This is a genomic window from Maridesulfovibrio ferrireducens (genome assembly GCF_900101105.1).
GTDB lineage: Bacteria > Desulfobacterota > Desulfovibrionia > Desulfovibrionales > Desulfovibrionaceae > Maridesulfovibrio > Maridesulfovibrio ferrireducens.
In genome coordinates, this window is the sequence record NZ_FNGA01000005.1 from 173,014 (window position 1) to 288,356 (window position 115,343).

Genomic DNA, 115,343 nt, shown 5'->3' on the forward strand with positions numbered 1-115,343 from the left:
AAAGAGGTGTTGAAAACATTGGCAAAAGCAGGAACAGACAGACGCCTGACCGGCATCAACTCGCCATTAGAATACATATATTCAGTCACATCTTTTGAATAAAAGGTCCGGCTTGTATCAAGTTTCTGTCCAAGCAGGGTTTCAGTAAAGTTAGGTGGAATACGAACCGCGCAGAGAAACTTATTAAAGCGATTTACGAGTACCTTCGGAGTATTTCCCTTAAAAGAAATAATGAAAGAATAAGGTCTCTCGTCCATAATAATACAAAGAACTACTTCCTTCACCCCGTCCCTGCCGAGATCGATACCACTGATTTTGATACCGTTTGCTCTTGATGCATATTTATAAGAAGCAACCTCAGTTAAACGCTGATTATCAACACCGAAAACTTTTACTTCAGTGTCCGACAGCATAACAACATTTTGTTTGCCGTCACCGGTTACATCCGCAACGAATCCGCCGCGATTCACAAAATCAATACTCTGACTGCGCCAGCGCCCCGGAGTTTCTGTTCCACCTTCATATCTAAACTGTGGGTTAATTGCGCTCTGCATAGGAACTGCGGCTGTAGAAGCCGAAATAAACTCAGGATTTAAAGCAGCTTGAGGACGTGCTTCTTCACGAACTTTCTCTTCTTTGGTAGCAACCTTGCTTCCGGGTTTTTCAAATAATTGCCCTTTAACCTCTGTGGCGATGCCATCCAGAGCGGGAATAAGTCCTTCAATTGTAGTTTTAGCGCTTTTTGTCCAAGATTTTCCTTCCTTATCAACCATGCGCAGATCAACAGAAGCGTCTTTACCGACGATTGTGATACTACCCAGAGCCAGATAATCTACTCCGAGCCTCTGTGCGCTTTTAATTTCCTCAATTTTTGATGACGGAATATCGGCCTCTCCCAGCTCCTTGGAAGCTGCAAGAGGTTCAAAATGTCCTGTCCAGTTCAAACGGGAAATAAGCATCGTTTGAACGCCGCGGCTCAAATATTTATACTGCGCAGGTCCATTTATTTCAAATGGATACACAGCGAAAGTGCGCGCATCAGCAAAAGCAGCACCTGCTGATAAAATTGAAATCATTACAATAAAAAAAGCTATAAACCGTTTAAATGACATGTACTGAATCCTCCCCAAAAAGCAAAAGGCTTTCGGAAATGTACGTTATATATTCTAAATGACTAAGATATTACTGCGACTTTTTCAGGAAAACCCCGAAAACAATCGAGCTATCAGACTTTCCATATCAGCAAAACGAGTAAAAAACTTGTAACAGCTTACGGTCCGGGACGCAAAGCCAAACATAGAAACAGCCCAAAAGGCTACTTGTCAAATGTTCAGCCCTGTTTTATCTGTCTTGCTCCGGTTTTGACAGCTGTAAATAAAGACTGTCCACATTGCTACAATAAATTTCTCTAAATTTTATATGCAACCTGTAAAAAAAATCTATCATGTCAGGTTTGTTTCACCTAGAAAGCTTACCTTCATTTTTATAAATATATATTATGATAAACAATCTTCGAACATTCAGACTTGTCTGCTCCGAAAAAGACATCCCCGCAGTTGAAGAACTTTTACGTTCGCAAGGTTTTGAATTCAGCCCGGAACCGTTCTATTCAATGGCGCGAAGACTTGAAAAAGAACCTTTTCCTCTAGGTGACTCCCTTGCCTCAAGGTTCGGACGTATCTATATACAAGACCGTTCCTCCATGCTGCCGCCTCTGATGCTTAATCCGCCGAAAGGGGCAAAAGTACTGGACATGTGCGCAAGTCCCGGCAGTAAAACAGGAATTTTAGCAAGATTGGTCGGACGTGACGGATTTGTTCTTGCCAGTGAACCTTCAAAGGACAGGCTTGCTCTTCTGCGTCAGAATTTAAGACGCGTACAGGCCATAAACTCCGCAACGGTGAGTTACGAATCGCAAAAGATCCCTCTGCCTTCAAACGGCTGGGAATATATTCTGCTGGACCCGCCATGCAGCGGATGGGGAACCATCAACAAAAACCCTAAAGCTATGGATCTGTGGTCAGGCGAAAAAACCTTACCCCTCATAGCCTTACAGCGCCAACTGTTGGCAAAGGCATTTGACCTGCTCACTCCCGGCGGCAACGTTGTGTACTCAACATGCACCACTAATGTACAGGAAAATGAAGAGCAGACCCGCTTTGCAGTTGAAGAACTGGGCTTTGAGCTGGTCAGACTTCCACATCCGGAGGGATTCACCATCGCAGAGCCGCTTTTGCCGAACATGGACGGAGTGCTGCGGGTAGACGGATCAGGCGGCGGTCAGGGATTTTATGTCTGCGGACTCCGAAAACCCGGCAATGCCGAACCTGAATATCCCGAGACAGCCCCTCTGCCAGGACAGAAGCTGAATCTAAAAAAACTGGATTACCCCGAAGCAATAGATTTTTCAGCTTTACCGGATGGCGAGCTTTACGATTTTAAGGGCAAAGCAATGTTCCTTAACAGGCACGCACTGAACATGCTGCCCCCGAATATCCGCTGGCAGGGATATCCGCTCGGTAAAATTTCTGGTAATAAGTTCAGGCCGAATCCATTCGCACGAACCCTGTTGCCTGAGACTCCGGCAGAATCAGCTCTGGTACTTGAAAACGCTGAAGATCTCGCAAAATTATTTTCAGGGCAAAGCCTGACCGCTCCGGCAAAAGGCAAAGGCCCTGTTGGTTTATACTTCAAGCAGCTGCTTCTAGGATTTACAGGTAAAAAAGGCAGCCGCTTTATCTGGACAGAAAAATAGATTTTTTAAATATAAGAGGATTCAATGAACGGAACTCAACGTCGCATGAGACGACTATTTGATAAGACAAGCGGAAATGCACTCATTCTAGCTCTGGATCACGGTGCAAACGAAGGAATGATTGAAGGCCTTGGCGCCATTCCCTCCATTTTGGAAGCTCTACCCACATCAAAAGTACAGGGTGTCATTCTTAATAAAGGTCTGGCTAAACATTTCAGCGCCCTTATCCCTGCTGACGTAAGCCTGATTATACAGATGAATGCGGGCACAAGACACGGCTCGCCATCATACAACAAGAGCATCGTCTGTTCTATCTCCGAAGCGCTGAGACTAGGTGCGGACGCGGTCTCCGTACACGTCAATATTGGCAACGAGCTTGAAGACCGCATGCTTGCCGATCTGGGCGAAATTACCGACGAAGCACATCAACTGGGTATTCCAGTGCTGGCAACAGTCTTCGCCAGAGGAAGCCAGATTGTAAATGAACACGACTCAAGCCTTGTAGCACACTGCATCCGCATCGGCGCAGAACTCGGGCCGGACATCGTGGCTGTGCCATACCCCAACAATGGCGATGCTTTCCGCAAAGCAGTAGAAGCAAGCCCCGTCCCTGTTCTGGTAACAGGAGGCCCGCTCGGGCAGACAACGGAAGGCGCAATAAGCAATACTTTACGCGGTCTGGAATCCGGCTGCAAAGGGTGCTGCATCGGCAGGAACATTTTTCAGACGAAAAACCCGATTGAAAGCATGGAAAAATTAGCCGAAGTTACACATAAAAATATCATTAAAACAGATAGTTAAGAATTATTTTAGATATATTCAAAAAAACAGTTTGACAAAACCGCCACTCATCGGCAGTATCCCTCTTCGTGGCAGTGAGCAATACGGAAACGCACGCAAGTGCAGGAAGTTCAATCACAGCCTTCAGTTTGACAAACTGAATTTGTGGGCGAATAGCTCAGCTGGAAGAGCATCGGCCTTACAAGCCGAGGGTCACAGGTTCGAGCCCTGTTTCGCCTACCACAAAAAAATAATAAGCGTTGCTTAACTCGTTTATTATATCCCTGCGGAGTCGTAGTTAAGTTGGTTATAACGCAGGCCTGTCACGCCTGAGGCCGAGGGTTCGAGTCCCTTCGACTCCGCCACTAAAGTACAAAGGATATTAATCGCAAGATTAATATCCTTTTTCTTGTTTGGGGAATAAATTCTTCAATTTTATTACAATCTTCAAGCTGTTGCTGCGCACTATATACTTTGAACCTCCTTATTTTCCGCTTTGCAGAATTGTTCTCAAATGGCATTCCGAATATTGCTACAGACAGCAACATTCGGCCCGTTTTTTCTAGCTCCAATTATGATTTATACTACAAAAAGAAGGTTTAAAAATGTCTAATAAAATATACTTTAATCCCGGCTGTGCGCTGAGCATTTATAAACCTGAAATGGAAACAACTATTTTAGACTTTCTGAACCAGAACTATAAAGAAACATCTTTACATAAAATATGCTGTCGGCATGACCCGCAGCTTGAAAAAGAATCTTTGATCATTAATGTCTGCGCGGGATGTGACAAACGATTCAGCAGTTTATATGAAGGAATCTCAACCATATCATTATGGGAAGTTCTAGACAGCCTGGATTCATTCAATTTCCCTGATTATCATGGACTAAAAATGTCCGTCCACGATGCATGCCCGGTTCGCGAGAATGCAAAGGTACATCAAGCTGTTCGCAATCTGCTAAACAAGATGAACATTGAAATTATTGAAACTGAATTCAATAAATCACACTCAGTCTGTTGTGGAGATGATTTTTATCCAAAACTTGCAATGGATAAGATCCATAAACTAATGAAGAAAAGAGCTGATTCCATGCCTTGCGATGATGTTTGCGTATACTGCGTATCGTGCATCAAGTCCTTATATATAGGCGGAAAAACTCCACGGCATTTAGTTGATCTTTTAATGAATGAATCAACTGAACCACAAGAATATGACACCAAGAAATGGCATGAGCAATTACAGAAATATATTGATCTTCACTAGTTATGACAGGCTAGGACGAGGATTAGAGTCCCATAAAATTACAACGATTGCAGGTAGGTAATCGCGTAAGCCAGTTCTACATCAACATCATTTGCATAATTTATCATTCTTGCGGATGTTCGCGGAACACGGATATCAGGCACAATTCCACCTATACCGTTCCGGCTGTCCAACTGAACTTCCTTGTTTATATTGAGGGATTGTCCGTTGGGAAAACTTATTTGATAACCAAGTGGAAGCTTTGCGCCTCCCCCTGTCATACCGAATGACCCATTTGTTCCATAAAAACCGACCACATACCCATTAGCCAAGTTTTTGATAGCCATTGCGACACCTTCCGCAGAACTGACGCTGTCGGGGTTAACAAGGGCAACAACCGGGCCGGTAAACTGAAGAGATTGCGGAGTAATATTCAAGGGAAGGTCCCAGCCGATGATATATGAGTCGTCCGCACTGGGAAGAACTATTTCAAGCCGTTCCGTTTGAGCATTATACAGATTCTGGTATTCATAAAATGTTGTTTCGGAATAAAAAAAGCCTGCAATTTTAGCGGCCAGATCATCAGAACCGCCGCTATTTCCCCGGAGATCAATGATAATTCCCGGAACATTATTGCCTGTCAAAAACTCCATGGCTTCTTTAAATTTATTGAAAAGTTGATCCTGAGAAATATCCTCACTCTCCAACGTGCCAAGCATGATGTAACCATATCCGCTGACAAGAACTTCACGCTTAATCGGGTTCGCGTCATCAACTTTATTCCATAGCCCGGTATCAGTCTGAATTTGCCTATTGTCGTCTGCCGCTATCAAAACAGTTGTAAATGGCCCCGATGCGTCAGATTTTAAATATTTTACCTTACTATTAGTAGCGACAGGATCAAGTGCGAGAGCTCTGTATTGTTCAAGAAGCTTATGTTCATTTGTTGCTATAGAAGCCGGATTGGGACGCCACAGAGTTGAAACCTGTGCGGCTGCCGTTGCAATTGCCACGTCATTCCATTCCAGAATTTCAGACCCGACATCTATCCCCGCGGTCGCAGCAGGACCGCCTGCGCTGACAACGTTAGCAATGACCTTGCCGTTATCAAGACCGATCATTCCAAGGCCGTAGCTTCCTTTAATATTCGGTTCAATAATGCCGAAGATTGGATTGTTCCAAGTGATATGCCCATCCGGTATAGATCGCGTGTATTCAAGAAGTGCAGTTATATAATCGTCTCCAGCAGCAGCGGCTTCCGCAATAACAATTTTAGGCCGTATACTACTATTAAGAGCACTCCAGTTTATCCCTTTCCAATCGCCAAAGGCATACTGCTTTTGCATCAAAGCATGAAAAGCATCATAGGCTTCCAGCCACCCCATTTTGCTGAAATCTTCAACCTCGGTTGCTTTAAAAATCCGCGTCGTCGGATCAACTCCGCAACCCGTATTTCCGTTCAGCAGGAAGACCGACAAACACGCAAATAAAATTACAAAATATTTTCTTAGGGAAAAAGTATCTATAGAAGGCGCTGGCATTAATAATCCAATCTTAGAGTGATGTCTTAAAATATTAAATCTTACGTTTTTTGATTGAAGATTATGTAGTATATAAAATCTATAAGAAGAACTACTTTTAATTAGTTGGATTTTTTTTGGGGGGGGCAAGCAGAGGGGCTAGTTACTTCGAATGCGCTACTAAAATACAAAGGATATTAATCTTATGATTAATATCCTTTTTCTTGTTGGTGGGGGTGAGGACAATAAAATACATTTTTAATCCCCTCTACTTCTCATTATTTCCGTTTTCAGCCCAATATTCAATTCCTGCTTCACCTTCATTCTCTCCCCAACGTTGCTCCATCATATGAAGAAAACAATCAATGGCACTTTGACTATGAAGAGGAAGCCACTCTGGATCATTACCTTCAATAAGAAGAATACTCCCCTGCCATTTCAAATTCCAGTTATCCCCCAAAGACTCCCCTGCCTTCACAGACCTATAAAGTTCTAATACGTCATCAGGGTCATCATCAGACAAATGAGCATCAAACCACCGATCAAAACTCCGTGGGGTTAAATCCATAAACTCTCCATAGCACTAATCTGTTATTTTCATTAAGACAAAACGTCTTCCTTAAAACTATCCATATCAAACTTCATTTCTATTCCTGCCCGGCACCCAAAGCACTCAATAAGAATCGGTTGAACTTTAAACTTAGAAACAAAAAAATCTTGAGAAACCGAGACAGACATTTCGTTAAACTCAGCTGCGCTTATCTTTTCATCAAACAACAAGCTTCCTCGTAAAATACTTGACGAACTAATTGGCATGTAGACAAAATTAACAAGATTTAACCTATCGATTGAAATAGAAAAATCATCCTTTGAAACCCCTGCAACAACGACACTGTCTCCGAGCACTATATTTTCATCAAATTTTTCTATTTTCCATTTTAGCTTGGCTAATCGATCTATTATTGGATTGCCATATTTAAGATCATTATCCACGATTTCCGGCAAAAGTTTTTTCTGAACATTCTTAGTTATATCAAAATTTACTCCTTTCAAATATTTTAAACATCCCTCAAGACCTGATTCAGCATTAATTTTTTCTAATAAAAAGACCCAATTATCAAGAACATATTCTATAACAACTTCTTCTTGATCAGGCGTTGCAATAATCCCTCTTTGAGCAAATCCTTCCCGAACCTCTTTCATAAGATATTCTGGATCATTTCTAACCTTTTTCGTCACCAAACAAATCAAATCCTGCACATCAAACTTATCAAGAAATGATCCCATTAGATCATTGGAGAACTTATCAATACTCCGTCTAAAATTCCAAGTGCGTATCAACTGAATATAAACCAACTTTAGCAATCCATCCGAAACAACTGAAACACGCCCTGAACGTAGTTCTTTTAGTACCTCTCTGCTTAAATTTTCAAATTCAGTTATCTTTAAATCAACCTCGCAATCTTCCTCTCCATAAAAAAAACGTTTTGTCGCAACATCTGTAATATTATTTTTAATTGGTTGGGCTAAACCTTTTCGGTACTGATAAACCTGTTTACCATTCTCGGAAAAACCTCGCAGCAAAGCTTGTGGAATAAAGTGTTGTTTCTTTCCGGCCAAAAGTTACTCCTTAATTTTTTTCAAACCAGCCAAGTATCAACTTCAACGTCCTCAACCGTCCGCTCCCCCCAAAATCAAACCTTCTCAACAAGATCACCACCATCAATCAATACGTGAAACCCGTAATGAAAAACATCCTCCTCTAAACAACAACTACATTATTATTTACTTTCTCACCCGCATACACCTTCCCAAACCTCAAGCCAAGCTCATCAACCCGTATCCCACAAAAAAAGCCGGAACTCCCGTTCCGGCTAATCATACCCATAAAAAATATCCATATACGAATCACTCAAACCAACGCCGGATCAATAAACCTGTCCTTCCGACAAGAATATTAATCTCATTATTAAAGTGACCAAATCAACTTCAAAGCAATCAAAATCAACACACAACCAAGTATTTTCTTAACAGACTCAGGACGCATTCTATGATGCATCACTTTAGTTCCAAGATATCCACCGGCCCATGCTGCACCACCGGCAAAAATCAAAATCTTAATTGAAACAGATCCCATCGCAGCGTACGCCATGAAGGCGGAAAAAGATGAAAAAGGCACAGCAAAAGCAGTCACTGTCGCAACTTTTTTCGGGTTAAAACCTTGCAAAATCATCAGCGGTGAAATAACTCCCCCGCCCCCTACACCGAGCAACCCCGAAAAAAATCCGGCAACAACACCTACTAATAAAGGCCCGATTACAGGGCGGTCTTCCCGGTACTGATCTTTATATTTAGATCTTTTGAAAAAAAGCATCATGCAACCGGAAAAAACAAGAAATCCGATGAACACAAATAATATTATACGAATGCTGAGAAAATGCCCTGCCCATGCCCCGACCGGAGCCAGAACGATGGATGAAATGATGATAGGCAGCCCGAGCTTGAAATCCAGACGTTTGGCTTTGATGTTGGAATATGTGGCACCCAGCATGCTCAGACAGTTTACAAAAAGCCCGGTAGTACGGGCCAAATTAAAAGGTACGCCAAGCCATGTCAGAGAAGGAATGAGAACCAGCGCTGAGCCAACTCCCCCTAAGGCAAATAAAAAACTCAGCACAAAAGAGATAAATGCAATTACAATTGTTAAATCAAACATTATGGTATGCCTATTCTAAATACTTAAAAAATAGTGCCCATCCCGCCACATCGAAATAGGCACATCATAAAAACTACATCTTTGCCAAAGGTCCGGGTTTAAAAATACCGACCAGATTTTCCATCGATGCAGTCAGTCCCTTGACCTCATCAAATCCATTTGCCCGCAAATATGTGTACGCTACCGCACTGCGGAAAATTGAAGTACAGAAAAGAATAATAAATTTATCTTTAGGAAGCTCATTTATTCTTTTTGGAAGCTCGTGCAGTGGAATATTGGTTGCGAAAGGAAAAACCATATAACCCTGCTCAAGCTCAGTACGCACATCCAAAAAAATAAAATGATCATTTCCCAAAGCCTTGCGAACCCCTTCAACACTTATGGCATGCTGACCAGAACTTATAAAATCAAAATCCATCTCCGTTAAAACATCATCAAAACCTTTCATTTTAATCTCCTTTTTAACATAATTATTGTCAGACCTTCCCGAACAACTTGCATAGTTGGCAAAACGACCAATCGTTCTTTTTAAAAAAAATGAGCACGCGCGGCTCACTCCCAACTTCTCACGAACACACTTTTCCCCGTCACATTTTCCAATAACGCCAAATAAAAGTCAGTGTCAATAAATTCTACAAACAGAACAGATACAAGCTGTGTATAAATAAGAATATCGTTCGCTTAATAAAGTTCAGACAACATCATTTTCTCTAAAACAGTTGATATATTATCCAGCCCCGTCTAATAATAAAAATAACGCACATAGAAACTAACCTTTCAACCAAGATTATCCTAACTAAAGGAGCCTCCAATGATTGAACTGATCGAAATAGCTTCTTCAAAAGCCGTTGGTTTAAGAGTTTCCGGCAAGATTGAGGAAAAGGATATTAAGCTGGTAATTGATGCGGTTAATGAAAAATTAAAATACGAAGAAAAACTGGCTATTTATGTAGAACTTGTTGAATTCGGAGGAATCTCCATAAAGGCCCTGATTGAAGACATAAAGTTTGCCTTCCCCAACATGAAGAAATTCACTAAAAAGGCCATCGTATCTGATAAAAGCTGGCATGAGACACTGACGGAAATCAGCGATAAAATTTTTCCGTTTATCGAACTTAAGCATTTTGGCGTTGAAGAAAAAGAAAAAGCACTGCTCTGGGTCATGGAAGATTAAAAAACTTTAAGGTTTTTAAAAATTTTTATTGACATCTCGCGACTGTAGACTTAAAAGATGCTCTCTTGAGGGCGAATAGCTCAGCTGGAAGAGCATCGGCCTTACAAGCCGAGGGTCACAGGTTCGAGCCCTGTTTCGCCTACCATTAAAATATTAAGCGTCACTTAACGCACTTAATATATTCGGAGTCGTAGTTAAGTTGGTTATAACGCCGGCCTGTCACGCCGGAGGCCGAGGGTTCGAGTCCCTTCGACTCCGCCACTTTTCAGAAAGCCCCTTACATGCAAATGTAAGGGGCTTTCTGGGTTTTGTGCATATGAATGTAATCCCACCTTTATTTTTTCCCATTTATTTAAAAATCATAATCAACAAATCATTAGATCTATAACATACATTACAGAGACTTGTTCATTGTCTCCATACGACTCCCACCAATCACTCAATTCACAAAAGAAATATTTTTAGCAAATCCGGCCTATATGGCTAAAAAATATGTTAGGTAATTCTGTTGAACCTTGTTCACCCCTCTTGTTCGGTGACAAAATTAGAAACATCTACCCAGGACATATTATGACAGAAAAAGTATCCGCTATTGTTTACTGTGAAGGTTTTTTTGGAGAAATGGATGGAAAAACGGCCAACGGCTTAGCAAGACATTCCGACAAATATGAAATTGTGGGAATTATCGATAGTACCAAAGCAGGCTTAGATGCCGGAGAAGTGCTGGACGGAAAAGCAAATGGCATTAAAATTTTCAAAAACACCTTTGATGCCCTTGAAGGAACAGAAGATTCAGTAAAATATTTCATTTATGGGATGGCTCCTCTCTCCGGTTCCTTTTCCGCAGAGGACAGCAGTGTTCTTTTTTATGCGATGGAACGAAAACTTAACATCATTAACGGACTGCATGAATTCTTAACAGACAATAAAGCTTTCATTCAAAAAGCTACCGAATGCAATGTTCAGTTACATGACATTAGAAAACAGCAAAACAGTAACCAGCGAAACGTTTTCAAAGGCGATATCTTTAAGGTCAAATGCCCTAGAATCGCGATACTTGGAACAGACAGCGCAGTCGGAAAAAGAACGACCTCAGTGATCATAACTAAAGCACTGAAAGCTCTGGGACTAAACACAGTCATGATCGCAACAGGTCAGACCGGCATAATTCAGGGAGCCGAATTCGGTGTACCTCTTGACGCACTGACAGAGCAATTCATCTCCGGTGAAATGGAAAAAGCTATATTCGACGCATGGAAAACCAAACATCCCGACATCATGATTCTCGAAGGACAAGGATCTTTAAGTCATCCTGCCTATTTGAGTTCATGCTTTATTATCCGAGGCGGACAGCCTGACGCTATTATTGTTCAGCATCCACCGAAAAGAGAAAAACTGGGCGATTATCCTGATATAAACATGCCTGATTTAAAAGAAGAAATTAAACTTATTGAAGTCTTCGCTAAAGCTCCCGTCATAGGCATCACCATTAATCACGAAAATATGTCTGATTCAGAGCTCACCCAGACAATTGAAGATTACGAAAATAAATTTGAAATCCCAACGACAGACGTTCTCAAATTTGACTGCGCTCCATTAATTAAAAAAATACTCGAAGTGTTCCCACAGCTTAATGACAAGATCGCGTAATGAATACGCCCTATCTTGAAATTGACTTAGCAAAGATATTTAGCAACACGCAAAAATTAGTTGAAATGTTCGGGGCCAGAAACATTGATATTACCGGCATTACCAAAGTTGCGCTCGGAGAACCAAAGATTGCAAATTGTTTGGTTTCAGCCGGCATAGTTTCAATTGGAGAATCAAGAATTGCCAATATCAAACGCATGCGGCAGGCAGGCGTTAAAGCCACATTCACTTTAATCAGAACCCCGTCAATGACCGAAATTGATGATGTCGTGAAATATGCGAATGCGAGCTTAAATTCTGAATTATCTATAATCGCGGAACTTTCTGATTCTGCCATTAAACAAAATAAAATCCACGATGTCGTTCTGATGGTTGAGATGGGAGATCTGCGAGAAGGAATTCTTAAGAAAGATCTGGATGAAACAATTGATAAAACAATTCAATTGAAAGGTGTAAACCTTATTGGTTTAGGCACAAATCTAGCCTGTTTCAGCGGAGTTAAGCCATCTAAAACGAATATGGATAAATTATCACTTTTGGCTGAAACATATGAAAAAAAATATCATATAAAGTTTCAGATTATTTCAGGTGGTAATTCTGCAAATTTCGAATGGTTATTTGCAAACGACGACCTAGGCCGGATAAATAATGTCAGGCTGGGTGAGTCTATTTTCATAGGAAAAGAAACTCTTTCGAGAAAACATATTGAAGGATTGCATCTTAACGCAATCACCTTGGTTGCCGGAGTAATAGAATCCAAAACCAAGCCATCTCTCCCAGAGGGTGAAGTGGGACAAGATGCTTTCGGCATCACTACTGCCTTTGTAGATAAAGGCGATATGCTCAGAACTATTCTTGCTATTGGCAAACAGGACGTTCATGTGCCGGGTCTAACTCCATTAAGTGATGTTGATATAATCGGCTCCAGCAGCGATCATCTGATATTAGATGCGACACGATCCCCATTGCGCGTTGGTGATCAAGTAAGGTTCAGCCTTGATTATGCAGCATTGCTCTCGTGTATGACCTCACCATTTGTCGCTAATTCTTTTGTCTAAACAACCTTTTCCCAATAATAACTAAGTAGCCATAGCAACTGCCATTTTCAGAAAGCCCTTTACATGAGATGTAAGGGGCTTTCTGTTAAGGCTTGACTTTTATTCACAAAAAACTAACTTGTCCGATGAGTGGATGATCCAATAAGAGGAGGTTGCAGTTATGGACAAAAAAAAGCTCATTAAATTGTCGTTGCCTAAACAAATTTCGAGTGAAATCGAAATGTCGATTAAAAATGGTTCCCTGAATGTCGGTGATAAATTGCCTTCTGAACCGGAACTTGTAAAAATTTTTGGTGTCAGCAGAAATACAGTTCGTGAGGCAATTCAATCGTTAATACAGGCTGGAGTCCTCGAATCTCGTCAGGGAGATGGCACCTACGTCATGTCATCTGGAAGATTTGAAGCCAATATGGTCAATCGTCTGTATGAATCCATGGATGAGGTGAATGAAGTTCGTCTGTCCTTGGAAAAAGAAATTGTCAAAATTGCAGCAGCAAGAAGAACCGAAAAGGACTTGGAACTGATTAGCATAGCATTGGAAAACAGAAATTTAACAAAAGACTCTGTGAGTGAAAATTGTAAATGGGATATGGAATTTCATTTAGCGATTGCCAGAGCATCACACAATTCTATTTTTTACGACATCTACAATTCTTTTTCTACGTTTATATACAAATCTGTGGAAAATAAAATGAATGGAAAAGAAACCATAGAGGGAATGCTGAATCAATTACATATAGATTTATATGAAGCGATATATCAAAAAGATGCGGAAAGAGCAGAAAGCATTATTGTTACAATTCTAGAGAACTAGAAGAGAAGGCATGGAATTTTGAGTATTAAAATAAAGAAGAGTTCCCAGTTATTATTAGTTATCATAATTATTCTTGTATCATTTAACTTGCGAGCCCCGCTTACTTCTGTAGGGCCGATCATTCATTTTATACAAAAAGAATTTCTATTAAACAACAGTATGGCTGGATTACTGACAACATTACCATTGATAGTCTTTGGTATAATTTCTCTATTTGTTTCAAAAATAAGCGCAAAATTTGGATCTATGCGCACGCTTATTTCAGGTCTTGTTTTAATTCTTATAGGAGAAGCGATTCGCTCCTATACCGGTTTGTACGGCTTATTTATAGGTACGGGCATTTTGGGCATTGGGATTGCCGTTGGCAATGTGCTTATACCAAGCTTTATAAAACAAAAATTTTCCGCTCATATCGGCCCTATAACAAGCCTTTACGCTACATCCATGTGCCTTTCTGCGGCGCTTGGAGCCGGACTAAGTGCCCCGCTCATTTTACAGTTTAATTTTGACTGGAGAGATACACTATTTATATGGAGTGTTTTGGCGGTAATAACGATTGCAACCATGTTTTTTTATTTAATAAAAAACAAACCTGCTCAACTCCCCCCGAAAACCGCCACCCCCGAACTTTTTGGAATAAATGAAAAATCGATATGGAAGTCCCCGTTGGCTTGGTGGGTGACGCTGTTTATGGGCGCTCAATCTCTCGTGTTCTATTCTCTCGCAGCATGGCTGCCCTCCATGATTACATCCAAAGGGATGGGGGTTGAATTTGCAGGATTAATGTGTCTTGTTTATCAGCTGATGGCCATTCCTGCTACTTTGATTATTCCGGTTCTGGCAGGTAGACGGGATGATCAGAGAAAACTTACGACAATTAAAATTGGAATCTACCTTTTGGGTATCCTTCTACTTTTTTTTACAAAATCAAAAACGATCATTTTACTGTCTGTGGTCTTAATGGGTATAGGTATGGGAGGGAGTATCAGTTTAGCAATTGCATTTATTTCCTTGCGTACCCCCAATGCTAAAAAGACAACTCAACTTTCCGGGATGTCACAATCCTTTGGCTATTTTTTCGCGGCACTCGGTCCGTTTTTACTGGGATTTATGTATGACGTAACACAGTCATGGGATTTGCCCATCATAAGTCTCGTTACGGTTCTAATATTGTTGGCATTTTTCGGGCTCAAAGCGGGAGCAAATAACGTGACACATGATTAAGTAGCCATAGCAACCGCCATTTTCCAAAAAGCCCCTTACATATAATGTAAAGGGCTTTTTTTTTAAATTTATCAGACTATTTTTAAAAGGCTGTTTACTCTTTCTACCAGACAATTTATCCTGACAGTATTAAGGACTCGCAAAACCACTTACATACAAAAAAACGCCAGCGGAGCAACGAGCCAACTATTTATGCTTATTCCATATAACATAAAAATTTTTATTACCCTCTCTCTAAGACTAACGAGGATAATTCCGCTTTTGCTACTAAGTGTCATGCTCTTCGTGAGCGCATGTGCGACCCGCTACCTGCCTGAACACCCTCCTCAAAAGATTATAAACAATGCCTACCCTCCAGCCACGAAAGGAAAAATCGCCGACCTTGCAACTCGCTTACAAGTCTTGCACGGTCAGGGTAAACCTGCGTCTTTAGCTTTGGCTCGTAATGATGAAGCTTTGCGGTGGCGTATACTCTTAACTGATTTGGCTACTGAATCGATAGATCTTCAGACATTTATTTTACACAATGATGCTTCCGCCAGCTTTCTTTTGGACAGATTAATAGCTGCTGCCGACCGGGGAGTACGAGTGCGGATATTAATTGACGACTTCCTCATATCGAATGACAAAAACATTCCCATCCTTGATTCCCATCCCAACATTGAAGTCCACGTATTCAACCCGTGGAGAGGAAGAGAAACAACCATAGGGAAAGGGTTTGAATTTATCACCAGAATGGATCGTCTAAATCAAAGAATGCACAATAAGCTCATGGTAATAGATAATCATGCCGCAATTATGGGCGGGCGAAATATCAGTGATGAATATTTCGGTATAAACTCCAATTTCAATTTCCGCGATATGGAAATCCTTACTATCGGCCCTATTGTCAAAGAAATATCCCATCAATTTGATATATACTGGAATGATGCGCTGGCCTATCCCGGTGATGCTTTTGCACACAGAAAAATTACTTCGAAGATGCTGGATGAGCTTAGAAAAGATCTTAACAAACAAATTTCAAAATCGCAGACCTTACTGGCTCAATTTTCAGCGCCACAACAAGGCTGGGACAGCTACTTAGAATATTTTCAAAATAAATCTACATCCGGTAAGACATGGGTAGTCTACGATGATCCTCCGGTAAGCGTTGCCGACAAAACACAGGTAAGACATACACACAGGATGAACGGACTTGAGATAGTTCCGCAAAAAGAACTGCTGATCATCTCGGCTTATTTCATTCCAGACAATCAAACCCTTGAGGATTTTAAAGGACTGATCAAAAAAGGTGTATCAATTAAAATTTTAACAAACTCTCTAGGCTCAAATGACCAGATTATCACCAACAGCGCCTACAAATTCAAAAGAATACCTATACTAAAAACAGGCGCAGAACTTTACGAATTACGTTCTGATGCAAAAGACCGCATTATGTCTGAAGACCCCAGAGTAAAAGCCAAATGGCTGGGGCTGCATTCCAAGCTGATTATTATTGATCGCAAAATTTCATATGTAGGGTCACTGAACTGGGACCCACGATCTATCGCAATCAATACGGAAATCGGGCTTATTATCGAAGACCCCGTTTTAGGTGAGCAGTTAGCACAAATTGCGCTGAGAGATATGCACCCGGAAAATGCGTGGCGTGTGTTGATTGATAGCAAAGGAAAGCTATACTGGAAAAACAGCGACAGGAAAGTTTATCTTCAACCTGCCAGAAATTTGTGGCGCAGAATAAAAGACGCATTCTACACCCTTCTTCCTATTAAAGATCAACTCTGACGCCCCCGCGCCTAAACTCATAAGCAGCAATTTTTTACAAGACGTGACACCACCCCATCCGTTAGCTTGCCTAGTAATAAGGATTATGCGAAAATTTTCGCAGCGAGATAAATTATGAGCAAGGGCAAAATTCAATACCTGCGCCCCGTTGAGGTCGAAGGGTTAGAGATTCAGGAAGTCATAAACTCGAATCACTCTTTCCCGAATCATACGCACGGCTTCCACTCTGTCGGAGTAATGGAAGCCGGGGGTTGCTATTGCCGTCAGTCCGGAGCAGAAAGTTCATTTGTCAGAGGAGGAGAAATAGCCCTATTTAATCCAGGCCTCGTTCATTCCGGAGTCCTGCCAAGCCGGAACTCACTGATAACTTATAGGGTTTTCAGCTTTGCCAATCCTCTTATTGAACAGGCTTCCCGGGATCTTGCCGAAAAAGAAGGACTGCCTGAATTCAGATCAGTAGTAATTGAAGACGAGCTTGCCACCTGTTCCCTCACTCAATTGAAACACACTGTTGTGGCCCAAGCAGGCAGGCTCGCTCTCGACACGGCTCTTTCCAGAGCAGCGGCAGCATTGCTTACCCGTCACTGCGAAATAACCTCCAAAGTACCTAAAACCAAAGAACCTGTAGCGGTGCAAAAAACTCGGGACTACTTAACAGAGAACCTCTCCGGCAAAGTCTCCCTTAAAGAGCTCTCGCAAATAGCAGGACTTTCCCGTTATCATTTACTCAGAGTTTTCCGCGAAGCCACCGGATTGCCTCCTCATAACTTTCACATTCAACAACGGATTGAACACGCTAAAAAATTACTTCGCACCGGAACTCCATTTGCACAAGTTGCTCTTGAAAGCGGCTTCTCAGATCAAAGCCATTTCACAAACGTATTCCACAGATATACGGGAGCAACGCCAAGTCAGTATACTTACGGTCAATAACCTTCCATCTCAGCACTTCCTCACTGAATAGCAATTTTTTCCAAGACTCAAAAAGCCCATCCCGATAAAGACACTCCTAATAGGAGAACCAGCAATGACCACTGATCATCAGAAAGACGATTCTTTGAAACCGCAAAATATATTTCCTGTACTGGCTGTGCTTGGCGCAGTATTTCTTTGGGGTAGCTCATTCGCGGCAATGAAACACTTGGTTACAACCATAAACCCGTGGACCATCATGTGGCTCAGAACCGGTATTGCCACACTTGCCCTCATACCTTTTACGTCCAGACTTTCCGAACCTGTAAAAAAAGGAAAAGACCGCAAAGCTCTTGCCCTTTTGGCTTTTTTGATGCCCTGCCTCTATTTTTTATTCGAATCTCATGCCCTGACTTACACATCAGCAACACAAGCAGGACTGATATCAGCCTCACTGCCTCTGATGGTTGCGGTAGGAGCAGGATTCTTTTTCAAGGAAAAGACTACGATTATCGGCTGGCTGGGACTGGCAATATCCATAACAGGAGTTGGTGTACTGTCACTCACAGGCTCTCCATCGATTAATGCAACCAACCCAATCCTTGGCAACATGCTGGAAATCGCAGCAATGATCAGCGCGACCGGATACATGCTGTTAGTAAAACGATTGTCTGCGAACTACGGCCCGTGGACACTTACGGCTGTTCAAAATGCGTCAGGATGTTTATTTTTTATACCCGGTCTATACTTACTCATTCGCGACGGACTTGGGCCTGACCCGCTCACCATTCTGATAATTGCAGGCTATCTCGGGGCATTTGTAACTCTTGGCGCATTCGGACTTTACAATGTCGGAATGAGCAAACTTCCTGCCGGAAAAGCATCTGCATTCATCAATCTTGTTCCCGCAATTGCGGCTTTCTTCGGTTGGCTTCTTTTGGATGAAACTCTGACTTACCTGCAAATGCTCGCATCACTGATAATCTTTGCCGGGGTATGGCTTGCCCAGTGCGGGGATAAAATCGGCAGAAAAAAAAGACTCTGCCGTGCCTAGATAATAAAATGTATAAACATTAAACTCAAACTTCTTAAAAACCCCCTTGCGTAAAACAATGTAAGGGGTTTCCTGCTTTCAAGAAACAATAAACACTTAATCCTCTGTCTTTCTGATTGTTTTTTTATTATGCTTTTATATAAATAAATTATTTTAACATTTCACCAGCCGAACACATATTTCAATACGGGAGTGACTCTCATGAAAAAAATATTATCGACTATTTTTATACTTCTGCTTCTGGCTGCAACAGCATGGGCAAAACCTCCCGTTGTGGGATTTGTTACCGGCTCCTCTGGATTGGGGGACATGTCCTTTAACGACATGGCTTACGGCGGAATTCGCAAAGCTCAGCAAGAATTCAATTTTAAATTGATAATTCTCGAGCCTCGTAAAACAGGTGAAACCACACTTAAAGATTTTACCACTCTTGCTGATCAATCTGATGTAATCATTCTTCTAGGTGCACAGCATCAAGAACTTACAACACAAGTGGCCGGAATTTACCCCGACAAAAAATTTATAATAATAGAAGTTCCAATTGAGAATGTTGCCAATATTTCCTCAGCCGTCTTTAAACAGTACGAAGGCTCATTCCTGGCCGGAGCTCTTGCCGGATATGTGACAAAAACACACACTATCGGATTTATAGGAGGGGCGGAGGTTCCTGCTGTGCAGCAGTTTGAAAAAGGTTTCCGCGACGGAGCAGAATATGCAGCTCCCGGAACAACCGTTCTTGTTGAATATCTCAGCCCCGCCGGAGATTTTTCAGGATTTAACAATCCGAAAAAAGGATACAAGCTGGCTATGAATCAATACGGAAATAATGCAGATATCATTTTTACCGTTGCCGGACTTACAGGAAACGGAATAATAGAAGCAGCAAGGCGCTCGGGAAAATACGCAATAGGAGTTGATTCAGATCAGGATTCTTTAGCCAAAGGAAATGTTCTGACCAGCATGATAAAACGTATGGATATAGCTGCTTATGAAGAACTAAAAGACATAATGAAAGGTAAATTTTCCTCCGGTCCCACTTACTATGGATTGGAAGGGGATGGGGTAAGTTTAAGCGAGATGAAATATACCCGCGATAAAATATCGGACGAAATCCTGAAAAAAATTGATATAATCAGAAAGAAGATTATCAAGAAAGAAATCATTATCAAGAAAGATCAGTATGAATAAAAGCAGAATTCGCTTACTTTCAAAAAAATATCACCCAAAAAACACAATACTGAAATAAAAACGGAACACGTTTTTCAGCATAATTAAAAAATGAAAGACAGTTTAAGGCTGAAAATATCAATAGGCACTGGTCTTATTTTGGCGATTTTTTTCTTTTTTCTCGGGTACTACATTGTTGATTCCCAGAAAAAATCATTAGAAAACCGCCTCTACGAACATGGCAGCAGCATAGCGGCTCTGACAGCTCGTTCATGCGCAGAATACCTGCCACGTTTCAGCTTCTTTTTAATAGAAGATCTAGCCCTTTCTGTCGAACAATCACCCCAAGTAGCCTTTTGCGAAATTTTTGACCGCGAAGGTACCCCTTTTCTGCAATCGGGAAATATTATTTCCAAAAATCACACAATTAAAAACAAGCCGCAATATGGCGACAATATAATGATTGTATCTCGCTCTATTCTCAATGGTGAAGAACTTTTGGGCCGAGTTGAAATTGGATTGAAACTGGATAAGGTCAAACGTCAGATTAATGAAAAAACTCTCAGTCTGATTCTTCTTTTCAGCACATGTATGCTTTGCACAATTATCGCTTTGGATGCTTTTTTCAAACGCATTCTGATTACTCCTCTCGGAATGCTTGATAAAAATACAAGAAAGATTGCCAATCGCGAATTTGTTACGGTTGATGTGGGCAAAAGAATAGATGAAATAGGGAGATTAGCTTTAAATTTCAACTATATGAGTACAAATCTGAAGAATCTTTACCTAAACCTTGAAGTCAAAGTTCAGGAACGAACTCACGAACTCGAAACAACCAACCAAAAACTGGTTAAAGCTATTGCTGAATCGAAAGCAATGGCTGTCGAAGCTTCAAAAGGAGCCGTTGCCAAATCGCAATTTCTTGCCGCGATGAGCCACGAAATAAGAACTCCTATGAATGCGATTCTAGGAATGGCTGAAATTCTCGAAGATTCCGGACTGGACAGTGAACAAAAACGATTTATCGAAATCCTTCAAGAATCTGGAAAATCACTGCTGCTCCTGATTAATGAGATTCTGGATTTAAGCAAAATTGAAGCAGGGCAAGCCCACTTTGAACATAAAGATATTGATCTCGACCAATTACTGGGAAAAGCATTTAAGGTCACAGCACTTGCAGGCCACAGCAAAGGACTTGAACTTGCGTACAATATCAACAGAAATATTCCTCAAAAAATTATCGGCGACCCTTCAAGGCTGCAACAAATTTTTGTAAACCTCATTGGCAACGCCATCAAATTCACCGAAAGAGGTTTTGTTGTTATTGAAGTGTCCCTGAGCGAAAACAAATCTATTGAATATAAGAATAAGGTAGGGATACATTTTGCTGTGAAGGATAGCGGGATAGGAATTGAAGAAAACAAACTTGAAAGTATTTTTGACAGATTTACACAGGCAGACTCTTCCACAACACGCCAATACGGGGGAACAGGTCTGGGTCTTTCAATTTGCAAATCCCTTTGTGAAGCAATGGGTGGAAAAATTTGGATTGAAAGTAAAAAAGGGTTCGGCTCCACCGTACATATGGATATTCCTTTTATAAAAAGTACCGTCATTTTTTCCAACGATTCAATCCTTAAAGATAAGTCTATCCTGCTGATTAACGATCAAGATTATTCACGCGAAGCTTTTGCAATAAGACTCAGCTCAACGGTTAAAAGAATTGATAAAGCTCATTCTTTTGAAACCGCTAAAACATTGATAAATGATCAAAAACAAAAAGGGCTGATTTATGACCTTATTCTTATCAAAGATAATATTCACGGCTGGAACTGGGAAAAAACAGTCTCATCACTAAAAAAACTGGAAATACAAGAAGAAAGAATTATCCTCATTGCCACTGTGGACCATGATCATATAGACAAGTCCTTTGATGGAAATGTCATGCTTAAACCACTCACGCTCTTGGATTTGGAAAAAGTGGCAAAAGAAATCCTAGTCAAAACTTCTCATAATCTTTCTGAAAAAAACAACATGCGGACAATCGAAATTCAAACTTCGCCTCTCAATGTTCTGCTGGTAGAAGATAATAATGCCAACTGCATGTTGATTGAACTTTTTTTCAAAAACCTTCCCCATAAACTAACCATTGCCAAAAACGGACAGGAAGGCTTTGACAAAGGAACCAGCTCACATTTTGATTTAATTTTAATGGACATTGAAATGCCTATTATTGACGGCTATGAATGCACTCGCAAAATAAGAGAATGGGAAAAAGAACAAGGGAAAACACCATGCAAAATTGTAGCTCTTACGGCTCATGCTTTAACTGAAGTACGAGAAAAAATACTTACGGCGGGCTGCGATTCTTTCCTTACTAAACCTGTTTCAAAAGAGAAAATAGTTAACACCCTGAACGAACAAAACGAGAAAGGCCGCGTCAGCTGACGCGGCCTGTAAAACTGATGACAATTCAGCTTAGGTGACCACCTAATTGAGGCGACCTTTCTAGGTTCGGAAGGAACTTCCGATGAGGTCCGTACTTAGTTTAGAACGGATATTTTCTGAGCTTCGATCCCGGCGAAGATAAGGTCCTGCTCGACCCTGCCTTCAAGTGAGACTTCAGCGCTTTCGTTAGCAGGCAGGGAACCTGCTTTGTCAGTGCCTAAATCCACAATTATTTCGCCAGTCGCGTCTTGAAATACATACTTATTATTGTTAATCTTCTTAATGAAGTGTCCGTGCAGAACAGCTTTAGTATCTGCGCCGGAAATTCTGGCTTCCGCTACAGTTGTTACATCGTTAGACTTTGGGTCCTGACATTCAGCGGTTGCTGCGGCTGCTACAATAACTAGAAGAACGAGAAATATAACACTCATTTTTTTCATCTCTGTTACCTGTTCCATATTTATGGAAGTAAAGTTAATAAAATATTTTTAGATCCTAAAATTTCCTGACTAAATCTTTTTTCCTCAACCAGAACTCAGCTTGTGCTTTTTATCACTAAATCTTTTCTGCAAAAACGTCTGTGCTGATCGATTGATCAAACAATAGGGAATTCTAATTGATTATGCAATCAAAAAAACGCACCTGCTTGTGATTTTTAGCACAAAACAACTTTAACATACTGATTTAAAAGGAAATATATTTTCACTTTTTGCTATTTACGGCCTAAAGCACAAATATGCTGCAAAAATTTTTCCGTTCTTCTATTTAAAAGGATATCAAACTGTTGTAATAAAAATGATCAGGCATACATATTCAAAAGACTAAAAAACATTTTTCAGAGACAATACCCTGTTCACATTTTTTGAGGGATCTTATTCCGTCACCAGCGTTTTAAATAATGTTATGATATGCGGGAAAAATGACTTGATATTAAACATGGAAACTGCAAACAAGACTCAGCGCTGAACTCACAATATACAAATCCTGCTTTATATAATGCGTTGTTTCCACAATTTAACTTGTAATAAAAGTAGATAAAATCAGAATGAGCCAAGAAAAGCTTCTAGACATAGTATATGCCGACAACAAGCTCGTGGTTGTGAATAAGCCAAGCGGCTTGCTATCTGTCCCCGGACGCGGCCCTGAAAATCAAGACTGCGTGGTTACCCGTGTTCAGGCCATGTTTCCTGAATGCCGCAAATTTCCCACGGTTCACAGGCTTGATATGGACACTTCCGGACTGCTTGTACTGGGACTTACGGCTCGTGCGGTGCGGGAACTGATTGATCAGTTTCAAAAACGGCAGGTTAAAAAAAGATACATTGCTTTGCTGGACGGAATTATAAAAGAAGATGAAGGCATCATAGAGATGGCTTTCAGGCTTGATCCTTATAATCGCCCCTATCAGGTGTATGATCCCATACATGGAAAATTAGGTGTAACTCACTGGCGCAAACTGGGAATAGAGAACGGCATGACCAGAGTAGAATTTAGCCCCCGTACAGGCCGTACTCATCAACTGAGAGTTCACTCGGCCCATCCTCTCGGGCTTAACTGTCCCATTGTAGGAGACAGGCTGTATGGAACCGGAACAGCGCCGGGACAGCTAAAACTTCATGCCGGGTACTTATGCTTTACGCACCCCAAAACTAAAGAAGTGCTGGAATTTGAAATTCCGCCATTGTTTTAGATTCAATCAAAAAAAAGACCACCGAATCACTTCGGTGGTCTTTTTATATATTTATCAGTGAGAACTAACCGAGCGGTGTGTTTTCAAGCAAGTTCCAGATACCGCATGGACAAACGTTTCCGCAGAAACCGCAGCCGATACATTTATCCGGATTAACCACCATTTCAAACTTCTTGCCGCCAAGAGCTTTGCGGGAAATCGCGCCTTGAGGACAGACCGTTTCGCAAAGACCGCAATCTCTACATGATCCGCAAGATGAACATTCACTTGCACACTGCTGCAAGTCTGAAAATTCAGTCAGACGAGGATCAAAGTACTCAAGAGTCATTCTGGTATAGTCAATAACCTGCTTAGGAACAGCCTCAGGACGTTTGCCTGTGAATATTTCATCAATTGCTTCCGCAGCCTTACGACCATGCCCGATGGCATGAGTCAACAAACCGGGACGCACAGTGTCACCGATGGCATATACTTTAGGATCAGTGGTCTGATAATGATCATTAACAACCACGTGACCACGATCAATAGCAATACCTTCCGGAAGAAAATCAACATCAGGTGTGTCACCGATGGAGAGAATCACGGTATCAGCTTCAATAAGCTCGCCGGACTTAAGCAAAACGCCTTCTTTAGTCACTTCCTGAGTGAAACAAGGCCACTTGAATTTTGCTCCTGCCTCTTCTGCTTCTTTCCTTTCTTTACCGAAAGAAGCCGGTTCCTGAATATCGATCAAAGTGATGGACTCAGCGCCGAGGCGTCCGCATTCAGTCGCAACGTCACAACCGACGTTACCGGCACCGATGATAACTACTTTTTTACCGACCTTGGCATCACCCTTTACTGCACTCTGAAGAAAAGTCAGTGCAGGAGTAATCATTTCATGACCGGGAATAGGAATCATGCGCGGTTTCTGAGCCCCGATAGCAAGAACAACAGCATCATTTGCCTGCTTAAGTTCTGCAAAATCATCACTATCCATTTTTTTATGTAGATGAACGTGAGGAATAACTTCCGCAGCTCTTTTCAGTTCAGCTTCAAGAACTTCCTTAGGGATACGGCTTGAAGGAATAGCGGAGGCAATTTTACCACCAAGAGTTTTGGCCATATCGTAGACGACAGCTTCATGCCCTTTCATGCGAATCTGCCATGCAATGGAGATCCCGGCAGGGCCACCGCCGATAACAGCTACTTTTTTACCGGAAAGCGGTGGCAGCTTAGGAGCCTTGCTATTCACGCCTTCACGTCCCAATTTAGTGATGTCCACAGCGGGCATATTTTTAAGGCCGCGAGTACATCCTTCCATACACAAATTAGGACAGAGATATCCGCAGACCGTTGCCGGAAATGGAGTATATGCAAGTGCTAAATCGATAGCTTCATCAACAAGACCGTCACGAACAAGCTGCCAGCGCTCCTGAACAGGCATCCCGGTAGGACAATTGTTCTGACAGGGAGCCGCATATTTAGCGTTTTCCCAAACGGGAACATATCTTCTGAGATTACCTGTTGGAACCAGCCCGATCGGGGATCTATCAATATCAGTTAAATCTCCGATCAAACCGCCACGTCCAAGTTCTTCATCCCATACTTTCGCACGGAACTCAGTCATTGAGCGACGGACTTTTCCTGTTTTCTCAAAAGGAGTTTTGGCTCTGATAAGTTGCCAGTCAGATCTGATAATCAAATCTTCATAGGCTTCCGACCTGCCGATTTTAGCAAGATTTTCTTTAATATTTTCGGTCAGCCATGCCCAGTCAGCATCGCTGATAGGTTCTAGAATGGCATCTGACTGAGAAAAACCGTCATGTGGTCCACGGACAAAAATACGCCCGCTAACCATACCTACGCATGGCCTATACCCGAGAACGTTTTCCTGAGTCTGCCCTTCGTAACCACATACTACTGCGATTCCGCCAGCCATGAATTCAGCAAAATAGTCACCGACTGATCCAAGAACCCATAATTCGGGTGGATCAAATCTCGGGTTGGCTTTGGTCATGGTCATACCGCGAGCACCGATGCTCCCGTTAATTACGACTTTACCTTGCGCCATTGCATTACATGCGCCGTTGGAACCGTTGCCGAGAACGATAATTTCCGCTCCGGCATTAAGCCAGCCAACGTCATCAGAAACTGATCCGTGTACAGTAATGGTTGTTCCGGGGAAACCTTTTGAACCCAAACGCTGACCGGGAGACCCTACAACTTCGATTTCAATCGGTTCTTCTTTGGAAATCCACAGCCGTCCACCAATTCCATGTTGACCAAGGGCATCTATTTTAAGCTTACGGGCGCCTTCACGAACACTCTTTTGAATGAGTTCTTCAAGAATGCGTGATTCAAGACGTAAACCGTCTTCAACGCCGTTTATGCATATTGTTTCTGTAGCCATTTTTTATCTCCGGTATATCATGAGCTTCGGTTTTTAAACCACGTACTTGATGCCGAGTCTGTCGGCTGCATCACGATCACTGATTCCGAGTGCGTCCGCCATGCCGATAGGCAAAGAAGTCGAACGTCCGAGAGGAGCAATAATCTTTTTGAGTTCCGTGTCGAAGCTCAGATAAAAGTCAACAACGCGTTCTGCAACTTTTTCAGGATCAAGACGACGATAAAGACGTGGGTCCTGCGAGGTTATTCCCTTCGGACAAATCCCGAGATTACAGACGTTGCAGCGGTCTTTCTCGGAACCGAGACAGCCAGCTGCGGCCTGCATGACGTACTTACCAACCTGAACCATACTTGCGCCGAGCATAATCAAAGCTGCTGCGTTAGCTGCAAGGTTGCCGGACTTACCGATACCGCCACCTGCGATCAGTGGAAGTTCGTTCTGTTTTCCGGTTTGGACAAGTGCGTTGTAACAATCGCGCAAATTACTTGCGATAGGATGCCCCATGTGATTCATGGACACATTGTATGCCGCGCCTGTTCCACCGTCTTCGCCGTCAATGGCAAGTCCTGCCGCATAAGGGTTACGTGTCAGGTTGTTAAGAACTGCAAGCGAGGTAGAAGATGCTGAAATCTTCGGATATACAGGAACCCTGAATCCCCAGGCCATACTCATGGACTGAATCATCTTGGCAACAGATTCCTCAATGGAATACTGAGTCTGATGGGTAGGAGGGCTCGGCAGGCTGATTCCCTGAGGAACACCGCGAATAGCAGCAATCAGCTTGTTAACCTTATACCACATGAGCAGACCGCCATCACCGGGCTTAGCTCCCTGACCGTATTTGATTTCAATAGCGCATGGATCGACTTTCATTTCTGGGATAGCATGAATAATTTCATCCCATCCGAAATAGCCGCTGGCTACCTGTAAAATTACATATTTCAAAAATCTGGAGCGCAGCAGACGCGGAGGACAACCGCCCTCACCTGTGCTGATACGGACAGGCATACCGAGTTCTTCATTGAGGTATGCAACGCCCATCTGCAGACCTTCCCACATATTGGGGGAAAGTGCGCCGAAAGACATGCCGCCGATGACCAGAGGATATATTTCCCTTACCGGAGGTTTCCAACCATTTTCCGCAAAGGTCTTCATACCTTCTTCGGGAGACTGAACCCTGCCGAGCAGAGTAGTCAGGTTGAATTCATGCCTGCCTGCATCAAGTGCAGGGTCGGTAAGCATGGAGATACGCATAAACTTGATCTGATCAAGCAGGCTTTCACCGGAATTTCTGCGGCCACCGCGAGTTCTGGGGTTCCCGCCGCGATCACTATGAAACTTAAGGGTAGTAGAACCTTCATCGCGATTCGGCCTGATTGCATTATTTGGACAGACCATGTTGCACATGGAACAACCGATACATCCATATGCAGGATCGGTTCTCTGTCTGATTCCGTAAAAGACTGAATACTCGTTGGTCGCCTTTGTTTTGAGACCGATAGGAGTTTTAATATCACGTTTACGAAAAACGCCTAGTTCAATAGCATTTACCGGACAGACCGAGGTGCAACGACCGCACTGTGTGCAAAGGTCTTTGTCCCACTCGATTTGCCATGGCAAATCCTTTACGCCTAAAGTTGACGGGGTAATTGGTCTGTTTGAGAGCATTGGATAATCTCCTTGCAGTCGGGTCCGACAATAGCTGTATCAAGATGCATTGGTTGAAAATCTTTGGATTTATCACGATCAGGAATAGCGGCATTCAGGCCGCAAACTTCAGAAGAGAAACCAAAGATGCCGTCTTTTCCGCCGACAATTCCGGGGCGGAATTTCTTGCGGTCCTGAGTCATAAACATGCGTCCACCGGGCAGACAGCCGATGACACAGTTAGGACCGTCGATAATAAGCTTGCGGCATGTCCTTTTGAGGTCTGTCAAAAATTCTCTGTCAGGATGATGTGCTAATTCGCCATCACTTAACGGAGTAATGATATGTTTATATGCCCTGATATCAAGGCCGAGTTTTTTAGTTGCATAGTGAGCAATATGAGTGAAGACTTCAGAGTCTGACTGATATCCGCTGTACCCAGTAATATTTCTGGATTCAAGATATTCTTTAATGGGGAGAAAAGCGGTATTCTCACCATTAGTCATGGATGCAACGCCTTCAATAAAGAAAGGATGACATGCATAAAGGTTGATCGCGTAGTTGGTATTCTGTCTGCCCTGAGCAAGAATTCTGCGAGCATAGATGTCTTTATTGCGATCAAGCAAAAGGTATTGGCCGATTTCGAGAGGATCACCGACTTCTTTGATTACTATTGTGTCAGGCCAGAAAGAGAACACCATCATGTCGCCGGTTTCTTCGCCCATCTTCTTAAGATCTAGACGCATTTGAACCAGACGAACTCCCTGCTCTGCTTCAGTCATGTCTTCCCATCCTCTGGGAACACTGTAAGCAATGGCAGCATATGTTCCGCGAACAGGAGTCCCGACAGGAGGAGGAGTATGAGGAGTATAAAGGATACTGAATTTAGACTTAAACCCCTTATCCATTATGTACTGATCCAACCTGCGAAGGCCGGCCTCTGTGAAGATACCCGATAAAATCGGACAATCTTTTAATTCTTCAAACGGACCGCTGAGTCCATTCAAATATAGTCCCACACCGGAGCCATCATGCCCTTCTTTCATTACATTAAGAGCATCAATAGCGCGCATGGGTGAAATTGGATCGCGGCTTGTAAGTGCAAATAAACGGCACATATTGTCAGATCACTCCATGATTATAAGGTTCCACATTCTTGCAGTTACTTAAAGATATATACAATCCGGTATATTTTACCAACTCAATTCTAAACATCTTTTACACGGCTACAGAAAATGTTGCTTGAAATGTATTTTTAACTCAGCCACCCCGGCTCTAATCAGTAATTTCGAGGATTGTCATCAAGCGAGCGAACACCTTTACATTTTGAGTCTTTCCACCCCTCAAAATTGGTGCTGAAATTATTCGGTGCTCATTAAAAAGAATCAAAACCAGAATAAAAAGGTCGTTTTTTTGCAGATTAGAGCGATTCAGGAAAACCAGAATGACAGAAAGGAACAATTTTGGCAAACAAAAATACGAAAATGGAAGTTTTTTTGGTTGAAATTCTTATTTCACCTCTTTCCCTTCCATTCTTTTTACGTAACCCACCTTAGACGACCCCCTCTCCTTTGCGTTTTTCGAAACAGCATAAACAACTGAAATTCTTTAACAAAATAAATTATACCCAAAATTAAGGCTAAACTTAACCATACTTACTATTTTTTACAAAACATGCTCCTGCACCAAACTATCTAAGAACAAACCACTAAAAATGCCATAATTGTCATAATGTAACTAAACACTAAAAGCCGAGTTCATGCCTATTATATATAGGATACAGACTGATTTAATACACCCTAATGATTCTTAGCCAAGGAACAACCTTAATTCACCTGAGCAAATACGGACATTTATAACATTTTTGTCAATACAGCCCCTGTAAAAAGAGCTTTAAGTACAAATTTGCAATATTTCACCTTTGCAAAGTCAAACTTGCCTGACAATCAAGAAAAAGAGTAAAGTACAAAGTAAGCACTTTTATCCAACCATAGACTCAGGAAGGAATTATTATGCAGCGCGATGAAATTGAAAGAATATTCGAAGCTTATTTTGAAAAATATAAAAAAACAGAAGGAGACAGAACCGCATGGTCTGCCGTCTGGCTGGAATCAACGCCCGCAGGAGTACTTGAACTGAATATGACAAAATGCCCCAGAGGGCTGATCTTCAAATTGTTTGTGAATAAAAAGAAAGAGGCGGAAGTAGCAGGGTGGGATGCATTTTTTGAAACAATGAATCTGATATCAGAAAAATACCCTTCATTATATGATGAAGAGAAAGTTTTCTCAGACATGAGTTTTGTAATTTAAAAGATCTACTTGCTGAGATAAGCTCTGTATGCAAGCAGCACAGAAGGAAGTTCCGTGACTTTAAATCCGACTTTTGCCGCAGTGGCTAATTCAGCACGGTAAAATTCATCCTTCACGTGCATTCTCGGTTCCGTAAAATAAAACCCTCCACCGGGTTTGAGCACGGAGAATACTTCCTTGAAAGCTCCTTCCAAATCAGGAGTTTCGTGCAACACATGACCGGAAACTACAAAATCAACCGTTCCGGTGTAACCAATTTTTAGAGGTCCGCATTTATGCGGGGAAATAATATCATCAACACCGGCTTTAGCCGCCCGCTCCATCGCGATCTCGAGCATCTTCTCCTGAAGATCAACGGCAATAACTTTTCCGCCTTTGCCAACAAGCTGAGCCGCTCCAATAGAGTAATGCCCAAACCCGCAACCGAAATCTAACACGGTCATTCCGGGTTTCACCCATTTTGACAAAGCATCATCCACAGGATCAAGCATACGCCGTAAAAAATTATCAAAAGTATACGTCAACCACCATGGACAAACATGCATACCTTATATCTCCTCAAGTTAAAAAACCCGCAAGCCGTTTCATGTCTATGCCTAATTCCGAAGGATCAGTTTGACAAAGAACTTTCATTCCCTGCCCTTCCATACCATAGGAATTTAAATCAATACACTCGGAACGGACAGGTCGCATCTTTTTATCAAAAAGGACCTTAACCTTCGGCTTTTGAGGTGCATCATCATTCGTTTCAAGGACCAATGCAAACCTCTTATCTTCCAACTGAACAAATGTACCCGGAGGGTAAATACCCATAATCATTACAAATCGATTAAAATAAGCAGGATCAAAGTCAGTACCTTTCCACTTATACATAAGACTTAATGTCTTGGATGCGGTCATAGCCTTTTTATAAACTCTGACACTGGTGAGTGCGTCATAAACATCACTGATGGCTATCATTCTACCGAAAGGGTGAATCCCCTCTCCTTCCAAACTGCGGGGATAACCCGTCCCGTTAAAACGTTCATGATGTTCAACAACTCCCCTCAGAACCTCTTTGCGCATCCCTTTGACAGAACTTAAAACTTTCAATCCCAGCAAAGAATGAGTCTTCATAATTTCATATTCGTCATCCGTAAGCTTACCCGGCTTATTCAAAACCTTATTGGAAATACGCCCCTTTCCAACGTCGTGAAACAAAGCTGCAATTCCTAACTGTTGCAGCGTGGCTCTATCCAGCCCTATATCTTTTCCCAGAAGCACAGAATATAAATTTACATTTATGCAATGAGTATATGTGTATTCGTCATAATTTTTGAGAAAAGACAATGTCAATAATGCTGATTTATTAACAGAAACATTTTCAATAATCTGATCAACAATTGACTCCGCAGCTGCAACTTCAATACTCTTACCAGTACGGATATCACTTATCATTTTTTTAACATAGCACATAGCTTCGTCGTGCACCTTACGCGCAGCCGGCAAAGCCTCCGCCAGATCTCGAGCAGCAGTATCCGCTGTCCGTTTCGACTTAACTTCTTTTTTACCGGGGAGATCCAGGAACTTGTCCGTAAGGATCTCAACCTGTTCTGTGTCATCAGGAAGATATTTTTCAATATCCTCAAAAGATTCTATAAATCTGCCGACTTCAACTTGCGGGTCAAGAAAAGACCCCTTACCATACCCGCGAATATACATGCCGGGTTTAACATCTTTTTTCTTAATAGCTTTTACGTTATCAGCCATTTATCTAAACCTATACACAGATTTAACAGCAACACGCAGGACATGCCTGCCTGCATGCCCCACCTTATTAACTACTCGCCACAAACGTCCTGAGACCTCTAAATTGAGGATCTTTTAAAGAAGGTCTATTATAATCTTAACAAGCAATCTGAATTTCATTTATTTTAAAACTAATACTACTTCATTTAGACCGCAATTATACTCAGAGAAACTTAAAATAACCCTCATTATGCACATTGGACATATTAAAAGCTTCTTGACCATGGAGCGTGGATGTTCTACGCAAGTATTTCAGCAACTGAATGTTGCACCGTACTAAGCAGCTTCTCTTCCGGAAATCGCTCCGGTTGCGGCTGCATTTTTATTGACACCACCGAGGAAAAATTTGAGGTTTATGAAATGAGCACGATACCCATTTCAAAAGAAGGCTTTGCCAAGATTAAGAAAGAACTGGATTCTCTGAAAAGAGAACGTCCAGGCGTAATCAAAGCAATCAAAGAAGCTCGCGAAGAAGGCGACCTTAAGGAAAACGGGGGCTACCATGCTGCGCGTGAGCGTCAGGGAATGATGGAAGCTAAAATAAATTATATTGAATCCCGAATCCCGCATTTTAATATTATTGATCTGGCTACACTCGGAGGTTCCAAAATCATTTTTGGAGCAACTGTTGTGCTGGAAGATATTGAAACAGGCGATACAAAAATATATACAATAATGGGCCCCGACGAAAGTGATTTCAAAAAGGGAATCATCTCTATTGAATCCCCTGTGGGACAGGCTCTACTTGGAAAAGAAGAAGGCGACGAAGCTCTGGTTAACGCGCCTCGCGGAAAGATCGAATATGGAATTGTATCTGTGACCTTTAAGGGACACGTTTCCTAACTGACTTCCGTGAACGTATTACAGGGCAGCAATATGCGGCTTCTGAAAATAGATTTTTAAAGGGGATGTGCTTACGCGCAACCCCTTTTTCTTTTTAAGAGCAACCAAACGAATATGAGCAATAAAAAACAGCCTGCATTAGCGGATATTACTTATTCAGGATTCTGCGAAAAATGCAACACAACTCATACGTTAGGATCGAAGAACACCCTCGAATTGTGCGAACTTCTCATGAAAAGAATGGACCGGGAAAAGCGCATCGATTTCACCGTCCCTTCCGCTGATGCGAATCCGGATTTGTCCACCGATTATCTTTTCGGTAATGCCCGGGGACAAATGTTCGGCGTAATGACTTACACAGGCAATCAAGGGGAAACCGGTGCGGCCTATGCTTTCTCAGGTCAATATAACGGCATATGGGAAGTTGCTGGATGGGTTGCACCTATAATTGATACCACCGAATTCGACTCTCTTACCAAAACTACGGAACTCGAAATCAAAAGAATCGGCAGAGAAATGGAACTGTTCCCATCCGATTCAAAAGAACGAAAAGAGCTTTCCCGGCACCGCAAGCAAATGTCCCGCGATTTGATGCAGAAAATCCACGCCATATATCGTCTACCAAGCTTCACTGGAGAAACTAAAATTCTGCCGAAAGTAGCTCCTTCCAACAAAGGAATTCCAACCGGTACAGGTGACTGTTGCGCTCCCAAGCTCCTTAATTTCGCTTTACGCAACGAGTTGACCCCGCGCGGCATCGCTGAATTCTATTACGGCAAAGAAAACCGCTCCGGCTCCAAGCAGCATAAGCAGTTTTATTCTTCCTGCGAAGAAAAATGCGGATTGATACTTGGACATATGCTTTGCGGATTGAGCTCAGAATAAAGGGGCGCCAGCTTCAAAAACATTTTCCCATATCGTAAATATCATTTTCAGATTATATTACACTTACGGAGGATCTGAATAATGACAAAAAAAACCATCTCATCTACGACACTTAAAATTCTTTTTATCTGCCTGACACTTTTTTTGGTAAGTTGCGCCGGATCTAAAACCGCGCAATCACCCGAACTGCCATTACAAACAAAATGGGTTCTTGAAGATCTCGATGGCAAGGGTGTTATCGACTTCGCACAGTCATGGCTTATGTTTTCTGAAGACGGAAAAATAACCGGATCAGGCGGGTGCAATCGCTTCAACGGAAGCTACACTTTTAATGATCAAAAAGTCGAAACTGGACCACTTGCAAGTACTCGCATGGCCTGCGGAGAAGCGCTTGATCATCAGGAATTCAAGTTTTTAGAAGCTCTCGATCAACCCCTAAGTATTAGAATGGAAAACGGCCTGCTCTTCATGGAAGGCAATGGAAGAACCCTTCGCTTTTCGCGCATGGAATAGTCTACCGGGGAAATAGATATGTTTCGAGATTCAGACAAACTCGGAAAACTCACAATAATCATAGGTATACTTACCTTGATCTCCATTGTGCTGTTCTATCAGTTATTAGATCTGCCCATTGCGAAAGGTGCCCATGCCCTTAAGGGCTCTTTTCTGGTAACACTCGGTAAGGGAATAAGCGCGCTGGCATCAGAGCATGTGGTGCAGACCATAACCTTCGCCACTCTTTTAACCGGAGTATGTGACGCTGTAGTTAATGGGCAGAGTATGCGCTCCCGCAGCTTGCTTTTTATTGCCCTTGCGACAGGAAGTGCAATGCTTATCGGTGATGAATTGAAATGGTTTTTCGCCCGTTGCAGGCCGCTTCTTTTTTTTGAGGACGGTTCTTACGGATTCACTTGGTTTTCAGATAAATACCTTAAACATTCATTCCCGTCAGGACACACGCTACGAGCTTTCTCTTTGACCTGCTCCGTTGCTCTGCTTTTACCTAAAAGACGCTGCCTACCACTGATTCTGGCTGTATTGATAGGTCTCAGCAGAGTTGTTGTGGGCAAACATTACCCTTCGGATGTAATATTCGGAGCTTTCATCGGAATGACCTGCGCAGCATGGAGTTACTATTTCATTTTCAAGGACACTCGCTGCTCACGTTAAACTCAAAAGCACATTTACTATAAGCCGTTCACATTATTTTGACTTTGCTAGTTCACATTAAGTGACTCAACAAAAATAATATTTTATTCCAAAAAAAAGATCCTTCTTACAAATCAATATTTGCAAGAAGGATCTTTTAATTTTTTATAAGTCTTCCGTTTTACAGAAAACAGTCAAATCTGATGAATTACTCTTTTTACTTTTCTACAAGTCTTCACCGGAAGAAAAACCTTTAGTCTTTCTAGCTTTGTTCTTTTCTATCATTTTAATAAGCTGCACATAAAATAGAGGTACAAATAGAACCCCTAAAATAGTCGCAGCAATCATACCTGCAAAAACAGATGTCCCCAGAGCATGACGACTACCCGAGCCGGCACCAGTCGCGACAACAAGCGGAATAACTCCGAGAATAAACGCGAAGGAAGTCATCAAAATCGGACGGAATCGCAAATGAGCTGCTTCAACCGCCGCATCAACAACCGATAAACCGCTTTCGTACTTATGCTTAGCAAACTCAACTATCAAAATAGCATTCTTCGCCGCCAGACCGATCAGCATAATTAAACCGATTTGAGCATAAACGTTATTATCAAGACCACGCAGCCATTGCCCGGCAATCGCCCCGAAAACCCCAAGCGGCACGGAAAAAACAATAGCAAGAGGAATAATCCAGCTTTCATATTGCGCTGCCAGAACAAGGAAAACCATAAGCACCGCAAGAGCAAAAATGACTACAACTTCGCCACCAGATTTTTTTTCCTGATAAGCTATATTCGTCCAGTCAAAACCATATCCTCGAGGGAGAACCTCATTGGCAACTTCTTCCATAGCCGCAATTCCCTGTCCGGTACTGTAACCGGGAGCAGTTGCCGCAGTTATTTCAACAGCCCTGAACAGATTGTATCGACGAATATATTCCGGCCCCTGTATTGTCTCTTTTGTGATCAAGGTAGAAAGAGGAATCATCAGCCCTGTTGAACCACGCACGTAGAATTTGGAAACATCCTCGGGACTGGTTCTAAACTGCGAATCGGCCTGCGCCATTACGCGGTATGTTCTACCATATTTATTAAAATCATTAATATAATATCCGCCAAGGAATGTCTGCAAAGCGCTGAAAACTTCATTAAGAGGAATTCCAAGCTTGCTGACTTTATCCCGGTCTACGTTAACATAAAGCTGCGGCACATTCGCACTGAAGGAAGAAAACTGACTCTGTATCTCAGGACGCTGTGAAGCTTTAGCCATAAAGTCCTGCGCAGCCTGAGCCAGCTCTTCAACTGTCCCACCGGATCTATCCTGCAATTCAAACTGCAATCCACCGGTTGAACCGATACCATTAATGGGAGGCGGATTAAAGTTATGAATTCTTGCATCCTGAATACCCATAAATTTCTTCTGGGTTTTCTGCATAATAGCCCCGACACTCAAAGATGGATCTTCACGATCATCCCAAGGTTCCAATATAACAAAAACAGTCGAAGTATATGATGAATATGCAGAAGTTATCAGGTTAAAACCGCCAAGAACAAAGAAGTCTTTAACCCCCGGTTCAGTTTTCAAGATTTCTTCAATTTCTTTTACAGCTTCATCCGAACGCTGAAGAGAAGCTCCTTCCGGTAATTGGACATTGACCATAAAGTATCCCTGATCTTCGTCAGGAACAAAACCGGTCGGAACGGAACCGAAGAGGACCCATGCACCACCCAGAATAATGACAAAAAAAGTAAGGGCCACAAAAGCCTTTCTGATCATCAGCCGTACACCAAAGGTGTAACCTTCCGTAACTTTGCTGAAATACTTATTAAAAACTCTGAAAAACCATCCCAGAGGACCACGGGCTTCCGTTTGCGGACGAAGCAGAAGTGCACACATGGCAGGAGAAAAGGTCAATGCATTTACTGAGGAAATTGCGACCGAAACGGCAAGGGTCAGCGCAAACTGTTTATAAAGCTGCCCGGTTATACCTCCCATGAACGCAACCGGAATAAATACAGCAATAAGAACAATTGTAGTTGCAACAATAGGCCCTGAAACTTCTTTCATTGCCGCTTTTGTTGCTGTTCTTGAGTCCATTCCTTCTTCATCAATTTTCTTTTGAACAGCTTCCACGACAACAATTGCGTCATCAACAACAATCCCGATGGCCAGAACCATTCCGAAAAGGGTCAATGTATTAATGGAGAATCCGAGTACTTGGAAAAATGCAAAAGTTCCCACAAGTGAAACAGGTACTGCAAGCATAGGAACGATTGTTGCCCTGAGATTTTGCAGAAAAATGAAAACAACTATGAAAACAAGAAACATTGCTTCATAAAGAGTGCTCAAAACTTCATCAATGGAGGCTGTAACAAAAAGAGTTGTATCGTAAGGGATGTCATAAACAACATCTTTCGGGAAAGATGGAGCCAGTTCTTTCATTGTGCTGCGAATTTTCTGAACAACATCGAGCGCATTCGCCCCGGGAAGCTGATAAACAAGAAGCATCGCATTGGAAGCAGCCCCCTGTCTTCCGAAGGCAGTGTAAGACTTAGATCCCATCTCCACCCGCGCAACATCTCTGACTTTTACAGTGCTGCCGTCAGGATTAGCCTTAATAATTATATTTCCGAACTCTTCAGGTTCGCTAAGTCTACCTTTTACCCGGACGGTCATCTGAAACTGCTGATTCATCGCGGCAGGAGGCTGTCCTACCTGTCCTGCGGGAGCTTGCAGATTCTGAGCCTGCACAGCGGTAACAATATCACCGGAGGTAATTGCAAGACGGGCCATTTTGTCAGGATTGAGCCAGAGACGCATTCCGTAATCCTGATCTCCGAAAAGACTGATATTACCGACTCCGGGAATTCTGGCAATCGCATCATAAAGATTAATTTTTGCGTAGTTATTAAGGAAAAGAGAATCGTATGTACCGTCCGGAGAAAGCAAACTGACAACACAAAGCATGCTGGAAGACTGTTTCTTTACACTGACACCGGACTTTGTAACTTCAGCAGGAAGCTGAGGAGTAGCAAGGTTTACACGGTTCTGCACATCGACAGTAGCCAGTTCAAGGTCACGGCCAAGGTCAAAAGTGACATTGAGTACAAGCCGACCATCATTGGAACTGATGGAGTTCATGTATAACATATCCTGAGCACCGTTAACCTGCTCCTCAATAGGAGCGGCTACAGTCTGCTCAACGACATCTGCGCTGGCCCCGTTGTATACGGTAGAAATCTGCACGCTGGGAGGAGCAATTTCGGGGTACTGAGCGATAGGTAGAGAAAAAATACTCAGCAAACCTACAAGTGTAATGACTATGGATATTACCGATGAAAAAATCGGCCTATCGATGAAAAAATTAACCATTCCCCTTCCCTGTATATGAGCTTAAAAAGCTTCCCCCCGCAGAATCAGGGAGGAAGCTTGCTCACAAAATAATTTATGTAAACCGTTTAAAGATACCCGGAAAATATCTACACACAGGCTGTTTATTTAGTATTCTTAGGAGTTACAATCTCCGGAGCAACCAATGTTCCCGGCCTGATTTTGTTAACACCGTCAGCAATAATCAGATCTCCGTCCTTGATGCCCTTTCCAATAACAGCACTCTGATCATTTGAATAATCAATCGTTACCGCATTTTCAACAACAGTTCCATTGGAAGATACAGTCAGAATCGATTTACGACCCTGAACATCTAAAATAGCTCTTGCAGGAACAACTAACGCATTTTGAAATTCTTTAAGCAAAGCAACAATCTTTGCATACTGCCCATCTCTCAGCATTTTCTCAGGATTCGGAAAAACTGCGCGCAAACTAAGTGTTCCGGTTGAAGGGTCCACAGCTCTATCTGCCATGCTGAATGTTCCGTTATGATCATAAAACTTACCGTCAGCGAGAATGATTCGAAGAGTCTTACTACGCGCGGGTAAATCCTGATTTCTTTTTTCTTCAATCTCTTTAATTGCAAAAAGATATTCTTTTTCGGGAATACTGAAATTTACATACACAGGATCTACAGCAGAAACTGTAGCAAGCAATGAAGATTCTTTCGCAACCAATGCCCCAAGGTTGACCTGAGTCTTCCCGATAATTCCTTCCATAGGTGCATAAATACTTGTAAAATCAACATTCAGACTTGCCTGCTTAACGGAAGACTTGGCATTATTGAGCTGAGCTTCAAGAACCTGCTTATCGGTTACCCGGGTGTCGAATTCATCACGACTGACCGCACCTTGATCAAACAAAGTTTTAAATCTTTTGTAGTCAGTATTCGCCTTATTGAGGGTCGCCACACTACGAGCCAATTCAGCTTCTGCCTGCTTCAAAGTTTCTTCGTAAGGCCTAGGATCAATCACGAAAAGTAGTTGTCCCTTCGTAACAATCTGACCTTCATCAAAGTGACGCGCTTTAAGATACCCTTCAACCCGTGAACGAATTTCGACGGTCTTTTTAGCTTCAATCTGAGCTACGTATTCACCTTTAACAGGAAAACTCTGTTCGGTTACTTTATAAACTTTTACCGGAACAGCCTGTTGCTCAGCGGCTTTCTCATCTTCATCACCAAAGCATCCGGCAACAAAAGCGAGTGAAACAAACATAAAAAACAAAACAAACCGTCTGCAGGGTAATTTTTTTACTTCTACAGTCTTGCGAAATTTAAAATTCACGAATCCCCCTAATACAATATATAAAACAAATGACTCTGCCACCCCGTACGATAAAGGAGACACTAACTAATTAGCTATGTAAATAAAAGGAATTTATAACTGAGTTAAAAGCATTACCCCTCATTCATATCTGTATTCATTCAGTACTAATGATGCAGTCTGGTCTTCACCCGCGCAATAGCGCCGGGAATTTCTTCTTTTGCCAACTTACGCAAGTGTTCATACTCCACAGAAAAATCTGCACTTGGATAATTTCTATCAACAACACTTGATGAATAAAGACTCGGAATAGCATTCAAAACGACACAGGCAATGTCAAAGAGACATTTATCACACTGGCAGAATTCAACTTCTTGCAGATCAATGAAAGCTTTAATCTCATCATAAACAGCTTGTTCGCTTAAATTTACAATATCGCCTGATTTAAAAAACTCATTAAATGTCAACATGGTATCCCCCTAAATCATTACTTCTGCTTATGAACCGCCGTTACTCCAAGTTATATTGTATAACATTAAGCATTTGATTCAAAGTAAATTTACCCTTTCTCTCTTCATGCAGCTATAGTGGATCGCAAACGACCTTATTTCTTCCGGAAGTTTTAGCTTCATATAAAAGAATGTCAGCCCTGTTAATCATTCCGTCCAGACCGAGTTTTACATTTGAAGTAACTCCGATGGACACGGTAAATTTAAGTTTTTCATGCCTACAGTACATGGAAAAAGCTTCTATCATTTCCCTGAAATCATCCACATAACTTTCAAGCTCGGCTGAATCTACACCCTCAAGAAGAACCGTAAACTCTTCGCCACCGAAACGGGAGGCAAGCCCTCTGGACCCGAAATATTCAACAATTTTAGATGAAAATTCTTTTAAGACTAAATCACCGACATCATGACCGTAAGTATCATTTACGTTTTTGAAATGATCAATATCAAGCATAACAATACTCAACAACTTGTCATTATCTTCAGCTTCAACAAACATAGGTTCTGCATGCTCGAAGAAATAACGTCTATTCCACATCCCGGTAAGAAAATCTTTATTTGCTCTGTCACGTGATTCTTCGAGCAATTCCAGCATTTCCAAGTTCGAATTAACCCTGCACAGAATCTCTTCGACACTTGCACTCTTATGGATAAAGTCATTTGCTCCGGTTTTCAAAAAAAGAGGGGCTGTTCGGGAATTTTCATCAGAGGAAAGAACAATAATACTGAGTTCATCCATATGACTACTAAGCCGCAATTTTGCAGTCAATTCCCGGCCATCCATCCCCGGCATGGTATAATCTGTCAAGACCAGCTTTATATCGGGATTATCGGCAAAAATTTTACACGCTTCCTCACCATTTGCCGCTTCAAGCACGGTAAGCCCCTGCCGTATTAAAATAGCTGAAATCCAATGACGCACAGTAATGGAATCCTCCACCACCATGACCTTGGTTTTTCTATTATTGAAAACGCGCTTAACTATACGGACTATATATTCCGAATGCTCAGGCCTTTTAAGGACATAATCAACTATATTCTTTTTTAGAATATCTTTGAGCTGGTTATCATCAAGAGAGGCGGTTACCACAATGGCAGGAATTCCGTTTGCAGTTAATAAATCAATCCCGTCACCAGCTTCATGCCCTTCATAAATCAAACTGCTGAGCCCTACAAAATATTCGTTTTGTGAGATCAACTCAGCGGCCTGTTCTAAGCTGTGTGCAGTATCACATTCAAAACCGGCATGCTCCAAAGTTCTTTTTATGAAAAGAGCTGTAACCTTGCTGGCATCGACTATTAAAACTTTTTCCACAGCTTATGCTCCCGAGTGAAAAGACTAAGTCATACAATTACGTTTAAAAACAATCGCACTTTAGCGAGTACACACTTTTATTTAAGTTAACTCGGTCATTAAGCAAAGGGAATTATAATCATTTTCTTGGACAAGTTTCGCAGCCGCAAATTGAATACTTGCTCTCGGCGCGACGTTGCCCGAACAAAAGCTTAATCTTTTTTCTAAGTTCATCAATAAGCTCTGGATCTTCAAAGTCATCTGGTTCTACAAATCCCAGTTCAGTTAAACAAAATTCATGCACGGGATGCAGCCCTGCCTTCTCAAGCATTTTACAAGCACACTTTTTTTCACAACCATCTATAATTATGAGATCTTGAACGTTAGAAGCCATAGTAATACAGTTATCAACGCCTGCGCCGATTGCGGCAAGGCATATCATTTTTGAAAAACCGCTTTCATCCAGTTTTACAGCAATACCGTTCGCGGCCTGTCCGGCCTTTGAGGCTCCAGAGCATGCTACAACAAGAAATCCAGTTTCATATTTTTCCAGCATAAAGAAACCTCCTACAATAAATAAACTATACTTCTTTTTACCATAATACCTGCTCAAAAAAAACTTAAAAACAAAAAAGCCTGCAACAATTGCTATACAATTGATGCAGGCTTTGCCTTTCATTTATAAAAAAACTTAAATAATCATATTGAAGATATATCCGACAATCAAAATTCCTCCGGCAACCACTCCTACAAAAACAGCAATCAGCTTAGGCTTTAACACCTTTCTCAGAATCACCATTTCAGGGAATGAAAGCGCGATGACACTCATCATGAAGGCAAGCACAGTTCCGAGAGCCGCTCCCTTACCAAGAAGAGCATCCACAATTGGAATAACTCCGGCGGCATTTGTGTACATGGGAATCCCCATCAATACGGAAACAGGAACAGCCCACCATGCGCCCTTGCCCATGATCGAGGCCATCATTCCCTCTGGAACATAACCGTGGATAGCCGCCCCGGCCGCAATCCCAAGCACCATGTACAACCAGACTTTACCCACAATCTCTTTAACCGACTCCAGACCGAAGCTGACGCGTTCTTCAAACGACATCGCTTCCAATGTCCCGCCTGGATTTGCAGTTGCCAATTTCACCCAGCCTTCAACATGCTTCTCCATGCCCAGCCTACCGATTATCCATCCGGCTACAATGGCGATGGTAATTCCGGTTACAAAGTACAAAGTCGCAATCTTCCATCCCATCATTCCATAAAGAAGAACCAGAGCGACCTCGTTAACCATAGGCGCTGAAATAAGAAATGAAAAAGTAACACCTAAAGGAACGCCTCCGGCAACAAACCCAATAAACAAAGGAACAGCCGAACAGGAACAGAAAGGAGTAACAACTCCAAGAAGAGCCGCCATAACATTCCCGACAGACTCCCTGCGGCCGGCAAGCATCTTCCGCGTCCATTCTACCGTGACATAAGAACGGATAATTCCAATACCGAATATTACCAGCCCAAGCAGCATCAACACCTTGGGTGTGTCATAAACAAAGAACTGTACGGTTTCACCTATTGCACTTCCCGGAATCAGTCCTAAAAATTTAAACGAAAAATATTTAGAGAAGGACAGCAACTGTGAATACAGCGCGAACCAGGTAACAACAGCTACCGTCAACGCTGCCCAAAGAATTTTTCCAGAAAAGAATTCGGGTTCTTTTTTCCCAACTTTTCCAAGAGTACCTATTTCTTCCAGCTTTTTACCTGATGAACATGCACAAGGCTTAACATTCAACTCTTCCATGACAAACTCCTACATTGTTTATTTTGCCAAATACGAAAACATTACCTAAAAAAAACAGGACAGACCCATCGTATCAACGGATGCAGTCCTTATAGCTTCTTAATTGAGTTTGAAACGTAATCTTTAACCTGCTTTTCAAGCCTCTTCCCGAGAAAATCACTCAGACAATTCAGAAAACCGGGCACACAGTCCATCAAAAGGCTGTAATACACCTTCGTTCCGCGCTTACTATCCTTAAGAATTCCCGCCTCTTTCAATAAGGACAGGTGCTTAGAGACAGTAGAAATATCGCGACCCACAAGCGGAACAATATCACAAACGCAAAGCTCGCCAGAACAAAGCGCTTCTACAATCACAAGCCTGCTAGGATGGCCCAACGCTTTAAACACTTTCGCCTTAGCTTCAATATATTCATTCACGCTTAAACCTCCTTAACTTTCGTATTTGGCAAAATAAGAAATAAGCCTTAATTTGTCAACTGATTTAATCGTAAAAGTTATGACCGTTCATTATAATAATTATGAACGGTGTCTTCCAGACTCGATTTTCCACTCATGGACAATATCACAGACCTTTGCAAACTGTGTGCTGTCTTCGTTGTAATGCTCTGCAAAAACGTGAAGACACGTGCCGCCGCGCGGAGAAAAAATACCTTTAACTCTCATCCACAGTGGAGAAAGACGGCTGACAAAATCATCCAGAATATTATTGGTAATTGTTTCCATAAAAGACTGATGATTACGGTATGCCCCCATATAAAGCTTAAAACTTTTGGATTCAACGCACACTTCGTCAGGAATATATTCCACGATGATATTCGCAAAGTCAGGCTGTCCGGTTACAGGACAAAGCGAAGTGTACTCAGGAAATTCTATGCTTATGATATAGGGCCTGCCCGGAAAATTATTCGGAAATATCTCAAGAATTTCAGGACTGGGAGAATCATAGTTATAACTGGTGGCGCCTCCCTTTCCGAGAGTTTTCAATGCATCAGTCTTGTCTTGGCTTTTAGTCGTTTTCATAACAAATCCCCGTAATTTTATACTCATTCAGCGCAAAGCTGATTTTTATTTATTTTTAATGTTGAAAGCCGTGAGCAGATAACAGCTTATGACTTAAAAGAAAACTCCGTATAACCACCGAAAATAAACGAAACAAGACTGTTTTTCTATTTTGACTTTTTGTTGCAATGCTGGCAACCCTTCTCTCCGAAAAGAATTTCAGGCCCCGAAGCAGAACTGTCGAGATGCGGGACTTTCTCCCTTTTGCTCGTATCGGGCAGACTCTGCTTCATGACAATAACCATCAACACAAGGGAATATAATGCTCTCCTCAACCTTTGAACGCAAAGCGTTCACTCTTCTTACGTGCCTTTTTATCAGCTCACTTGTTATAGCCGCTGTAGTGTCTACCAAGATAATCAGCATCTTCGGTTTTTACGCTCCGGCTGGAGTCCTCGCCTATTCTCTAACTTTCATCGCTTCTGATATCATAAGCGAAATATGGGGAAAAGAAAGAGCAAATGAGGTCATCCACTGCGGCTTTATCGCACTTCTAGCTGCCATCTGCCTGTCATGGGCGGCACTTCACTGGACTCCGGCCCCTTTCTGGAACGGTCAGGACGGCTTTGCCAGTGTGCTGGCAAACACTCCAAGAATTGTGCTGGCATCTCTAATAGCATACTCGGTAAGCCAGACTCACGATGTCTGGCTGTTCCACCTGCTTCGCAAAAAAATGGACGGAAAACATTTATGGCTGAGAAACAACCTGTCAACGGTCACATCTCAGTTGATAGACTCTACCATTTTCGTGACAATTGCTTTTTACGGGATTTTACCGGTTACGGAAATTATTCTGGGACAATGGATGGCCAAAACAGCTATAGCTCTTTTAGACACCCCCTTAGTCTACTTAGGCGTTTCAGTTCTTAAGCGGCAGAACAGACTCTGCACCGCTTCATAATAATTACGGGTTCTTTAATATCTGCGGGCATTCTCAAGGGATGTCCGCAGTCTTTATATCTTTGACACATCTTTCTTCTTACAATTACTTTTAACTGCAAACCTGATATGATAAGCTCATCCTTTAAAACCCAAAGGGAATACAATGAGCTCATCATATAAAAACTATTGTTTCATAATACTGACAGTATTCTTACTGGTTAGCGCTATACACCTTCCCACGGCAAAAGCCGCAGACTATTATCTCCTTGAAGATTTTTATAAATTCAATCCAGACGAAATTTCTAAAACAACTGATTTTAATGAATTGATTAAAAAAGATTCTCCTCCTCCCTTAAATAAAAACTTAACCGTCTCGATCGCAATGGTATATCCAGGCAAACAGGTTTCTGATTACTGGAACAGAAGCAGTAAATCTTTCCGGTTACGTCTGAAACAATACGGCATCACACCTCAAATACACTCTTTTTTCTTAAAACCCACAGCAACATTCCGCGAGCAGAATGCTGTCTTCAAAGAAGCATTAGCAACTGATCCGGATTATCTTATTTTCACGATTGATACCCTCAGACATCAAAGAATGATTGAACCACTTTTAATTAAGAACAAACCTAAAATAATACTCCAGAACATAACAACACCTCTTAAAGCATGGACCGACAAACAACCCATGATGTATATTGGATTTGACCATGTAAACGGCTCCAAAATGCTTGCTGAATATTTTGCTGAAAAAACATATGGAAACGGGCGTTATGCAATACTTCTTCCCGACCCGGGATATCTCAGCGAAGTAAGAGGGGAAACTTTTGTTTCTTACATGGATAACAATACAAACCTTGAACTTGTTTCGGTCTATCAAACTGGAATAAATAAAGAAAAAGCACGGCTTGCCACTCTAGCTATTATTGAAAAAAATCCTGACATAAAATTTATTTACGCTTGTTCTACAGATATAGCCTTAGGAGCTATAGAGGCCCTCCGCAAAAAAAATATGATCGGGAAAATTATGGTTAACGGATGGGGGGGAGGATCTTCTGAACTCAAGGCTATCCAGAAAGGAGAAATGGATGTAACTGTAATGCGAATAAACGATGACAACGGAGTAGCAATGGCGGACGCTGTCATTCTTGATATGTTAGGAGAATCTAAAAAATTACCTCTTGTTTTTTCAGGTAGACTTGAGCTTATAGAAAAAGGAATCAATCCTCAAAAATTGGACCTCCTAAAAAATAAAAGTTTCCGTTACTCAGGACGTGCTGAGGATTAATTCATGATTAATTTGAACAAATTTCGCAAGAAAAGCCCCCTCGGGCTTACATCCCAAATAATCATTCCTATGATTGGACTGCTTATTATCATGGGAATTTTCATCTTTTCATGGTCCTTTTACGTCTCTAAAAGAACCCTTGAAAATGAACTGGCACTTGATATTGAAAAAACCGAAAGTATTGTAGAACTTTCTCTGGATAATACCCTTGGCGACATTAAAGATGATTTAATCGAATTATCACTCTCTCTGGATTTCAAAGGAGCGCTTGTCACCGGAGATTCAGATTTTATTGAACAAAAACTATATAATTTTCTAAGTTCTAAACAAGGTTATCTTTTGGATATTCTTGAAGTCTTCAAGGGAGGAGAGCGCTGGGTTAATGCCGGAATTGTTGAAATACCTGTAATCCAGCTCAAAACAAAACATAAAAATGCTCTTACAACATTACCCACGTGGGGTCATTTATCATTCAGAGCACGAGACAATATTAAAACAATTTTGGTTTGTGCTGTACCTGTCACCAATGATCAAACCGGAGAAGTTGTTGGAATGCTTTATGGAGGGATCGACTTAAATTCTAATGTTTCTTTTTTAGATAATTTAAAAATAGCATCCTCCGCCATTGACGCGGTGCTGATAAGCAAGAAAAGATTACTGATCAGCACCAGCAATCCTTCCGGCGAAACCATCAGTGAGCTCATCAGCTGGGGCCATAATGCTTTGCCCGGCAATTTCATTGTTAAAGACGATCTCATCTTTTCCACAATTCAACTATTATCGAATCAGTCTGAAAGCCCTTTGCTTTTCAGCTTTTCACGAATCAACTCCTCATTTCAATCTCTTAAGCTAGGCTTTATGAAAAGCTCGGGGATGATGCTCTCGCTTGCGATACTACTATCTTTCAGTACTGCATGGATAATGCAAAAACGAATTCTCACAGCACTAAAAAAACTGACTGATTACGCGGATTCGGTTGCAAAAGGAACCAGCGATGCCTCTTTTATAAAAGGACAAGTAAAGGAATTCAACCAGCTAGGGGAAACCCTTGAAGCAATGGTTGAAAATATACATGAAAAAAGCACATATATATCCAAACTTTTTTCATCTGCTAAAGCTCCAATAATCAACTGTGACCTTCGCGGTAAAATTATGGATATGAATCCTGCCGCTGAAAAACTGGCTAAATTTTCACATAAAAATTTTCATGGAAATGCTCTGATAGAGTTCTTCCCTCCCGAGTATTCACAAGATGTGGAACAATACTTGGCACGAGCCGCATCAGGGCAAAATCCACCAATAGTTGAGATCCCTATACTGACAAAATCAGGAGAAAAACCTTTTTTTGCGTGGACTTTCTCACCTGTAAAAATGGACCCGAATGGAAGAGCTAATTTCATTTTGCTGCAGGGACAGGACATTACTGAAAACAAAAATGCGGTAAAAAAAGCTCTTGAAAGCGAAGCTAGACTTAGACAAATTATTGATCTTCTTCCTCAAGAAATATTTGCAAATGACATCCACGGCAAATTCCTTCTGGTAAATGAAAACAAAGCTGAAAGACTGCAGAAATCCACCGATAATATTACCGGGGAAAATTTAACCGAAGTCATAGAGAACCATGATGATGTCACACGAATATTAGGTGATAACGAAAGAGTTGTAGAACGAAATGAAAAGCTTTCAATCGAAGAAAGCTATCTGGACAAGGACAGAAATATACACTGGCTTGAAACAACAAAAGTACCCTATACATCAACAGCAACTAATACACCGGCTATTCTTACTATATCCATGGATATAACTCGCATAAAAGAAGCAGAAAGCACACTCCAGCATATGAATAAAGAGCTGGTGGAAAGAGTTTCCATGCGGACAATTGAACTTGAGAATGCAAACACAGCTCTGGTAAAATCAATGGATGAATTACGCCAAACCCAAAATAAACTTGTTGAAACAGAAAAAATGGCCTCACTGGGAGAACTGGTCGCAGGCATAGCGCACGAAGTAAATACACCACTGGGTATCGGTGTAACGGGAACTTCTTACTTGAAAGAAATAACCGACAATCTGCAAACACAATTTTCAGATAATTCCTTAAAAAAGTCAGACCTTGAAAAATATATCGCCACGAGTTCCGTTGCGCTTGTAAATATTGTGAAAAACCTTGACAGATCCGCAAAATTAATAAGTGACTTCAAGCAGTTAGCTGTAGACCAATCATCCGAAGACCTGCGAAATATTAACCTTCTGGATTATATTCAAGGAATACTTATATCCCTGAAACCCAAACTTAAAGGTCATAATCACACGTTGGAAGTTAAATGCCCTGAGGACATCGATATCACAATTTCTCCCGGCTCTCTCATGCTGGTAATTTCGAACCTTATAACCAACTCTCTGACTCATGCTTTTCCGAACAACGAACAAGGATTAATAAAAATTGAAGCAGAAAAGAGCGGCAATGGAATTCTTTTCAAATATTCAGATGACGGGCTAGGCATGAACAATGAACAACTACTCAAAATATATGATCCCTTTTACACTACAAAGCGAAGCGCCGGCAGCACAGGACTGGGGATGCATCTAGTATACAACCTTGTGACCAGAGCTCTAAAAGGAAGGATCGAGTGCGAAAGTACTTTAGGAGAAGGAGCATCCTTCAACATATGGTTCCCTACGGACAGTTCGCAGGAACCTGAAGAACAATATCTTTAATCTACAAGCAATGTAACAAAACCAATCAGCTCAGATCAGTCCATAAAACCATATTTCTACCGCGGCGTTTAGCTTCATACAACATTGAATCTGCCCCCACAGTCATATCCAGCGGCTTTGACGACATTGAAGGAGATACCGTTACCCCGCCAATGCTGACTGTCAGAAATTGTCCCGCAGAAGAGAACCCATGAACAACCTGTAAAGCCTCAACCGCCGCACGCACCTTTTCGGCTTTAAATTTAGCTCCTTCAGCGTCAGTCTCCGGCAACAGAATAACAAACTCCTCTCCTCCGAAACGAGCTGCAAGATCAGCCGGACGCTTTATCTCACGAGTAAGAACATTGGCGACGTTTCTCAGAGCTTCATCACCTGCAGCATGCCCATAGTTATCGTTGTACTGCTTAAAACAATCCACATCCAGCATAGCAAGAGAGATTACATCTCCTGACCGCAGACATCTACGCCATTCTTTTTCCACCGCAATTTCAAAACTCCGGCGATTAGGCATCTCCGTCAACCCGTCAAGATTTGCTAATCCCTCAAGAAGTTTTCTCTGTCTGGAAATTATGAGGTGATTCTTAATTCTGGCTTTTACAATAGACGGATGAAAAGGCTTATGAATGTAATCAACAGCTCCCATTTCCAGCCCGCGGGCTTCGTCCTGCTTTGAATCAAGAGCTGTTATGAAAATAACCGGAATATTTTTAGATAATTCCTGCTCTTTAATCTTATGCAGCAAAGCATAGCCGTCCATTTCCGGCATAACCACATCAAGCAAAATAAGGTCGGGAGGAAACTCCGCATTTATACGATCTAAAGCCTGATTAGCATTTTTTGCCAGTATAACTTTATAGTCCTGCCGCAATAAGTCAGCAAGAACATTCAAGTTCAAGCGCTCATCATCCACAACTAAAATCTTTGATTTTTCATCCATTTCATGACCTTTTTCTAAGAGTGATACCAAGTTCTGCTGCAATTTTTTCCAAAACCAAGCAGCACTCATCAAAATCCAAGTTATCAATATGCTGCGTCAACTTTTTAAGCTGTCCTTCAAACTGTTCAGGATCAAGAAATGTCACCAATTCTTCAAGCACGTCATAAGAATCGGCATCTCCTTCTTTAAGAAGTTTATATAATTCATTTATAAGCTCAAAACTTTTATCTTTATCATTTATATATTCATTGTTTTCACTTTTATAAGAACCAGGCAACACACTTAGTCCCTTAATGATTTTCAACAGCTCTGAAACAAATAGATTTAAAGAAGAAGCCATTCTGTCTTCATCAAATTCATGAATTTCTCCCTCGATAATCCGGCATAATTCATAAAGATGCTGAGCTCCGACATTACCACTTACCCCTTTAAGAGAATGAATCTTAATTGCGGCTTTTTCAAATTCAGAATTATCAATCAACATTTTTAAATCATCAGCAAAGTTCCCGTAATAATGTCTGAATCCCTTCAAAACTCGAAGATACCCTTTTTTATTACCCCCGACATTACTTAGTCCTTTTACAATATCAATTCCCGGAACTTCAGGAATAGCTATACCATCCTGCTCTTCTCCGCCGCTGATGGGAACATAGCTAAAAGCAGTTGATTTAATATACTTTTTCAAAACATCTAAAAGAGTTATGGGAGATATCGGCTTAGTTATGTGTTCATTCATACCGGCTTCTAAACTTTTTTCGAGATCACCCGGCATGGCATGAGCTGTCATTGCTAAAATAGGCAGATCTTTATAGTGCTCATCCGAACGGATTATCCGTGTCGCGGTAAGCCCATCCATCTCAGGCATCTGAATATCCATTAATACAATATCATACGGAGCGGACCACAAAGCATCCAAAGCCTGGCGCCCATTTTCAGCAACAGTCACACCGATTCCAAAACTTTCCAGCATCTTTGTTGCCACGTACTGGTTGAGTTTATTATCTTCAACCAAAAGAGCCTTGATTTTACGCCGTTTAACCCCGGAGATGTTCTGCATATTATTCAAAACAGATGAATCTTTTTTTAGGTCCGTATCAAATTTGAATGCAGCTTTAACAGACTGATATAAAGAAACTCGTGTCACAGGTTTAGAAATAAACCCATTTATTCCGCTAAGCGACGCTTGTTTACGAACACCTTCCCCCACCCCGACAGGAATCATCATGACAATTGGAATATCAATTAAATCAGGTAGAGACCGGATCAAAGCAACTTTTTCAAAACCATCCGTATGAAGAGGATTACAATCCATAATAATTAAATCTGTTTTCGCGCCACCGGCCGAATCTGATTGTAATCGATCAATACCTGAATCAGTAGAAGATTCTAAAACAACATCAAAAGATAAATACTTAAGCCATGCCCCGAGAAACTCTCTCGAAGTACTGTTCTCATCGATTACGAGAACTCTCATTCCGTGAGTGCTGGAAGGCATAATCAGACAGGGCTGAGTTTCAGCATTTATAAAATTTATATCAAACTCAAAAGAACTTCCTAAACCCGGCTGACTTTCAACGCTTATAGCCCCACCCATCAAATTGACGAGACTTTTTGATATAGCAAGCCCTAATCCGGTCCCTCCGAATTTGCGGGTAGTTGAGGCGTCTGCCTGACTAAAAGATTTAAATAATTCATCTATTTCTTCCTTACTTAGCCCTATCCCACTATCCCGGACAATAAATTTAAGACAAATATCGGATGGATTATGACATTCACCAACACAGGAAATAAGAAGTGCGACCTCTCCTTCCTTTGTAAATTTTATTGCATTATTCGTAAGATTTGTAAGGATTTGGCCCAAGCGAAGAGGGTCACCTATTATGCGATGCGGAACATCAGAAGCAACGGATAAAACAAAATCCAAACCTTTCTGCTCAGCCTTGATTGCAACCAAATTGCAAAGTTTATCAAGAACATTATCAAGCGCAAATTCGGTATTTTCCAGCACAAGTTTGCCTGCTTCAATTTTTGAAAAGTCAAGAATCTCATCAATAATCGAAAGCAAAGAATCAGCCGAAGACATCATTTTTTCCAGACACTCCCGCTGAGTAGTATCAAGAATAGAATTTAATACAAGATGCCCAAGTCCGATGATGCTGTTCATCGGAGTCCGTATTTCATGGCTCATATTTGCCAAAAATTCAGATTTGGCACGGGTCGCAGCTTCTGCGTCCAACTTGGCCCGATTAAGTTCTCTTGCAACTCGGCGGCGATCAGTAACATTGCGCAAACACTCTATCCCACCATAAATCTTCCCTGAAGCATCACGAAGTGGACAAGCCACTCCCCAAAAATACGCACCTTCTCCTCCGAAAACTTTCGGCGCATAAACCTCTCCAAACAGCACATTTCCCTTCCGCTGAACATATTCATACATATCCGAAGGGATAGCTTCTTCTGCATCAATGGCCCAGTTGAGAAGAATGGGTTTACGAACTCCATAAAAAGGTAACGCATATTCATAATTGCCTTTACCTACCATATTCTCCTTCGACACTCCCGTAACATCCTCCATGGCTTTATTCCATGCGACAAGGACTCCTTCGGCATCGACAACCATCGTAGGGTCGGGCAAAAATTCAATTATATCATTTAAGCGGCGATATGATTCTTCCAAAGCCTTTTCACTTTTACGCCTGTCTGTCACATCCCTAAAACTCCAAACCCTTCCTACCACTTCGGAACCAATGCGCTGAGAATTTGAATATCTTTCAATAATTCTTCCATCTTTCAGAATAAATTCATCGACATTATCCGGTTCAGACTCAAATGGAAATTTCCAAATTTTGTCGCTTGCTGACTCCTGAATCTCCACCAGAGAAAGAATAAACCCAAAAATATCAGTAACGATTCCATCATTTAAAAGTTGTTCAGGGATATCCCACATATCGGCAAATCGACTGTTCCACGCAACAACCTGTCCGTATCCGTCAACCGCCAAAATACCATCGGCAGAGGATTCAATTGTTGCGGTAAGCAGTGAAACCGAGCGTTCAATTTCCGCGCGGCTGGCTCTTTTTTCGGTAATATCACGGAGTGTCCCAAGCAAAAGAGTTTTCCCGTTAACAATGAGAGGGCGAATTCGAACGTTAATATAGAACTCTCCCTCATCTGTACGTTTACCGACTCCCTCATACTCCAGACTTCCCAACTCAAGTGCTGTTTGAATATGTGCTGCAAAAGAAACAACAGAAGACACCCCGTCCGGTTGCACATTCGGCATAATATTTACAGGAGAAAGAGATTTAAATTCATCTTCCGAGTGACACCGGAACATGGAGAGAGCTTCCGGATTGGCACTCACGAAATTGCCGTTTAAATCCATTAAAACAATTGCATCATTCGCATAATCAAAAAGAGCTCTATATTTTACTTCCCGCTCAATTAAAGCTTCTTCTGCTTTTTTTCTTTCTGTAATATCACGCCAGACAACGTGAAGTATATTTTTACCTTTATACATGATCGGGGTAATCAAACCTTCAACCGGAAAAACCTCGCCGTCGGCTTTTTTTAAAGTCCACTCAAAACGATTCGCCCCGTTAAGCAAACACTCTCTTGCAATACGACGGGACTTTTCCAGAGAAGGACTTCCGTCAGGCTGAAACTCAGGCCCCACGTCTTTCGAACTTAAACCTATCAACTCTGAACTTGAATTCATGTGCAAAAGCTTATAAGCGGCCCGATTACACTGAACGATAAGCTCATTATCTATTAATACGACAGCATCCGATGATTCTTCAAAAAGAGTCCTGAACCGCTCTTCACTTTCTTTTAAAGCCAAAGCCTTCAAGCGGGCCTGCTCATGCAATTGAAGCCGGTCAAACGCAATTCCGACATAAGGAGAAAGAAACAAGAGAATATCTAAATCCCCTTCATCTAAAATTTCCGACTCATCATAACTTTGCACAGCTAAAACACCTATAGTGCGCCCCTCATGAATAAGAGGAACTCCGAGCCATACAACCGAAGGAACTCCAAGTACTTTCAACTCACCGAGTGCGATAAGCTCAGCCCTTTTATGTTTGTCCGCGAGCAACGGCTTACCTGTTCTTATAACGTAATCCGTAAAGCCATTCGCGAGAGACCTTGGAGGAGGAGTAGGCTCAACCTCTTCAGTAAAGTAAGAAAAGCTGAGCACATCCTTTTCTTGGTCATAAAAAGCAATATAAAAATTACGAGCATACATAAACTCGTTAATATGTTTTTGCACTATAGAATAAAACTCTTCCATGCCAGAAACTTCCGTAACAGCAAGAGTTATCCGGTACAGTGAACTCTGAACACTCTCCATCCTCCTGCGTTGCGCAACTTCTTCATTTAAAATCTGATTCAACTTAAAAAGCTTACGATTCCAAAAAAATATCAACAGAATGACAAACAGCAAAAGAATAACAACTTCACCCAAAACGCTGAAATCCAATGCCGGATCAGCCTTATTCCTAAACTTACTTTGAGAGGATTCATTCCCGGAAGAAGTTTTCTGAACATTTCCAGAACGTGGATTTTGTGTAGACCGAACTTTATCGCCACTAAAAACTGCATAAGATTTTTTATTATCTTGAACTTGGGCACAGTATAATGTTTTTGCCGAAACGGACAAAAAAAACAACGAGAGCACAACTACATACATCCCGTGTTTCAGCATTTTAAAAATGCGGCTTTTACTTAAAGAATTAAAAAACACTTATTCTCCCTTACGAGCACACTGTCCGCATTACCGATAATTCTATTTTTAAATATCCGACTAAATGTAACAGATAATATTTATTCAAAACAAGCAGATAAATTTAATATCTTTGGTTAAAATGCAACTTTTATTGCAGGTGCAACTTTTATTGCAAAGACACCTCCGTGCAACAAAAGGCGCACTCTTCGTAAAACCCGTGCGTCGTGTAAACAAAAGTTGCACTGTGTATTCTCTTAAATTCTCCGCTTTTGTTGAGCAAAAACACATTATTAATAAACACTTCTCTTCCACAAAAGACATAAAGATCTGTTTTAATTATTAAAAATATCTAAAAAATGATTTTTTATAACCCTCAAAAGCAATACCATAAAATTTGGCACAATCTTTCCAATGGGTTCTGAACAATATTTGTCTCAGGAGGAACCTATACGATGTACGTCGGGCTAAAAATGCTGAAAAATTTCATGCCGCAATCTCCGGATGCTCTTGCGGAAGATGCTGCTGCTCTTATGGAAAAACACATGCTGTGGATGTTGCTGATTGTAGAAAACGATAAGCTCATCGGATACGTCCGCACTGAAGATGTAAGTGCGGCAATGCCTTCCAAGATGACCGGACTGGATAAGCATGAAATAAACTATCTGCTATCCAAACTGACCTTGCGCAAGATAATGCACACAGACATCACCACCATCAGCCCTGAAACAGAAATTGAAGCCGCAGCAGCTAAAATGCGCGAAAAGAATCTCGCAGGACTTGCCGTAGTGGACGGCAACGCGAAGCTTATCGGCTATATAAACCGAAACGTTATACTTGATGTGCTCGCGGAAGAAATGGGTTTTGCGGAAGGCGGCTCCAGAATAGTTTTTGAAGTGAGTGACAGGCCCGGAGTGTTAAAACACGTCGCGAGCCTGATTGACGATCTCGGTTACTCAATTATCTCGACCGGAACTTTCAAACATAATGACTGCCGAATGGTTGTTATCCGAATCAACGCTGAAAATCCTTCATCTGTTGCCGCAGCTTTGCAAAAAAACGGCTACGACGTTGTAGGGCCGGAGGATTTCAGGGATGAATGGGAATAACGAACCATTGCTGAGCGTCAACAATATTACGCTTACTTTTAAAGGAGTCGCAGCTCTTTCCCGTGTTTCCTGCGAAGTTCCTAAAGGCAGCATAACGTCTCTCATCGGTCCAAACGGTGCGGGCAAAACCAGTATGCTCAATTGTATTTCAGGCCGCTACACCCCGGACAAAGGTTCCATCACCATGCGCGGAAAGGAACTGCTCGGAACCAAGGCATGCAAGCGCACTGATTTCGGAATGTCCCGCACATTTCAAAATATAGCCTTGTTCAAAGGATTATCTGTACTTGATAACCTGATGGTCGGACGGCACTCCCGCATAAAATACGGATTACTCGCATCTCTTTTCTACTTCGGCAAAGCCCGCAAAGAAGAATCCGTACACCGTGCACGCGTTGAAGAAATTATTGATTTTCTGGGACTCTCCCCCTACCGCCATCAAGCTGCCGGACACTTACCTTACGGAGTACAAAAAAAGGTCGAACTGGGCCGCGCTCTAGCCGCCGAACCTGAACTTCTGCTTTTAGACGAGCCTATGGCAGGCATGAACCTCGAAGAAACAGAAGATATGGCCAGATACATTCTCGACATCAACGAAGAATGGGGAATTTCCGTCTTTTTAGTTGAACACGATATGGGCGTTGTCATGGACATTTCAGACCACGTCGTAGTTCTTGATTTCGGCAGAATTTTAGCCAGCGGAACACCGGAAGAAGTTCAAAGCAATCCCAAAGTCATCAGCGCCTACCTCGGCGACGAAGACGGGCTTTACCAAGGGCGTTAATATGACAAAAATTTACAAAACAACCCTTCCGGCCTTACTGATCAAGAATGCCCGCGAACGCGGGGATCGCACTGCCATGCGCGAAAAACATCACGGTATATGGCAGCCTTTTACATATAAAGAGTATCTGACCATCACCTCCGAGTTCGCAGGCGGACTTAAAAAGCTGGGCATAGGAAAAGGCGATGCCATTGTCATCATCGGTGATAACCGTCCTGAATGGCTCTGGGCGCAACTGGCGGTTCAGGGAATCGGCGGTTACTCGGTCGGCCTTTATCAAGACGCTCCGGCTGACGAAATAGGTTACGTGTTCACACTTTCAGAAGCAAAACTGGTAGTAGCTGAAGATCAGGAACAGGTTGATAAAATCATGTCGATCCGTGATGAACTGCCGCAGCTCAAGCACATCATCTACCACGACCCCAAGGGTCTTGTCGGCTACAAAGAAGAAGGACTCATGTCCTTTGATGAAATTTGCGATATGGGCCGCGACACTGCATCTGACTTTGAAAAGTGGTCCAAAGAGACATCGCCAGAAGACATAGCAATTATTGCTACAACTTCAGGTTCAACAGGCCGCCCCAAGCTGGCTATGATGTCGCATATAAATCTTCTCTCCATGGCTTACAATCTCGGAATATCCGACCCGAAAAACGAATCTGATGAATTTGTTTCCTTTCTGCCCCTTGCGTGGATGGGAGAACAGATGATGGCGGTAGCTTCAGCTTTGCTGTTCGGCTTCTGCGTCAACTTCCCGGAAGAACCGGACACCATACAGGAAAACATTCGTGAAATCGGGCCGCATCTCATATTTTCCCCGCCAAGAGTTTGGGAAAACATGGCGGCGAAAGTTCGCGTTCGCATAATGGAAACCACACCGTTTAAAAGATGGATTTTCAACACACTCATGCCTATCGGGATCAAGTACGCTGAAAAAAATCTTCACGGAGAAAAACCAAGTGGCGCATTGGCCCTCGGCTATAAACTTGCAGAAATAGGATTATTCAGAGCCATGCGCGACAGACTCGGATTCTCACGCATCCGTTCCGCATCAACGGGCGGCGCTCCTCTCGGGCCGGACACTTTCACATTCTTTCACGCTCTCGGCATCAACTTGAAACAGATTTACGGACAGACCGAAATTGCCGGAATCTCCTGCATCCATAAAAACGGCGAAATCAATTTTGACACAGTCGGCGAACCTATCTCAGAAACACAGATCAAAATATCTGACGAAGGGGAAGTTCTTTCCAAGAGTCCGGCTGTTTTCCTCGGCTACCTTAAAAATGAAGAAGCAACAGCGGAAACACTTGAAGACGGATGGCTCAAATCCGGTGACGCAGGATACTTTAAGGATAACGGACAGCTCATCATTATCGATCGCTTAAGTGATGTAATGGAACTGAATGACGGAACCCGCTTCTCGCCTCAATTTATTGAAAACAAAATTAAGTTTTCCACCTACGTGCAGGAAACTGTCGTCATCGGACGGGAGCGGGATTATATCACTGCCATTATATGTCTCGACAGTGACATTGCCGGACGCTGGGCAGAACAGGAACAGCTCACCTACACAACATATCAGGATTTAGCCGCCAATCCGAACCTCTACGACCTGATTGCAGAGGAAGTTTCCTCCATCAACGAAACCTTGCAGGAAGGCACATCAATCAAACGCTTTGCCCTGCTGTTCAAGGAACTTGATGCAGATGACGGCGAGCTGACCCGTACCCGTAAAATTCGTAGAAAAGTTATCGAACAGAGATACGAAGATCTTATAAACGCATTGTATAACGGGGATTCCATGCTGAATCTCACCACCCGCATCAGATACCAAAACGGCTCCGAACGCACCATGTCGGGCGACATAGCCATTCGCGAACTAAACAACCCAGCAAGGAAGGTTTGATCATGGAATATTATTTCCAACTTATAATCAACGGCCTTGTTGTAGGTTCTATATACAGTCTGGTCGCCCTTGGTTTTGTTATCATCTACAAGGCAACAAAAGTTGTTAACTTTGCGCAGGGTGAAATGGTCATGGCCGGAGCATACATCTGCTTTGCACTGACTGTTCAGTACCAGATTCCTTTCGCACTGGCCTTTCTGATGACGCTGGCTTTCTCCGTAATTTTGGGACTGGTGATAGAGCGGATGATACTTCGCCCCCTCATCGGTGAACCGATCATATCCGTAGTAATGGTCACAATCGGACTTTCATCCATTCTGAAATCTCTGGTTCAGGTCTTCTGGGGCACGCAGATCAGAGTTTTTCCGCCCATTCTTCCACAGGAACCTTTTATACTGCTCGGGCTGCCCATTGCTCCGGTATATGTAGCCGCCTTTGTACTCTGTCTGCTGTTGTTTGCTGTATTCTCTCTGTTCTTCAAATACTCATCCATCGGCATTGCCATGCGGGCAACAGCGTTTGACCAGCAGGCCGCGCAGTCCATGGGAATCGGCATCAAAAATATATTCGCCCTGTCGTGGTGTATCGCAGCGGTTGTTTCGTCCATCGGCGGAATCATTCTCGGCAACATAAACGGCATAAACTCTCAGCTCGGACATCTCGGACTCAAAGTTTTCCCGGCTGTAATTCTCGGAGGACTGGACAGTCTTCTAGGTGCGGCCCTCGGCGGACTGATTATCGGTGTGCTGGAAAATGTCTGCGAAGGGGTCGCCCGTGAACTATTCAATCTAGGCGGGTTTAAAGAGGTTGCTTCTTTTGTCGTGCTGGTAATTATTCTCATGGTCAAACCATACGGCCTGTTCGGAACAAAGGAAATAGAGAGGGTTTAACATGCTTAAATGCGGACTTTTTTTTACATCATATAATAAAGAAGACCAGTTTTTTCCCTCCATGTTTCAGAAAACATGTCTGGGGCTGTTCATTGCGGCAATGCTCATAGCACCGCAGGTCCTCGACTTTTATTATATTTCAGTAATGAACCTGATCATGATCGCAGCCATTGGAGCTGTCTCCCTTAATCTGCTCACTGGCGTATGCGGACAGATGTCACTGGGACACGGCGCATTTGTCGGCGTCGGTGCTTACGGGTGTGCAATTCTGGCCTCCAAAGGTTTACCCTTTGTTATATGCCTTCTCGGAGGCGGTACTTTTGCCGCACTCGCAGGAATGTTCTTCGGCATTCCCTCGCTAAGACTTAAAGGAATCTACCTTGCTATCTCCACTTTAGCGGCACAGATGATTCTTGAATATGTATTCCTGCACTGGTCCGCCTTAACCGGAGGGGCAAACGGAATGCCCGTCGATCCTCCTTCCATCATGGGATTTTCATTCGATTCAGACGAGAAGATGTTCTACCTCATCTTCGCAGTAACCACTTTGTGTGTGCTTGGAGTCAGCAATATTATCCGTTCGCGTTCGGGAAGAGCTTTTATCGCCATACGCGACTTTTACCAGTCCGCGGAAAATGTCGGTGTAAATCTGTTCCATTTTAAATTGCAGGCTTTCGCAACCAGCTCTTTCATTGCTGGAATTGCAGGCGGATTGTGGGCTTACTACGCGATGTACATCACCCCTGAACAATTCTCTATCTCCCTGTCGATCAGCTATCTCGCCATGATCATTGTCGGTGGAATGGGTTCTGTGACAGGCGCAATTTTCGGCGCGGTGTTTATCACACTACTGCCGGAAGTTCTTAACACCACCACATCCCTGCTATCCTCATTTGCGCCAGACATCAGCTCCTTAATGGCCCCGCTTAAAGAAGGAATATTCGGACTTACTCTCGTACTTTTTTTAATATTCGAACCGGAAGGGTTGGTCCGTAAATGGAAACTCATCAAGGCATATTGGAAACTGTACCCCTTCGCTTATTAAATTACGTGTCGGCAGACACATAAACGATAATTCAACAATTTTACAGGAGACCAGATTATGAAAAAGATCATAATTTCATCGGTAGTCATGGCAGTGATGCTCTTTGCAACCGCAGCTTTTGCAACAATAAAAGTAGGACTTCTTTCCGATCTTACAGGCCCCACCTCCAGCGTGGGAACACCTTACGCTCAGGGCATTAAAGATTGCACTGCTTACGTGAACGCCAACGGCGGAATCAACGGCGAACAGATTGAACTGATTCAGGTTGATTATGCTTACAACGTGCAGCAGGCACTTTCTGCGTATAAACGATTTAAATCTAAAGGCATCGTTGCCTTGCAGGGTTGGGGAACAGGTGACACCGAAGCTCTCGTCCGTTTTGTATCCCGCGATAAAATCCCCGTATTTTCTGCGTCCTACTCGCCTCACCTCATGGACCCTTCAAAAGCTCCATACAACTTCACAATAGCACCTGACTACTCAACACAGGGGCGTGCAGGACTGAAATATATCAAAGACACATGGACTGAAAAACGCGCTCCCCGCATTGCTTTTGTCTATCCAGACAAGCCTTACGGACACGTTCCACTTCCAGCCATGAAAGAATATGCCAAGGAACTCGGATTTGAAGTCACCGGAGATGAAACCCTCGACCTCAAAGCAATGGATGCAACTCCTCAAATTCTCGGCCTGAAAAAACAGAAAGCCGACTTCGTATGGGTAGGTGGGACAACTCCTTCCACAGCAGTGCTTATGAAAGACGCTGAAAAACTCGGATTTAAGGGCAAATTTCTCGTAAACATCTGGGGAAATGACGAAAACCTTGCCAAAATGGCCGGACCGGCCTGTGAAGGCAATCTCGGCATGCAGGCTGCGGCTGTTTACGGTCAGGACGTACCGGGCATGAAAATCATTGAAACAGAAACCAAAGGTCAGCCTCAAATGACCCATTACCTGCGCGGATTCGTATCCACAATGGTAATGGTCGAAGGCATGAAGAAAGCTGCTGCCAATGGCAAAATAACGGGTGAAAACATTAAGAACGCACTTGAAACAATGCGTGATTATGACCCGATGGGACTTGCCCCTGCAATCAGCTTCTACCCCGAAGATCACAGACCCAGCATGGCTGTTAACGTCTGTACTGTTAAAGACGGCAAACTTGAATTCGTCCAGACAGTTTCTTTGCCTCGTGATGCAAAGTGGCTGGGTAAATAGACCTGAATTATTGAACAGTCAGGAGGGTTTCAGCCCTCCTGACTATTTAAGGTAAGGAAAATATATGAGTCTGCTAAATGTTCAAAATCTTGAAGTCGTCTACAACGATGTAGTTCTGGTTTTGAAAGGTCTTTCTTTAAATGTCGCCAAAGGCAGTATCACAACTCTGCTCGGCGCAAACGGGGCAGGTAAATCCACTACCCTGAAAGCTATATCCGGCCTGCTGGAAGGCGAAGACGGCAAAGCTACATCGGGCACAATTCTCTACAAGGGACAGCCGATGAGCAGTAAAAGCCCCGAGAAAACCGTTCGGCAAGGTATTTTTCAAGTTATGGAAGGTCGCCGTATTTTTGAAGACCTGACTGTTGAAGAAAACCTACGTTGCGGAGCCTACACTCAACCTGCGAAAAACTTTTCAGGCAACCTTGAAAAAGTATATACATATTTCCCGAGATTGAGGGAACGCAAAGCCCAGCTTGCAGGATACATGTCCGGCGGCGAACAGCAGATGCTCGCCATCGGCCGGGCTGTAATGGCCTCCCCTGAATTGCTGCTGCTCGATGAGCCGTCACTTGGACTCGCGCCGCTGTTAGTCGAAGAAATTTTTGATATAGTAAAAAAAATCAACAAAGAAGAGGGGGTTACTGTTCTTCTGGTTGAACAGAATGCCCGCATGGCCCTTTCACTGGCTGACTACGGCTATATCATGGAAAACGGCCGGATTGTTATGGACGGAAAAGGTTCGGAACTTTTACATAACCCGGATGTTCAGGAATTTTATCTGGGACTTTCTCATGGCGGAGAAAAACGCAGCTATCGCGACGTAAAACACTATCGCCGCCGTAAACGCTGGCTAGGCTAACAGGGTTTTTCAATCACCTATTCTTAATTGCCAATCGACCTAAAAGACGAGGATTTAGCGATGGACAGATCAAACATAATTTATGACCAGATAGAGCAGGATACCTCTGAAGCCCGCAAGGCAAGACAACTGGACAAAATAAAAACAGTTATCTCGAAAGCGATGGATTCATCCAAAGAATTTCAGACTCGCATGGGTTCTGCCGGACTGACTGCTGACGACATAAATGACCTTGATAGTTTTTCTAAAATCCCTGTTCTTCGCAAAAAAGAACTTCTCAATTTGCAACGTGATAAAGGGCTGGACTGGCTGCTCACCGCTACTCCCGGTGAACTAAGCAGAATTTACCAATCCCCCGGCCCTCTTTTTGATCCCGAAGGACGGGAAAAAGATTACTGGGGCTGGACGGAAGGATTCTACGCAGCAGGGTTCCGCCCGGGTGATCTTGTCCAGATGACATTCAGCTACCACCTCACCCCCGCAGGACTTATGCTGGAAGAACCACTTCGGGAAATAGGCTGCGCTGTAATCCCTGCCGGACCGGGCAATTCTACCGTTCAATCGCAACTGATGACCACGCTTCCCGTAACCGGATTTGTGGGCATGACCAGTTTTCTGAAAGTTATTGCAGAAAAAGCACGGGCGGCAGGACTTGATCTTAAAAAAGATTTCAAACTGGATGTCGCTTTTGTTGCGGCGGAACGGTTGCCGGAATCTCTGCGAAATGAAATCGAAGAAGCTTTCGGCATGAAAGTTAGACAGGGTTACGGTACGGCGGATGTAGGCTGTATCGCTTACGAATGTCTGGACCTCGGCGGAATGCACGTATCCAGCCGTTGCTATGTTGAAATATGCGATCCGCAGACAGGTCATCCTCTCCCGATGGGCGAAGTGGGCGAAGTAGTCGTTACCCCTTACACTCTTTCATATCCCTTAATCCGTTTCGGAACAGGTGACTTATCCTGCATGGTCGACAGTCCTTGTGCATGTGGAAGAACAGCTCCCAAACTTGCCGGAATACTCGGCAGAGCAGACGACACCGCAAAAGTAAAAGGACAATTTATTTACCCTGCACAGGTTGCAGAGGTTACACAGGGTTTCCCTCAGATTAAAAAACATCAAATAGTAATCACCAATGACAAGGGACGCGACCTGCTGACACTTAAGCTTCAACTCGAAGGACCATTTGATGAAGGCAAATTTATTCCCGCATTTCAGGAAAAAGTTAAACTTAGACCTGCCCTGCTGATACTTGATGAAAATGAAATTATCGAAGACGGCGCAGCTCCGCTTATAGATACACGTTCGTATGATTAAATTTCAACTTCACGGTTGCAACTTTTATTGCTGGCATATATTATCTTTAACAAATTCAACTCATATTTACGTGATGCAAGACTGATAATTTCAAAAGGACAGGATGAACAAGAGCACTTTCCCTAAAAACCCCGTGCTTCTCGTAGATGACGAGGAAACATGGTTGCGGTCTTTTTCGCTGGCTCTGAAGTCAGCCGGTATTGATAACATCCTTTGCTGTAACGACAGCCGCGAAGTAGCATCCATACTGGAAACCACCGAGGTAGAAGTAATTGCCGCGGATCTCGCCATGCCTAATGTCAGCGGAGAAGACTTAATCCGTCTGGTTTCCGCCAAGCATCCCGATATTCCCATACTTGTGATTACCGGTATGAATCAGCTTGAAACAGCCGTGCAATGTCTGAAACTCGGCGCTTTCGACTTCTTTGTAAAAACCTACGATAAAAACAGTCTGGTTTCCGGCATCCGTCATGCCATTCAAATCCGCGAGCTGAAAAGAGAAAATACAAGTCTGCGCTCCCGCTTTCTGGATGACAAACTCGAACATCCCGAAGCCTTCGATCATATCATCACCGATAATATGACCATGCGCTCCATCTTCAAATATATTGAAGCGATTGCAGATTCCTCCAAACCGGTGCTGATCACCGGAGAAAGTGGTGTAGGTAAAGAACTCGTTGCGTGTGCTATTCATAAAGTAAGCGGCAAGAGCGGCGAATTCGTGCCTGTGAATGTTGCCGGGCTTGATGATAATATTTTTGCAGACACACTCTTCGGTCATAAAAAAGGAGCGTTCACCGGAGCAGACAAAGCCCGCTCAGGACTCGTAGTCAACGCAGCCGGCGGAACTCTGTTTCTGGATGAAATAGGCGACCTCGCCCACGCTTCGCAGCTCAAACTCCTAAGACTTGTGCAGGAACGCGAATACATGCCCATCGGATCGGATTTAACCCGCAAAACCGATGCACGCATTATTGCCGCCACCAATATTGATCCAGACATATTAAATGATGGTCCCGGTTTCCGCAGTGATCTCTATTACAGACTTAAAGCCCATCATGTTCACATTCCACCTCTTCGGGAACGCAAAGAAGATATCCCCATGCTTGTGGATTATTTCCTACGCGCAGCATGTAAAGAAGAAGGACAAAAAAAACCGGAAATCCCTGCAAACCTCATCGCTCTACTTTCCTCTTACGATTTCCCCGGGAATATCCGTGAACTGCAATTTCTTATTCTCGATGCCCTCAGTTGCACTGATGGATTAAAACTTAATATTGAAAGACTGGAGCGTCACATCAGCCATGCTCCAGCCATCACTAAGCAAGCACACAAACAAACAGTTGAAGGCAAAGTCGCCTTCGGGACCAGCCTTCCCACATTAAAAGAAGTCTGTGACGAACTGGTCGAAGAAACCATGAGACGCACTGACAACAATCAGGCAACAGCCGCGGCAATACTCGGAGTATCCAGACAGGCCCTCAATAAACGTCTCAATAAAATGAAACTGACTCAATCATAGCAAAAAAACAGGCAGACTATAGGATTTGATATGGCATCCTCTCAAGAACGCGTCCAGAATCTGGAAAAGCAAAACTCCCAGCTCCAAAAAGAACTGAAACAGCTTCGCGCCCTTATAGATGCCCCGCGCAACGTGATGCAATTTTCTTTTGATCCGGCCTACCGCTATATAACTTTCAATCAGGCTCACTATGAATTCGTAAAACACAACTGGGGTGTTGAAATCAGCGCCGGAATGAGCGTGCTGGATATTTTTAATGAAGGCAAAGAAGTCCAATCCGCCAGAGAACACTTTGACAGAGTTCTACAGGGTGAATCCTATATCCTGAAGCGCAAATATAAACGACGCAAAGGCGAAACCAAGTATTACGAGAACACCTATGTTCCAGTCATTGAAAACGGCTCAATCGTCGCAGGAACAGTCTCGGCTCATGACATTACAGAGTGGAGCGAAAAAGAAGAAGAAGGCCGCAAATACAGATCTATTTTCGATAAAGCTCTGGAAGGAATCTACCGTTCCACAATACGGGGCAGGTTCATTGAAGCCAACCGTGAAATGGCCCGAATCCTCGGCTATGATTCTCCTGACGAACTGATTACCTCCATTACAGACATAAGCTCGCAATTATACTGCGATCCTGTTGACAGGGACACCGTTTTTTCCCGTCTGCGCACTGAAGAAGTCGTCAAAGATTTTGAAACGCGCATGTTCCGCAAAGACGGCACTCCCATCTGGGTTGAATTCAATGCCCGCTGTGAAAAAAACAAAGACGGACATACTCTTTACGTGGAAGGAAAGCTTACAGACATCTCCGCCCGAAAAGAAGTTGAGCAACGGCGGCAACAGATGATGCAGGCTGAAAAAATGTCCTCGCTCGGGGTTCTCGTTGCCGGAGTGGCGCACGAAATAAACAACCCCAACAGCTATCTGACTCTGAATCTCCCGCTACTAAAAGATATCTGGAATGATACTCAGGGAATACTTGATGAATTCAGCGAAGAAAACGGTGACTTTGTTCTCGGCGGACTGGAATATTCCGAACTGCGCAATCACCTGCCCTACCTCCTGCAGGAAATGATGGAAGCGGCTTCACGCATTAAAGACATTGTCTCGCGATTGAAAGACTATTCCCGACAGAATCCCGAAGATGGACGTGAATATGTAGAACTGAACGATGTGGTCAAAGGGGCGCTGACTTTTGTCCGGCACAAAATAAAAAACTCGACCAGAAATTTTGAACTGATCCTGCCGGAAAAAAGTCCGGTTGTAGAAGCAAATCCGCAACGGCTTATTCAGGTACTTATCAACCTTATTGTAAACGCCTGCGACGCTCTGCCTATAAATGAAGGATACCTCACGGTAACAGTCAAAACTTGCGGCGAGACAAACCCAAAAAAGAACTACGCCTGCATCACAGTGCAGGACAACGGCTGCGGAATTCCTGAAAAAAATTTAAAAAATATTGAAGATCCCTTTTTTACCACCAAACGGGCCACAGGCGGAACAGGACTGGGTCTATCCATATCCTCAAACATTATGAAAGAACATAATGGATTACTTGAATTTTCATCCATACCAGCCAAGGGAACAACTGCCACAATAAAACTTCCGCTATCTATATAATTCTTTTGCGAATTAATAATTCGCCTGATCCCTCCATATATTATTAATTATAAATTATATGCTATACTGCGCGTCGACAACCGATTAGCGCAGTGTTATATATAATAGCTAAAGAGTATACGCTCACGCACAAATATCTTTTTCCTTGGAGCAGTCGATATATGGACATCACAATCAGAGCTCTTCTCCTCGACAATTCCCTCATTTGTTTTGCGCTTGGATTCATCATGCTGCTCTTTTCTTTTTTCCACAAAAGATATCGCGGATTCATCCTTATCAGTTTAGCATACCTATGTTTAAGCATCGCATTCCTACTGTCCACTTCCCGTTCTTTTTTACCTGAATATTCAATCATTGCATCAAAAACACTGGGTTTAGCTTCTCTGATATTGATGAAGATAGGCATTGAACGTTTTCGGCAGATACCGCATAAGCTAATTAAATTATCATTACTGCTTCTTTGCGCGATCTTCGCTTCATCTTATTTTTTTACGTTCATAACTCCAGATACTTTAGCTCTCGAAATATCCTTTTCCGTACTGATTTCCCTGCAACTGGCTCTCTGCATTTGGGCAACCTTGCGTAAAACTAAAAAACTAAAAAGCTATCAGTTCATGCTTGTATTCGCAGGCCTGCTATTAATTATCGCCCTTTCCACTAAAATATTCGCAATGATAAAATGTCAGAACTTTCAAACTACCTGGCAGTATTGGGCTCATATGCTGGCCTACTCTTTTGCATTAATAGCATCATCTTTCGCTTTTATCTGGGGCAGTGTAGAGCGGGCTGAAATTGAAAAAGATAACCAAACAGCTAAACTGGAACAAAACTATCACTTCATGGACGCGTTTCTAGACGCAATTCCATTACCGGTTTTCTACAAAGACAAGGAGTTGCGCTACCGCAACATCAATCAGGCTTTAAGCGAAATAGTAGGCCTCCCCAAAGATCAAATTCTCGGCAAAACAACAATGGAAGTTGTCCCTACGAAACTTGCTAAACTCAGCAAAGCTCATGATATTGCAGTGCTTGAAACAGGACAAACCCAAAAATACGAAACATCATTTCCTTTTTCGGACGGGCTGCATCACGAGATTGAAGTTAAAAAAAGTGCATTTATTGACTCATCCGGAGAAATCTGCGGAATAGCCGGAGCTTTTACAGATATAACTGAACGCAAAATTTATGAGGCCAAGATTAAACATCTGGCCCTGCATGATCAGGTTACCGGACTTCCAAACCGTAATATGTTCTATGCACAGCTTAAAAAATCAATTGCAATGGCAAAACGCAACAAGTACACGCTGGCATTGCTATACATTGATCTGGACGGATTCAAATCTGTCAACGACGATTTCGGACACGATGCAGGCGACACTCTGCTTAGGACTATAGGAAAACGCCTTTCAACCGCTGTTCGGGAATCCGACACAGCCTGCCGCATCGGCGGAGATGAATTTACAGTGCTGGTTGAAATGTACAATGACCCTGCAGATGTGATAATTGTAGCCGAAAAGATACGCAAAGGCTTAGCAGAACCAGCCACCTGCGAAAGCCATCCCTGCCAGACGAGTGCAAGTATAGGCATAGCCCTATATCCTCAGGATGCAGAATCTTCACGAGACCTCGTGAAAGCAGCAGACACGGCTATGTATTCAGCCAAACAACAAGGTAAAAACAGAATCTGTTTCTATAATGACAAAATCTAATAAAAAGAATTTGAGAATAAAATGAGCATAGATGAACAACAAAAGGCGTATCATAACGTATTCTTTGCACGACAGCCCATATTCAATAATAAAATGAAAGTATGGGGCTATGAGCTCTTTTATCGAAAAAATGAAGAGTCTGACTCCGCAACATATATTGATGAATTCAAAGCTACCATGGAAGTAATGTCCAATCTGGCCTTAAGCCCTGATGACAAATTTAAGGCCGCCAAAATTATTATTAACTTTTCGGAACAGGCCGTCCTCGAAGACCTCCCTTTATCGCTGCATCCTAAATCCACCATTATACAGTTCACTGACCCGGAAGAAGTTTCTCCTGAATTAATAGAGACGGTACATAAGCTAAAAGACAGAGGCTATACCATTTCATTAGACGACTATGCCGCACGGTATGAAAACCAAGAACTATACGCCTTAGTCGACATTATGACCCTGAACATTTCAAAGCTGGCCCGCCCTGATATCACACAGTATATGCAGGCTCTCTCCGGCCTAAAAACGGTATATCTGGCTAAAAAAGTCGAAACGGCAGAACAGTTCGAATATGTGAAGGAACTCGGATTTGCTTATTATCAAGGATACTTTTTCAAGCGCCCGAAAACCGAAGTTGCCCGTAAAATTTCTTCCAACGAGATGCTCCGCTTTAACCTGATGCAAATGCTCAACAGTGAAGATTTCGACATAGGAGAACTCAGCAAAACAATTGAAAAAGATGTGTCACTAAGCGCGCGCCTTCTGAGTCTATTAAATTCTCCGGCCTACGGCCTCACCGCTAAAATTTCGTCCATCCAACAAGCGGTAGTATACCTTGGCGGAGATCAACTCAGACACTGGCTTCGTGTTATTCTCCTTACAGACATGAAACAACCCGGCAAATCTGCGGAATTAACCCGCCTAAGTCTCCAGCGGGCCAAGGTTATCGAAATGCTCAGCTCACATTCAGAAATACTGGAAAACGATGAACGTTTATTTCTGGTAGGCCTGTTTTCTCTGCTGGACGCAATGCTCGAACTGCCGATGAACCGTGTAGTGCAACTACTCTCAGCATTGGACGACACCATCCGCCAGACACTTGATGGAGACGAAACCCTCTTCCGGCCATGGCTGGCTTTAGTAGAAGCAATGGAAGATTCAAATTGGGAAAAAGTAGGCGCAATGGCGGCAACTCTGGACCTTGAAGCATCCGACATAATGAAGTGTTACAAAGAAGCGCTGGACTGGTCGAATACTGTACTGACCTGCATGTAATTTTTCAGGAAATATAATGTTTAAACACCTTATTTCATTCAAAACAAGCCTGTTTTTAATATGCGTAAGCATTGCATGCGCAATAGCATTCAATACAATTGGTTCAACAATTGATAGCGAAGGCATATTGCATGAGCCTTTCGGCTTGATCCCGATAGGCTGGCTGTTTTTTCTACTAGGAATTCTTGTCGGTATTGTTTGCGTTATTCGGTGGCTGTGGCGAAAACGGTAACTACTTTAACTTAATATCAAGATTTGCAAGCAGTGAAACGGCTTCCGGTAATGAAAACACAGTCTTATGAAGTTTATTAGAACTCGCATTCATATAATAATTTCTTGAAGTACTGAAATCAGCAGAACTTAAATCAGCTTGACTAAATTGGCATCTCTTCAGGTCACAATCATCAAATTTAACACGAACCAGTTTCGTATTAAGAAAAGAAGCTTCGACCATTGAACATGAAATAAACTTAACTTTACCAAGATTCATATCGCTGAAAATAGAACTATCAAGCAAACAGTTTACATAAGAAGCACTAATAACCACTCCCGTACTGCCCCAATTTATCCCCAGTAATTTAGAATCATTAAATACTGCGCCGATAAATTTCGTATTATGAAATTTAGCAAGGGCAAGATTACAATTCGAAAATGTGCATTTTTCAAAAGCACACCCTCTTAAATCGGCAAACTGAAAAGATGACCCTACAAAACGACAATTGTAAAAAGAAACATCCCTGAGTAGTTCATCACTAACATCCAGAGCTTTAAAGACTTCATTTTCATAAGTCTCATTATCATGAACAATTAAAGCTGACATATTAAATTCTCACTTATCTTAAAATTCATCATGGTTCATTTCGCCAGAAAAAGCCCCTTTAGAATCTAAAGGGGCTTTTCACACTTATAAACTTTGCTAAATTATTTCTTGTACCTGTTTCTAACAGCAACAAGAAACGGGGTAATCATAAGCAATATCCACTCAAGGCTCATACTCTGTGCCGGATTGAAGACACAGCCTGAAGAGCCTGAAGAACTGGTTGCTCCCAAAACAACTGGGTCGGCAATTACCCCTGCTGCGGTATTAGTATCATAACTGCCGTTATCCTTAATCCCGAAATTAACAGTATAGACACTGTTCGCGCTTAAGGTTTCTCCGGAAACCATTACCCCCCCACTATTGTCGGTAATCCAATAAACTCCATCCGTTGCAGAAGCGGGAGCAGCATTCAGACGGGAGTAGGTAAGATTACTGCTGGTTGACGCAAGCAGCTTAAACAGCTTGAGATCATTTACAGCGATATTAGTTGAAGGAGTGAAAGTAAAAAGGAAATTATGAGTTGAATCGGCAGTTATCGCTTTTGTCTGGAAAGACTGCTGTCTGCCAAGAACCGTCATACTCGGAGTACCATAGGAAGTAGTCAATGCCGTTGAAGTCGGCACAGAAGAAGAAGCAGATGAAATCAAGTCAGAATCTTCGCCGGCTCCGGGTTGCACAGCTGAAGAACTATCCCCGCCGCCAGAAGAACTGATAGTTGTTCTTTTAAGAACACCATTCTGTCCGCCAGATACGAGAAATCCACCTTTGGCTGAACCGCTTACAACTTTAATATTAGTTGAAGCCTGTACTAATCCGGAAGTCCAAGTGCTGTCTGAAGTATTGTAATCGTGAACATATCCATTAGAATCTGCAGCATAAACATGGGTTTCATAAGCCCATACTGAGTTTAATATAGTTGCTGCGGGTGCGGTTATAAGAGTTGCGGTTGAACCGTCATAAGAGACAGCATAACCGGTGTCCCCAACCATATAGACTTTCGAAGCTTCCTGAATAACAACATCATACATTGCGGTTGGAGCAGCTCCGGGCATTGTTATCTGCTCAACCGTCCATGCATCGGCAACGGGAGAAGTCAACTTTAAAGCATTATTGCCGGCACCGACTCCATAAAGAGTCTGCCCGTCAGTGCTCACATCGAGGGCATTGAGTGCAACTAAAACGCCAGCACCTCCACCTTTCGTCTGAGGAGTATAAGTTGCTGTCGTCCCTGCAATCGTAATTTTATATAAATAATTAGCCGCAGTGGCAGTGGAAGCATATAGAGTTGTAGCTGAAACTGCCTTAATGTCTGTGAATGCAACCGGAGGATTATTTGTTACGGCAGACCAGTTGGTACCGTCATACATAATCATCTCTGTTCCGCCCTTGATAAGACCGAAAACATTGCTTCCGTAACCGGTAAGCCTGTTCACAGGCTTTGAGCCGACAACCCCTTCATTAACACGGGTCCATGTGAAAGATTCAGAAGCGTAGACACCTTTATAGAGGAGTCCATTGTCGCCACCCACATAAATATCAGTACTGGTAGCGTTATATATGGTGTTGATAGTACTGCTTACATCCGGCTGGGTCTCAGGGGCCGCTGCTGCAAAACTTGCTCCCGTAGAATAAGCTATTCCCCTATTGGTATTAAGACCATCAGTATCAATAGCTACGGCATTGGCTCCGGATGAGGCAACCCCGTCAACAGCATTCATTACAGAAATAGCAGTGCTTAAACCATCATACTTTTCCCAACTAGCAGCATTGTATCGCCATACATCGGTAGCTGTAGAGACAATCAGATCGGTTGAACTACCGGAAACGTAGGTTGGAGCGGCACCAGAATAATTCTGATCTACTGCGGCCAACGTACCAATAGCTGCTCCTCCTGAATCACTCACCAAAAAAATCTTGTTGGTATTATCCACAATTATCAATTTTCCGTCAGATGTAGGATATAACCCTGTAGCTGTTCCAATGGCTGTATTGATATCAGTAGCAGTTGTCCAAACATTCGTGTTAACGGAGAGATTCGTTAATACAGTTGGAGTTCCCGTGGCGGCCATAGCTTTAACAGCCCCGGCGTCACCAATAAGATAAAGACCGTTAGCAGAAGCAGCCAACCCGCTAACAGCGATCCCGGAAGCTATCGAAGCATCCGCACTATTCGCGTCGCCGGAAGCGAAAGCAATCGACTGCACAAATTTTGTTCCATCTGAGCTGGTAAAATAAAAATTACCATTAAGTGCAGCAATATAATCTGCTGTCACCGGAGGGGTGCCTGCAAGAGCAGTTATTAATCCTGTTGCGGCTCCGTTTGTAAATATCGTAATCCTTGCAAGAAGACCTGTTCCTGCAACCTTAACCGCAACATAATCATCAGTGGTAACCTCTGCCCCGGCAATGGCTCCCGACTCCACAGCCTGAGTACTTACAGCACCGGCAGAAGCCCATGAGGTAGTCGGGGCTGTCGAAGAGTATAATTTTTCATCATCACCGCTGGGAATATAGTAGGTTCCGGACAGAGCCACGATAGATTGTGGATCTCCGGGAGCAGTTGCTACATCTTTGGTAGCACCAGTCAAAACGGCATTCCAAAAAGTCTCTCCACCGTACAAAGAAGCTCCGGCATTGCCGACAATAAATGCCCGACGTAAGGAACCGGATATAACCAGAGCTACACCGTTAAGATTCTCGGTTGCAATTCCCTGAGCTTTGTATGTCACAGCTTCGCCGGAAACACGGAAAACCTCACCCGAAGCGCCCGCAACATAGCCGAATGTATCGGCAGTATTATAATCTATAGAAAGGAAATTAGGGCTGCTTCCACCTGTAACTGTAAGAGCGGCAGTGGCTACGGCGCCACCCACAGCCAAATCGGTAGTACCCAGTACAATCTTTGCACTGTCTCCAACGGCATACCATGATGTAGCTGTTTGAATAGAAATATCATTGATAACCGGACAATTATTAACATTAAGCCCGGCTGTAAGAACTCCGGCCTTTGTTACGTTGTACAAATTATTGCCGCCACCACCACCAAAAACTACAAATGCGTCGGCGGTTCCGGTTAATTCCCGGACGCCCTTAATACTGGAAGTTGTTGCGATTGTTTCGCCTGACAGATTAGCACCAATACTTGCCCAGCCTACACCAAAATCAAAATAAGCGCCTGCACCATCATTGGTAACAACCACAACATCGGCACCGGGACAGGCAATTCCAACGACAGTTTTACCATCAATCGCAGTTCTGGCCGCTGCCGTTAGAGACGCAGTAGCCCAAGTTATGCCGTCTGCACTGCTGACTATAGTTCCATTTTCAGTGGCGGCCCAAAAATTACTACCGTCATGGGCAACACCTACAAAATCAGTCGAAGCAGGAGGATAGACTTGAGCCCACACAACGTTCGCGGCTGTTGTATCAACCATATTGGCAGCAGTCATATGATAGGCCTTGCCATCATCACCGACAGCAACCAAGCCATCACCTGTATCCATGACAATTCCTGCCAAATCAGTTCCTAAAGCGGTAGGAGCATCAGGAGTCCATGCAGCATGAACAGGATATGAAGTTAACAAAATGAAAAAGAATATCGAAATAAAGCTCAGCTTAAATTTATTAGTAGACATATACTCCCCTTATTGAACGTTACATATATGTCTACGGACTTAAATGCAACAAATATCTATTTTATTACAAGCAACTGATACAATAAGATAAAGAATATTACATCAACGCATCCAGAAGGAGAATTAAAGCTTAAAACGTAGTTAAAACTTGTGACACCTTCATTCTTAATGTATCTTTGAAATGGTGAAAAATTATCCTTTGTCCAAGGAACTAACCATGACCCGAAGCAAATGTTATAATCTTTTTTTCATTATGTTGTTTACAGTCTGCCTGACAGCATTCGTCTTTACGGCCAGTCCCTGCGACGCAGCAAAAATGAAACGAATCCTTGTCGTAGAAACCATGCCCGTTCCGGTTGTTCTGGAGTATTCGAAATGGTTCATGAATGGAATGAGGGACTTGGGTTATCAGGACGAAAATGTCCAGTTCGAAATTCTGCGGGCCGAAGGCAGCCGCGAAAAGGCCGAGAAGCTACTGCGGGAGGCAATGGAAAAGGGAAAGCCTGATCTTGTTGTGACGTTTGCAACACTCGCCTCCCAAGCCGCGTATACAATATTTAAGGGAACGGATGTTCCCATACTTTTCAGTGTGGTTGCGGACCCAGTGGGGGCCGGAATCGTTAAAAACATCGGGAAGTCTACCGGCACAAATATTACGGGACGCGTCTATTCACTATTCCGCGACGTGAAGATTGATCTCACAATGCGGCTGGTCAGGCAGGTTGTGCAGGACAGGCCTGTACGTTTCGGCTTTGTCTATTCCAATTACCCGTCATCGCGGGGTGATCTTAAAGGACTTCAGTCTATTACGAAGGATAGGAGGGATGTGGTTTTTGTCCCTTATGAGATTAAATACAGGGAAGTTCCCACGGGGATTCCAGATATGCTGCATGACGTATCCAAAGGACTTAAGGAGCTTACGGGTAAAATAGATTTTCTGTGGCAGCAAGTCGGGCCCATGGCAGAAGTGAAGGCGTTTACTGAATTACAAATCAAGGAAGGTTCCTGCCCCATCGCACTGGGGAATACCATGAACAGCGTACAACGCGGGGCACTCATAGCCGTGATTCCCAACATAGAAAGAGGAGGACGTGAAGTAGCCGGGTTGGCAAATTCCATACTCAAAGGGGCAAATCCCGGTGACATTCCCGTAATTGTGCCACAGGCGTTTGATTTGTGTGTCAACCTTACAACCGCTATTAAACTGGGCATCGTGATTCCCTCAGACATGCTGACGCTGGCCGGCAAACATATTTATCGCTGATATGCGGCTACAAACTAAAATATCCCTAGTGCTCATCCCGAGCATTGTTCTGTTGATCATGGGCTTCGGCATATGGGCGGTGCAGAGTTCAACCACAACCATCCACGCTGCGACGGAACAGTATGCAAAAGGGATTCTGCAAACCTTTGTCTCACAGGACATTGAGCATCGGCACGTCCTGCTAAAACTCAACAGTCTGGATACCATTTCGAGTTTTAGGGAGGCATATCAAAAGGAAGCAACCCTTACGGCACGTCACATCTCGCTCATCTGGCCGGGACACATTTTTGGTTTTACTACGCAAGGCAAACTCGTCTTCGACACAGCCGACACAGCTCCGGAGGTCATGAAAAAACGATGGGCTTCCGAACTTAATAATATTCGTATCCACAATCTCAAAAAGGCTGAGGGTCATATAGAAAACGAAATGTACGTTGCTATGCTCTTTGAGCCTTGGGGATGGATTGTCTTCGTATCTCTGGACGACGACGAAATACACATGGCTTCAACCCGGATACGAAACGCTGCCATAGGGGTGGCCCTCATTGCATCACTTCTCACTCTAATCCTTCTGCACATTCTCTTCAAAATTTTCATTGTTTCCCCGGTTAAGTTATTGAAAGAAGCTACAGCTGCCATAGCAAGACAAGACTACACCAACACGATGGGAATCGACACCAACGACGAACTGGGAGAACTGTCCAGAGATATTGATAGAATGTCTCAGGAAATAGCATCCAATCAACTCCGCCTTCTCCATTGGACAGAAGAGCTTGAAAAAAACGTTCACAAACGAACCAAGGAATTGAACTGGAAAAACAAGGAGTTGAGTCAGGAAATAATTCTCCGCGAACAAGTTGAAGCAACCCTCCGACACTATTCTGACGAACTGCAAAGGAGTAACGAGGAAATCCAGCGTTTCTCTTACATCGTCTCACATGACTTGCGTGCTCCGCTTGTTAATCTCAAGGGGTTCGTAAAGGAACTGCACTTTTCCATGGAAGACTTGGAGACCGCAACAGCCGACATGAAAACACTCTTGGCGGAAGACAAACAAAAACTCTACTACAGAGCCATGAACGAAGATATCCCCGAAGCGTTGGGATTTATTGATACTTCGGTCACGCGTATGGATAGACTCATTAACGCCATTCTCAATCTTTCCCGCCTCGGTCGGCGGGAACTCAAGCTTGAGTGGCTGGACATGAACGAGCTTGTCCGTGAAACCTTTCATACTTTGGCCCATGATATCGAACAGAAAAATATCCGTGTTACTGTAGATGATATGCCTGAAATATGGGGAGATCGCCTGTCCATGGAACAGATTTTCGGAAACATCATCGGCAACGCAATTAAATACCTTGATCCAGACAGACCGGGGAACATTCACGTTTTCTGCGACCGCGAAACCAGAGCTGCTGTCTTTCACATTCAGGACAATGGACGCGGCATAAATCCAAACGAAACGGACATGGTTTTTGAACCGTTCCGGCGTCTCGGTAAGCAGGATGTGTTGGGTGAAGGCATGGGCATGGCCTACGTAAAAAAACTTATCAAACTCCTTGGCGGACGTATTTGGCTTGAGTCTGAACCCGACAAGGGGACAACTGTTTCGTTTCGTGTTCCTGATAAAAGCGATGCAGGAGAACACGCATGAACGAAATAAATAAAGAATGCACCTTTGTACTCGTCGAGGATGACCTTGGTCACGCACGACTCATACAGAAAAATCTGCACCGTTCGGGAGTCCAAAACAAAATTGTGCATCTGACCACCGGCAGACAGGCTGTGGATTTCTTACTGAGCCAAGGGGAATATGCGGGTAGTCCCCCTCCCGCCACAGTTCTGGTACTTCTGGATCTGAACCTACCGGAAATGGACGGCTTTACTGTATTGAAACACCTTAAAGCCGATGAAAGGTCAAAAAACATCCCCGTGATCATGTTGACCACAACCGATGACAGCAGAGAGGTCAAACGTTGCTATGAGCTGGGGTGTAGTGTCTTCATTACCAAGCCTGTGGACTACGATCTCTTTTCCGAAGCGATTCAGAAGCTGGGCAGATTTCTAAACGTAATTAAGCTGCCAGACGGGGGGGTAAAGTATGTCGAACAGTGATCAGAAACAAATTCTCTACATGGAGGATGATCCAGGCTTAGCGCGTCTTGTCCAAAAGAGGCTCAATCGCGAGGGGCACGAAGTGGATCTCGTTACGAACGGGGCCCAAGGGCTGATTATATGTCGCGAAACTTCCTACGATGTCGTCATTGTTGACCAGCAGATGCCGGGCATGGAAGGAATAGAAGTCATCCGTGCTCTGATGCAATGTGCAAATCCCCCTGCCATACTAATGCTTACAGGACAGGGCAACGAACGTATCGCAGTGGAGGCGATGAAACTCGGTGCCAGTGACTATATGATCAAAGACACGGAGAGCCGGTATCTGGACATCCTGCCTGCGGTGGTATGGCAGTTACTGCATCAACGTGAAATGGAGGAGGAACACCAGCGCATGAAGCTTGCGTTGGAATATCGGCAGAACTTCGAACGCCTACTTTTCAAGCTTTCTACGCAATTCATTAATTGTCCCTTGAGCAAGATCGATCAGGAGCTCAACCAAGCACTGCAGTCTGTGGGGAACTTCGCCGGAGCTGAACGAAGCTATGTTTTTCAATTCCGGGAAACCGGCAAATTTATTGATAATACCCATGAGTGGTGTGCACGCGGCATTACGTCTCAAAAACAAATATTTCAAAGTTTTGATCTCGACACACAAACACCGTGGGTTGCCGCATCCCTTAATAAAAACAATGTCATCTGCATTGATTCTGTAAACGACTTGCCGCCGGAAGCGAAGGCTGAACGAAGTCTATTGCAAGAGTGCGGAATCAAATCAATAATACTTGTTCCCATGATGTTGCGTACGAAACTTCTCGGTTTTGTCGGCTTTGATTTTGTTACCGATGAAAAGGATTGTACTGACGATCTTGTTTCCCTGCTCAGGATGGTGGGCGAAATAGTCATGAATGCGCTGGAACATAAGCGCTATGAAAAGGCTCTGCGGACGAGCGAAGAGCTGTTCAAAACAATGAGTATAACAGATCAGCTTACATCCCTTTTCAACATGCGCCACTTTATGGAACAGATTGAGGCTGAAATGGTCCGAGCGGAGCGTTACAAGTCTCCCCTTTCGCTTATCATGCTGGATGTGGACAACTTCAAAACTTACAACGACACCTTCGGTCATGTGGAAGGCGATCAAGTATTGCGGGAACTGGGAAGTATCATCCGGAGTTCGCTACGTGTCACCGATTCAGCCTATAGGTATGGCGGTGAAGAATTTACGGTACTGTTGCCGAATACGGACGCTGAAATGGCTCGAACAGTGGCAGAGCGTATCCGAAAGGCATTTGCCGAAGCGGTGTTCTATCCTGATTCCGAGAAAAAGGAGCAACGCACGATTAGCCTGGGGATCGCGGAATATGTGTCAGGTGAGCGAATTACCGATATTGTAGACCGCGCGGACCAGCACATGTACCGGGCTAAAAAAAAGGGCAAGAACAGAACGTGCATGTAAGGGACACTTTTTATATATACTTAGTGTAGTCATTAACCAGCAAGTGAATGGGGGCTTCGTCTTCTTCAACTTCGGGGAAACGCGGCAACGGTTCGTGAAAACGATTGTCGGAATTGTCGTCGTTAACAGCGCTTACTTCTCCGACCATGACGTCCCCGGCTCCTTTTTCACAATAAAAGGAATGATACATACCCGGTTCAAGACAAATGCTTTCACCCGGTTCGAGTACTATTTCCCCGCCCGGTTCAACTGTGCGGATAAAACCGTCCACGCTTACATCAAGCGGCTTGTCGGACATGGCTTCGTTTTCATCTGAGCCGTAAAGCTTGATAATAAGATTACCGCCAGCACGGTTAATGATGTCCTCGCGTTTGGACCAGTGAAAGTGCATGGGGCAAATCTGGCCTTCACGCAGAATCATTATTTTTTCAGCATATGGCTTGGCATCGCCTGCCTTAAGATTACCATTGCGGATGGTGAAAAGAATCAGTCCCAGTTTGTCAAAATCGCCCTTGCCGTAATCAGTCAGATCCCAGCCGAGCAAGTTGCGGACAACTTCACTGTCTCCTGTTCCCTTCCAATCTTCAGGTTCCCAAAAGGCCCATTTGGGAAGGCTGAAATGGTGCTTGCTATAGAATTCTTTTGCCTTAGTGATAAGACCGTTAATTTCACTTCTTTTCATACTGTTTCTCCGTATATAAGAAATTTATTTTATTAATTTGAACTCATCGGGAATGGCAGGCATTGCCCCTTTGCAAGAGCAGACATAAGCCGCCAGCCTGTTTGCATGTTCACTGATATCTTCCAGACTGTGTCCCTGTAGCAAACCGATAATAACCGAAGCTGTAAATGAATCCCCGGCACCTATGGTATCCTGCATATTCTGCACTTCCACGCCGCGACTTTCCACCACTTTGCCCTCACCCATCAGCAAACTACCGTTACCACCTCTGGTGAGTACTGAATATTTGAGATCAAATTTATTATGCAGTTCGCTGAGCATATTCCGTTCACTGCCGGAAAGAGTAAACATAGGAGCCACAGTCCTGAGCTCATCATCATTGAGTTTGAGAACATGAGCCTTTTCAAGGGATAACCGAATAACTTTTTCGTTGTAAAAATGCTGACGCAAATTCATGTCGTAGACCTTCAGGGCCTGCGGTGCTTCCTTTAAAAAAACATGAATTGAGGCACGTGCGGTATCACTGCGCTGGGCAAGAGTTCCAAAACAGACGGCATCAACCTTCGGAGCAAGGCTTAAGGCTTTGTCATTAAGAGTCAAATGATCCCAAGCAATATTGTCTGGAAAAATATAATGAGCTACTCCATCTGCATCAACACTTGCTTCAACAAATCCAGTCGCATGTTCCTGGTCAATGCTGACAGTCTCAAGATTAAGACCCCGTCCGGTCAGTTCTTTTATGGCACGTCTGCCACGCTCGTCGTTGCCTATTGTCGAAACAGCAATTGAGTCTGCGCCTAATACTCCGGCATGATATGCAAAATTTACGGGAGCACCGCCTATTTCCTCGGAATCAGCAAGTACGTCCCAAAGGATTTCACCAAGTCCGGCTATAAGAAATTCAGCCATTTATTCCCCCTACTCTTTGACCGATCCGGCCAGTAATCCGCGGATGAAATAACGGCCGAGGAAAATATATATTGCCAGAACCGGAGCAGCAGCCATGAGTGATCCCGCCATGGGCAGATTCCAGCTGACAGCCTGCCCTCCGGCAAGCTGGGCAAGGCCCACTGTAATGGGATTGTCCGCATGACGGGTCAGACAGATACCCCAAAGAAATTCATTCCAAATCTGAGTGACCTGCCACAGGCTTGTTACAACAAAACCCGGAATCGAGAGTGGAAATACAATGCGAGTGTAGATGGAAAAGAAACCTGCGCCGTCCAGTCTGGCTGACTCAACCAAAGCTGTAGGTATTTGCGAGTAAAAGTTTCTAAAAATAAGTGAGGTAATGGGTAATCCATAAACAACATGAGCCAGAATCAGTCCGGGAAGTCCTCCGTACAAATTCATTGCTCTAAGCGTCTGGAAAAGAGGAATTAGAATTACCTGATATGGAATAAACATACCGAATAGAAAGAGGGTGAAAATAAATTCGCTACCTTTGAATTTCCATTTTGAAAAAACATAACCATTCAATGAGCCAAGCACCGTTGAAAGAACCGTGGCACAAACGGTCAGAATTACAGAACTTACAACATTGGATTTCAACAACGAAAAAGCGTCTGAAAAGCTCGACCAATGAAACTTGGAGGGAAGCTCCCATGCTGTTGATAAATTAATCTCAGCGGGCGGCTTTAAAGCTGTAACCACAGCCATGTATGCGGGCATGAGAAAAAAAAGAGCCAGCAAAAAAAGTGAGCTGTAAAGCAAAAACGAACCGACTGTAAATCTACTGGTGGTAGCTGTTGAAGGTTTACTCATTTTTTTATCCTCTGGTCCTTTGTCTGTATTGGCTGACTACATAGGGAACTATAAACATGGCCGCAACCATGAACAGAACAATCGCGATAGCCGCGCCTCTGGCAAAATCATTTGCCCGGAAGGTTGTCATATACATGGAGAGTGCAGGATGTCCTGTCTGGGCATTATCCGGCCCGGTCATAGCAAAAATAATATCAAACATTTTTAGTGAGATATGAGAAAGAATAATCACTGCACTGATGGTAATGGGCTTTAGCATTGGAATTGCGATATGACGGTAATAGGCCGTGGTGCTGGCTCCGTCTAACATTGCCGCATCACGCAAATCCTGAGATATTCCGTTAAATCCGGCGAGATAAAGGGCCATGGTGTATCCGGCATACTGCCAGACCGTTGCCATTATGATCCCTAATGTGGCTAGGTTGAAGCCGTGAGTTTCTTCCATGAAAAGAGCTTGAGGTAATAAACTGCCTCCCAGCCATGCGAACAGCCCGATAACAACTCCCGGTCCGAGCCAGCGTTTAACCGCACGGTGTGGATGAGTCTTAAGTACCCATAAACCGGTGAGGATCAAGACAAAAGCAGCAATATACAGAAAAATTTGTAACAGATTCTGCCAGTTAAATTCCAGCACAGCTTTAGTGCTGGATGTCCACTGAAAGGTAAGAGGTGGTAGACCTACATAGGTAGGTAAAACGTTGACTCCACCCTGTGGGGCTAAAAGCCAGCGCCAAATGGTACCGGAAACAATAAAGGAAAGGGACATTGGATAGAGAAAGATAGTCCGTAGAAGATCTTCACCCTTGGGTTTCTGGTCCAGCAGAATGGCGATGAACATGCCAAGACCTATGGCGCCCGCCAGAAGCATGACAGAATAGTAGACCGCGTTTACCAGATCCTGCCTGAAGCCGCTGGAGAGGAACCCGGTAAAAAGATCACTGTAATTTGCCAGTCCGACAAATTCCATCTCAGGCTCCAAAGCCAAAGCTCCGTCGCCGCCCCAATCTGTCATAGATATCCAGATGGTGTTGCCGATGAAACCATATACAAATACCCCAATCAAAATGATGGAAGGCAGAAGCGTCAAAAACGCTTTTAATCTGTCCCGTGAAGCTTCCCTCATATCCGTACCTATACCTTTATTGAGGCCGCGCCGGAAAACCGGCGCGACCACCTTTTACTTGCTTTATACTTTTTCAAGCAATTTGCTATTTGCCGATTTTAGATTTGTCAGCCAACTGCTGGCAAGCCATTGAAACGGCTTTGGCATTATGGGTCTTAAGGAACATTTCCATGATCTGTGAGAATCCACCCATGAAGGTTTCATTCGCAGCTACACCATGAGCCAATGAACCAACTACTCTGTCTTTACCGAAATCTGCTGATGCAGACTGCAGGTAAGCATTGTACTTGCTTAGGTCAGAGTCAGTACGGGGAGAAATTGAACCCTTAAGCGGATTAAATGTGTCACTGCCTTTCTTTGATCCAAGGACTTTAAGCCATGCAATGGCGTTGTCGCGGTTAGGTGCGCCTTTTGGCAGACCGAAGGAATCGGAAAGGAACATGAATTCACCACCGGTATCCGGAGAAGTAGCCCAACCGAAGTCTTTGCCGGGAGCCATTTTTTTGGTGGTGGACATGTAACCTGCTGCCCAGTCACCCATAATATTAAAGGCTGCTTTGCCGTCAATCATCATATCAGTCGCCTGCTGCCATGAAAGGGAGGAAGCGTCTTTGTTTGTGTATTTGAGGATCTTGCCGAACAGTTCCCATGCTTTGACCACATCAGGACTGTCGAATCTTAGCTTACCGGACCAGAGAGCATCCCATTTGTCAGCGCCCAAAGATGCGAGTGCTACAGATTCCCAAAGATGATTGACTGTCCAGTTTTCAGCCATAGCCAGAGGAACAATACCCTCTTTTTGCAACTTAGGAGCTATTTTCAAAAAGTCAGCCCAAGTTTTTGGTGCGGTTACGCCCCATTTTTTCAGATTGGCAGGAATGTACCACATCACATTAGAGCGATGAATGGTCACGGGAACGGACCAGATACCGTCGTCAGTTCCGATGAGTTTGATTAAACCTTCTGGAAATGCGTCCATCCAGCCCTGCTCTTTGAACAGGAATGTAAGGTCTTCCATGCGGTCTGCTTTTACCCATGTTCCGATGAGTTCCTGACCAGAATGAACCTGAAAGCTATCAGGAGGTTCGTTGCCGAGCATACGGGTTTTTAATACCGCTTTGGCATTTACACCTGAACCGCCGGTAACAGTGGCGTCAATAACATTAACATTTGGATTCTGATCTTTGTATTGCTTGATCAGAGCCTGTAAAGCCGGACCTTCATCTCCAGCCCACCAGGAAAAAATTTCAAGGTCGCCGTTCAGTTCTTTGGCCATAGAGACCTGCGGAACTGCGAGCATTAAAGCCACGGCAAGCACCAAAAACAACTTCGCCAAGGACATTTTCATAAGTACTCCTACAGTGTTAAAACAACCAACCTCTAACTTGAGTCACATATAGTTTGTCGCCTTAAAGATTGCTCTAATAAAGCGCCATTTTCGTTTCTGGATCAAAGAGAACCATGCGGTCAAACTCGAAACCAATGGGAACTATTTCTCCGGGATGAGCCACAATACGCCCTTCGACCTCAGCTATCAGTTCGTTTTCGCCGTCGATAATAATCTCCAGCAGAGAATGGGCACCGAGAATTTCAGAAACAACAACTTCACCCTGACACCACCACTCTTTAGGAAGGCGCTCGATGTTCTGCCCCATCTTGATAGAGTCAGGACGGATTCCGACCAGAACCGGCGAACCATTTACAATTCCTTCAGCCACTCCATCCTGAAGAGGAAAAATACTGCTACCGATGACAGCATAACGTTTGCCGTCAACCACACTGCATACGCCTTCCAGAATATTCATGGGTGGATTCCCGATAAATTTTGCAACGAAAACATTATTAGGCTTTTCAAACACTTCAATAGGTGTCCCTACCTGCTGGATATGACCATCTTTTAGAATGACAATCCGATCAGCAAGAGTCATAGCCTCGATTTGATCATGGGTGACGTATATGGTGGTAGTTTTCAACCGCAGCTGCATCTTTCTCAGCTCCATCCGCATTTGCGTTCTGAGCTGTGCATCAAGGTTTGAAAGGGGTTCGTCAAAAAGAAAAACATCCGGTTTGCGGACCATGGCTCTTCCCATGGCTACACGCTGACGTTGTCCACCGGAAAGTTCAGAAGGCTTACGCTCCAAATATGGTTCAAGCTCCAGAATTCTAGCTGCTTCCATTACTCTGGCGTTCTGCTCCTCTTTGCTCTTTTTACGCATCTTAAGCGAAAACCCCATGTTCTCGCGAACCGTCATATGCGGGTACAGTGCGTAGTTCTGAAACACCATGGCAACGTTGCGATCCTTGGGAGAAACATTATTGACCACTCGCCCGCCGATGCTGATCTCACCTCCGCTTAAGTCTTCCAAACCTGCCACCATGCGTAGCAAAGTAGACTTTCCGCACCCTGAGGGTCCGACAAGCACAATAAATTCGTTTTCCTTTACAGAAAGGTCCACCCCGTGGATGACCTCTACTGAGCCATAACGCTTGACGACGCCTTTAATTTCTACGTTTGCCATCTTTATTCTCGCCTTGCTCGGTTTTAGCTTCGCGCTTTGAATTCGCGAAACCTGTACTCGGTTGAATGCTCGTATATTTCTCCGGGACGTAATATCACGGAGGGAAATTTGGGTTTGTTGGGTGCATCAGGATGTGTATGCGGCTCAAGGCAGAAACCTGAACGGGGTCCATACTGACATCCACATTTTCCAACGGAACCAACAGAAAGAGAATTTCCTGAATAAAATTGCAGCCCAGACTGCGTGGTCGCGACTTCAAGTTCCAAATCGAAAGAACTGCTTCTGGCTATGGCTGCGATGTTCATTTCTCCTTTTCTAGAATTCAAGATATAAAATCTGTCATGTTTCAAAGGATAATTCCGGGCCGCAGCTCCCTTAATTAAAGAGAAATCAGTAAAATCAGCATCAGTACCTTTTACATCAATAATTTCACCGTTTGGAATGAGGCTGTCATCAAGGTTCAAGGTCTTGCTTGAGAAAATTTTTAATTCATGACTGCCTATATCTTCGCCATTTATATTCAGATTAAAATATGGATGCGCGGTCATGTTTACAGGTGTGGGACTGTCGGTTACTCCCCTGTAATCAATACGCAGTCCATTTTTAATCAAGGTATAAATCACGGTGACCCGCAGGTTGCCGGGATAGCCGGATTCCCCGTCCGCGCTGTCATAGCAAAGCCTTAAGGCTGGCCCTTCTGCGTTTTCTTCCGGGAAAGCTGTCCAAACACGATTGTGAAATCCTTTTGCCCCGCCATGCAGTTGGTTTTCACCTTCATTTTTGTCTAAAGAAAATTTTTTACCATCCAACACAAATTCAGCCTGAGAAATACGGCCTGCGGTCCTGCCTATGGTGGCACCTAAGTAATTATCATCTTTCAGATAACCGCCAAGTTCATCAAAACCTAAAACAACATCCAAAGACGGCCCTCCAGAAACAGGAACATCAAGCTTCGTCAGTGTGGCTCCATAAGTAGCTATGCCGGCTGTATACCCCTCTTTATTATTAAGGATGTACAAGCTGACTTCTTCTCCTGACGGAGTTCTGCCCCATGACCTGCACTCAATGCTCACTTAGTTCCTCCAGCACAACTTGATCCCCGTACAAGCAACTCCGTTTCCAAAATAATGGTTTCAGGAGTATATTCCCCTTCTGCACTGGCCAATTCCTTCAACAACAGAGAAGCGGCTGTCCTGCCCATTTCAAATGCGGGCTGGGAAATAGTTGTCAAAGCCGGTTCAATAAGAGCCGATTCCGGTGAACCGGAGAATCCTGCCAATGCGATATCTTCCGGGATGCGCAATCCTGCCTCGCGAAAACGACAAAAAGCCCCCACAGCAACAGGATCATTAATAGCCAGAATTGCGTCCGGTGGATTGTCCATTTTCAAATATTCCTCAGCTCCCTGCCGTCCGTTAGTCCCGCGGCAGCCTCCGATATTAATATTCAATTCGGGATAATACGGTATGCCGTGGTTTTTAAGAGCCTGTAAGTACCCGTTAAAACGCAAACTATTCAGAGAGATACCTTCCCGTCCGGCAAGAAAACCGATGCGCTTATAGCCGCAGTCAATCAGGTGACTTGTAGCCTTGTAAGCCGCACTAAAATCATCAATGCATACCTTTCCGGTCTCCAGTTCATCAACTACACGGTCAAATTGAACCAGTGGAATACCCTGCTTGATCACATTTTTCATATGGTCGTAGGTCGTTGTCTCAAGGGATATAGCCATAAGCAATCCCGCAACCCGATTAGCTGTCAGAGCTTTTGTATTGGCTATTTCACGACTTAGAGTTTCGTTAGACTGGCAGACCATGATGATATAACCGGCATCGTAGGTAACTTCCTCAATGCCGCTGATAAGCGTGGCAAAAAAATTATGACGAATTTCAGGAACAATAACCCCGATTATATTACTGCGTTTTTTCTTCAAACTTTGCGCGATGGGATTCGGCTGATAGCCGTATTTTTCTGCCGCTTCCAGTGCCAACCGTTTAGTTTTGTCGCTGATGTCCGGATGGTTGTGCAAAGCTCTGGAAACAGTGGATGCTGATATCCCCAGCTTACGGGCAAGATCTTTGAGAGTTGTCTGACCCATATTATTTACCTTCCACCCCTGTTTGAGAAATGGACAGAAATTCCCGTCCCGGCTGACGAACAACCAATTCAATGACCGATCCGGCTCCAAAAATATTTTCCATAGCTTTTTTATATTCATCAAAGCTGGAATCTTGAACGTAAACTTGAATAGTTCCGGCAAAACCGCCGCCGTGAACTCTGCCAACTCCTTTTGAACCAAGAAGAAGTTCGGTTAAAGTCAAAGCTAAAGGAATGGGCTGTTCAGAAGGTAAATGCGTATTGTAGCAGTTTTGTAAAAGTCGGCAGGAGGAATTTCCGGATTCGGAAACCAATTTGAGAAACTCTCTTATGTCTCCGGCGTGTAAAGCGTTACCTTGCTGTACTGCCCGCTCGTCCTCTCCTATAAAATGCATAAGTCTGAGCGCAGCTCTGTCTCCTGCTTTTTCCCGAAGCAACCCCATATTCTCGATGACCTCGGACATGCTTATTCCACGAGCTTCGTTGCGACCGAGACATTCTGATGCCCGCTGCATTTCTTCGCGTATGGCCGCGTATTCAGAAGTTAGATCAGCGTGGCTTCCTCCGGTATTAACTACACAGAGGCGATATCCGGTCCCGTAAAACCCTTCACTCGCTGTTTCAGCATTAATAAATCCGGGAGAAACCCGTTCGACTGCGGGATTATCAGAATCCTTGAAATCAATTCCCAGAATGCCTTCAAAAGAAGAGGCCATCTGATCCATAAACCCGCAGGGCTTACCAAAATACAAATTTTCTGCCCGTCTTGCTATACGGGCTATATCTAGGGGACCAACGTTGGAATTGTTGAAAAGTGCGCTGAAAATTCGTCCTATCAAAACCTCAAAAGCGGCTGAAGAACTTAGACCGGCCCCGGCGGGAATAGAGCTTGAAACACAGGAGTTAAACCCGGAAACTTTTAATCCTGATTTACGGAAACCGTCAGCAACTCCACGGACAAGGGCTTCGCTGGTTCCTTCTTCCTTTGAACGAGGAGATGTATCGGACAGATCAACCACAATAGGCTTTTCAAAATTTTCAGAGAAGATGGTGACGACCTGATCATTCAGACCGGAAGTTGGTGAAAAGATCGACAGGCAATCCAGATTGACTGCTGCCGCGAGGACTCTTCCGTTATTGTGGTCGGTGTGGTTGCCGCCAAGCTCGGTTCTTCCCGGAGCGCTGGCAATGCCTAATAATTTTGAGTTGAATGATTCTTCTGTCCAATCCAAAAGTTTAGTTAAACGGCTACGGGATTCATCAAGTCTGGAACATGAATGTATGGCGCAAAAATCATGATCAAAGCCGCCTCTATCCATATGATTTCTAATATTCTCTATTGAAAACATTTTATTCATCCCGATCCTGAAAATGTATTTCCGGCAGATCGCGCAATCGTTTGGCACTTTGTTCAGCGGTAATATCCCGTTGCGGCATGCCCATCAGTTCAAAGCCGACCATAAATTTGCGTACTGTGGCAGAACGGAGAAGCGGTGGATAGTAATGAATATGCCAGTGCCAATGATCTCCGCCATTTTCCCGAGCCGGACGCTGATGAATTCCCATGGAATAAGGGAATGATGTTTCAAAAAGATTATCAAAACGTATTCCCATACGCACCAGCGAATCAGCCAGATCTTTTTTCTGGCTATCATTCATATCGGTTATTGCCCCCATGTGGGCTTTAGGCAACAACATGGTTTCAAAGGGCCAGACCGCCCAGAACGGAACAAGGGCTACAAAAGAATCATTTTCGAAAACAACCCGTTCGCCGGATTTCAATTCACGCTCAACGTAACGGCATAGCAAACATTGGTCTTTCTCGCGTAAATATTTTTCTTGGCGGATATCTTCATTAGCAGGGATTGTGGGTACGGAACGGGTAGCCCAAACTTGGCAATGGGGATGGGGATTAGAACAACCCATAATATCTCCCCGATTTTCGAAAATCTGAACATAACCGATGTCTTTACGGGCTGAAAGCTCAGTGAACTGATCGCACCAAATATCTACAACCTTGCGCACTGCATCGGGAGTCATTCGCGACAGGGTCAGATCATGCCGAGGTGAAAAACAGACAACCCGACAAACACCGCTCTCAGGTTCCACCTGAAAAAGTTCATCCTGATCACAGGACTCATTTACGGACTCTTCAAGCAGAGAAGGAAAATCGTTGTCGAAAACAAAAACGTCTTTGTAATCAGGATTGGTCGCCCCCTGATTGCGGACATTGCCCGGGCACAGATAACATTTCGGATCATAGCTGGGCAGTATGTTAGTTTGAGTACTTTCCTGCCGTCCCTGCCAAGGTCTTTTAGTCCGGTGCGGAGACACCAATACCCACTCCCCGGTAAGGGGATTAAAGCGCTTATGCGGAAGATCCTGTAATTTATTGATCATACATATCTGTCTTATTATTTTAATGTTTAATTACAGCATGTTATAAATATAAACAATGCCAAATCCATCATTATGAACAATACCGCAAACGAAACCGCAAACGTTTTCGGTATTGTCCTTGTAATAATACAGATTGTCAATAAGGTAAGATAAAAAACTTAGCTCAGTCTCATTTTAAATGATGATATTTTATAAAAATAAAAGATCACCAATATGTCCGAACGACGGTTTCACTTGGATTCATCATAAAACAGAAGGTAAAGAAATAATGCGAAAAAAAGGCATGAATACAAAAGGTAAAAATAGACCGAGACAGAAGACATGTCGCAATAATAAAGGACATTCCTGTCACCAGAACGTTCAATTTGTAGGTCTCAAACCAGAGACTTTTCCCTTGAATAACCCTCAGACCGTAAAAACGAATAGTCTACCCAAAATAGTTATTAATGCAGAACTATGCGTGGCGTGCAAGAAGTGCGAACGTGTCTGCCTACCCAGAGCTATCATCGTCAAAGAAACTGCGACCGTTGACAACTCTCTGTGCATCCGATGCGGAAAATGTATCCGAATATGCCCCAATCAGGCGATATCATATAATAGATCGGAATGATCGAAACCTATGTATTCCAACAAACAAAGACAAAAATCCTTGCCCGGTTCTTGGCTCGACCTGCAATAGAAAATAAAAGGCTAATAGCTTTCCTTTTTTATCTATTCTTTTATGCTTTTAAATTTAATTTCCTCAACCCCGCAATAAAGCACCGGCACTACAAACACGGTCAATATAGCGATAGACATTCCCCCGAAAGAAGGGATGGCCATGGGTACCATTATATCTGATCCTCGACCTGTAGAGGTCAGAATAGGCAACAGGGCAAGAATGGTTGTTGCCGAGGTCATCAGTGCCGGACGGATTCTTCTTTGTGCCCCGGTTATGATCGCCTGTCTGATTTCGGGGATGCTTTGCATATTGCGGTCTTTTTTACTTTCATCCAGATATGTTGCCATAATTACGCCATCGTCCGAGGCAATTCCGAACAAGGCTAGGAAACCTACCCAGATGGCTACACTTAAGTTGATAGGTGCAACTTGAAAGAGTTCTCGCATGTCCGTTCCGAACATTGCGAAATCTAAAAACCACGTCTGACCATACAGCCAGACCATGAGAAAACCGCCGGACCATGCAACGAAAATACCTGAAAAAACCATCAGCGTTGTCGCCATGGATTTGAACTGGAAATATAAAATCAGGACAATGAACAACAGAGCCAGTGGCAGGATTACAGCAAGTTTCTTTTGTGCTCTAATCTGGTTTTCATAACTTCCGGCAAATTCGTATGAGACTCCGGCAGGAATAATCAATTCCCCTGATTCTATTTTTGAATCTAAGAAAGCCTGTACCTGTTCAACCACGTCCACCTCGGCAAAACCGGATTTCTTGTCGAAAAGTACGTAACCCACCAAAAAGGTATCTTCACTTTTAATGACCTGCGGTCCGCGAATGTACTTTATCTCGGTTAGCTGACTGAGCGGGATCTGTTCACCTGCCGGAGCGCTGACGAGGATATTGCCAAGGTCGTCTATATTATCTCTGAGTTCTCTTAGATATCGGACACGGACGGGATAACGTTCACGCCCTTCAACTGTTGTAGTCACAACCTTTCCGCCCACTGCAACTTCAATGACATCCTGCACCTGTGAAAGCATTATTCCATGTCTGGCAATTGCTTCACGGTCAATAATGATTTCAAGGTATGGTTTACCCACAATGCGGTCAGCTATGACAGCTTCCGGTTGCACTGATCCTACTTGTTTGAGCAATCTTTCAAGATCAAGAGCGACCTTCTCCAGTATTTCTAGGTTCGGACCTTTTACCTTGATGCCCATAGGCGCACGCATGCCGGATTGCAGCATGACAATTCGGGCGGCAATGGGTTGCAATTTAGGCGCGGAGGTGACGCCGGGCATTGCTGCGGCTTTGATGATTTCATCCCAGATATCGTCAGGAGAAGTTATTCCTTTCCAGCTTTTACGATCCGGATTCAGACCGGGATTAAGTGCTGAACGCCATATTCTGAAAGGTTTGCCGTCTTCATCAGAAATTAATTTTCCATTCTCATCCCGCTCATAATAGCCCTTCACCAGATATGGATATCCATCCTGCGCCGGTACAAGGTCCCCTTTAACATTGCGGAAAAAATCTTTCTGATCGGAGTCAAATTTGAAACGTAACCGTTCACCTGATTTATCAATCACATATTCAGGTTTGTAATTAATGACAGTCTCAATCATGGAGATGGGTGCGGGATCAAGAGGAGTTTCTGCGCGCCCGAGTTTGCCTACAGCCGAGTCAACTTCGGGAATAGCTTGAATCATCATGTCCTGCTTACGAAGCACATCCTGCGCTTCCCCGATGGATGCATGAGGCATGGTGGTTGGCATGAACAGGAATGCACCTTCATCAAGGTCCGGCATGAATTCTTTCCCCAGTCCGGGAAAAGCATGAGACAATTTTACATAGGGCGATGAAGTTTTAATTGTCTCAGGTAAAAACGAAGTTAGATTGCCGAATCCCAACCAAATGGACATTCCCAAAACAATGATAAAAGTAGGCAGCGACAAAAACAGCACTTTATGATTCAAACACCAGCCCAGCATTCTGGTGTAATTGCGACGGAAAATATCAAAGAAGAGCATCAATCCGCCGATGACTACAGCGACGAAAAGATAGTTGTTGCTCATGCCTTTTTCCGGCCCCAGCGGAAGCCATGAACTTGTAAGAACCCACGCGACCATGGCAACAATTGTCCATGTCTCGGTATAATCTATAAATTTGTGAACCTTTTCGGGGATAAAGGGCAATACAAAGTGCTTTATACCAAGGTAGATGAAGAACAGTCCTACCCACCACTTTACTATTACAGAAAGTGCAATTCCTGAAATAAAATAAATAGTTGCGCGGATATATGTCTGTTTGCTTTTGAGGAACTTTTTGCGTGCAGTAAACAAAAGATGGGCCATGGGCGGCAAAATAGTCAGGGCTACAATAATAGAAGCCAGCAAAGCGAAAGACTTGGTATACGCCAACGGCTTGAAGAGCTTTCCCTCTGCTCCGTCCATAGCAAAAACAGGCATAAAACTTACAATTGTGGTAGCTACAGCAGTCATTACAGCGCTGCCTACTTCGGTTGTTCCATCATAAATAAGTTTAAGCCTGCTGACTCCTTCCTTGGCCTTTTCAAGCTTTTTAAGGATATTTTCGCAAATGATAATTCCCATGTCGACCATGGTTCCGATGGCAATGGCTATCCCTGAAAGAGCGACAATATTTGCATCGACTTTGAAAACTCTCATACCGATAAAACACATCAGCACGGCGAGAGGCAGCAGCGATGAAATAAGCAGTGAACTTTTGAGATGAATGACCGCAATAAGTACAACAATGATGGTGATCAATATTTCTTCGGTCAAAGCTGTGTTAAGCGTGCCGAGAGTCTCATGAATCAGACCGGAGCGGTCATAAAACGGCACAATAGTCAGCTTGCTTTCGGTGCCGTCGGGCAGGATTTTAGATGGTAGCCCCGGTGAAATATCTTTGATTTTATCCTTGATATTTTCAATTACCTTCAACGGATTTTCACCGTAACGAACGACTGCCACGCCGCCGACGACTTCTGCTCCGCCTTTATCCAATGCACCGCGCCTAAGGGCCGGACCTTCTGATACGCGTGCAACATCACGGACATGAATGGGGATGTTGTTAACAACTTTAACAACCGAGCTTTCAATGTCAGAAAGTTCTTTAATAAAACCGATACCCCTGATGACATATTCAGCGTTGTTGATTTCAATGGTACGTGCACCAACATCGAGGTTGGACATTTTTACTGCCCGGTAAACATCGCTTAGTGTGACATTGGCGGCGCGCATGGCATCGGGATCAACATCAATCTGATACTCTTTTACAAAACCGCCGACTGAGGCGACTTCACTTACTCCGTCGGCTGCCAGCAGGGCGTAGCGGACGTACCAATCCTGTACGGAACGAATTTCATCAAGGTTCCAGCCTCCGGTGGGGTTGCCTTGCGGATCTCGTCCTTCAATGGTGTACCAGTACACCTGCCCGAGGGCGGTTGCGTCAGGCCCAAGAGACGGTTTTATCCCCTCAGGCAGAGTTCCTGCCGAGAGACTGTTCAGCTTTTCAAGCAGCCGCGAACGGGACCAGTAAAAATCGATATCTTCATTAAAAATGACATAAATAGTTGAAAAACCGAACATGGAATAGCTACGAACTGTTTTAACTCCGGGAACACCCAGTAAGGCCACAGTCAGCGGATAACTGATCTGATCTTCCACATCCTGCGGTGAACGGCCCATCCATTTGGTGAAAATAATTTGCTGATTTTCACCGATATCAGGGATTGCGTCCACAGGGACAGGAGATCTGTCGATACCTTCAATTTTCCAGTCAAAAGGTGCGGTAAATATACCACCGCAGATGACCAGAAGCAGGAGAATGCCGACAATCAATTTTTGCTCAAGGCAGAACAGAATTGTCTTTTCCGTAAGGGTACGGGGGATGGGACGCTGTTTTTCAGATGTGGAATTATCGCTCATTGTCATCCCGCCCTATTCCTTGCCTTTGAGCTGGCGTTCCACTTCGCCGCATTGGAGCATGGCTTCCCCGAAGTAAGGGTTGCGAACATTCTCGTCACTTTGCAGCCACTTGGCTCCCTTAAAATCAAAAGCCATGGGGCAGAATATTTCGTAAACAGGCTGCGTTGAATTGATCCCCAGTTTTTCAATAGCATCGGTCATGCCGTAAGAAAGCGGCTCAAGCCCCGCGCGAACACCGACAATATCTTTTGCTCCGCGTATGGCATCAATTCCGTCATTGATATTTTTAAGGGCATTCATCCAAACTTTGTGGGCATCTACACTCAGCGCGGCGTGGTCTATTTTTTTAAGTTCCTCCGCCATGAATGCGGCCTGTTTCTGCGCTCCTTGCAAATTGTCCACCGCAAGGGCTTCAGTAAATGCTGAATAGGAGGAATAAACTTTTCCCAATTGAGTTTTGAACACATCAGGAGTTTCCACAGTGGTTCCAGCCTGCTTGGCAAGAGCTGAAATATCAAATGCCATATCAAGACGCATAAAATGTTTCGATGTTTCAGCTGTGATGGATTTTAACCTGAGCCCATCCTGAACTCCGCTACCCAGCACAGCATCGTTAGCAAGGAGCATGGACAATTCTTTCCAGACCAGTGAGGAATCTCCTTTGAGTCCGGAACTATTTATTTCTTTAATGTTGTCAAAAAACTTAGAGTAAAGCGTGCGGGATTCTTCAACATTGCCGGATTCTGCTTTTTCCATGAGTTTGTTGAAGTCCTGTTTCAAATAAACCAGCTTGGACACAAACATCGGGGGCAGCGTATGTGCAGCGGGAGTTTCACCGTAGCCATGGACAACCGTTTTCACGCCGCTTTCCGGATTCATCATACTTGGCTTCGCTATAATCTGAAGTGCGCTGTCGATTTTGAAATTACCTTTGGTAACAACTTGTTCACCAGCGACTAATCCGTATTTTACAACGTAATAATCCCCGGCTTTGGGTCCGAGAACGATTTCACGTCCTTCATAGACTCCTTCTTTTCCATCCACGGCAATATAAACTACAGCCCGTTTACCGGTAATGAGCGGGGCGGAAGCAGGGATTACCAACTGAGTTTCAGCGTTTTTATCAACTTGACTAACTGCACGCACGAACATGCCGGGTTTAAGCTTAAGCCCCTTGTTGGGGACTTCAAGACGGATTCTGATTGTTCTGGTTTTTTCATTAACAACCGGATCAATATAAACCACTTTCCCTTCAAATGATTTGCCGGGATAAGCTTCAGTTGTGAAATTTACGAGCATTCCCATTTTGATCCATGGCAGATCGGATTCATACGCTTCGAGGATCACCCATACTCTTGAAAGGTCGGCAATAGTGTATATGGGAGTTCCTGTTTTTACATAAACCCCTTCAACAACATTTTTTTTTATAACTATTCCGCTCATGGGGGAATAGAGAGTCATGTGCTGGGCTGCTTTACCTTTTTTAATGATGTTTGCGATCTGAGTTTTTGAAAGACCGAGCAACCGGAGCTTTTCACGCGAAGCTTTTTCTGTGCGCATGGCAGTATCTTTGACGACCTTCATGGAGCTTCCACGCAGAGCATCTTTGGCCTTAACAGCCTGAATCAGTTCAGCCTGAGCAGTAAGAAGTTCGGGGCTGTATATGGAAGCCATTGCCTGCCCTTTGCGAACAGTGCTTCCGGTGTAGTCTATGTAAAGTTTATCTATGCGCCCCCCGGTCCATGCGGTGATCGTACCGATGCGGGTTTCATCATAATCAACCTTTCCCACCATGCGGGTTTCCACGCTTACATTTCTTTTTTCAACTATAGAGGTGGCAATTCCGGCAAGTTTACGGGACTGGCTGGTCAAGCTTATCTGCCTGAGACTGATGACTTCATCACCCGACTGTCCTCCCTTTTCAAGAGGGATCAGATCCATGAAACACAAGGGACATTTACCCGGTTTCGGCAACTGAATCTGCGGATGCATAGAGCAAGTCCAGACCACTTCGCCGGCATCAGTAACTTCAGCATCCAATCCGTGTTCAGCATGCTCGTCAACTATGTTTTTCTCCGCGCCGTGATCAGCCGGACCGGAAAACCAGTAACCTGCTCCGAAAGCAATAAGGGCCACAATAATAATTGAGGTCAATGCTGATTTTATATTTTTAAATATATTCATTATGGTTTCCGTTTTGTTTTAATTACTTGGCAGGAATAATTGCAGATGTCTGGGGCAGTACCGAGCCATGAACTGTACAAGGTATTTCGCGGCCCACCAGATATTCAATGGCGGCAACCCTTTTAGCTTGTTCTGCAAGCGCCTGATAATAAACGAGTTGAAATTCGATCAAGGTTCTTTCCGCATCAATAAGATCGCTTGATGACGCTGTACCCGCTTGGAAAGCCTCAATAGAAACACCAAGTGACTGCTCGGCTTTGGGGGTAAGTGAATCGCGATATAGGCTGACTTTGCGGATGGCATCTTCATAGCGGTAGATTTCCAGTTCAAGGTCGGCAGAAAGGTTACGTTCAAGTCCAGCCCGTTCGCGACTGGCTGATTTAACTTTATGCTGAGCCTCAAGGAGCTGGGCTTCCTGTTTATCAAGCCAGATGGGCAGGTTTACAGACATACCTGCAACAACGGGGTCACGGTCTTGATTCGTTACATTGGGGGATCTGGATTTTCCGGTCTGGATGTACTCAACGCCGAAAGAAAAATCGGGGAAATAATCTTTTTCAGCCAGTTCCACGGAAAGCTTTTCTTTATCGATTTTATGGGTCAGAGCCAGCAGACTGGGATTGGCCTCTTTGAAATCTTTTTTGAGTTGCTGGGGATCAACTTCAATTTTCATGACTGGAATAGATGCAGGCAAGGGCAAAGTTTGTCCGTCCGGCCTGTTTATGGCAGCAAGAAGTTTGGCAACGGTGGGTCTTTTGCGCTCCTCCAGCGAACGAAGTCTGTCTTCAAGCTTGCCCAGTTCTACCTGAGTTTTAATAACTCCGTCATATGTACCTGCCCCGGTGGAATATCTGGAGCGGGCCACGTTTTCGAGGTACTTCATAAGCTCGATATTTTCACGGGTAATGCGGATTGCTTGCGCAAGGTATGCGTAATCGTAATATATTCTTTTAACTTGATAAAATATCTTAAGTTTCAAGGCATCGAACTTTGCTTTTTTAATGTCTGCATCACGCAAAGCCTGTTCGCCTTTAAGGTCCAGTTTACCGAACCATGGAAGAGTTTGACTCAGACCGTATTTAAATTCTTGCGGTCCGGTTCTTGTTTCTACCGGCTGAATAAACCATGCAAAGCTGAATCTGGGGTCAGGCAGGCTTGAAACACTTGTCTCCCGCTGCAAAGCTGCTTTCCAGCCGTAAAAGGCAGAATATAGATCGTCATTATTACGCGCAGCCTCAACAAGATATTGAGTCAATTCTTTTATTTCGCCTTGTCTGGTTTTGTATTCAGCGATCGTTTCATTTGATCCATCTTGCGCTTTTCCATGAAGTGGAAAAACGAATAACAAAGCCATGAACATAAGCAGTGTATATGTATATTTTCGAGACATTGGTTCTCCTGCATATCTTTTATTGAAAGCTGCTGTCTTTGCTGTGAGCAATTACTATTCCATGCCCTTTATTGAGCCGGATAAGACGGTTAAAATTGAGCATATCCTATTATTACCCCTTGCTGCCAGTCTTAAATAATATAATTTGTGCAGTTTTTGTCGCGTTCATAATCATTATTTCAAGCACTTACGACAACCGTTTGCACTTTTTGCACAACAAGACTTAATATAAGCGCCCGCTAATTCATACTAAAATGGTATGAATTAGCGGGTACGAAAGTAAACATAACAACTATGTGCAGTTTTTTACACATATATTGTTAATTAGATTGATGAGTAGGCATGTTTATTTACTAACTAACTAATATATTGGTATAATATTCATTTGGAATGTTAAATGTAACCACTTCCTATGAAATGGTTGGGCGAAAACGGTAAAAAAGGGTATGTTTTGTCAAAACAGGATGGTTATGAAAATAAGATTCAAATTACTTTTGCTGCTGTTGGCGGTTTCGATCATCCCGCTGGTCATAGTTCAGGCCGGGGTGCTTGAATCATTACGTTCGCTCTCCGGTGAAATCGGCGAAGAGGTTCGCAGGGAGCTGGTCAATAAAAGTAGTGTTGAATTAAAACGGTTGGTGGAGGATCACGCAAGAGTTCTTTCCAAGCAACGCAGGATTGTAGAACTCAATCTACAGCAACTTTCAGCTGAGCTTTCGACATGGATTGAAGAGGGAGACCAGTTTTTGCTGCCCGAGATTTTTATCGGAGTCGAGGAACTGGCAGAAGAAGATAATAGCAAGCGGCTTCAGCAGAAATATAAGTTACAAAATTCAGGTATGCACGGTAAAGGCCGTATCGATTTTAACTCTGTGGGCTATAGCGCAGGGTATCAGGGAAAGGCTGACAGACTTCTCCCTCAAGGATCAGTGAATATTATTTCTCCTCTTTTCAAATCAATTGAAAAGAAAAATCCTGACCTGACATTATGGATTAATGCAATTTTCATTTCCGGAGAGTCTCTTACTTATCCGGCCCGTTCAAAAAGAATGTCAATGCATCAGACTGTACCTGTTATCAATGGAAACTTATCCCCTGTCTGGTCGCTTCCTCAAAAAGATCCGGTAACAGGAAAGACAGTTCTTACTGCATCCTTGGGAATAATAGTACGGGGAAAAGCTGTCGGGTCAGCGTCCATAGATATTCCGCTGGATACTATTTTACATGGTTATAATCATCTCGGTGCTTTTTCAGATAATATAGATTCCTTGCTGGTTCGTCGTGAAGGAAACACTGAAAACAGTGGAATTGAAGTGATTGCGCAGCAGATTTCTTCTGCCGGACAAAATCACATGATGCATATGTGGGAACCTTCCGCAAAGCAGACTTTGCTTTCATCCACAAATACCATTTTGTTCTCTCGCTTCAAAAAATTTCTGGCAGATGGCAAGTCCGGCGTGATGAGCATGGCCTATAAGGGGCGCGATAGTATATGGGCCTTTTCTGCGCCTGATAAAAGAGGGATTTCTTTAGTCTTGATCCTACCTCATGATGATGTTGTGGAACCTGCGGAAAAGGCAAAATCGTTTGTGAATTTTACAATTGGGGAACAATACAAAAATACAACTTATGTATTGCTGGCTGTTGTGTTGCTGGTGTCGGCCCTAGCTTTTCTGTTCTCGCGTCGTTTCACGAAAAATATTTTAACTCTCGCCAAAGGGGTTAAACGTATCGCCTCAGGTGATTTTTCAGCCCAGGTTGAACTTTCCAGCTCGGATGAAGTTGGTGAACTCGCAAAAGATTTTAATAAAATGGTCCCGGCACTTCAGGAGCATATTGAAATTAAAAGTGCTCTTGATGTTGCGATGGAGGTACAAACAAATTTGCTGCCGCAAACCTCTCCGAATATCCCGACTTATGAAATTTTCGGTGAAAGCAGATATTGTGATGAACTCGGTGGTGACTACTTCGACTACATCATGCCTCACACAGACGGAGAAAGTATTCGATTTGCTGTGGGTGATGTCAGCGGTCACGGTGTTCCGGCGGCAATGCTTATGGGGTCCATACGAGGCTATGTGCGCGCAAGGACTTTAAGCGGCGGAACTCTTGGAGAAGTTTTAACCGATGTAAACAAACTGGTTGCGGAAGACACCTACAAGACAGGTCAATTCATGACCATGATCATGGTTGAACTGGACCCCGACAAGAACGAATTGCGCTGGGTACGGGCCGGCCACGAACCGGCTTTGATATTTGATCCCGGCAAAGATGAATTTATTAAGCTTGAGGGACAGGGAATAGCCCTCGGAGCTATTGAAGAAGCTACTTATATGGAGAACTACTGCGCTGACTTAAATGCGGGACAAATTCTTATTCTTGGAACAGATGGTATTTGGGAAGCTTCTAACGAAAAGGGAGAGTTTTTCGGAAAGCAGCGGTTATTGGAAGTAATTGATTCTGAAAAGGATTCACCGGCAGAAGTACTTGTAAATAGCATTTTCGAGGCTGTGCATACGTTTACTGGAAGAGACAAACAAGAAGATGATCTCACTGTTGTGGTCGTCAAAAAAATAAACAAATAACAACTCAACACGCTAAGGGAGTTAACAATGAAAAAGATTTTAAACATCAGCATATTGGTAGCATTTATTATTGCAATGTCCACAGTAGCCTTTGCCATGGATATGAATATGGACCATTCCAACCACGGAAAAGGGGGAATGAAAGGCTCAATGCATGATGGAGTTACCATGATGGAAAAAGGGATTGCTCAGATGAAACATGGAGCTAAACTCATGAACGATCCTGCCACAATGAATGACGGTATGGGAATGATGAATAAAGAAATGATGCCCATGCACAACGGTATGAAAATGATTGAAACGGGAGCTGAAGGCGATCCTCACCAGTCCATGATAAAAAATTCCATGGGTAACGCCAACAAAGGCATGATGGAAATGATGAAAGGTATGGGCATGATGAAAAAAGGTACTGACGGCGGCATGCAGATGATGAATGACGGTCTTCAGAAGATGGAAAAATCGCTTGAAGAAGTAAAAGCTATGTCAGGCATGTAGGCTTAGCTGTATAATTCTTATATAAAGCCTCACAGCGTGTTATCCTGCTGTGGGGCTTTTTGTTTTGACCGAAGTGAAACAAGAATAGCTTTCATGCTGGCAAACATGAAAGCTATTCGGTGTAAGAGGTCCGGTAATGCTTATTAATTATGTGGAAGCCGATCTTCCGTTTATACCTTATCCTCCTACTGAGACATTTGGGCAGTGAGGCAAAACCAAATTTTTAAGAGCCAGAACATGTTCCCGGTTCGGTGGAATCACTCCGTTTAAAGCATATTCCCGATCAAGCTGTTCCCATTTTGGTTCGCCTAAACGGTGATATGGCAGAATATCCAGCCCTTCGACTGAACCACCAAGGGATGCGACAAATTGTGCTGTAGCTTCAATATTTTCTTCAGAATCATTGCAGCCGGGAATAAGCGGAATCCTGATGCGGAGGGTTTTTCCCCTTTCTGCCGCCATTTTTATATTACTCAAAATCTGTTCATTCGGAACGCCTGTGAGTTCTTCATGTTTTGCGGAATCCATATGCTTGATATCGGTGAGAACTAAATCTGTGTGCTCCAGCACTTTTGCAAAAGTCTCCTGAGCACAAAAACAGCAGCTTTCAATTGCAGTATGTAAGCCACGTTTATGCGCTTCTTTCAGGGCAGTAAGAAGAAACGCTGATTGCAAAGTCGGTTCGCCACCTGAAAATGTAACCCCGCCACCAGAAGTATTATAAAATGGGCGGTCCCGCTCCACTTCTTCCATTACTTCATCGACTGTCAGGTAACGTCCTACAATGGTCATTGATCCGGCATAACAATTTTCAACACATTCACCGCAATAAGTGCATTTGTCGCGGTCGATCTCAACCTTAAAATTTTCTTTAATAACAATAGCCTGTTCCGGGCAGAGAGTTGCGCATTTCACACAGCTGATACAGTGATGAGGGATACGCATTATTTCAGGTTTACTGCTCATGGATTCCGGGTTCTGGCACCATTTACATTTAAGTGGACAGCCCTTCAAAAAAACAAGCGTGCGGATGCCTCCACCGTCATGGACCGCAAAACGCTGAATATCAAAAACCAGCCCTGTGAGCTGAGCCTTGTCCTTATCTTCCAAACTAAATTTATGCTGGCGTTCCTTCCATCTCATTTTGCAACTCGCTTATTTGTATAATGCAGGGATCTGACGGCTAAAGGCTTAAGCCCTGAATAGGCCCCCGACTGGTTTGCCGGAGGCCTTTCTCGTCTATTAGAAGTTCTGTTCAGTACGAGCGAGGATGTCGTCCTGCAGAGACTTGTCGAGCGCGGTGAAGAATGCGCTGTATCCTGCCACCCGGACTACAAGCCCTTTATATTTTTCAGGATTGGCCTGAGCTTCGAGTAAAGTCTCACGGCTGATTACGTTATACTGTACGTGGAATCCTCCATTCAGGAAGTACGCTTCAGTTACCGCTTTGAGGCTTTCCAGTCCTTTTTCGCCTTCGATAGCGGATGGATGGAATTTCTGGTTCAGCAGGGTTCCGTTGGAAGCTATTTCATGATCGAGCTTTGCAACAGAGAGAACTGATGCAGTAGGACCGCAGGAATCATAACCGGAGATAGGTGATACGCCGTCTGCCAGTGGTGACCATGCTTTGCGTCCGTCCGGAGTAGCCATTACAACAGTACCCAAGGGAACGTTTGCGGATGCGGGATACAAACCGGGCTGGAATTTACCATCGCGAGGGTTGGTGTATTTGTTAACTTCGTTGCAGTAGATAAGCGCGGCTTCTTTAGCTATTTCGTCAGCGTAGTCGTCATCGTTACCGTACTTTGGAGCGCGGTTCACGAGCATCTGGCGCAGGTCTTCCTGTCCTTCGAAGTCGTTAGCTAAAGCTTCCTTAAGTTGCTCAAGAGTTAGTGCTTTATCATCAAAAACGAGCTTTTTGATGGCAGTTAGGGAATCTCCTGCGTTGGCAACACCTACGCCCTGAGGGCCTGTGAAGTTATAATGCGCGCCACCTTCCTGCAAAGAAAGTCCTTTGGAGATGCAATCATCAACGAGGGAGGACAGAAATGGAAGCGGACAATGTTTGCCGTGAGTCATGTCGACTGCGTTGTCGGCAGCAGCCATGAGTTTTACAAAATAGGCCGTCTGCTGAGTATAGGAAGCCATGAGATCTTCAAATGATTTGAAACTGTTCAAGCCGCCTGATTTAGGACCGATCTGTTTACCGGTGCGTTGATCTACACCGTCGTTGAGACAAAGTTCGATAACTTTAGCCATGTTGTAGAAAGCTGCGTCATGCCACCCTTCAGTTTTTCCGCCGACCTGAGGCTCAACGCAACCGATGATACCGTAATCACGGGCATCTTCACGTTCAAGGCCGCGAGCCAGAAGTGCGGGAATGATGACACGGTCATTGTAGTATGCGGGGTACCCCATGCCCATGCGGCTGAGTTCAGCAGCTTTTTTGTAAAGAGGATCGGGTGTGCCTTCGTGGATGCGGATAGAAAGAGAAGGAGCATAAAGCTTGGTGTTAGCACTAGCTTGCAGGATCAAGTAGGACATAGTGTTAGTTGCATCTGAACCGTCACGTTTTTGTCCGCCTATGATCAAATTCATGAACATTGGATAACCGGCGAAAGCCATAGTGGAATTTTCGTCACGAACCTTGTTCAATTCAGAGAATTTAACCCAGAGCATATCCAGCATTTCCTGAGCCTGCTCAACCGAAAGATTGTCAGACTGTAGGAATGGATTCATGTATTGGTCAAAGCGCATAGGCGAGATGGAGTGACCGTTTGATTCAATCTGAATCACCAAATGGATAAACCAGAACGCCTGCAATGCTTCCTGAAAGGATTCCGCAGGCTGAGCAGGAACTTTGCGGCAAATACGTGCGATTTCGTTTAGTTCTGCTTTGCGGGTTGAATCTTTACAATCAGCAGCCATTTTTTCAGCCAGTTTTGCAAAACGGTCTGCAAAAGCAATAACTGCTTTGTTGCTGGTAACTACGGATTTAAGGAAATGCATCTTGTTGAGCTGGGAAGCATCGGAGAAGTCTATTTCAGCCAGTCTATCTTCGGCTTGAGCAATGACAGCATTCAGTCCGAGGGTTAGAGCCTTGTTGTAATCTGCTGATACGTGACCGACTCCATTATAGAAGTAGTTACCAACAGTATAGACGACGTCATTATGAGCTTCGAGGGATTCCTCAGGCATGAGCTGGGCAGCGATTTCGTTAACAGTCTTGCCGTCCCAATAAGCGAAGGCACTGCGTAGGTTGGCTTTTACATCTTCAGAAATAAAGAAAACGTCAGCAGTTCTTTTTTCAAGGCGGTCCAGTTCGTCTTCAACCCACTTACAGGAAAATTCCGGAAAGATAGGTGCAGAGCGAGGCATGGAGCACTGATTACCTACGGTAAATTCATCGTCCTGAATGAAGATGGACATACCGGCAAGGATTTTTCCCAGAGCTTTCGCACGGCGAATAGGCATCGGCTGCCCTTCTGTTTCCTTGTAGGATTCAGTGATCAGCACGGCGCGTTCACCACAAATTGCCGGAGCGGTGTTCAAAAAACGTTCAAGGGTTCTTTCAACGCGTTTGGAAGCGCCAACTGTTTTGGGGATTTCTACGTTAGGTTTATTTTTGGTCATTGTCTTATTCCTTTATTAAAAGTTTATTTCCCAAAGTTTTATGAACAGTAAGCTGCAAGCCCCGCTTCCGCACAAGCTGTATCCTGCTCAACACTGCCGCCGCTGACGCCTATTCCGCCAATTACCTTTCCATCTTCTTCGATAGGCAATCCGCCGCCGAAGATTACAATCCGTCCGTTATCTGCATTATTAATTCCGTATAATTGTCCGCCCGGTTGGGAGACTGAACCCAGTATTGCTGTGGGCATTTTCACAGCCACTGCTGTGTAACCCTTGTTCAAGGATAGGCCGATACTAACCAGCAGGGCATCATCCTGTCGTAGCTGGGCAACTAAGTCCCCTCCTTGATCAACCACCGCAATAACCATAGGAACGCCGATTTCGTTTGCTTTTTCTACTGCTGCAGCAATCATTTGCTGCGCTTTTTTTGCTGTTACTGGCATTGTTTTGTCCATTTTTCCAAAAGGTTACTTGATAAGGTTGAGCATCAGGGTACCCACGGCTATGGCTGCTGCCGGGGGATCAACATGGTTACTTCCATGATTCCAGAACATACGGGCCATGAGTTCCTGCAAGAGAGCTGCGCAGGCTCCGACCATTCCGGCTATCAAAATATTTCCGAAGTACAAATAGGCGAGAGCAGACAGGATGGCTTGGCAATGCCAGACTGGCACCTGCTGAATTGCCCCTGTGCCGAGCTGAAGTGCAATGAGACTGATAGCTGCTGCTGCCCAGCCCATTATGAGTGGCACAACAAATGCTCCGGCTGCGGAGATAACGCCTGCGGCTACCATTGGGTCCATGGCTGCTTTAGCCTGAGCTGCCATTGCTGCAGAAAGCACTCCTGCACCGAAGCCGTAAAGGACCATTTTGGGGAGAGGAAGCATCCATGGAATCCATGAAATTTTATGGTCATCTGTTTTGAGGTAGCCGAAATCTTTGATGGATTTTGAATTGCCCCAAGGCATTTCTTTCTGGAAGAGAAGACGGGCCAGCAGAGCTGTTGCCACAACGCTGAGGGCAATCATATCCGTTTTGTTAACAACCGGGATCATAGCAAAAAGCTGTAGCAGGAAATGTCCGGCTAATGCTGTAAGTCCACCAACGAGAAGAACGTCCCATGATGTTCCCATAAGTGAGGACAAAATATCTTTTGCTGCTCCTCCGGGATGATTTTTGCTCACCGCAGCCGCATAAGTGGATGCAGCGACTCCTGAGGCAAATCCTCCAACGTGAGGACCGAAGATTGGACCTAGTCCAACTTGAAGCAACATAAAATCAGACCCGCTGGCCATCATAACCAGACATCCAGCCATGACCATGAGTCCGCAGATAATGAATGAAAAAAGTCCGCCGATCGCACCACCGACAATTCCGCCGGCAAAGCACATGACAAGGGTATTAATGCTGAAAGGTTCCATACTCACCACACTCCTTAAAGTTATTCCTCAATTATTCCGCGTTTCTCTTCGCTGCGTTACCCCCCTTAAAGAGAAAAACGTGCCATGAATGAATATGTTTATAATTGCGGAGGTTTAACTGTATTTGGTGACTTTTATGACATAATTGGAAAGAAATGACTGTGTCAGCCCCGGTTGACATTTCAAGTGATGGGCGTGAGCATTTGTTGATAAAAAGTTCTTAATATCAATATGTTATAAATAAATGTTAATATGGTTGACGCAAGGGTTACACAAGTTGTCATGTGCTGATGAGTACTGAAAGAACAGGAAGTTAGGCTGGGATGGATATTTATATATGTATTGAATCTTTTGTATGCATGTGCTCGTAATACCAGTGAATTATGTTGGTTAAGTTATAACCGTTGCAGACACGGTATCGATGAGGTTAAACTGTTTGAGCTGATATTTCAGGGGGCTGAAAGTGGCATTGATTATGCTTTAATCATATTTATTAAACAGGCGAGAAACCTGATCCTCTGCATAATTTAAAATTGATCATAATGGATGTATAAAAAGCAATATGGATTCAAAAAAAGAAAAATTGAATAACACAGACGTCTGCCCTGATTACGTTCTTGAAGAACTCAATACTCTGCGGAAAAGAGTCGCAGAGTTGGAAGCATCACGCTCTATGTGCGGTAGTTTTGGCAAAGATTGCAGCCTTAGTCCCCATATTGCCGAGTATGAGAATGAAGAAAAAGATTATCGGTTTGAAGATTATTTTGATGTGGAGGCTATCCAGCAAATTCAGGATGCCTTTGCCGAAGCGACTAATGTTGCTTCTATTATTACCGACCTTGACGGCAGACCAATAACCAGACCCAGCCGCTTTTGCAGACTCTGTAACGACGTTATTCGCAAGACCCCCAAAGGGTTAAAAAACTGCATGCGTTCTGACGCTTCTTTCGGAACTAAAAGCCCGCTGGAACCGATCATGCGTCCCTGCCTAAGCGGCGGACTATGGGACGGCGGAACTAGTTTCTATGTAGGTGACCGCCATATTGCGAACTGGATTGTCGGGCAGGTGCGCTGCCCGCCCATCAATGACGAGCGGATAAAAAAATATGCCCATGAAATAGGAGCTGACGAAAATGAATTTATGGAAGCTCTCACAGAAGTCCCGGTCATGTCTCATGAGCAATTCTTAAGAGTCTGCAATGTCCTCTGCCTCATTGCCAACCAGATTTCTATTCTTGCCCGTAAAAATTTTCTGCAAGCTCAGGCAATTGAGCGCCGAAGATTGGCAGAAGCTGCGCTACGTGAAAGCGAAGATCGTTTTCGACAACTCTCCCAGTCCACTTTTGAAGCAATTTTTATTCATTATGAAGGCGAAATTCTGCTCACGAACAAAGCTGGGCAATGTATGTTCGGATATTCTCAGGAAGAATTCGCCGGGCTGAATATTGATGATCTGGCAGATCCAGAATGCCGCGAGGAAGTTCGGGAACATACATCAAAGAACAAGAAATCCCGCTTTGATGCCAATTTCCGTTGCCGTGACGGGAAAATGCTTATTTGCGAAATTCAGCAGCGCGACATCGTCTTTCAGGGCGAAAAGGTCGGAGTTTGTGCAATCCGCGATATTAGTGAACGAGTTGAATCCGAGCGGCAGGCTAAAGAAAAAGAACAGCAGCTTATTCAGGCTGACAAAATGGTTTCGCTAGGAGTACTGGTCTCCGGCATGGCCCATGAAATAAATAATCCCAATAGTTTCATGACCTTGAATCTACCTTTGATAGAAGACATATGGAAAGACATCACCCCTGTCCTTGAGGATTATTACCATGAAAATGGTGAATTTTTAGCTGGAGGGCTTGAGTACTCGGAACTTCGAAGTTTTATGCCCGATCTTCTTTCCAGAATGCTCGAGGGAGCCACCCGCATCAGTGGAATAGTGAACAGCCTTAAAGATTATTCCCGTTTGCAGCCCGGGGAATTGATGTGGGAAGTGGATATTACTGACGTTATCAATAATTCTCTGCGGTTGCTGGAAAATATGATCAGCCAGAAGACTGTGAAATTTGAGGTGAATCTTGCTGAATCTCTGCCTTCCGTGCGTGGTAATTCGCAACGGCTGTCACAAGTGCTTATTAATTTACTGGTTAATTCCTGCGAAGCCCTGACTGACCGCAAGCAGGAAATTTGTCTTTCATCTGAATATATCAAAGCGAAAAAAAGAATCGAGATAGTTGTCCGCGATGAAGGTGTTGGAATTGCCGAAGAACACCTTGAACAAATTATGGACCCATTTTTTACGACCAAACGCAATGACGGAGGAACCGGACTCGGGTTATCCGTATCTTCCTCGATAGTTCAAGAACATGGTGGAGAGCTTATTTTTACAGCAAATCCCGGCGGAGGAACTATCGCCAGACTTTCAATTCCAGTAGTCGAAAATGGAGATGAAAATGAATAGAGCTAAAGGACTTAATCCAAGCTTTCCTCTTTTGCTGGTGGATGATGAAGATTCATGGCTGCAAAGTTTCAGGGCTACCTTACGCTCGCAAGGCATCGACAATGTTGTGCTTCTGAATGATGGAACTAAGGTCATGGAGACTCTGAAACAGCAGGAATTTTGCGCTGTTGCGGTCGACTTAATGATGCCCGGAATCTCCGGTGAAGAACTTATACCGCAGATTGTTGAGGAATACCCGGAGGTCCCGGTATTAGTTATTTCCGGGCTCAATGAAATCAAAGCCGTGGTCAATTGCATCCGCAAAGGAGCATTTGATTTCATTGTCAAAACAGAGGACCGCAACACCCTTATTGCCGGAGTGCGTCATGCCATTGAAATTTTTGAATTGCGACAGGAAAACTCTTCTCTGAAACAAAGATTTTTCAAATCAGGACCGGATAAACCAGAGCTGTTTTCAGAAATTATCACTGCTCACAAAGACATGTTTGCCATATTTAAATACATTGAGGCGATATCAGAAACCGCACGGCCTGTACTGATAACCGGAGAATCCGGAGTCGGTAAAGAGTTGGTGGCGCGGGCAGTACACAATGCCAGCGGGCGTAAAGGCAACTTTGTTGCCGTAAATATCGCGGGGCTGGACGACAATATTTTTTCCGACACTTTATTCGGACACAAGAAAGGCGCGTTCACAGGTGCGGCTGAAGCTCGTCTAGGATTAGTTGAAAAAGCCAAAAACGGGACTTTATTCCTTGATGAAATCGGTGATCTCGCGCCTACATCCCAGACCAAACTTTTGCGTTTGCTACAGGAGCATGAGTTCATGCCCCTTGGCTCTGATATGGCGAAACGATCAAGTGCAAGAATCATTACTGCTACCCATCAATCCATCACTAAAATGCAGGATCAGGGAAAATTTCGCAAAGACCTCTTTTTCAGGCTCAGAGGCCATATGCTGCAAATCCCCCCACTACGGGAACGCATAGAAGATTTACCTCTTTTAATTTCTCACTTTGTGAATGAGGTGCAAGCTGACACGGGGACAGATTTGAATGTGGATATTCATAATATCGCTGACTTTCTGAATAACTATTCGTTTCCGGGAAATGTCAGAGAATTGCAGCATCTAGTTCATGACGGGGCCAGTATCTGCGGATCTAGTGAATTGAAGCCGAAACATTTTAAAAAACTGATGGAAATTCCCGGCGACTCCTTTTCAGGAGAATCAATCCATGATTCGGGAGAAAGTGTATCGTTCGGAACCAGACTGCCGACGCTGAATGAAGTGCGCGTCAAACTCATAGATGAAGCCTTGCGGCGTACTAATGGCAACCAATCTTCAGCCGCGCAATTGATAGGGGTGACAAGGCAGGCTGTTAGTAAATATTTGAAAAAAAGTGGGTAGCAGCATCAAAGACGACCACAGACAAAAAGCGGTGTTGGAAAATTAAAAAATCACATTTTTATTAAACACATAGCTAAAACTTTTTGCCTATTAACTATAGATTCTACGTTGTGCTACTCATATTACTAATGTACCTATTTATACTGTATCGCAGGTCTATCTCCGAAAGTAAAATTTCACCTGCCATCTAGCGGAGTATGACCATAAACAATATCACTTTAAAGAGCTCCATCATGACAAAACAAAACGACCCAAAAAAACAATGGGCAAAAATAGTAGCAAAGGCATGGGCCGACGAAGACTACAAACAACGGTTCCTGACCGATCCGGCTGCTGTATTGAAAGAAGAAGACATAGAAGTACCGGAAGGCGTGAAATTCAAGTGCGTGGAAGCCACCGAAAAACAGGCATGGTTGGTGCTCCCACCAAAGCCGACAACAGGAAGCATGGAAGAAGGAGACGAACGTCTGGCGGCGGTCAATAACGGTTGTCTATGCTGGACCCTTATTTAATTAACAATTGGCTAAAGAACATCATAAAACTACTAAAGGAATCTCATCATGACAAAACAAAACGAACAGCAAAAACAATGGGCAAAAATAGTAGCAAAGGCATGGGCCGACGAAGACTACAAACAGCGGCTCCTCAACGATCCGACCGCTGTAATGAAAGAAGAAGGCATAGAAGTGCCAGAAGGCGTGAAATTCAAATGCGTAGAAGCCACCGAAAAGCAGGCATGGTTGGTGCTGCCGCCAAGGCCGGGAAAAGGGTGTATTGAGGCTGGAGAAGAACGTCTGGCAGCTATCTTCGCGTCTAACTGCTTTTTGTGCTTTTAGTTGTTTTTAGACTAAATACATCATTAAAGACCTAAAAGGAGTCTCATCATGGCAGAACAAAACGAACTACAAAAAAAATGGGCAAAGATCGTAGCAAAATCATGGGCCGATGAAGACTACAAACAACGGCTCCTCAACGATCCGGCTGCTGTAATGAAAGAAGAAGGCATCGACATGCCAGAAGGCGTGAAATTCAAATGCGTAGAAGCCACCGAAAAGCAGGCATGGTTGGTGCTACCGCCAAAGCCGGGAAAAGGATGTATTGAGGCTGGAGAAGAACGTCTGGCAGCTATATTATCGTCTTGCTGCTATATGTGTTCTTAAAGGAATCTCATCATGGCAGAAGGGGACGAACGTCTGGCGGCTATGTTTACGGGATGCGGAGCTTGGTGCTGCAATTAAAAAACGGCTGCTTGACTAAAAGATTTACCAGCCTAACGTTTCTTTTCGGTTGAAACTTTCGGGTAACATCTATTACGCAAATTCTCCGTTAGGTAATATATATGACAAAACTTCTCCGGTTCAAACCTTGGCTTGAACCCGCTTTAATAGATGATAAAAACGCTCTGATACTTTCGGAAACAACCTCACACACCCTGAAAGGTGAATTGCTGATCACCATGCTGCCGCTTTTGGACGGTAGCCGTAGCGAAGACGACATCGTGGATGAGCTGTCTGACCGTTTTGATATGTCTGAAATATTCTACCAGCTCATCCAATTGAAGAAGGTCGGTCTGGTTGAAGCCGTTCCCAAACAGGAATGGGAAACGAGCGCAATTTTTCATGACCGGATGGAGTGTGATTTATCGAAACTCGACTCGCCGACCAAAATCATAGTCACCAGCCTTAACAGTCTTGACCCGCAACCTATCGCCGATCATCTTTCCGGCCTGAAATTCTGTAAGGCTGTAACCGCTGATTGGCAGAAGGCTGACCTAAACGACGGCGCTATATGGATCGTGCTCACGTCCAATTACCTCGATCCCAATTTGGAAATATTCAATGCCAGAGCACATAAAAGCGGCACACGCTGGCTGCCCTACAAGCCGGACGGCATCGAGCCATGGTTCGGCCCGCTGGTTGATCCGGGCGAGACTGCCTGTGTAGAATGCTTGCTCCACCGCTTGCGTGGACACAGGATCAAGGAGTTACAAATCGCCAGTAAAAAAGGCGAGCTTCCCCGATTTTCCCAAGGCAGGACCGCGGCATCCTTGAACGTCTCATGCAGCCTACTCGGTCTGGAGCTGGAAAAGTTTCTCTCCGGCAGCTCGCACTGTTTCATCGATAAAGGCGTGGTAACCATAGACCTCAAAACCTTGGAAACCAGCCGCCATGAACTGACCAGACGGTCCCACTGCCCCATATGCGGTAACGCTGAGGCGTGTGCATTATCAGGTTTCCCCGAAGAGGAATTTACCCTGACCTCCCAGCCCAAAGCCGACTACAACGACGGTGGCGAACGCATCAAGGCCGCAACCGAAACTATGGCCCGGTTCGAAACACGCATCAGCCCCATAACCGGCGAAGTCGGAACATTGAACGTACAAGAGAACGTACCGGAATTCTTCGGACGAGCAGTCAGTTCCTCATGGGCCACTCTCAATGGACACAAAATGGATTCAAGCAAAGGGCGTATCGCTGCGGTCGGCATGAGCGCAGGCAAAGGACGAAGCGAAATTCAGGCCCGGACCAGCGCGCTTGGTGAGGCTTTAGAACGATACTGCTCCCAATATTTCGGTTATGAGCCGTGCCTCAAGGCCACCTATACCAGCATCGCTGACGACGCCCTGCACCCACTCGAACTCAATCAGTTCACAGACAGCCAGTATGAAAACCGCGAGGAGTGGGCCAAACGAGCCCATACCGGATCAGTTCCCAAACGATTTGACGAAAACACGTCAGTCGACTGGACCCCAACTTGGTCCCTGACCAACAAACGGTGGAAGTATGTGCCATCTGCCTTCATGTATTACCAATACCCCAAGGAAAACGGCGGCAGGTTCATCTATGGCGACTCAAACGGCGTGGCGGCTGGTAACTGCGTCGAAGAAGCTATAATACAAGGATTTTTCGAGCTGGTGGAGCGTGATGGTGTGGCTTTGTGGTGGTATAATATGCTCCAGCGTCCATGCCTGGACCTGCCCTCATTTGGCAGCGCATTTGCCATGGAGGCTGCCGAAGGATTACGGAGACACAACCACTCCCTGCATGTACTTGACCTAACCACGGATCTGGGTATCCCGGTCTTTGCTGCTGTAGGTTTACACTATTCCGATCCCGATGCTGAACCACACTTTGGATTTGGGTCCCATTTTAATGCCCGCATTGCCCTAGACCGAGCCGTCAGCGAAATGGGCCAGAGCTGGATTCTTGGAGAACAGATTATCCCCAACGAAATCAACCGAAAGGTAACCGGTCGAAATCTTTCGACAGAATCGTTCCTGCGCCCACCCAAGGGAGCGGCAACAATTCCCCTAAGCGCGTTCACTAATCATACCACCAATGATTTCCTCTCGGACATCGAAAAATGCGTTTCCATTCTGGACGACTTGGGCATCGAGATGCTCGTCACTGATCTAACCCGCCCCGAAGTGGGACTATCAGTGGTGCGCGTCATATCTCCTGAACTCGTCCACTTCTGGCCGCGGTTCGGAGCTAAGCGACTCTACGACACGCCTGTCAAACTTGGCTGGCTGGACACAGCCAAAACTGAGAAAGATCTCAATCCCGTCCCCTTCTATTTCTAGTGGATATTATGATGACACAGATTCAATTCACACTGAGAAGCAAAGTTTATTTTTACGAATCGGACCGCGGCGGCTCTCTTATTTCCATGACGGACAAAAAAACGCTTTCACTGAATGCTGATGCTGTTGAGGTTGTCAACGGACTGCAATCGGGCTGGCTGACCGAGGACGAAGCAGCGGAAAAAACAAACGATCTGAATCTTGGATATTTTACACTCATTACCATGCAAAAGGCGGGGATGCTGGATGCCCGAATAGTGAACAAAAACAAAAAGCTGTTCACCCTATCTCCTTCGCCGGAAGATTCCGCATTCAAGAAACAAATCGAATCCGGCACAACGTATCATTTGAATCGTTATGCCTATCTGCATCAGGCTGAAGACGCATTGCTGCTCGAAAGCCCACTTACACCCTGCCGGATCACGATATTCGACGCCAAGCTGACCGGAATGATCCACCAGCTCTGCACCGGAATGCGGTTAGACATAGCAGGCGATGATGCCAAGACTTTTCTATCCGTTCTCATAGCTCTTGGGATTGCAGAACCTGCCGGAATGGAAAAAGAAAACGATCCTATGGATTTCTGGCAATTCCATGATCTACTGTACTATGCGCGAACCCTCGATGGTAAAAATGCATATCCCACTGGCGGCACGTACCGTTTTCGCGAAAAAAGGCCTACTATTCCGATCAACAGGGAGTCTGTTTCCGACACCTTTATTGCACTGCCGGAACCTACTGAAGAATTAGCCGAGAGCTTGAACACCCCATTTTCCGAAGTGCTGGGCATGCGTCAGTCTCAAAGAGAATTCTCTGAAAATTTTATAACTTTAGAAGAACTGGGCGCGTTTTTCCATGCCGCCGCGAGAATAAAGAGCGTGCAAACCATCCCTGATAATGGCGAGATCGTAACGATGCGACCTTCCCCGAGCGGAGGAGCACGTCATGCACTAGAAATATACCCGCTCATCAAACGATGTGAAGGAGTCCCCCCGGGAGCTTATCGATATGACGCCGCAAACCACCGACTGGAGAGGGTTCCGACAACCCCGGACAAGCTAAAGAAAATGCTGGAAGAAAATCCCTATGAGTTCCTCGGCGGCGAGTCGCCTCAGATAACCTTGAACATTTCAGCCCGGATAGGCAGAACGGCCTGGAAGTATGAATCGATTGCCTATAAGCTCATAAATCAGGACATGGGCTGCCTCTATCAGACCTTCTATCTGGTAGCCACGGCTCTTGGATTGGCACCCTGCGCTCTCGGTTCAGTGAATACGGAAAAGCTTGGCAAGGCGCACGGCATAGACTGGAGCGAGGAACCCTTTATAGGTGCTTTTACACTTGGAAAAACAAATGACTGACAACCGAATTTCTATATCCCTTCCATCTGACGCACGCTGGATGTCCTTTGCTCAGGACAGCCTGCAACGCTACAGCGAAATGATCGGCTATTCCCAAAGGTTGGAAAAAATGTGCTCCAGTTCTGTCATGGAAGCGTGCGAGGAACTAGTGAGCAAAGCCGCAGAAGTGGGAATAACCGACCCCATTGACCT

At 43.9% G+C, this 115,343-nt stretch carries 91 protein-coding genes and 4 tRNA genes (2 of these 95 only partly in view); 54 read left to right on the forward strand and 41 right to left on the reverse strand.

The annotated features are described in order from the left end of the window. Window positions 1–1,112: the 5' portion of a hypothetical protein gene (locus tag BLT41_RS15390; protein WP_092162739.1), read on the reverse strand. It extends 532 nt beyond the left edge of the window; the window shows 1,112 of its 1,644 coding nt (coding positions 1–1,112); it begins with the start codon at window positions 1,110–1,112; the stop codon falls past the left edge of the window. A gap of 386 nt (window positions 1,113–1,498) precedes the next feature. Here BLT41_RS15390 and BLT41_RS15395 point away from each other — a divergent pair, with 386 nt between their 5' ends. The 5 genes from BLT41_RS15395 (at window position 1,499) to BLT41_RS15415 (ending at window position 4,800) form a co-directional block, all read left to right on the forward strand. Next, entirely contained in the window at window positions 1,499–2,755 is a 1,257-nt protein-coding gene (locus BLT41_RS15395; protein ID WP_092162741.1) for an RsmB/NOP family class I SAM-dependent RNA methyltransferase, read from the forward strand. Between the two features lie 24 nt (window positions 2,756–2,779). Further along, window positions 2,780–3,556 carry a class I fructose-bisphosphate aldolase gene (locus BLT41_RS15400; RefSeq protein ID WP_092162743.1) on the forward strand — a complete coding sequence of 259 codons (777 nt, stop codon included), beginning with the start codon at window positions 2,780–2,782 and terminating at the stop codon, window positions 3,554–3,556. 146 nt (window positions 3,557–3,702) lie between these two features. Then, window positions 3,703–3,778, forward strand: a tRNA-Val gene (locus BLT41_RS15405). 45 nt (window positions 3,779–3,823) lie between these two features. Continuing rightward, a tRNA-Asp gene (locus BLT41_RS15410) sits at window positions 3,824–3,900 on the forward strand. 240 nt (window positions 3,901–4,140) lie between these two features. Next, on the forward strand, window positions 4,141–4,800 hold the full coding sequence (locus BLT41_RS15415; RefSeq protein ID WP_092162745.1) for a heterodisulfide reductase-related iron-sulfur binding cluster: 660 nt from the start codon (window positions 4,141–4,143) through the stop codon (window positions 4,798–4,800). A 38-nt stretch (window positions 4,801–4,838) separates the two neighbouring features. Here BLT41_RS15415 and BLT41_RS15420 read toward each other — a convergent pair whose 3' ends face one another. The 5 genes from BLT41_RS15420 to BLT41_RS15440 all read right to left on the reverse strand — a co-directional run bounded on the left by BLT41_RS15420 (window position 4,839) and on the right by BLT41_RS15440 (window position 9,463). Then, entirely contained in the window at window positions 4,839–6,320 is a 1,482-nt protein-coding gene (locus BLT41_RS15420) for a S41 family peptidase (protein WP_092162747.1), read from the reverse strand. A gap of 247 nt (window positions 6,321–6,567) precedes the next feature. Next, window positions 6,568–6,867, reverse strand: coding sequence for a hypothetical protein (locus tag BLT41_RS15425; protein WP_092162749.1), 300 nt, complete (start codon window positions 6,865–6,867; stop codon window positions 6,568–6,570). 32 nt (window positions 6,868–6,899) lie between these two features. Next, entirely contained in the window at window positions 6,900–7,919 is a 1,020-nt protein-coding gene (locus BLT41_RS15430) for a DUF4238 domain-containing protein (RefSeq protein ID WP_092162751.1), read from the reverse strand. Between the two features lie 349 nt (window positions 7,920–8,268). Next, window positions 8,269–9,015 (reverse strand): sulfite exporter TauE/SafE family protein, encoded by a 747-nt coding sequence (locus tag BLT41_RS15435; RefSeq protein WP_092162753.1) that lies wholly within the window; start codon window positions 9,013–9,015, stop codon window positions 8,269–8,271. A 73-nt stretch (window positions 9,016–9,088) separates the two neighbouring features. Beyond that, on the reverse strand, window positions 9,089–9,463 hold the full coding sequence (locus BLT41_RS15440; RefSeq protein ID WP_092162755.1) for a rhodanese-like domain-containing protein: 375 nt from the start codon (window positions 9,461–9,463) through the stop codon (window positions 9,089–9,091). 363 nt (window positions 9,464–9,826) lie between these two features. Here BLT41_RS15440 and BLT41_RS15445 point away from each other — a divergent pair, with 363 nt between their 5' ends. The 12 genes from BLT41_RS15445 (at window position 9,827) to BLT41_RS15500 (ending at window position 22,301) form a co-directional block, all read left to right on the forward strand. Then, complete coding sequence (locus BLT41_RS15445; protein WP_092162757.1) at window positions 9,827–10,189, forward strand: SpoIIAA family protein; 363 nt, start codon at window positions 9,827–9,829, stop codon at window positions 10,187–10,189. Window positions 10,190–10,258: 69 nt separating this feature from the next. Continuing rightward, window positions 10,259–10,334, forward strand: a tRNA-Val gene (locus BLT41_RS15450). 39 nt (window positions 10,335–10,373) lie between these two features. Beyond that, a tRNA-Asp gene (locus BLT41_RS15455) sits at window positions 10,374–10,450 on the forward strand. A gap of 309 nt (window positions 10,451–10,759) precedes the next feature. Then, complete coding sequence (locus tag BLT41_RS15460; protein WP_092162759.1) at window positions 10,760–11,839, forward strand: N-acetyltransferase DgcN family protein; 1,080 nt, start codon at window positions 10,760–10,762, stop codon at window positions 11,837–11,839. Next, window positions 11,839–12,897, forward strand: a complete 1,059-nt coding sequence (locus BLT41_RS15465; protein ID WP_092162761.1) for an alanine/ornithine racemase family PLP-dependent enzyme — start codon at window positions 11,839–11,841, stop codon at window positions 12,895–12,897. Before BLT41_RS15460 ends, BLT41_RS15465 begins: the two co-directional genes overlap by 1 nt. Window positions 12,898–13,057: 160 nt before the next feature. Further along, on the forward strand, window positions 13,058–13,711 hold the full coding sequence (locus BLT41_RS15470) for a FadR/GntR family transcriptional regulator (RefSeq protein ID WP_092162763.1): 654 nt from the start codon (window positions 13,058–13,060) through the stop codon (window positions 13,709–13,711). 18 nt (window positions 13,712–13,729) lie between these two features. Further along, the gene (locus BLT41_RS15475) at window positions 13,730–14,935 is read left to right on the forward strand and encodes a CynX/NimT family MFS transporter (protein ID WP_170830388.1); all 1,206 of its coding nucleotides are present in this window, start codon (window positions 13,730–13,732) and stop codon (window positions 14,933–14,935) included. A 285-nt stretch (window positions 14,936–15,220) separates the two neighbouring features. Then, window positions 15,221–16,720, forward strand: coding sequence for a phospholipase D family protein (locus BLT41_RS15480; protein WP_170830389.1), 1,500 nt, complete (start codon window positions 15,221–15,223; stop codon window positions 16,718–16,720). Window positions 16,721–16,834: 114 nt separating this feature from the next. Beyond that, window positions 16,835–17,653 (forward strand): helix-turn-helix domain-containing protein, encoded by an 819-nt coding sequence (locus tag BLT41_RS15485; protein WP_092162770.1) that lies wholly within the window; start codon window positions 16,835–16,837, stop codon window positions 17,651–17,653. 94 nt (window positions 17,654–17,747) lie between these two features. Continuing rightward, complete coding sequence (locus BLT41_RS15490) at window positions 17,748–18,686, forward strand: DMT family transporter (protein ID WP_092162772.1); 939 nt, start codon at window positions 17,748–17,750, stop codon at window positions 18,684–18,686. A 201-nt stretch (window positions 18,687–18,887) separates the two neighbouring features. Beyond that, entirely contained in the window at window positions 18,888–19,874 is a 987-nt protein-coding gene (locus tag BLT41_RS15495) for a BMP family lipoprotein (RefSeq protein WP_092162774.1), read from the forward strand. Window positions 19,875–19,964: 90 nt separating this feature from the next. Continuing rightward, window positions 19,965–22,301: an ATP-binding protein gene (locus tag BLT41_RS15500; RefSeq protein ID WP_092162775.1), complete on the forward strand. Its 2,337-nt coding sequence runs from the start codon at window positions 19,965–19,967 to the stop codon at window positions 22,299–22,301. Window positions 22,302–22,396: 95 nt separating this feature from the next. Here BLT41_RS15500 and BLT41_RS15505 read toward each other — a convergent pair whose 3' ends face one another. Beyond that, a complete protein-coding gene (locus tag BLT41_RS15505; RefSeq protein ID WP_092162989.1) occupies window positions 22,397–22,732 on the reverse strand; it encodes a NirD/YgiW/YdeI family stress tolerance protein in 336 nt (111 codons plus the stop codon). 614 nt (window positions 22,733–23,346) lie between these two features. Between BLT41_RS15505 and BLT41_RS15510 the strand changes: the two genes are divergently transcribed. After that, complete coding sequence (locus BLT41_RS15510) at window positions 23,347–23,991, forward strand: RluA family pseudouridine synthase (protein WP_092162782.1); 645 nt, start codon at window positions 23,347–23,349, stop codon at window positions 23,989–23,991. Window positions 23,992–24,055: 64 nt separating this feature from the next. Here the strand turns inward: BLT41_RS15510 and BLT41_RS15515 are convergent, their stop codons facing one another. From BLT41_RS15515 to BLT41_RS15525, 3 genes are read right to left on the reverse strand one after another with little or no spacing between them, the layout of a single operon-like run. Beyond that, window positions 24,056–26,383 (reverse strand): FAD-dependent oxidoreductase, encoded by a 2,328-nt coding sequence (locus BLT41_RS15515; RefSeq protein WP_092162783.1) that lies wholly within the window; start codon window positions 26,381–26,383, stop codon window positions 24,056–24,058. Between the two features lie 33 nt (window positions 26,384–26,416). Then, on the reverse strand, window positions 26,417–28,051 hold the full coding sequence (locus BLT41_RS15520) for a glutamate synthase-related protein (protein ID WP_092162784.1): 1,635 nt from the start codon (window positions 28,049–28,051) through the stop codon (window positions 26,417–26,419). Beyond that, window positions 28,015–29,148 (reverse strand): class II glutamine amidotransferase domain-containing protein, encoded by a 1,134-nt coding sequence (locus tag BLT41_RS15525; RefSeq protein WP_092162785.1) that lies wholly within the window; start codon window positions 29,146–29,148, stop codon window positions 28,015–28,017. The genes BLT41_RS15520 and BLT41_RS15525 overlap by 37 nt, the downstream gene beginning before the upstream one ends. An 894-nt stretch (window positions 29,149–30,042) precedes the next feature. On the opposite strand from BLT41_RS15525, the gene BLT41_RS15530 reads away from it, so the two are divergent. Beyond that, window positions 30,043–30,342, forward strand: a complete 300-nt coding sequence (locus tag BLT41_RS15530) for a hypothetical protein (protein WP_092162786.1) — start codon at window positions 30,043–30,045, stop codon at window positions 30,340–30,342. Between the two features lie 5 nt (window positions 30,343–30,347). Here BLT41_RS15530 and BLT41_RS15535 read toward each other — a convergent pair whose 3' ends face one another. Beyond that, window positions 30,348–30,887, reverse strand: coding sequence for a class I SAM-dependent methyltransferase (locus tag BLT41_RS15535; RefSeq protein WP_092162787.1), 540 nt, complete (start codon window positions 30,885–30,887; stop codon window positions 30,348–30,350). Between the two features lie 13 nt (window positions 30,888–30,900). After that, window positions 30,901–32,091 carry an HD-GYP domain-containing protein gene (locus tag BLT41_RS15540; protein ID WP_092162788.1) on the reverse strand — a complete coding sequence of 397 codons (1,191 nt, stop codon included), beginning with the start codon at window positions 32,089–32,091 and terminating at the stop codon, window positions 30,901–30,903. 399 nt (window positions 32,092–32,490) lie between these two features. On the opposite strand from BLT41_RS15540, the gene greA reads away from it, so the two are divergent. From greA to BLT41_RS15560, 4 genes are all read left to right on the forward strand, one after another. After that, window positions 32,491–32,973, forward strand: coding sequence for a transcription elongation factor GreA (gene greA / locus BLT41_RS15545; protein ID WP_092162991.1), 483 nt, complete (start codon window positions 32,491–32,493; stop codon window positions 32,971–32,973). Between the two features lie 114 nt (window positions 32,974–33,087). Next, complete coding sequence (locus BLT41_RS15550) at window positions 33,088–33,858, forward strand: hypothetical protein (protein WP_092162789.1); 771 nt, start codon at window positions 33,088–33,090, stop codon at window positions 33,856–33,858. Between the two features lie 81 nt (window positions 33,859–33,939). After that, window positions 33,940–34,371 carry an META domain-containing protein gene (locus tag BLT41_RS15555; protein ID WP_092162793.1) on the forward strand — a complete coding sequence of 144 codons (432 nt, stop codon included), beginning with the start codon at window positions 33,940–33,942 and terminating at the stop codon, window positions 34,369–34,371. Between the two features lie 18 nt (window positions 34,372–34,389). After that, on the forward strand, window positions 34,390–35,028 hold the full coding sequence (locus BLT41_RS15560) for a phosphatase PAP2 family protein (RefSeq protein ID WP_092162795.1): 639 nt from the start codon (window positions 34,390–34,392) through the stop codon (window positions 35,026–35,028). Between the two features lie 204 nt (window positions 35,029–35,232). Here BLT41_RS15560 and BLT41_RS15565 read toward each other — a convergent pair whose 3' ends face one another. The 8 genes from BLT41_RS15565 to queF form a co-directional block, all read right to left on the reverse strand. After that, window positions 35,233–38,379, reverse strand: a complete 3,147-nt coding sequence (locus tag BLT41_RS15565) for an efflux RND transporter permease subunit (RefSeq protein ID WP_092162796.1) — start codon at window positions 38,377–38,379, stop codon at window positions 35,233–35,235. A 122-nt stretch (window positions 38,380–38,501) separates the two neighbouring features. Further along, a complete protein-coding gene (locus BLT41_RS15570; protein WP_244512309.1) occupies window positions 38,502–39,683 on the reverse strand; it encodes an efflux RND transporter periplasmic adaptor subunit in 1,182 nt (393 codons plus the stop codon). Window positions 39,684–39,829: 146 nt separating this feature from the next. Continuing rightward, on the reverse strand, window positions 39,830–40,132 hold the full coding sequence (locus BLT41_RS15575) for a late competence development ComFB family protein (protein WP_092162797.1): 303 nt from the start codon (window positions 40,130–40,132) through the stop codon (window positions 39,830–39,832). Between the two features lie 112 nt (window positions 40,133–40,244). Further along, complete coding sequence (locus BLT41_RS15580) at window positions 40,245–41,486, reverse strand: GGDEF domain-containing response regulator (protein ID WP_092162800.1); 1,242 nt, start codon at window positions 41,484–41,486, stop codon at window positions 40,245–40,247. Between the two features lie 118 nt (window positions 41,487–41,604). Further along, window positions 41,605–42,021: a putative zinc-binding protein gene (locus BLT41_RS15585; RefSeq protein ID WP_092162802.1), complete on the reverse strand. Its 417-nt coding sequence runs from the start codon at window positions 42,019–42,021 to the stop codon at window positions 41,605–41,607. A gap of 135 nt (window positions 42,022–42,156) precedes the next feature. Next, window positions 42,157–43,272 (reverse strand): permease, encoded by a 1,116-nt coding sequence (locus BLT41_RS15590; RefSeq protein WP_092162812.1) that lies wholly within the window; start codon window positions 43,270–43,272, stop codon window positions 42,157–42,159. An 89-nt stretch (window positions 43,273–43,361) separates the two neighbouring features. Then, window positions 43,362–43,691: an ArsR/SmtB family transcription factor gene (locus tag BLT41_RS15595; protein WP_092162814.1), complete on the reverse strand. Its 330-nt coding sequence runs from the start codon at window positions 43,689–43,691 to the stop codon at window positions 43,362–43,364. A 99-nt stretch (window positions 43,692–43,790) separates the two neighbouring features. Then, a complete protein-coding gene (queF, locus tag BLT41_RS15600; protein ID WP_092162815.1) occupies window positions 43,791–44,294 on the reverse strand; it encodes a preQ(1) synthase in 504 nt (167 codons plus the stop codon). 301 nt (window positions 44,295–44,595) lie between these two features. Here queF and BLT41_RS15605 point away from each other — a divergent pair, with 301 nt between their 5' ends. The 3 genes from BLT41_RS15605 (at window position 44,596) to BLT41_RS15615 (ending at window position 49,221) form a co-directional block, all read left to right on the forward strand. Next, entirely contained in the window at window positions 44,596–45,234 is a 639-nt protein-coding gene (locus tag BLT41_RS15605; protein WP_092162816.1) for a queuosine precursor transporter, read from the forward strand. 144 nt (window positions 45,235–45,378) lie between these two features. Further along, window positions 45,379–46,503, forward strand: coding sequence for a substrate-binding domain-containing protein (locus tag BLT41_RS15610; RefSeq protein ID WP_092162817.1), 1,125 nt, complete (start codon window positions 45,379–45,381; stop codon window positions 46,501–46,503). 3 nt (window positions 46,504–46,506) lie between these two features. Further along, complete coding sequence (locus BLT41_RS15615) at window positions 46,507–49,221, forward strand: PAS domain S-box protein (RefSeq protein ID WP_092162818.1); 2,715 nt, start codon at window positions 46,507–46,509, stop codon at window positions 49,219–49,221. 25 nt (window positions 49,222–49,246) lie between these two features. Here BLT41_RS15615 and BLT41_RS15620 read toward each other — a convergent pair whose 3' ends face one another. Next, window positions 49,247–50,158, reverse strand: a complete 912-nt coding sequence (locus tag BLT41_RS15620; protein WP_092162819.1) for a GGDEF domain-containing response regulator — start codon at window positions 50,156–50,158, stop codon at window positions 49,247–49,249. Between the two features lies 1 nt (window position 50,159). Next, on the reverse strand, window positions 50,160–54,902 hold the full coding sequence (locus BLT41_RS15625) for a PAS domain S-box protein (protein WP_092162827.1): 4,743 nt from the start codon (window positions 54,900–54,902) through the stop codon (window positions 50,160–50,162). A 434-nt stretch (window positions 54,903–55,336) separates the two neighbouring features. Here BLT41_RS15625 and BLT41_RS15630 point away from each other — a divergent pair, with 434 nt between their 5' ends. The 13 genes from BLT41_RS15630 to BLT41_RS15690 all read left to right on the forward strand — a co-directional run bounded on the left by BLT41_RS15630 (window position 55,337) and on the right by BLT41_RS15690 (window position 70,370). Next, window positions 55,337–55,990, forward strand: coding sequence for a CBS domain-containing protein (locus BLT41_RS15630; protein WP_092162828.1), 654 nt, complete (start codon window positions 55,337–55,339; stop codon window positions 55,988–55,990). Beyond that, window positions 55,977–56,774: an ABC transporter ATP-binding protein gene (locus BLT41_RS15635; RefSeq protein ID WP_092162829.1), complete on the forward strand. Its 798-nt coding sequence runs from the start codon at window positions 55,977–55,979 to the stop codon at window positions 56,772–56,774. Before BLT41_RS15630 ends, BLT41_RS15635 begins: the two co-directional genes overlap by 14 nt. Window position 56,775: 1 nt before the next feature. Beyond that, on the forward strand, window positions 56,776–58,683 hold the full coding sequence (locus BLT41_RS15640) for an AMP-binding protein (RefSeq protein ID WP_092162830.1): 1,908 nt from the start codon (window positions 56,776–56,778) through the stop codon (window positions 58,681–58,683). Between the two features lie 2 nt (window positions 58,684–58,685). Next, complete coding sequence (locus BLT41_RS15645; RefSeq protein WP_092162831.1) at window positions 58,686–59,573, forward strand: branched-chain amino acid ABC transporter permease; 888 nt, start codon at window positions 58,686–58,688, stop codon at window positions 59,571–59,573. 1 nt (window position 59,574) lies between these two features. Then, a complete protein-coding gene (locus BLT41_RS15650) occupies window positions 59,575–60,618 on the forward strand; it encodes a branched-chain amino acid ABC transporter permease (RefSeq protein ID WP_092162832.1) in 1,044 nt (347 codons plus the stop codon). Window positions 60,619–60,675: 57 nt separating this feature from the next. Further along, window positions 60,676–61,836 carry an ABC transporter substrate-binding protein gene (locus BLT41_RS15655; RefSeq protein ID WP_170830390.1) on the forward strand — a complete coding sequence of 387 codons (1,161 nt, stop codon included), beginning with the start codon at window positions 60,676–60,678 and terminating at the stop codon, window positions 61,834–61,836. 64 nt (window positions 61,837–61,900) lie between these two features. After that, the gene (locus BLT41_RS15660) at window positions 61,901–62,698 is read left to right on the forward strand and encodes an ABC transporter ATP-binding protein (protein WP_092162834.1); all 798 of its coding nucleotides are present in this window, start codon (window positions 61,901–61,903) and stop codon (window positions 62,696–62,698) included. Between the two features lie 60 nt (window positions 62,699–62,758). Continuing rightward, window positions 62,759–64,015: a phenylacetate--CoA ligase family protein gene (locus tag BLT41_RS15665; RefSeq protein WP_092162835.1), complete on the forward strand. Its 1,257-nt coding sequence runs from the start codon at window positions 62,759–62,761 to the stop codon at window positions 64,013–64,015. A gap of 103 nt (window positions 64,016–64,118) precedes the next feature. Next, window positions 64,119–65,537, forward strand: coding sequence for a sigma-54-dependent transcriptional regulator (locus tag BLT41_RS15670; RefSeq protein WP_092162837.1), 1,419 nt, complete (start codon window positions 64,119–64,121; stop codon window positions 65,535–65,537). Between the two features lie 30 nt (window positions 65,538–65,567). Beyond that, window positions 65,568–67,160, forward strand: coding sequence for a PAS domain-containing sensor histidine kinase (locus BLT41_RS15675; RefSeq protein WP_244512310.1), 1,593 nt, complete (start codon window positions 65,568–65,570; stop codon window positions 67,158–67,160). Between the two features lie 161 nt (window positions 67,161–67,321). Then, window positions 67,322–68,869, forward strand: coding sequence for a sensor domain-containing protein (locus BLT41_RS15680; protein ID WP_092162841.1), 1,548 nt, complete (start codon window positions 67,322–67,324; stop codon window positions 68,867–68,869). A 21-nt stretch (window positions 68,870–68,890) separates the two neighbouring features. After that, on the forward strand, window positions 68,891–70,138 hold the full coding sequence (locus tag BLT41_RS15685) for an EAL and HDOD domain-containing protein (RefSeq protein ID WP_092162843.1): 1,248 nt from the start codon (window positions 68,891–68,893) through the stop codon (window positions 70,136–70,138). A 16-nt stretch (window positions 70,139–70,154) separates the two neighbouring features. Continuing rightward, window positions 70,155–70,370 carry a DUF3955 domain-containing protein gene (locus BLT41_RS15690; RefSeq protein WP_092162845.1) on the forward strand — a complete coding sequence of 72 codons (216 nt, stop codon included), beginning with the start codon at window positions 70,155–70,157 and terminating at the stop codon, window positions 70,368–70,370. Here BLT41_RS15690 and BLT41_RS15695 read toward each other — a convergent pair whose 3' ends face one another. Together BLT41_RS15695 and BLT41_RS15700 are read right to left on the reverse strand one after the other, a co-directional pair. Next, entirely contained in the window at window positions 70,371–70,958 is a 588-nt protein-coding gene (locus BLT41_RS15695; protein ID WP_092162847.1) for a pentapeptide repeat-containing protein, read from the reverse strand. A gap of 101 nt (window positions 70,959–71,059) precedes the next feature. Beyond that, window positions 71,060–74,593: a beta strand repeat-containing protein gene (locus tag BLT41_RS15700; RefSeq protein ID WP_092162849.1), complete on the reverse strand. Its 3,534-nt coding sequence runs from the start codon at window positions 74,591–74,593 to the stop codon at window positions 71,060–71,062. Window positions 74,594–74,810: 217 nt separating this feature from the next. On the opposite strand from BLT41_RS15700, the gene BLT41_RS15705 reads away from it, so the two are divergent. From BLT41_RS15705 to BLT41_RS15720, 4 genes are read left to right on the forward strand one after another with little or no spacing between them, the layout of a single operon-like run. Continuing rightward, entirely contained in the window at window positions 74,811–75,857 is a 1,047-nt protein-coding gene (locus BLT41_RS15705) for an ABC transporter substrate-binding protein (RefSeq protein ID WP_170830391.1), read from the forward strand. Window position 75,858: 1 nt separating this feature from the next. After that, window positions 75,859–77,514, forward strand: a complete 1,656-nt coding sequence (locus BLT41_RS15710; RefSeq protein ID WP_092162852.1) for an ATP-binding protein — start codon at window positions 75,859–75,861, stop codon at window positions 77,512–77,514. Beyond that, window positions 77,511–77,975 (forward strand): response regulator, encoded by a 465-nt coding sequence (locus BLT41_RS15715; protein ID WP_092162853.1) that lies wholly within the window; start codon window positions 77,511–77,513, stop codon window positions 77,973–77,975. Before BLT41_RS15710 ends, BLT41_RS15715 begins: the two co-directional genes overlap by 4 nt. Continuing rightward, entirely contained in the window at window positions 77,962–79,434 is a 1,473-nt protein-coding gene (locus BLT41_RS15720) for a GGDEF domain-containing response regulator (RefSeq protein WP_092162854.1), read from the forward strand. Before BLT41_RS15715 ends, BLT41_RS15720 begins: the two co-directional genes overlap by 14 nt. Before the next feature lie 10 nt (window positions 79,435–79,444). Here BLT41_RS15720 and BLT41_RS15725 read toward each other — a convergent pair whose 3' ends face one another. The 10 genes from BLT41_RS15725 to BLT41_RS15770 form a co-directional block, all read right to left on the reverse strand. Continuing rightward, the gene (locus tag BLT41_RS15725; RefSeq protein ID WP_092162855.1) at window positions 79,445–80,116 is read right to left on the reverse strand and encodes a D-lyxose/D-mannose family sugar isomerase; all 672 of its coding nucleotides are present in this window, start codon (window positions 80,114–80,116) and stop codon (window positions 79,445–79,447) included. A gap of 24 nt (window positions 80,117–80,140) precedes the next feature. Continuing rightward, entirely contained in the window at window positions 80,141–81,025 is an 885-nt protein-coding gene (locus BLT41_RS15730; RefSeq protein ID WP_092162856.1) for a PfkB family carbohydrate kinase, read from the reverse strand. 9 nt (window positions 81,026–81,034) lie between these two features. After that, window positions 81,035–81,880, reverse strand: a complete 846-nt coding sequence (locus BLT41_RS15735; RefSeq protein ID WP_092162857.1) for a carbohydrate ABC transporter permease — start codon at window positions 81,878–81,880, stop codon at window positions 81,035–81,037. A gap of 4 nt (window positions 81,881–81,884) precedes the next feature. Then, window positions 81,885–83,003 carry a carbohydrate ABC transporter permease gene (locus BLT41_RS15740; RefSeq protein WP_092162995.1) on the reverse strand — a complete coding sequence of 373 codons (1,119 nt, stop codon included), beginning with the start codon at window positions 83,001–83,003 and terminating at the stop codon, window positions 81,885–81,887. Window positions 83,004–83,088: 85 nt separating this feature from the next. After that, window positions 83,089–84,351 carry an ABC transporter substrate-binding protein gene (locus BLT41_RS15745; RefSeq protein WP_092162858.1) on the reverse strand — a complete coding sequence of 421 codons (1,263 nt, stop codon included), beginning with the start codon at window positions 84,349–84,351 and terminating at the stop codon, window positions 83,089–83,091. A 73-nt stretch (window positions 84,352–84,424) separates the two neighbouring features. Next, window positions 84,425–85,522, reverse strand: coding sequence for an ABC transporter ATP-binding protein (locus tag BLT41_RS15750; RefSeq protein ID WP_092162859.1), 1,098 nt, complete (start codon window positions 85,520–85,522; stop codon window positions 84,425–84,427). A gap of 23 nt (window positions 85,523–85,545) precedes the next feature. After that, window positions 85,546–86,595, reverse strand: coding sequence for an aldose epimerase family protein (locus BLT41_RS15755; RefSeq protein ID WP_092162860.1), 1,050 nt, complete (start codon window positions 86,593–86,595; stop codon window positions 85,546–85,548). After that, complete coding sequence (locus tag BLT41_RS15760) at window positions 86,592–87,620, reverse strand: LacI family DNA-binding transcriptional regulator (RefSeq protein ID WP_092162862.1); 1,029 nt, start codon at window positions 87,618–87,620, stop codon at window positions 86,592–86,594. Before BLT41_RS15760 ends, BLT41_RS15755 begins: the two co-directional genes overlap by 4 nt. Window position 87,621: 1 nt before the next feature. Continuing rightward, a complete protein-coding gene (locus BLT41_RS15765) occupies window positions 87,622–88,977 on the reverse strand; it encodes a galactokinase (RefSeq protein WP_092162864.1) in 1,356 nt (451 codons plus the stop codon). Next, window positions 88,970–90,019 (reverse strand): UDP-glucose--hexose-1-phosphate uridylyltransferase, encoded by a 1,050-nt coding sequence (locus BLT41_RS15770; RefSeq protein ID WP_092162865.1) that lies wholly within the window; start codon window positions 90,017–90,019, stop codon window positions 88,970–88,972. The genes BLT41_RS15765 and BLT41_RS15770 overlap by 8 nt, the downstream gene beginning before the upstream one ends. Before the next feature lie 283 nt (window positions 90,020–90,302). On the opposite strand from BLT41_RS15770, the gene BLT41_RS17850 reads away from it, so the two are divergent. After that, on the forward strand, window positions 90,303–90,629 hold the full coding sequence (locus BLT41_RS17850) for a 4Fe-4S binding protein (protein ID WP_425283315.1): 327 nt from the start codon (window positions 90,303–90,305) through the stop codon (window positions 90,627–90,629). A 101-nt stretch (window positions 90,630–90,730) separates the two neighbouring features. Here BLT41_RS17850 and BLT41_RS15780 read toward each other — a convergent pair whose 3' ends face one another. The 3 genes from BLT41_RS15780 to BLT41_RS15790 are packed head-to-tail and all read right to left on the reverse strand — an operon-like array spanning window position 90,731 to window position 98,210. Then, the gene (locus BLT41_RS15780; protein WP_092162867.1) at window positions 90,731–94,642 is read right to left on the reverse strand and encodes an efflux RND transporter permease subunit; all 3,912 of its coding nucleotides are present in this window, start codon (window positions 94,640–94,642) and stop codon (window positions 90,731–90,733) included. 6 nt (window positions 94,643–94,648) lie between these two features. Continuing rightward, a complete protein-coding gene (locus BLT41_RS15785) occupies window positions 94,649–96,820 on the reverse strand; it encodes an efflux RND transporter periplasmic adaptor subunit (protein ID WP_092162868.1) in 2,172 nt (723 codons plus the stop codon). Between the two features lie 22 nt (window positions 96,821–96,842). Further along, window positions 96,843–98,210, reverse strand: a complete 1,368-nt coding sequence (locus BLT41_RS15790; RefSeq protein WP_092162869.1) for a TolC family protein — start codon at window positions 98,208–98,210, stop codon at window positions 96,843–96,845. Window positions 98,211–98,680: 470 nt separating this feature from the next. Here BLT41_RS15790 and BLT41_RS15795 point away from each other — a divergent pair, with 470 nt between their 5' ends. Both BLT41_RS15795 and BLT41_RS15800 read left to right on the forward strand, forming a co-directional pair. Continuing rightward, a complete protein-coding gene (locus tag BLT41_RS15795; protein ID WP_092162881.1) occupies window positions 98,681–100,795 on the forward strand; it encodes a SpoIIE family protein phosphatase in 2,115 nt (704 codons plus the stop codon). Between the two features lie 27 nt (window positions 100,796–100,822). Next, the gene (locus BLT41_RS15800; protein WP_092162882.1) at window positions 100,823–101,290 is read left to right on the forward strand and encodes a hypothetical protein; all 468 of its coding nucleotides are present in this window, start codon (window positions 100,823–100,825) and stop codon (window positions 101,288–101,290) included. Window positions 101,291–101,467: 177 nt separating this feature from the next. Here BLT41_RS15800 and BLT41_RS15805 read toward each other — a convergent pair whose 3' ends face one another. The 4 genes from BLT41_RS15805 to BLT41_RS15820 form a co-directional block, all read right to left on the reverse strand. Continuing rightward, window positions 101,468–102,433, reverse strand: coding sequence for a glycyl-radical enzyme activating protein (locus tag BLT41_RS15805; RefSeq protein ID WP_092162883.1), 966 nt, complete (start codon window positions 102,431–102,433; stop codon window positions 101,468–101,470). Between the two features lie 99 nt (window positions 102,434–102,532). Continuing rightward, the gene (locus BLT41_RS15810; protein ID WP_092162884.1) at window positions 102,533–104,923 is read right to left on the reverse strand and encodes a glycyl radical protein; all 2,391 of its coding nucleotides are present in this window, start codon (window positions 104,921–104,923) and stop codon (window positions 102,533–102,535) included. 38 nt (window positions 104,924–104,961) lie between these two features. Then, window positions 104,962–105,366 carry a GlcG/HbpS family heme-binding protein gene (locus BLT41_RS15815; protein WP_092162885.1) on the reverse strand — a complete coding sequence of 135 codons (405 nt, stop codon included), beginning with the start codon at window positions 105,364–105,366 and terminating at the stop codon, window positions 104,962–104,964. 24 nt (window positions 105,367–105,390) lie between these two features. Then, window positions 105,391–106,344: a DUF7973 family transport facilitator gene (locus tag BLT41_RS15820; protein ID WP_092162886.1), complete on the reverse strand. Its 954-nt coding sequence runs from the start codon at window positions 106,342–106,344 to the stop codon at window positions 105,391–105,393. A 562-nt stretch (window positions 106,345–106,906) separates the two neighbouring features. Between BLT41_RS15820 and BLT41_RS15825 the strand changes: the two genes are divergently transcribed. The 8 genes from BLT41_RS15825 to BLT41_RS15860 all read left to right on the forward strand — a co-directional run. Then, window positions 106,907–108,802, forward strand: coding sequence for a PocR ligand-binding domain-containing protein (locus tag BLT41_RS15825; protein ID WP_092162887.1), 1,896 nt, complete (start codon window positions 106,907–106,909; stop codon window positions 108,800–108,802). Next, window positions 108,795–110,207, forward strand: coding sequence for a sigma-54-dependent transcriptional regulator (locus BLT41_RS15830; protein ID WP_092162888.1), 1,413 nt, complete (start codon window positions 108,795–108,797; stop codon window positions 110,205–110,207). Before BLT41_RS15825 ends, BLT41_RS15830 begins: the two co-directional genes overlap by 8 nt. A 197-nt stretch (window positions 110,208–110,404) precedes the next feature. Beyond that, entirely contained in the window at window positions 110,405–110,719 is a 315-nt protein-coding gene (locus BLT41_RS15835; protein WP_483127852.1) for an NHLP leader peptide family RiPP precursor, read from the forward strand. A 48-nt stretch (window positions 110,720–110,767) separates the two neighbouring features. Continuing rightward, the gene (locus tag BLT41_RS15840; protein WP_092162890.1) at window positions 110,768–111,043 is read left to right on the forward strand and encodes an NHLP leader peptide family RiPP precursor; all 276 of its coding nucleotides are present in this window, start codon (window positions 110,768–110,770) and stop codon (window positions 111,041–111,043) included. Window positions 111,044–111,091: 48 nt separating this feature from the next. Continuing rightward, window positions 111,092–111,367, forward strand: a complete 276-nt coding sequence (locus BLT41_RS15845; RefSeq protein ID WP_092162892.1) for an NHLP leader peptide family RiPP precursor — start codon at window positions 111,092–111,094, stop codon at window positions 111,365–111,367. A 179-nt stretch (window positions 111,368–111,546) separates the two neighbouring features. Further along, a complete protein-coding gene (locus BLT41_RS15850) occupies window positions 111,547–113,790 on the forward strand; it encodes a TOMM precursor leader peptide-binding protein (protein ID WP_092162894.1) in 2,244 nt (747 codons plus the stop codon). An 8-nt stretch (window positions 113,791–113,798) separates the two neighbouring features. Then, window positions 113,799–115,151, forward strand: coding sequence for a SagB/ThcOx family dehydrogenase (locus BLT41_RS15855; RefSeq protein ID WP_092162895.1), 1,353 nt, complete (start codon window positions 113,799–113,801; stop codon window positions 115,149–115,151). Next, a protein-coding gene (locus BLT41_RS15860) for a M50 family metallopeptidase (protein ID WP_092162896.1) crosses the window boundary here: on the forward strand, window positions 115,144–115,343 show its 5' end (the start). It continues 1,486 nt past the right edge of the window; 200 of the gene's 1,686 nt are visible here — the first part of the coding sequence; it begins with the start codon at window positions 115,144–115,146; its stop codon lies beyond the right edge, outside the window. The genes BLT41_RS15855 and BLT41_RS15860 overlap by 8 nt, the downstream gene beginning before the upstream one ends.

Coding starts and splice junctions, on each gene's coding strand:
- BLT41_RS15825 (WP_092162887.1), top strand. CDS start 106,907: ATGGATTCAAAAAAAGAAAAATTGAATAACACAGACGTCTGCCCTGAT.
- BLT41_RS15605 (WP_092162816.1), top strand. CDS start 44,596: ATGCTCTCCTCAACCTTTGAACGCAAAGCGTTCACTCTTCTTACGTGC.
- BLT41_RS15705 (WP_170830391.1), top strand. CDS start 74,811: ATGACCCGAAGCAAATGTTATAATCTTTTTTTCATTATGTTGTTTACA.
- BLT41_RS15525 (WP_092162785.1), bottom strand. CDS start 29,148: ATGTGCCGTTTATTTGCACTTACAAGCCGCGATCCAATTTCACCCATG.
- greA (WP_092162991.1), top strand. CDS start 32,491: ATGAGCACGATACCCATTTCAAAAGAAGGCTTTGCCAAGATTAAGAAA.
- BLT41_RS15495 (WP_092162774.1), top strand. CDS start 18,888: ATGAAAAAAATATTATCGACTATTTTTATACTTCTGCTTCTGGCTGCA.
- BLT41_RS15510 (WP_092162782.1), top strand. CDS start 23,347: ATGAGCCAAGAAAAGCTTCTAGACATAGTATATGCCGACAACAAGCTC.
- BLT41_RS15845 (WP_092162892.1), top strand. CDS start 111,092: ATGGCAGAACAAAACGAACTACAAAAAAAATGGGCAAAGATCGTAGCA.
- BLT41_RS15805 (WP_092162883.1), bottom strand. CDS start 102,433: ATGAGATGGAAGGAACGCCAGCATAAATTTAGTTTGGAAGATAAGGAC.
- BLT41_RS15560 (WP_092162795.1), top strand. CDS start 34,390: ATGTTTCGAGATTCAGACAAACTCGGAAAACTCACAATAATCATAGGT.
- BLT41_RS15425 (WP_092162749.1), bottom strand. CDS start 6,867: ATGGATTTAACCCCACGGAGTTTTGATCGGTGGTTTGATGCTCATTTG.
- BLT41_RS15460 (WP_092162759.1), top strand. CDS start 10,760: ATGACAGAAAAAGTATCCGCTATTGTTTACTGTGAAGGTTTTTTTGGA.
- BLT41_RS15520 (WP_092162784.1), bottom strand. CDS start 28,051: ATGCTCTCAAACAGACCAATTACCCCGTCAACTTTAGGCGTAAAGGAT.
- BLT41_RS15540 (WP_092162788.1), bottom strand. CDS start 32,091: ATGGCTGATAACGTAAAAGCTATTAAGAAAAAAGATGTTAAACCCGGC.
- BLT41_RS15730 (WP_092162856.1), bottom strand. CDS start 81,025: ATGGCTGAATTTCTTATAGCCGGACTTGGTGAAATCCTTTGGGACGTA.
- BLT41_RS15590 (WP_092162812.1), bottom strand. CDS start 43,272: ATGGAAGAGTTGAATGTTAAGCCTTGTGCATGTTCATCAGGTAAAAAG.
- BLT41_RS15530 (WP_092162786.1), top strand. CDS start 30,043: ATGCAGCGCGATGAAATTGAAAGAATATTCGAAGCTTATTTTGAAAAA.
- BLT41_RS15715 (WP_092162853.1), top strand. CDS start 77,511: ATGAACGAAATAAATAAAGAATGCACCTTTGTACTCGTCGAGGATGAC.
- BLT41_RS15660 (WP_092162834.1), top strand. CDS start 61,901: ATGAGTCTGCTAAATGTTCAAAATCTTGAAGTCGTCTACAACGATGTA.
- BLT41_RS15635 (WP_092162829.1), top strand. CDS start 55,977: ATGAATGGGAATAACGAACCATTGCTGAGCGTCAACAATATTACGCTT.
- BLT41_RS15615 (WP_092162818.1), top strand. CDS start 46,507: ATGATTAATTTGAACAAATTTCGCAAGAAAAGCCCCCTCGGGCTTACA.
- BLT41_RS15585 (WP_092162802.1), bottom strand. CDS start 42,021: ATGCTGGAAAAATATGAAACTGGATTTCTTGTTGTAGCATGCTCTGGA.
- BLT41_RS15610 (WP_092162817.1), top strand. CDS start 45,379: ATGAGCTCATCATATAAAAACTATTGTTTCATAATACTGACAGTATTC.
- BLT41_RS15750 (WP_092162859.1), bottom strand. CDS start 85,522: ATGGCAAACGTAGAAATTAAAGGCGTCGTCAAGCGTTATGGCTCAGTA.
- BLT41_RS15505 (WP_092162989.1), bottom strand. CDS start 22,732: ATGAGTGTTATATTTCTCGTTCTTCTAGTTATTGTAGCAGCCGCAGCA.
- BLT41_RS15435 (WP_092162753.1), bottom strand. CDS start 9,015: ATGTTTGATTTAACAATTGTAATTGCATTTATCTCTTTTGTGCTGAGT.
- BLT41_RS15790 (WP_092162869.1), bottom strand. CDS start 98,210: ATGTCTCGAAAATATACATATACACTGCTTATGTTCATGGCTTTGTTA.
- BLT41_RS15395 (WP_092162741.1), top strand. CDS start 1,499: ATGATAAACAATCTTCGAACATTCAGACTTGTCTGCTCCGAAAAAGAC.
- BLT41_RS15725 (WP_092162855.1), bottom strand. CDS start 80,116: ATGAAAAGAAGTGAAATTAACGGTCTTATCACTAAGGCAAAAGAATTC.
- BLT41_RS15445 (WP_092162757.1), top strand. CDS start 9,827: ATGATTGAACTGATCGAAATAGCTTCTTCAAAAGCCGTTGGTTTAAGA.
- BLT41_RS15400 (WP_092162743.1), top strand. CDS start 2,780: ATGAACGGAACTCAACGTCGCATGAGACGACTATTTGATAAGACAAGC.
- BLT41_RS15765 (WP_092162864.1), bottom strand. CDS start 88,977: ATGAATAAAATGTTTTCAATAGAGAATATTAGAAATCATATGGATAGA.
- BLT41_RS15465 (WP_092162761.1), top strand. CDS start 11,839: ATGAATACGCCCTATCTTGAAATTGACTTAGCAAAGATATTTAGCAAC.
- BLT41_RS15710 (WP_092162852.1), top strand. CDS start 75,859: ATGCGGCTACAAACTAAAATATCCCTAGTGCTCATCCCGAGCATTGTT.
- BLT41_RS15440 (WP_092162755.1), bottom strand. CDS start 9,463: ATGAAAGGTTTTGATGATGTTTTAACGGAGATGGATTTTGATTTTATA.
- BLT41_RS15770 (WP_092162865.1), bottom strand. CDS start 90,019: ATGATCAATAAATTACAGGATCTTCCGCATAAGCGCTTTAATCCCCTT.
- BLT41_RS15700 (WP_092162849.1), bottom strand. CDS start 74,593: ATGTCTACTAATAAATTTAAGCTGAGCTTTATTTCGATATTCTTTTTC.
- BLT41_RS15470 (WP_092162763.1), top strand. CDS start 13,058: ATGGACAAAAAAAAGCTCATTAAATTGTCGTTGCCTAAACAAATTTCG.
- BLT41_RS15670 (WP_092162837.1), top strand. CDS start 64,119: ATGAACAAGAGCACTTTCCCTAAAAACCCCGTGCTTCTCGTAGATGAC.
- BLT41_RS15780 (WP_092162867.1), bottom strand. CDS start 94,642: ATGACAATGAGCGATAATTCCACATCTGAAAAACAGCGTCCCATCCCC.
- BLT41_RS15550 (WP_092162789.1), top strand. CDS start 33,088: ATGAGCAATAAAAAACAGCCTGCATTAGCGGATATTACTTATTCAGGA.
- BLT41_RS15620 (WP_092162819.1), bottom strand. CDS start 50,158: ATGGATGAAAAATCAAAGATTTTAGTTGTGGATGATGAGCGCTTGAAC.
- BLT41_RS17850 (WP_425283315.1), top strand. CDS start 90,303: ATGAATACAAAAGGTAAAAATAGACCGAGACAGAAGACATGTCGCAAT.
- BLT41_RS15680 (WP_092162841.1), top strand. CDS start 67,322: ATGGACATCACAATCAGAGCTCTTCTCCTCGACAATTCCCTCATTTGT.
- BLT41_RS15690 (WP_092162845.1), top strand. CDS start 70,155: ATGTTTAAACACCTTATTTCATTCAAAACAAGCCTGTTTTTAATATGC.
- BLT41_RS15695 (WP_092162847.1), bottom strand. CDS start 70,958: ATGTCAGCTTTAATTGTTCATGATAATGAGACTTATGAAAATGAAGTC.
- BLT41_RS15800 (WP_092162882.1), top strand. CDS start 100,823: ATGAAAAAGATTTTAAACATCAGCATATTGGTAGCATTTATTATTGCA.
- BLT41_RS15500 (WP_092162775.1), top strand. CDS start 19,965: ATGAAAGACAGTTTAAGGCTGAAAATATCAATAGGCACTGGTCTTATT.
- BLT41_RS15740 (WP_092162995.1), bottom strand. CDS start 83,003: ATGAGGGAAGCTTCACGGGACAGATTAAAAGCGTTTTTGACGCTTCTG.
- BLT41_RS15515 (WP_092162783.1), bottom strand. CDS start 26,383: ATGGCTACAGAAACAATATGCATAAACGGCGTTGAAGACGGTTTACGT.
- BLT41_RS15745 (WP_092162858.1), bottom strand. CDS start 84,351: ATGAAAATGTCCTTGGCGAAGTTGTTTTTGGTGCTTGCCGTGGCTTTA.
- BLT41_RS15565 (WP_092162796.1), bottom strand. CDS start 38,379: ATGGTTAATTTTTTCATCGATAGGCCGATTTTTTCATCGGTAATATCC.
- BLT41_RS15485 (WP_092162770.1), top strand. CDS start 16,835: ATGAGCAAGGGCAAAATTCAATACCTGCGCCCCGTTGAGGTCGAAGGG.
- BLT41_RS15655 (WP_170830390.1), top strand. CDS start 60,676: ATGAAAAAGATCATAATTTCATCGGTAGTCATGGCAGTGATGCTCTTT.
- BLT41_RS15835 (WP_483127852.1), top strand. CDS start 110,405: ATGACCATAAACAATATCACTTTAAAGAGCTCCATCATGACAAAACAA.
- BLT41_RS15850 (WP_092162894.1), top strand. CDS start 111,547: ATGACAAAACTTCTCCGGTTCAAACCTTGGCTTGAACCCGCTTTAATA.
- BLT41_RS15830 (WP_092162888.1), top strand. CDS start 108,795: ATGAATAGAGCTAAAGGACTTAATCCAAGCTTTCCTCTTTTGCTGGTG.
- BLT41_RS15675 (WP_244512310.1), top strand. CDS start 65,568: ATGGCATCCTCTCAAGAACGCGTCCAGAATCTGGAAAAGCAAAACTCC.
- BLT41_RS15685 (WP_092162843.1), top strand. CDS start 68,891: ATGAGCATAGATGAACAACAAAAGGCGTATCATAACGTATTCTTTGCA.
- BLT41_RS15665 (WP_092162835.1), top strand. CDS start 62,759: ATGGACAGATCAAACATAATTTATGACCAGATAGAGCAGGATACCTCT.
- BLT41_RS15760 (WP_092162862.1), bottom strand. CDS start 87,620: ATGGGTCAGACAACTCTCAAAGATCTTGCCCGTAAGCTGGGGATATCA.
- BLT41_RS15555 (WP_092162793.1), top strand. CDS start 33,940: ATGACAAAAAAAACCATCTCATCTACGACACTTAAAATTCTTTTTATC.
- BLT41_RS15810 (WP_092162884.1), bottom strand. CDS start 104,923: ATGACCAAAAATAAACCTAACGTAGAAATCCCCAAAACAGTTGGCGCT.
- BLT41_RS15840 (WP_092162890.1), top strand. CDS start 110,768: ATGACAAAACAAAACGAACAGCAAAAACAATGGGCAAAAATAGTAGCA.
- BLT41_RS15855 (WP_092162895.1), top strand. CDS start 113,799: ATGATGACACAGATTCAATTCACACTGAGAAGCAAAGTTTATTTTTAC.
- BLT41_RS15645 (WP_092162831.1), top strand. CDS start 58,686: ATGGAATATTATTTCCAACTTATAATCAACGGCCTTGTTGTAGGTTCT.
- BLT41_RS15575 (WP_092162797.1), bottom strand. CDS start 40,132: ATGTTGACATTTAATGAGTTTTTTAAATCAGGCGATATTGTAAATTTA.
- BLT41_RS15720 (WP_092162854.1), top strand. CDS start 77,962: ATGTCGAACAGTGATCAGAAACAAATTCTCTACATGGAGGATGATCCA.
- BLT41_RS15650 (WP_092162832.1), top strand. CDS start 59,575: ATGCTTAAATGCGGACTTTTTTTTACATCATATAATAAAGAAGACCAG.
- BLT41_RS15735 (WP_092162857.1), bottom strand. CDS start 81,880: ATGAGTAAACCTTCAACAGCTACCACCAGTAGATTTACAGTCGGTTCG.
- BLT41_RS15535 (WP_092162787.1), bottom strand. CDS start 30,887: ATGCATGTTTGTCCATGGTGGTTGACGTATACTTTTGATAATTTTTTA.
- BLT41_RS15785 (WP_092162868.1), bottom strand. CDS start 96,820: ATGAATATATTTAAAAATATAAAATCAGCATTGACCTCAATTATTATT.
- queF (WP_092162815.1), bottom strand. CDS start 44,294: ATGAAAACGACTAAAAGCCAAGACAAGACTGATGCATTGAAAACTCTC.
- BLT41_RS15640 (WP_092162830.1), top strand. CDS start 56,776: ATGACAAAAATTTACAAAACAACCCTTCCGGCCTTACTGATCAAGAAT.
- BLT41_RS15630 (WP_092162828.1), top strand. CDS start 55,337: ATGTACGTCGGGCTAAAAATGCTGAAAAATTTCATGCCGCAATCTCCG.
- BLT41_RS15820 (WP_092162886.1), bottom strand. CDS start 106,344: ATGGAACCTTTCAGCATTAATACCCTTGTCATGTGCTTTGCCGGCGGA.
- BLT41_RS15420 (WP_092162747.1), bottom strand. CDS start 6,320: ATGCCAGCGCCTTCTATAGATACTTTTTCCCTAAGAAAATATTTTGTA.
- BLT41_RS15490 (WP_092162772.1), top strand. CDS start 17,748: ATGACCACTGATCATCAGAAAGACGATTCTTTGAAACCGCAAAATATA.
- BLT41_RS15795 (WP_092162881.1), top strand. CDS start 98,681: ATGAAAATAAGATTCAAATTACTTTTGCTGCTGTTGGCGGTTTCGATC.
- BLT41_RS15415 (WP_092162745.1), top strand. CDS start 4,141: ATGTCTAATAAAATATACTTTAATCCCGGCTGTGCGCTGAGCATTTAT.
- BLT41_RS15815 (WP_092162885.1), bottom strand. CDS start 105,366: ATGCCAGTAACAGCAAAAAAAGCGCAGCAAATGATTGCTGCAGCAGTA.